General features: G+C 44.2%; 100 protein-coding genes and 2 riboswitches (1 of these 102 running past the window's edge). Of the genes, 81 read left to right on the forward strand and 19 right to left on the reverse strand.

The genetic code is table 11. The features are described from left to right. Positions 1–259 precede the first annotated feature (259 nt). The gene (locus tag C7R56_RS00005; RefSeq protein ID WP_107994601.1) at positions 260–1,039 is read right to left on the reverse strand and encodes an SMI1/KNR4 family protein; all 780 of its coding nucleotides are present in this window, start codon (positions 1,037–1,039) and stop codon (positions 260–262) included. Between the two features lie 198 nt (positions 1,040–1,237). On the opposite strand from C7R56_RS00005, the gene C7R56_RS00010 reads away from it, so the two are divergent. The 10 genes from C7R56_RS00010 (at position 1,238) to C7R56_RS00055 (ending at position 11,539) form a co-directional block, all read left to right on the forward strand. Further along, complete coding sequence (locus tag C7R56_RS00010) at positions 1,238–1,795, forward strand: LemA family protein (RefSeq protein WP_107994602.1); 558 nt, start codon at positions 1,238–1,240, stop codon at positions 1,793–1,795. Positions 1,796–1,831: 36 nt separating this feature from the next. Further along, on the forward strand, positions 1,832–2,740 hold the full coding sequence (gene htpX / locus C7R56_RS00015; RefSeq protein WP_107994603.1) for a zinc metalloprotease HtpX: 909 nt from the start codon (positions 1,832–1,834) through the stop codon (positions 2,738–2,740). Positions 2,741–2,968: 228 nt separating this feature from the next. Continuing rightward, positions 2,969–3,718: a hypothetical protein gene (locus tag C7R56_RS00020; RefSeq protein ID WP_107994604.1), complete on the forward strand. Its 750-nt coding sequence runs from the start codon at positions 2,969–2,971 to the stop codon at positions 3,716–3,718. Positions 3,719–3,893: 175 nt separating this feature from the next. Then, positions 3,894–4,979, forward strand: coding sequence for a D-alanine--D-alanine ligase (locus C7R56_RS00025; RefSeq protein ID WP_107994605.1), 1,086 nt, complete (start codon positions 3,894–3,896; stop codon positions 4,977–4,979). Positions 4,980–5,118: 139 nt separating this feature from the next. Then, on the forward strand, positions 5,119–6,495 hold the full coding sequence (locus C7R56_RS00030; RefSeq protein ID WP_107994606.1) for a UDP-N-acetylmuramoyl-tripeptide--D-alanyl-D-alanine ligase: 1,377 nt from the start codon (positions 5,119–5,121) through the stop codon (positions 6,493–6,495). A gap of 405 nt (positions 6,496–6,900) precedes the next feature. Beyond that, positions 6,901–8,469 carry a DEAD/DEAH box helicase gene (locus C7R56_RS00035; protein ID WP_107994607.1) on the forward strand — a complete coding sequence of 523 codons (1,569 nt, stop codon included), beginning with the start codon at positions 6,901–6,903 and terminating at the stop codon, positions 8,467–8,469. 123 nt (positions 8,470–8,592) lie between these two features. Continuing rightward, complete coding sequence (gene acpS, locus C7R56_RS00040) at positions 8,593–8,943, forward strand: holo-ACP synthase (RefSeq protein ID WP_107995057.1); 351 nt, start codon at positions 8,593–8,595, stop codon at positions 8,941–8,943. 13 nt (positions 8,944–8,956) lie between these two features. After that, positions 8,957–10,078 (forward strand): alanine racemase, encoded by a 1,122-nt coding sequence (alr, locus tag C7R56_RS00045; RefSeq protein WP_107994608.1) that lies wholly within the window; start codon positions 8,957–8,959, stop codon positions 10,076–10,078. Positions 10,079–10,208: 130 nt separating this feature from the next. Further along, a riboswitch (PreQ1 riboswitch) is annotated at positions 10,209–10,254 on the forward strand. 6 nt (positions 10,255–10,260) lie between these two features. Beyond that, positions 10,261–10,749 carry a QueT transporter family protein gene (locus C7R56_RS00050; RefSeq protein ID WP_234402536.1) on the forward strand — a complete coding sequence of 163 codons (489 nt, stop codon included), beginning with the start codon at positions 10,261–10,263 and terminating at the stop codon, positions 10,747–10,749. Between the two features lie 142 nt (positions 10,750–10,891). Continuing rightward, positions 10,892–11,539, forward strand: a complete 648-nt coding sequence (locus tag C7R56_RS00055) for an MBL fold metallo-hydrolase (RefSeq protein WP_107994609.1) — start codon at positions 10,892–10,894, stop codon at positions 11,537–11,539. A 74-nt stretch (positions 11,540–11,613) separates the two neighbouring features. Here C7R56_RS00055 and cbpA read toward each other — a convergent pair whose 3' ends face one another. After that, the gene (gene cbpA / locus C7R56_RS00060) at positions 11,614–12,255 is read right to left on the reverse strand and encodes a cyclic di-AMP binding protein CbpA (RefSeq protein ID WP_107994610.1); all 642 of its coding nucleotides are present in this window, start codon (positions 12,253–12,255) and stop codon (positions 11,614–11,616) included. Positions 12,256–12,640: 385 nt separating this feature from the next. Here cbpA and C7R56_RS00065 point away from each other — a divergent pair, with 385 nt between their 5' ends. From C7R56_RS00065 to C7R56_RS00115, 11 genes are all read left to right on the forward strand, one after another. Beyond that, the gene (locus C7R56_RS00065) at positions 12,641–13,975 is read left to right on the forward strand and encodes a hemolysin family protein (protein WP_107994611.1); all 1,335 of its coding nucleotides are present in this window, start codon (positions 12,641–12,643) and stop codon (positions 13,973–13,975) included. Positions 13,976–14,045: 70 nt separating this feature from the next. Further along, a complete protein-coding gene (locus C7R56_RS00070) occupies positions 14,046–14,774 on the forward strand; it encodes an O-methyltransferase (protein ID WP_107994612.1) in 729 nt (242 codons plus the stop codon). A 252-nt stretch (positions 14,775–15,026) separates the two neighbouring features. Then, positions 15,027–16,403: a L,D-transpeptidase family protein gene (locus C7R56_RS00075; RefSeq protein WP_107994613.1), complete on the forward strand. Its 1,377-nt coding sequence runs from the start codon at positions 15,027–15,029 to the stop codon at positions 16,401–16,403. Positions 16,404–16,613: 210 nt separating this feature from the next. Continuing rightward, entirely contained in the window at positions 16,614–17,321 is a 708-nt protein-coding gene (yycF, locus tag C7R56_RS00080; protein ID WP_086987019.1) for a response regulator YycF, read from the forward strand. A 6-nt stretch (positions 17,322–17,327) separates the two neighbouring features. Next, complete coding sequence (gene walK, locus C7R56_RS00085; protein ID WP_107994614.1) at positions 17,328–19,175, forward strand: cell wall metabolism sensor histidine kinase WalK; 1,848 nt, start codon at positions 17,328–17,330, stop codon at positions 19,173–19,175. After that, entirely contained in the window at positions 19,172–20,488 is a 1,317-nt protein-coding gene (locus tag C7R56_RS00090) for a YycH family regulatory protein (RefSeq protein ID WP_107994615.1), read from the forward strand. Before walK ends, C7R56_RS00090 begins: the two co-directional genes overlap by 4 nt. Next, complete coding sequence (locus C7R56_RS00095; RefSeq protein WP_159072099.1) at positions 20,478–21,389, forward strand: two-component system regulatory protein YycI; 912 nt, start codon at positions 20,478–20,480, stop codon at positions 21,387–21,389. The genes C7R56_RS00090 and C7R56_RS00095 overlap by 11 nt, the downstream gene beginning before the upstream one ends. A 142-nt stretch (positions 21,390–21,531) precedes the next feature. Then, entirely contained in the window at positions 21,532–23,400 is a 1,869-nt protein-coding gene (locus C7R56_RS00100) for a DUF2207 domain-containing protein (RefSeq protein ID WP_107994617.1), read from the forward strand. Positions 23,401–23,532: 132 nt separating this feature from the next. Further along, the gene (locus tag C7R56_RS00105; protein WP_159072100.1) at positions 23,533–25,053 is read left to right on the forward strand and encodes a pyruvate kinase; all 1,521 of its coding nucleotides are present in this window, start codon (positions 23,533–23,535) and stop codon (positions 25,051–25,053) included. A gap of 149 nt (positions 25,054–25,202) precedes the next feature. Then, positions 25,203–25,991 (forward strand): MBL fold metallo-hydrolase, encoded by a 789-nt coding sequence (locus C7R56_RS00110; RefSeq protein WP_192875250.1) that lies wholly within the window; start codon positions 25,203–25,205, stop codon positions 25,989–25,991. 400 nt (positions 25,992–26,391) lie between these two features. After that, the gene (locus C7R56_RS00115) at positions 26,392–27,669 is read left to right on the forward strand and encodes a S1C family serine protease (protein WP_407701474.1); all 1,278 of its coding nucleotides are present in this window, start codon (positions 26,392–26,394) and stop codon (positions 27,667–27,669) included. A gap of 635 nt (positions 27,670–28,304) precedes the next feature. Here the strand turns inward: C7R56_RS00115 and C7R56_RS00120 are convergent. Further along, on the reverse strand, positions 28,305–28,973 hold the full coding sequence (locus tag C7R56_RS00120; RefSeq protein ID WP_086987027.1) for a potassium channel family protein: 669 nt from the start codon (positions 28,971–28,973) through the stop codon (positions 28,305–28,307). Between the two features lie 24 nt (positions 28,974–28,997). Further along, positions 28,998–30,380 (reverse strand): TrkH family potassium uptake protein, encoded by a 1,383-nt coding sequence (locus C7R56_RS00125; protein WP_407701475.1) that lies wholly within the window; start codon positions 30,378–30,380, stop codon positions 28,998–29,000. A gap of 321 nt (positions 30,381–30,701) precedes the next feature. Here C7R56_RS00125 and rlmH point away from each other — a divergent pair, with 321 nt between their 5' ends. The 24 genes from rlmH to C7R56_RS00245 all read left to right on the forward strand — a co-directional run bounded on the left by rlmH (position 30,702) and on the right by C7R56_RS00245 (position 58,609). Beyond that, positions 30,702–31,181: a 23S rRNA (pseudouridine(1915)-N(3))-methyltransferase RlmH gene (rlmH, locus tag C7R56_RS00130; protein ID WP_086628949.1), complete on the forward strand. Its 480-nt coding sequence runs from the start codon at positions 30,702–30,704 to the stop codon at positions 31,179–31,181. Between the two features lie 191 nt (positions 31,182–31,372). Beyond that, positions 31,373–34,627, forward strand: coding sequence for a helicase-related protein (locus tag C7R56_RS00140; protein WP_107994623.1), 3,255 nt, complete (start codon positions 31,373–31,375; stop codon positions 34,625–34,627). 4 nt (positions 34,628–34,631) lie between these two features. After that, positions 34,632–35,378, forward strand: coding sequence for a DUF4391 domain-containing protein (locus C7R56_RS00145; protein ID WP_107994624.1), 747 nt, complete (start codon positions 34,632–34,634; stop codon positions 35,376–35,378). Beyond that, positions 35,371–37,335, forward strand: coding sequence for a site-specific DNA-methyltransferase (locus tag C7R56_RS00150; protein ID WP_107994625.1), 1,965 nt, complete (start codon positions 35,371–35,373; stop codon positions 37,333–37,335). The genes C7R56_RS00145 and C7R56_RS00150 overlap by 8 nt, the downstream gene beginning before the upstream one ends. 14 nt (positions 37,336–37,349) lie before the next feature. Next, positions 37,350–40,352 carry a type III restriction-modification system endonuclease gene (locus tag C7R56_RS00155; protein ID WP_107994626.1) on the forward strand — a complete coding sequence of 1,001 codons (3,003 nt, stop codon included), beginning with the start codon at positions 37,350–37,352 and terminating at the stop codon, positions 40,350–40,352. Positions 40,353–40,733: 381 nt separating this feature from the next. Beyond that, entirely contained in the window at positions 40,734–42,173 is a 1,440-nt protein-coding gene (locus C7R56_RS00160) for a hypothetical protein (RefSeq protein ID WP_107994627.1), read from the forward strand. Positions 42,174–42,535: 362 nt separating this feature from the next. Then, positions 42,536–42,841, forward strand: coding sequence for a DUF960 family protein (locus C7R56_RS00165; protein WP_107994628.1), 306 nt, complete (start codon positions 42,536–42,538; stop codon positions 42,839–42,841). Positions 42,842–42,868: 27 nt separating this feature from the next. Continuing rightward, positions 42,869–43,375 (forward strand): JAB domain-containing protein, encoded by a 507-nt coding sequence (locus tag C7R56_RS00170; RefSeq protein WP_199902950.1) that lies wholly within the window; start codon positions 42,869–42,871, stop codon positions 43,373–43,375. A 14-nt stretch (positions 43,376–43,389) separates the two neighbouring features. Then, positions 43,390–43,680, forward strand: a complete 291-nt coding sequence (locus tag C7R56_RS00175) for a hypothetical protein (protein ID WP_107994629.1) — start codon at positions 43,390–43,392, stop codon at positions 43,678–43,680. Positions 43,681–43,866: 186 nt separating this feature from the next. Next, on the forward strand, positions 43,867–44,391 hold the full coding sequence (locus C7R56_RS00180; RefSeq protein WP_159072101.1) for a DUF1643 domain-containing protein: 525 nt from the start codon (positions 43,867–43,869) through the stop codon (positions 44,389–44,391). 218 nt (positions 44,392–44,609) lie between these two features. Beyond that, positions 44,610–44,960 carry a hypothetical protein gene (locus tag C7R56_RS00185; RefSeq protein WP_107994631.1) on the forward strand — a complete coding sequence of 117 codons (351 nt, stop codon included), beginning with the start codon at positions 44,610–44,612 and terminating at the stop codon, positions 44,958–44,960. Between the two features lies 1 nt (position 44,961). Then, positions 44,962–45,654, forward strand: a complete 693-nt coding sequence (locus C7R56_RS00190) for a hypothetical protein (RefSeq protein WP_107994632.1) — start codon at positions 44,962–44,964, stop codon at positions 45,652–45,654. 944 nt (positions 45,655–46,598) lie between these two features. Next, positions 46,599–47,891, forward strand: coding sequence for a DNA polymerase (locus C7R56_RS00195; RefSeq protein ID WP_107994633.1), 1,293 nt, complete (start codon positions 46,599–46,601; stop codon positions 47,889–47,891). Then, the gene (locus tag C7R56_RS08990; RefSeq protein ID WP_159072102.1) at positions 47,878–48,048 is read left to right on the forward strand and encodes a hypothetical protein; all 171 of its coding nucleotides are present in this window, start codon (positions 47,878–47,880) and stop codon (positions 48,046–48,048) included. The genes C7R56_RS00195 and C7R56_RS08990 overlap by 14 nt, the downstream gene beginning before the upstream one ends. Positions 48,049–48,367: 319 nt before the next feature. Then, positions 48,368–49,999 (forward strand): DNA primase family protein, encoded by a 1,632-nt coding sequence (locus C7R56_RS00205; protein ID WP_107994635.1) that lies wholly within the window; start codon positions 48,368–48,370, stop codon positions 49,997–49,999. Positions 50,000–50,253: 254 nt separating this feature from the next. Then, positions 50,254–50,424 carry a hypothetical protein gene (locus C7R56_RS08995; protein ID WP_159072103.1) on the forward strand — a complete coding sequence of 57 codons (171 nt, stop codon included), beginning with the start codon at positions 50,254–50,256 and terminating at the stop codon, positions 50,422–50,424. A gap of 65 nt (positions 50,425–50,489) precedes the next feature. Next, positions 50,490–51,896, forward strand: a complete 1,407-nt coding sequence (locus C7R56_RS00210) for a recombinase family protein (RefSeq protein ID WP_107994636.1) — start codon at positions 50,490–50,492, stop codon at positions 51,894–51,896. Beyond that, a complete protein-coding gene (locus C7R56_RS00215) occupies positions 51,893–53,545 on the forward strand; it encodes a recombinase family protein (protein WP_107994637.1) in 1,653 nt (550 codons plus the stop codon). Before C7R56_RS00210 ends, C7R56_RS00215 begins: the two co-directional genes overlap by 4 nt. A gap of 105 nt (positions 53,546–53,650) precedes the next feature. Then, positions 53,651–53,827: a Sec23/Sec24 zinc finger-containing protein gene (locus C7R56_RS00220; protein ID WP_107994638.1), complete on the forward strand. Its 177-nt coding sequence runs from the start codon at positions 53,651–53,653 to the stop codon at positions 53,825–53,827. Positions 53,828–53,986: 159 nt separating this feature from the next. Beyond that, positions 53,987–55,693 (forward strand): anaerobic ribonucleoside-triphosphate reductase, encoded by a 1,707-nt coding sequence (gene nrdD, locus C7R56_RS00225; RefSeq protein WP_107994639.1) that lies wholly within the window; start codon positions 53,987–53,989, stop codon positions 55,691–55,693. A gap of 61 nt (positions 55,694–55,754) precedes the next feature. Next, complete coding sequence (locus tag C7R56_RS00230) at positions 55,755–56,747, forward strand: GTPase (protein ID WP_107994640.1); 993 nt, start codon at positions 55,755–55,757, stop codon at positions 56,745–56,747. Positions 56,748–56,839: 92 nt separating this feature from the next. Further along, the gene (locus tag C7R56_RS00235) at positions 56,840–57,346 is read left to right on the forward strand and encodes a hypothetical protein (protein WP_107994641.1); all 507 of its coding nucleotides are present in this window, start codon (positions 56,840–56,842) and stop codon (positions 57,344–57,346) included. Between the two features lie 50 nt (positions 57,347–57,396). Next, entirely contained in the window at positions 57,397–57,831 is a 435-nt protein-coding gene (locus C7R56_RS00240) for a hypothetical protein (protein ID WP_107994642.1), read from the forward strand. Positions 57,832–58,033: 202 nt separating this feature from the next. Beyond that, the gene (locus tag C7R56_RS00245; RefSeq protein WP_107994643.1) at positions 58,034–58,609 is read left to right on the forward strand and encodes a hypothetical protein; all 576 of its coding nucleotides are present in this window, start codon (positions 58,034–58,036) and stop codon (positions 58,607–58,609) included. 616 nt (positions 58,610–59,225) lie between these two features. Here C7R56_RS00245 and C7R56_RS00250 read toward each other — a convergent pair. Then, positions 59,226–60,293 carry a PQQ-dependent sugar dehydrogenase gene (locus C7R56_RS00250; RefSeq protein WP_107994644.1) on the reverse strand — a complete coding sequence of 356 codons (1,068 nt, stop codon included), beginning with the start codon at positions 60,291–60,293 and terminating at the stop codon, positions 59,226–59,228. Between the two features lie 348 nt (positions 60,294–60,641). On the opposite strand from C7R56_RS00250, the gene C7R56_RS00255 reads away from it, so the two are divergent. The 4 genes from C7R56_RS00255 to C7R56_RS00270 all read left to right on the forward strand — a co-directional run bounded on the left by C7R56_RS00255 (position 60,642) and on the right by C7R56_RS00270 (position 64,493). After that, positions 60,642–61,361 carry a DNA alkylation repair protein gene (locus tag C7R56_RS00255; RefSeq protein ID WP_107995059.1) on the forward strand — a complete coding sequence of 240 codons (720 nt, stop codon included), beginning with the start codon at positions 60,642–60,644 and terminating at the stop codon, positions 61,359–61,361. Positions 61,362–61,766: 405 nt separating this feature from the next. Next, positions 61,767–62,243 (forward strand): NAD(+)--rifampin ADP-ribosyltransferase, encoded by a 477-nt coding sequence (gene arr / locus C7R56_RS09050; RefSeq protein WP_268811281.1) that lies wholly within the window; start codon positions 61,767–61,769, stop codon positions 62,241–62,243. Positions 62,244–62,418: 175 nt separating this feature from the next. Then, the gene (ilvD, locus tag C7R56_RS00265; protein WP_107994646.1) at positions 62,419–64,131 is read left to right on the forward strand and encodes a dihydroxy-acid dehydratase; all 1,713 of its coding nucleotides are present in this window, start codon (positions 62,419–62,421) and stop codon (positions 64,129–64,131) included. 17 nt (positions 64,132–64,148) lie between these two features. Beyond that, complete coding sequence (locus C7R56_RS00270; protein WP_234402537.1) at positions 64,149–64,493, forward strand: metal-sulfur cluster assembly factor; 345 nt, start codon at positions 64,149–64,151, stop codon at positions 64,491–64,493. Between the two features lie 94 nt (positions 64,494–64,587). Here the strand turns inward: C7R56_RS00270 and C7R56_RS00275 are convergent, their stop codons facing one another. Beyond that, positions 64,588–65,349, reverse strand: a complete 762-nt coding sequence (locus C7R56_RS00275; RefSeq protein WP_107994647.1) for an AIM24 family protein — start codon at positions 65,347–65,349, stop codon at positions 64,588–64,590. A gap of 254 nt (positions 65,350–65,603) precedes the next feature. Further along, positions 65,604–66,800: an enoyl-ACP reductase FabV gene (gene fabV / locus C7R56_RS00280; protein ID WP_107994648.1), complete on the reverse strand. Its 1,197-nt coding sequence runs from the start codon at positions 66,798–66,800 to the stop codon at positions 65,604–65,606. A 403-nt stretch (positions 66,801–67,203) separates the two neighbouring features. On the opposite strand from fabV, the gene C7R56_RS00285 reads away from it, so the two are divergent. Together C7R56_RS00285 and C7R56_RS00290 are read left to right on the forward strand one after the other, a co-directional pair. Then, positions 67,204–68,556 carry a citrate transporter gene (locus C7R56_RS00285; RefSeq protein ID WP_107994649.1) on the forward strand — a complete coding sequence of 451 codons (1,353 nt, stop codon included), beginning with the start codon at positions 67,204–67,206 and terminating at the stop codon, positions 68,554–68,556. Positions 68,557–68,581: 25 nt separating this feature from the next. After that, a complete protein-coding gene (locus C7R56_RS00290; protein WP_107994650.1) occupies positions 68,582–69,811 on the forward strand; it encodes an amidohydrolase family protein in 1,230 nt (409 codons plus the stop codon). A gap of 85 nt (positions 69,812–69,896) precedes the next feature. Here the strand turns inward: C7R56_RS00290 and C7R56_RS00295 are convergent, their stop codons facing one another. Further along, positions 69,897–70,769, reverse strand: coding sequence for an alpha/beta hydrolase (locus tag C7R56_RS00295; protein WP_107994651.1), 873 nt, complete (start codon positions 70,767–70,769; stop codon positions 69,897–69,899). 17 nt (positions 70,770–70,786) lie between these two features. After that, positions 70,787–72,406 (reverse strand): PucR family transcriptional regulator, encoded by a 1,620-nt coding sequence (locus tag C7R56_RS00300; RefSeq protein WP_107994652.1) that lies wholly within the window; start codon positions 72,404–72,406, stop codon positions 70,787–70,789. A 160-nt stretch (positions 72,407–72,566) separates the two neighbouring features. Here C7R56_RS00300 and fdrA point away from each other — a divergent pair, with 160 nt between their 5' ends. Genes fdrA through arcC form a run of 3 tightly spaced genes read left to right on the forward strand, consistent with a single transcriptional unit; the run spans position 72,567 to position 77,408 of the window. Continuing rightward, a complete protein-coding gene (gene fdrA / locus C7R56_RS00305; protein ID WP_107994653.1) occupies positions 72,567–75,566 on the forward strand; it encodes a bifunctional FdrA/YlbE family protein in 3,000 nt (999 codons plus the stop codon). Beyond that, complete coding sequence (locus C7R56_RS00310; protein WP_107994654.1) at positions 75,566–76,444, forward strand: DUF2877 domain-containing protein; 879 nt, start codon at positions 75,566–75,568, stop codon at positions 76,442–76,444. The genes fdrA and C7R56_RS00310 overlap by 1 nt, the downstream gene beginning before the upstream one ends. Before the next feature lie 22 nt (positions 76,445–76,466). Beyond that, positions 76,467–77,408, forward strand: a complete 942-nt coding sequence (gene arcC / locus C7R56_RS00315; RefSeq protein ID WP_107994655.1) for a carbamate kinase — start codon at positions 76,467–76,469, stop codon at positions 77,406–77,408. Positions 77,409–77,582: 174 nt separating this feature from the next. On the opposite strand, the gene rluF is transcribed toward arcC, so the two are convergent. After that, the gene (gene rluF / locus C7R56_RS00320; RefSeq protein ID WP_107994656.1) at positions 77,583–78,290 is read right to left on the reverse strand and encodes a 23S rRNA pseudouridine(2604) synthase RluF; all 708 of its coding nucleotides are present in this window, start codon (positions 78,288–78,290) and stop codon (positions 77,583–77,585) included. A gap of 146 nt (positions 78,291–78,436) precedes the next feature. Beyond that, a complete protein-coding gene (truA, locus tag C7R56_RS00325) occupies positions 78,437–79,177 on the reverse strand; it encodes a tRNA pseudouridine(38-40) synthase TruA (protein WP_107994657.1) in 741 nt (246 codons plus the stop codon). Between the two features lie 455 nt (positions 79,178–79,632). On the opposite strand from truA, the gene C7R56_RS00330 reads away from it, so the two are divergent. The 5 genes from C7R56_RS00330 to C7R56_RS00355 all read left to right on the forward strand — a co-directional run bounded on the left by C7R56_RS00330 (position 79,633) and on the right by C7R56_RS00355 (position 85,043). Then, positions 79,633–80,034: a hypothetical protein gene (locus C7R56_RS00330; protein WP_107994658.1), complete on the forward strand. Its 402-nt coding sequence runs from the start codon at positions 79,633–79,635 to the stop codon at positions 80,032–80,034. A gap of 79 nt (positions 80,035–80,113) precedes the next feature. Beyond that, positions 80,114–80,266: a lmo0937 family membrane protein gene (locus C7R56_RS09125; RefSeq protein ID WP_349681721.1), complete on the forward strand. Its 153-nt coding sequence runs from the start codon at positions 80,114–80,116 to the stop codon at positions 80,264–80,266. A 733-nt stretch (positions 80,267–80,999) separates the two neighbouring features. Beyond that, positions 81,000–82,766, forward strand: coding sequence for an ammonium transporter (locus C7R56_RS09055; RefSeq protein WP_159072104.1), 1,767 nt, complete (start codon positions 81,000–81,002; stop codon positions 82,764–82,766). Positions 82,767–83,007: 241 nt separating this feature from the next. Then, complete coding sequence (locus C7R56_RS00350; RefSeq protein ID WP_159072105.1) at positions 83,008–83,694, forward strand: hypothetical protein; 687 nt, start codon at positions 83,008–83,010, stop codon at positions 83,692–83,694. Positions 83,695–83,795: 101 nt separating this feature from the next. Beyond that, positions 83,796–85,043: an RtcB family protein gene (locus C7R56_RS00355; protein WP_107994661.1), complete on the forward strand. Its 1,248-nt coding sequence runs from the start codon at positions 83,796–83,798 to the stop codon at positions 85,041–85,043. A 140-nt stretch (positions 85,044–85,183) separates the two neighbouring features. On the opposite strand, the gene C7R56_RS00360 is transcribed toward C7R56_RS00355, so the two are convergent. Beyond that, positions 85,184–85,486 (reverse strand): iron-sulfur cluster repair di-iron protein, ric, encoded by a 303-nt coding sequence (locus C7R56_RS00360; protein ID WP_107994662.1) that lies wholly within the window; start codon positions 85,484–85,486, stop codon positions 85,184–85,186. 268 nt (positions 85,487–85,754) lie between these two features. Here C7R56_RS00360 and ftsH point away from each other — a divergent pair, with 268 nt between their 5' ends. The 5 genes from ftsH to C7R56_RS00385 all read left to right on the forward strand — a co-directional run bounded on the left by ftsH (position 85,755) and on the right by C7R56_RS00385 (position 91,111). Continuing rightward, positions 85,755–87,590: an ATP-dependent zinc metalloprotease FtsH gene (ftsH, locus tag C7R56_RS00365; protein ID WP_107994663.1), complete on the forward strand. Its 1,836-nt coding sequence runs from the start codon at positions 85,755–85,757 to the stop codon at positions 87,588–87,590. A gap of 440 nt (positions 87,591–88,030) precedes the next feature. After that, entirely contained in the window at positions 88,031–88,381 is a 351-nt protein-coding gene (locus C7R56_RS00370; RefSeq protein ID WP_107994664.1) for a DUF2200 domain-containing protein, read from the forward strand. Between the two features lie 51 nt (positions 88,382–88,432). Further along, positions 88,433–88,747: a pyrimidine/purine nucleoside phosphorylase gene (ppnP, locus tag C7R56_RS00375; protein ID WP_107994665.1), complete on the forward strand. Its 315-nt coding sequence runs from the start codon at positions 88,433–88,435 to the stop codon at positions 88,745–88,747. A 497-nt stretch (positions 88,748–89,244) separates the two neighbouring features. Next, positions 89,245–89,739 carry a DUF6803 family protein gene (locus C7R56_RS00380; protein WP_107994666.1) on the forward strand — a complete coding sequence of 165 codons (495 nt, stop codon included), beginning with the start codon at positions 89,245–89,247 and terminating at the stop codon, positions 89,737–89,739. A 502-nt stretch (positions 89,740–90,241) separates the two neighbouring features. Further along, complete coding sequence (locus C7R56_RS00385; protein ID WP_159072106.1) at positions 90,242–91,111, forward strand: GDSL-type esterase/lipase family protein; 870 nt, start codon at positions 90,242–90,244, stop codon at positions 91,109–91,111. Between the two features lie 113 nt (positions 91,112–91,224). On the opposite strand, the gene C7R56_RS00390 is transcribed toward C7R56_RS00385, so the two are convergent. After that, positions 91,225–91,452, reverse strand: coding sequence for a cytochrome b5 domain-containing protein (locus C7R56_RS00390; RefSeq protein WP_234402554.1), 228 nt, complete (start codon positions 91,450–91,452; stop codon positions 91,225–91,227). Positions 91,453–91,676: 224 nt separating this feature from the next. Beyond that, positions 91,677–93,008, reverse strand: a complete 1,332-nt coding sequence (locus tag C7R56_RS00395) for a ferredoxin reductase family protein (protein ID WP_159072107.1) — start codon at positions 93,006–93,008, stop codon at positions 91,677–91,679. A 149-nt stretch (positions 93,009–93,157) separates the two neighbouring features. Between C7R56_RS00395 and C7R56_RS00400 the strand changes: the two genes are divergently transcribed. From C7R56_RS00400 to C7R56_RS00425, 5 genes are all read left to right on the forward strand, one after another. Further along, a complete protein-coding gene (locus C7R56_RS00400) occupies positions 93,158–93,841 on the forward strand; it encodes a response regulator transcription factor (protein WP_107994669.1) in 684 nt (227 codons plus the stop codon). After that, complete coding sequence (locus tag C7R56_RS00405; protein WP_107994670.1) at positions 93,838–95,184, forward strand: sensor histidine kinase; 1,347 nt, start codon at positions 93,838–93,840, stop codon at positions 95,182–95,184. The genes C7R56_RS00400 and C7R56_RS00405 overlap by 4 nt, the downstream gene beginning before the upstream one ends. Before the next feature lie 149 nt (positions 95,185–95,333). Beyond that, entirely contained in the window at positions 95,334–96,257 is a 924-nt protein-coding gene (locus C7R56_RS00410; RefSeq protein WP_107994671.1) for a cation diffusion facilitator family transporter, read from the forward strand. 28 nt (positions 96,258–96,285) lie between these two features. Further along, entirely contained in the window at positions 96,286–96,555 is a 270-nt protein-coding gene (locus C7R56_RS00415) for a nucleotide modification associated domain-containing protein (RefSeq protein WP_107994672.1), read from the forward strand. Positions 96,556–97,112: 557 nt separating this feature from the next. Then, positions 97,113–97,850, forward strand: a complete 738-nt coding sequence (locus C7R56_RS00425) for a ferritin family protein (protein ID WP_159072108.1) — start codon at positions 97,113–97,115, stop codon at positions 97,848–97,850. Between the two features lie 202 nt (positions 97,851–98,052). Here C7R56_RS00425 and C7R56_RS00430 read toward each other — a convergent pair whose 3' ends face one another. From C7R56_RS00430 to C7R56_RS00440, 3 genes are all read right to left on the reverse strand, one after another. After that, the gene (locus tag C7R56_RS00430; protein ID WP_107994674.1) at positions 98,053–98,790 is read right to left on the reverse strand and encodes an amino acid ABC transporter ATP-binding protein; all 738 of its coding nucleotides are present in this window, start codon (positions 98,788–98,790) and stop codon (positions 98,053–98,055) included. Between the two features lie 4 nt (positions 98,791–98,794). Beyond that, positions 98,795–99,463 carry an amino acid ABC transporter permease gene (locus C7R56_RS00435; RefSeq protein ID WP_107994675.1) on the reverse strand — a complete coding sequence of 223 codons (669 nt, stop codon included), beginning with the start codon at positions 99,461–99,463 and terminating at the stop codon, positions 98,795–98,797. Positions 99,464–99,694: 231 nt separating this feature from the next. Continuing rightward, positions 99,695–100,537: a transporter substrate-binding domain-containing protein gene (locus tag C7R56_RS00440; protein ID WP_107994676.1), complete on the reverse strand. Its 843-nt coding sequence runs from the start codon at positions 100,535–100,537 to the stop codon at positions 99,695–99,697. A gap of 345 nt (positions 100,538–100,882) precedes the next feature. Here C7R56_RS00440 and ade point away from each other — a divergent pair, with 345 nt between their 5' ends. The 3 genes from ade to C7R56_RS00455 are packed head-to-tail and all read left to right on the forward strand — an operon-like array spanning position 100,883 to position 104,344. After that, on the forward strand, positions 100,883–102,607 hold the full coding sequence (gene ade, locus C7R56_RS00445; protein ID WP_107994677.1) for an adenine deaminase: 1,725 nt from the start codon (positions 100,883–100,885) through the stop codon (positions 102,605–102,607). A 42-nt stretch (positions 102,608–102,649) separates the two neighbouring features. After that, the gene (locus tag C7R56_RS00450; RefSeq protein WP_107994678.1) at positions 102,650–103,699 is read left to right on the forward strand and encodes an inorganic phosphate transporter; all 1,050 of its coding nucleotides are present in this window, start codon (positions 102,650–102,652) and stop codon (positions 103,697–103,699) included. 12 nt (positions 103,700–103,711) lie between these two features. After that, positions 103,712–104,344, forward strand: a complete 633-nt coding sequence (locus tag C7R56_RS00455) for a DUF47 domain-containing protein (RefSeq protein WP_107994679.1) — start codon at positions 103,712–103,714, stop codon at positions 104,342–104,344. A 149-nt stretch (positions 104,345–104,493) separates the two neighbouring features. Here the strand turns inward: C7R56_RS00455 and C7R56_RS00460 are convergent, their stop codons facing one another. Beyond that, positions 104,494–104,730, reverse strand: a complete 237-nt coding sequence (locus C7R56_RS00460; protein ID WP_107994680.1) for a hypothetical protein — start codon at positions 104,728–104,730, stop codon at positions 104,494–104,496. Between the two features lie 227 nt (positions 104,731–104,957). Then, positions 104,958–105,069, forward strand: a riboswitch (SAM riboswitch). A gap of 80 nt (positions 105,070–105,149) precedes the next feature. On the opposite strand from C7R56_RS00460, the gene C7R56_RS00465 reads away from it, so the two are divergent. The 9 genes from C7R56_RS00465 to galE all read left to right on the forward strand — a co-directional run bounded on the left by C7R56_RS00465 (position 105,150) and on the right by galE (position 114,758). Beyond that, positions 105,150–105,440, forward strand: coding sequence for a hypothetical protein (locus C7R56_RS00465; RefSeq protein WP_107994681.1), 291 nt, complete (start codon positions 105,150–105,152; stop codon positions 105,438–105,440). 24 nt (positions 105,441–105,464) lie between these two features. Next, the gene (locus C7R56_RS00470; protein WP_107994682.1) at positions 105,465–105,827 is read left to right on the forward strand and encodes a DUF488 domain-containing protein; all 363 of its coding nucleotides are present in this window, start codon (positions 105,465–105,467) and stop codon (positions 105,825–105,827) included. 382 nt (positions 105,828–106,209) lie between these two features. Continuing rightward, complete coding sequence (locus C7R56_RS00475) at positions 106,210–107,250, forward strand: NAD(P)-dependent alcohol dehydrogenase (RefSeq protein ID WP_107994683.1); 1,041 nt, start codon at positions 106,210–106,212, stop codon at positions 107,248–107,250. 251 nt (positions 107,251–107,501) lie between these two features. Then, the gene (locus C7R56_RS00480; protein WP_107994684.1) at positions 107,502–108,704 is read left to right on the forward strand and encodes an amidohydrolase; all 1,203 of its coding nucleotides are present in this window, start codon (positions 107,502–107,504) and stop codon (positions 108,702–108,704) included. A gap of 146 nt (positions 108,705–108,850) precedes the next feature. Further along, the gene (locus tag C7R56_RS00485) at positions 108,851–109,468 is read left to right on the forward strand and encodes a trimeric intracellular cation channel family protein (RefSeq protein ID WP_107994685.1); all 618 of its coding nucleotides are present in this window, start codon (positions 108,851–108,853) and stop codon (positions 109,466–109,468) included. A gap of 24 nt (positions 109,469–109,492) precedes the next feature. Then, positions 109,493–110,590 carry a DgaE family pyridoxal phosphate-dependent ammonia lyase gene (locus tag C7R56_RS00490; RefSeq protein WP_107994686.1) on the forward strand — a complete coding sequence of 366 codons (1,098 nt, stop codon included), beginning with the start codon at positions 109,493–109,495 and terminating at the stop codon, positions 110,588–110,590. 448 nt (positions 110,591–111,038) lie between these two features. Next, positions 111,039–112,202, forward strand: a complete 1,164-nt coding sequence (locus C7R56_RS00495) for a galactokinase (RefSeq protein ID WP_107994687.1) — start codon at positions 111,039–111,041, stop codon at positions 112,200–112,202. A gap of 12 nt (positions 112,203–112,214) precedes the next feature. Further along, positions 112,215–113,720: a UDP-glucose--hexose-1-phosphate uridylyltransferase gene (gene galT, locus C7R56_RS00500; RefSeq protein ID WP_107994688.1), complete on the forward strand. Its 1,506-nt coding sequence runs from the start codon at positions 112,215–112,217 to the stop codon at positions 113,718–113,720. Positions 113,721–113,747: 27 nt separating this feature from the next. Beyond that, positions 113,748–114,758 (forward strand): UDP-glucose 4-epimerase GalE, encoded by a 1,011-nt coding sequence (gene galE / locus C7R56_RS00505; RefSeq protein WP_107994689.1) that lies wholly within the window; start codon positions 113,748–113,750, stop codon positions 114,756–114,758. Positions 114,759–114,999: 241 nt separating this feature from the next. On the opposite strand, the gene C7R56_RS00510 is transcribed toward galE, so the two are convergent. After that, positions 115,000–115,343, reverse strand: the end of a protein-coding gene (locus C7R56_RS00510; protein ID WP_107994690.1) for a helix-turn-helix domain-containing protein. 628 nt of this gene lie beyond the right edge of the window; the window shows 344 of its 972 coding nt (coding positions 629–972); its start codon lies beyond the right edge, outside the window — the gene reads right to left on this strand; its stop codon occupies positions 115,000–115,002.

A 115,343-nucleotide genomic window follows, 5' to 3' on the forward strand; every position in this document is an offset into this window, starting at 1 on the left:
GCATTCTCGCCTTTTTACAGTTGTCAAGTCGCTTAAGTTAATGACATTGCGCGTGGTGGCACCCCTGTTTTTGTTGTTATGAGGCACTTATGATGAGGCCCGTATCTCCGGTGAACGCAACCTTCGCCGAAGTTCCGACTGTTATTGTGGTCTCACCTCCGACGAGACCTTTCTCATCGGAGCTGGTGTTGATTCTAATTGATTCTGCGATCCTGTCTCTGGTGGACGGCACTACTGCATGCTGTTCTAGCATTCGCATTCATTCAGCCGCAAGTTCTTTTTCCAACGTTTTGGCCAATTCTTGGATTGCCAGGTCAGGATCAGCAAGAAAGTTCGCCAGCATATCTTTGACAGTTACCGGCAATTTATTCCTGAAGTAGAGGATCTGCGTTTCCAGCGCTTCGCAGGCTATTTTTCGGCAGTCCGCATCAGGATGGCAGGAAAAATGTTGTATCCAATGGAGATACCATTGCTTGTCCGGGTCATCCTCGAAGTGCAAAAACAGCTCAGCCAATCCCGCGGCATCGGCCAGCAAAAAGGCGTGCACACCTTCCGTGTGCGTGAGCCGGATTTGCTCTGGAACGGTCAGTGGTCCCGGTGTCAGGTTGCGCAGGAATTGAGCGAAGTCGGGAGCGACAGTCTGCCAATTGTCCGTTTCGATATCGATGTGCCGGATACTCGGCTCGCCGGATGGGGACACTTGTGAATAATCGAAGGCAAAAAGCTGATTACCATTGCTGCTGAAAAGCACGAAATAATCCGGCAGCTCCGCCGAACGGGCAATTTCTTGTTGGGCATACAGGCTGTTCTGGGGATCGTCGTGAAGTCCCAGGATCGCATGGATGGCTGCATAATCGATGCCGTCGGATGTGGGCTCTTTGGTCGCGATGCGGGAGCACAACAGATAGCCGCCGTTCTGTTCCGCCAGCAATTCGAGGTAGGCCCGAGGCAGATCCGCTGCAGTGACGCCTTGGTATAACGGGGTGGGTTTGAATAGGATGGGCCAATTTTTTTTAGTTTGTTGCGGGATGAAATACATACGGACACCTCATCTGATTTTCTTTCCTTTATCGTATCATGAAATGTATTGTTCGGATAGGGCAGCAATTTTCGGTAAATAGGTGGTTGGTCTATTTTTTTACAAAACTGCGGGAGTCTTCTATAATGGAAGGTGTAGACGAGGAATTGTCTAGGTCAGCCGTTAAGTCGGCAAGATAGAAAAGGAGCTGTGAGCAAAATGGAATGGATAATAGGAATCATTGTAGTGGCAGCGATCATCGGGGCAATATGGATTTCGTTGTATAACAGTCTTGTGAAAAATAAATTGTGGGTAACGGAAGCTTGGAGCCAGATCGATGTCCAGTTGAAACGCAGGAACGATCTGATCCCGAACATCGTTGAGACAGTCAAAGGCTATGCCAAGCATGAGCAGGAAACTTTGACCAAAGTCATCAATTTGCGCAACATGATCTCGGATATGGGAACCGAAGATCCGGCCAAAAAGATGGAATTGTCCAATCAACTCTCGAGCCAATTGCGGACCGTTTTCGCTCTGGCTGAAGCATATCCCGATCTGAAGGCGAACCAGAATTTCTTGGCATTACAGGAAGAATTGTCCGCAACGGAAAATAAGATCGCCTATGCGCGCCAATTGTACAATTCGAGCGTGACACAATACAACATCAAATTAGGGACATTCCCGAGCAATGTTGTGGCAAATGTCCATGGTTTCCGTCCGGAAGTCGTTTTGGCAACCCCGGAAGAAGAAAAGAATGTACCGAAAGTATCGTTCTGAGTAAATATGATTTTGATGGAAAGTTGGTGAGTACCTTTGCTCCATCAACAAATTGAGCAGAATAAACGGCGCACCGTGCTGATTGTATTCTTATTCTTTCTCCTGTTTGCGGCATTAGGGGCGGCCATCGGTTACATGAATTGGGATAACGCCTTGTCCGGTGTGGCACTTGCGATGATCATCGGAGTGGTCTACGTCGGCATCATGGTGGCGCAATCCACACAAGTGGTCATGAGCCTGAACAAAGCCCGGGAAATAACGGATAAGGCGCAATACCCGATGCTCTGGAATATCGTCGAGGAAATGACAATCGTGACGCGGTTGCCTTTTCCGAGAATTTTCATCATCGAGGATGAAAGCCCAAATGCGTTTGCTGCCGGGAACTCGCCGGAAAAGGCATCCGTCGCCGTGACGACAGGCTTGTTGAATAAATTGAACCGTGAAGAATTGACGGGGGTGTTGGCGCATGAGTTCGCGCATATCCGCAACTATGACATCCGCTTATCCACTGTCGCTTTGGCGATAGCGGGACTGATCGCATTTTTAGCCCAATTCAGCACCCGGATGATGTTCTGGGGTGGCGGCGGCCGGCGACGCAGAAGCGACAACAGCGGAGGGGCGGGCATCATATTGCTGATCCTTTCCTTGCTGATCTTGGTACTTTCACCCTTTGTGGCCACAATCATCCGTCTGGCGCTCTCACGGAACAGGGAGTATCTGGCTGATGCGAGTGCGATTGAGTTCACACGCAATCCGGAAGGGCTGAAATCCGCTTTGAACAAAATAGCGACAAGCGAACCGATGGAGGCAGCAAATGCTGCCAGCGCCTCCCTTTATATTGTGAATCCTTTCAAACGGATGAAGGAGGGAGAACCAGAAAGCGATGGCTTGTTTTCGACCCACCCTTCAACGGCAAACCGAATCAAACGATTAGAAGCTATGTAAATAGCTTCTTTTTTTCGGACATTTTATCCAAATTATGCAAATAAAGTTCGGTTTTCGATGTGAAAACCCTTTCAATTTATTGCTGTGAAAAAAAATAGGGGAAAAAGGCAAATTATCTTTGTAAAAGATACGGATTTGTAATAATATTAACATGGTACTGATACCTTAATCGGTTTTGCGCGTAGTAGAATGATAATAAGGGATATTTCGGAAAGGGGGGGATCATTCATGAGCGAAGATATGTTATATGTTCATTATGAAACAGTCAGCAATTTTGTTTTGAGCAAAGGGATAGCGGTGAAAGATTACACAAAGTTAGCCCGGAAGCTTCCAGAAAACTTATTGTTGGTGGACGGAAGAAAAAGCATCGGAACATATGATAATCATACCGGTTTTCAGGTTATCAAAGGCCAAGAAAACGTAAAAGCGTTCTTCCAAAAAGGGACGGACAATCAAACCGCTATGGGAAAATGGATTGATTTTGTGAATGTGGATATGTTGCATCTCCTCACCCCAATCGAAATATCCGAGATCCTGTATATCGCTCATGCGCATACGCACTTGCACTCACCGTTCTATTACAAATTACAAAACAGCTACATCTACCTCACGTTGCCGAATGGCTTCATAAAAATGTACTATCGCTACTTGGAGCAATTCCATGAGCTGTTCGCTGAAGCCATCACCGTCAAGTTGAAGGAAAAAGTGAATGAGAAGAAGCGTTTTTATCAGAAAGACAAAGAAATTGCTCCATTCCCGATCGAACGCGTGAAGGAATTCATTCCGATCTTCAAAGAAGGAGCCGTCATCTCTTTCAGACAGATGAGCATCGAAGAAAATACATACTGCATCCCATTGTTCATCGCGGAAGACCGTTACGCCAGCATCGGCGGCCGTTTCAACGAAAAAGATTCAGTGGGCACCATCTGTTATGACATGGAACGCAACGAGTGGGAAATAGACATAGACTTTGAATGAAAGCCTGAGCCGGAACTTAGGCTTTTTCTGTATCCATTGAGCCTGAATCAGCTGTTTTGACCCAAGCAATCGGGATACCAAGTCACTTTTCACAAAAATCGTTTTAGCTAAAAAATAAATATGGTACAATGTTTGGTGATTAAGGTAGTTATCAAAAAATTCGGAGGATTTCTCGATGAAAATTTATTTGATTTACGGCGGAAAGAGCGCTGAGCACGATATCTCGATTCTGACAGCACATTCGATCATAAAGGCGATCTATTTCAACTATTACGAAGTTGTGCCCGTCTATATCACTAAGGCAGGCGCTTGGATTCAAGGGCAATCCCTTTCTGAACCGGTAGCATTCGCTGAGAACCTTTACTTGGAGCCGGGTTCCGAGAAGCGCTTTGCCGATTCGCAGGATGGGAAATCCTACGGCGAACGTATTTCACCTGCAGACATCCAGTCTGAGGATGCTGTCATTTTCCCTGTACTGCATGGACCCAACGGAGAAGACGGAACGGTACAAGGGCTATTTGAAGTCCTGAATATGCCGTATGTCGGCTGTGGTGTCCTTGCCAGCGCCAGCGGAATGGACAAAATCGTCAGCAAGCATCTTTTCCAACAAGCAGGGTTGCCACAAGTGCCTTATGTGGCCGTAACCCGAAATGATTGGAAAAATGACCGTGAGAAGATTTTCATCCAATGCGAAGGCAGCCTGATTTATCCGATGTACATAAAGCCAGCCAATATGGGCTCAAGCCTCGGCATTTCCAAAGCTACGAATCTTGAGGAGTTGACCGCAGCAATCGAAACGGCTTTCCGCTATGACCGTCGCGTGGTCGTTGAACAAGGCATCGAAGCCCGTGAAATCGAAATCGCGGTATTGGGAAATGACGATGTTCATACCTCCGTACCCGGTGAAATCGTTAAAACCAAAGATTTCTATGACTACGAAGAGAAGTACGGCAATGAAGAAGTATTGCTGCAGATTCCGTCTGAATTACCGGAAGAAATCACTGCCAAATTACAGAATTATGCAACAATCGCTTTTCGAGCGCTTGACGGAAGCGGTTTGAGCCGATGTGATTTCTTTGTTACCAAAAACAATGAAATCTACATCAATGAAGTCAATACTTTGCCTGGCTTCACTTCCCGCAGCATGTATCCGTTGCTATGGGAACACACAGGATTGAAATACAGTGATCTGGTGGAAGAATTGATCCAGTTGGCATTGAAGCGCCATGAAGAAAAACTGTCCTATCAATTTGTAGAATAATGAATGGAAGGCCGTGATTTCCCTGATTGTCAGCAGCACTGAAAGCATGGAGTGCTTGCTGCTAGCCAAGGGAAAGGACGGCTTTTTTTAGATCAGGGGGAAGGTCTTCTGAGAACTAATCGGAAATGAGGAACCAACTATGAAACCACTACGCATCATCGATGTTGTGAAAGCAGTAGGGGCGATCGACTACACGTCGGCCAACCGCTTCGCTGAAATAAATGCTGTCATCTTTGACTCCCGTAAAGCAACGCCAGACAGCTTGTTTGTGCCTTTGCAAGGGGAAACGGATGGTCATGATTATGTCCAATCGGCAATCAAGAACGGAGCGGCAGCAACTTTATGGAGCCGCGCGGCCGGAGAAGCACCTGAAGATATTGCTGTCATTCTGGTGGATGACACGCTGGAAGCTTTGCAAAAATTGGCGGAAGCCTACCTGAATATGATCCAACCAAAAGTGGTCGCAATCACGGGCAGCAACGGGAAAACGACCACCAAGGACATGACGGCCGCCATCCTGTCCGCCCGGTTCCGTGTCCACAAGACGGAAGGCAATTACAATAATGAAATCGGCATGCCGATGACCATTCTTGAGATGCCGGAAGACACGGAAGTGCTGGTGCTTGAAATGGGCATGAGCAACTTCGGCGAAATCAGCCTGTTAAGCCGATTGGCCAAACCGGATGTCGCCATTATCACCTTGATCGGGGACAGCCATCTGGAGTTCCTCGGAAGCCGCCGCGGCATCGCCAAGGCCAAATTGGAAATTTTGGAGGGGCTGAAGTCGGAAGGGACGTTCATTTATCCCGGTGATGAGCCGTTGATTGCCGAAGAGCTGCCTCAGGAAAGCAACTTCCATCAGCTGACTTTCGGCACGGACGAAACGGATACGATCTATGCCTATACCATCGTTCCCGGCAAAACCCGAACGACTTTCCATGTGAACCTGGATCCGAACGTCGATTTGGAGATCCCTGTATTGGGTGTGTACAATGTTCGGAATGCTTTGGCCGCATTAGCTGCTGCCCAAGTGTTGGGCATGACGATCGCTGAAGTGAAAGAAGCATTGGCGACGTTTCAGCTGACTGCCAACCGCACGCAGTGGTTGAATGGGGTAAATGGCTCGCAACTGTTGAATGATGCGTACAATGCCAGTCCAACGTCCATGACGGCCGTGCTGCGTTCATTCGCGCATCTGCCGCGGGAGGGCAAGAAAATTGCGGTGCTAGGGGATATCCGTGAGTTGGGCGAACGTTCTGCTGAAATGCACGCGGCCTTGGCGGCTGAAATTTCCCCTGCGGATTTCGATCAGGTCTATCTTTACGGCACGGAAATGGCCGCTCTTTATGAAAACTTAAAGACTGCCTTTCCGGAAGGGAAACTTTATCATTATATTGGGGAGAAGGCGCCATTGATCGATAAGCTCAAGGCAGAGCTTCACCAAGCCGATCAAGTACTGATCAAATCCAGTTTCGGCACTGATTTATTGGCGGTTGTGGCAGCTTTGCGTGTATAATAGGAAATGTAAGGGAATTTGGATGGGTCGTGTCGTCGCATAAGCAAGGAGATCCCTTTTTCAGCCAATTTGGAGCGCTTGTGTCAATTGTCGGTAAATTGTAGAGTCACTTGTCATTTTCATTAGAAATATCCTTACAACAAGGTTTTTTTGTAAGAAATTTCATTATTTTAAGAGAAAATGATTTGTAAAACTCTTCGGAACGTGTTATTATTGCTGATGGTAAGAATAGAGAAATAAGAGGGTTTTTTCTGCGAAGTGCAGAATGTTTGATTTATCAAGCTTTCTATTCAAGGGATTAAGTAAAAAAGGTTTATCTTTTATTTATAAGATTATGAACCGTATTTAGATACGGGTAAAAGAAAAGACTCTCTAAATTTTAGTTTCTCAAAATTAGGAGGAAACATGAAATTTTCAGAATTAGGTTTAGATGCAGTATTATTACAGTCAATTGAGACAATGGGCTTCGAGGAAGCAACACCCATCCAAACGGAAACTATTCCTTTGGCGCTCAAAGGATTAGACGTTATCGGCCAAGCACAAACAGGTACTGGTAAAACAGCTGCTTTTGGATTGCCGATGTTGCAAAAAATCAACACAGAAAACAAAGCTATCCAAGGGATTGTTATCGCGCCAACACGTGAATTAGCGATTCAAACACAAGAAGAACTTTATCGCTTAGGCAAAGACAAACATGTATCAGTACAAGTTGTTTATGGTGGAGCAGATATCAGCCGTCAAATTCGCGCTTTAAAAAACAAACCGCAAATTATTGTTGGGACACCAGGCCGTTTATTGGATCATATCAAACGCAAAACAATTCGTTTGGATCATATTGAAACGCTAGTTTTGGATGAAGCAGATGAAATGTTGAACATGGGCTTCTTGGAAGACATCGAAAGCATCCTTAGTGAAACACCAGCTGAGCGTCAAACATTGTTGTTCTCAGCAACAATGCCTGACCAAATCAAAAAAATCGGTGTTAAATTCATGCATGCTCCAGAACACGTAAAAATTAAAGCATCTCATGCTTCAGCTAACTTGATTGATCAATATTTCGTCAAATGTAAAGATTTCGAAAAATTCGATACAATGACTCGTTTGTTCGATGTTCAAAATCCGGAATTGGCTATTGTTTTCGGCCGTACAAAACGTCGTGTTGATGAATTGTCTAAAGGATTGGAACTACGCGGTTACCGTGCAGAAGGAATCCATGGCGATTTGACACAACAAAAACGTATGAGTGTTTTGAATGCATTCAAGACTGGCGATTTGGATTTCTTGGTAGCGACTGACGTTGCTGCGCGTGGATTGGATGTTACAGGTGTTACACATGTATACAACTATGATATCCCGCAAGATCCAGAAAGCTATGTTCACCGTATCGGCCGTACTGGTCGTGCTGGTAAAGAAGGTATGTCAGTGACTTTCGTTACACCAAACGAAATGGATTACTTGCGTACAATCGAAAACTTAACCAAAAAACCGATCACTCCATTACAACCACCAAGTGATGAAGAAGCTTTCCGTGGCCAAGTAAAATCAGCTATGGATGAAGTGGAATCATTGGTGAAAGAAACAGAAACAGACAAATATCAACGTGCAGCTGTTCGTTTGCTTGAAGAGCACACTGCTGAAGATTTGGTGGCAGCATTCCTGAAGAGTCTTTCTAAAGATGCTACTGATGTTCCTGTTAAGATCACACCAGAACGCCCATTGCCTTCAAGAAAAGGTAAAGGCGGCGGTGGTTACAAAGGCAAGAGCACAGGCGGCGGCTACAAAGGTAACCGTAGTTCATCAGAAAGACGCGGCAGTGGCGAACGCAGCGGCGAGCGCAGTGGCAACAAAAATCGCTCAAGCGACAGCAAACCACGCTCAGGCGGCAAACGCTATGATGACAAACGTGGCGGCGGCAGTGCCGGCGCACCTAAAAAAAGCAGCCATAGCTTCACTATCCGCAGCAACAACGATTAATTCGTGATCAAAAACCTCTTCCCCTGGCGTAGGCCAATTGGGGAAGAGGTTTTTCTTATGCTGGAAATTTTTTTTGTTTTTGGTAAAATTAGAGCAATGCATGCAGAAGAGGCGGTGATTGGAATGATTTATGGAATAGGATTGGACGTAACCGAGCTGGACCGCATCACGAAAGCCTACAATCGGCGTTCTGGTTTTGCGGAACGGATTCTGACCGAAGCGGAAATGAAACTGTTTTTGGCTCTGAGCGGGTCGCGCCAAATGGAATTTCTGGCCGGGCGCTATGCCGCAAAGGAAGCTTTCTCGAAGGCTTATGGCACAGGCATTGGCAAGCTATCTTTCCAAGATATCGAAATTTTGCCCGGAGAGAACCGGAAGCCTGAAATAACCAAATCTCCGTTTGATGGGGGAGGATTCGTTTCCATCACCCATTCGGGGAACATCATTGCCGCGCAAGTGGTATTAGAAAAGTAAAGGGGTTTTAACCATGGTAGTAGGAAAGCACCGTCCCACGATAGAAACCATCGATTTGGAAGCTATTTCGTGGAACATCCAACAAATCAGGAAGGGTCTGTCTCCTGGAAAGAAATTTTTTGCGGTTGTCAAAGCCGATGCCTATGGATTGGGAGCTGTTCCAGTCGCGAAAAAGGCGAAGGAGGCGGGTGTGGATGGATTCTGTGTCGCGCTGTTGGATGAGGCGATGGAGCTGCGGGAAAACGGGCTGTCCGATGATTTCATCATGGTTGTGGGCCCGACGGAGGCAGAAGACGCTGCGCTCATAGCGGACAACGGAATCAGCGTAGCCGTCACGGCAGTGGAATGGCTGGAAGCGGCTGTGCCGTATCTGCAAGGACGGAAAACGGAGCTGCCTGTTCGGGTGCATTTGGCCATCGATACCGGGATGGGCCGGATTGGCTTGCGTACGGTCGAGGAGGTCAAAGCCTTCGAAACGCGCATTGCCGAACTGGATGGCTTTGTTTTTGAAGGTATCTTTACGCACTTCGCGACGGCCGACGGTGAAGATCCGACATTGGTGGATCGCCAGCTGGCTTTGTTTGAAGAGATTTTGCAGGCAATGGAGCAACGACCGCCGATCGTGCATCTGGCGAATTCCGCCATTTCCCTTTGGCATGAGGCGTTCCAGACGGATGCGGTCCGCGTCGGTATCGCAATGTACGGATACAATCCTTCTGACACCGTCTTGGAGCTTCCGTATGAATTGAAGCCATCGGTACAGTTGGATACCCATATCAGCTATGTCAAGCAGATGCATGAAGGCGACACGATCGCATATGGCGCCCGTTACCGTGCTTTTGAGGGAGAATGGATCGCTACGCTTCCGATTGGTTATGCCGACGGTTGGAGACGGGATCTTCGCCATCAGACAGTCATCGTCGATGGCCAGCGCTGTCCGATCCGGGGAGTCATCTGCATGGATCAATGCATGATCAGTCTGCCGAAAGAATATCCGGTCGGGACGAAAGTGACGCTCTTGGGGGAAAACGGCGGACTCGTCAACAATCCGTCCGAAATGGCGGTAACGATCGATACGATCGGCTATGAAATATTGACGGGAATCAACGCGCGCGTCCCGCGCGTCTACAAATAGAAAAATCCGGAAAGCTGTCTGGTGCCTGGCAGGGGTAGATAGCTTTTTTGGTAATGAAAATCAGATGAAAATGCGCCGTTAGTCGTTTTCAAAAGCGAACATGTATGGTAAACTGTTTGAGCTCTCGAAGGAGTGCGTGGTTCGTCTACCATCCCACGAAAAAAAACTAGGAGGTTTTTAGGTTGAGTACAAGAAAAATGGTTATCAATACAATTATCGCAGCGCTTTATGTTGCGTTGACAGGGATTTTTGCTTTTATGTCGTTCGGGGCCGTCCAATTCCGTGTTTCAGAAATGCTGAATCATTTGGTGGGTTACCACAAAGATTATAAATACGGTGTTTTGGCGGGTGTTTTTATCGCCAACCTGATTTTTTCAACATTGGGGGCTTGGGACTTGGTGTTCGGATTTGGCCAGACATTGATTTCTTTCCTTATTCTGGAAAAATTGTTCAAGCCCAACGATTCTGAAATGAAACGCATGATGATGACTGCGGTCGTCTTCACGGTGACGATGGTTCTTGTCGCGATCGAACTTTATATCGTTCTTGATTTGCCTTTCTGGTTCAGCTTTGTGACAGCAGCATTCGGTGAAGCTGTCGTGCTGGTGGTCTCAGCACCGCTCATGAAATACATGAATAAGATCATCGGTTTTGCCGAGAAAATGGCCTGATCCATTAAAAAATCATATGAGAAAACTGGAGAACGGGGGCTTTTGCTGGATGAACAGCAGAAATCCCTGTTTTTTCGCTAGGATATTTCTCATCGTTCTCTTATAATAGAGGGGTAATCGAAAAAGAGGGAGGCAACAATATATGGAAATGTACGCAATCACAGTCGGTCCTATCCAGGAAAATTGTTATTTTTTGATCGGCGACCACGAGAATGATACGATCATCTTTGATCCAGGTGAGCAAGCGGAGGACATCATCGCAGCTATCGAAGAGAATGAGTTGCATCCGATAGCGATCGTGTTGACACATGCGCACTATGATCACATCGGAGCTCTCGAAACAATCCGGGAGAAATATGATGTTCCCGTCTATCAAAATCCTATCGAACGGGAATGGTTGTTGGATCCGGAACTGAACGGATCAGCACGCAATCCGAACGTTCCGGATATCCGATTGACGAAGGAAGCAGATGTCTTCTTCGAGGAGATGGGGCCTTACGAAATCGGAGAGTTCCGTTTTGAGATGCAACATATTCCCGGGCATTCGCCAGGAAGCACCGTCTTCATTTTCCGCGAGAACGGGTTCGCGATTGTTGGGGATGTCATCTTCAAAGGGAGCGTCGGCCGCAGTGATTTGCCGGGCGGCAGCCATACAACTTTGATCGAAGGAATCCAGAAATATATCGTACCATTGCCAGGAGAAACCGTCCTGTTCCCGGGACATGGCGATCCTACGACAGTAAGGGAAGAAATCTATTCAAACCCCTATCTGAATGGCGCTACTCGCTGATCCGGGGACACGCTGAAAAAGTCGGACAAGCGCAAGGCTTTGTCCGACTTTTTTAATGCGTAAATGGAGCTTTTTCAGAAATCTACTTGCAGGTTTTCGATTTCCGTCACGCGGAAATCTTTGCGTTCCAGTGCCTTTACGATGGAGTCCAGCAGCTGTTTGGGTGTGCCAGCGGGTAAAGTGACCAATACTCTGCGCAAAGCATCCTCCCGGTTGATGTCCAAGGAAATGCAGCTGGCGATGGACGAGTAGCGGTTGATGATTTTGGTGATGTGGTACAGATCGCCTTTCTGACCGGGCGCGATGACCGTCAGCACATAACTACCGACATCGATGCTCCATGATTGGGCCAACATGTTCAACAAGGCGTTGTGGGTCAGGATGCCGTAAAAGGTCATGTCCTTATTCAGAACGGAAATGTAGGGCAATTCTTTGATGGTAAAAAATACCTTAAAGAAGGAGCTGTCTATCGAAATGAATTTTGTGGCATTCTTCAGCAGATGCGTGACAGGCAGGTTCATGTCGCCGCCGTTCGCTTTGTGCCGATAGATATGCATTTTGTAGATATTTCCACGAAAAATGGTTTCTGTTTCGTCCAAGATAGGAACGCAACGGTAGCCGGAATCTTCAAGGATATCCAGTGCATCCCGAAGCGTGGCGGACTCCTTGACGATGGTCAGCTCCCTTTTGGGGATGGCAAGTGAGCGGATAAGCATATATTTAAAATCCTCCTAAAAACGCGGGTGTCTAATGTGATAATAACATTAAAATAAAAAAAAGCAACGGTTATAAACGTATAGTTGGAAATTCTTAAACATTTGATAAATCAAGCAGTAAAGCCCTTCCAAGACGACGGAAGCCTTTGCTGAACATTAGATTGGAATGAGAACACTTGTCGGTGCCGGAAAGCTCAAGGAAGAAGCACAGGACAGTTCCAGCATGTGCCGCATGAAAAATCTCTTGATTTTTCGAGCGGAGTTGACTATATTAAGTAGTATATAATTGAACAGAATCTATATTTTTTTATGCAACTGCACAGAGTCTTGATTCAGGGCATGTGCCAGTTGCGTGAGTCATCATAAAAAAGGAGAAAAAAATCATATGAACCCAGACCCCGAAGGTCAGTCGTTATCATCAAAAATAGTATTGATCCTAACCCTGACTTTACTGAATGCTTATTTTGCCTCAGCCGAATTAGCATTTGTTTCCATCAATCGTACCAAAATCGAGAAGCTGGCCAAAGACGGCGATAAGAAATCACAGAAGGTTTTGCGTCTCTTAGAGAATCCGGATGATTTCTTGGCTACGATCCAAGTTGCCATCACCTTTGCCGGATTCTTCAGCAGTGCGTCGGCTTCATCCAATTTCGTCGGCTATATCGAACCTTTGTTGGGGAGCATCGCCGGTGGCAAAACAATAGCGATGATCATCATCACCGTTGTCCTTTCCTACATCACCCTCGTGTTTGGTGAACTGTACCCTAAACAGATCGCTTTGCAGATGCCTGAAACCATTGCGCGCCACACTGCAGGCCCGATAGTGGTCGTCAAGACCCTATTCAAACCGTTCGTTTGGCTTTTGTCTTTTTCGACCGGTATCCTCAAGAAATTGACACCGATCGAATTCACGAATGAGGAAGAGAAGCTCACCCGTGACGAAATGAAGGCTATCCTTGCACAGAGCCGAGGCGAAGGGGTCATTGACCCATCTGAGTTCACGATGATGCAGGGAGTGCTCTCGTTGGACACGAAGCTTGCCCGTGAATTGATGGTGCCGCGCACGGACACTTTGATGATGGATTTGGATGATGATCTGGAATACAATATTGCGCTGGTTTTGAACAGTCAATATTCTCGGATTCCGGTTTATGAGGAAGATAGGGACAATATCATCGGTGTTCTGCATATGAAAAATGTTTTGAAGGCATCAAAGGAAGTCGGTTTTGAGCGGATCTCTTTCCGTGAATTGGTCAATACGCCTTTGTTTGTCCCTTCCACTATTTATATCGATGATCTCTTAGTAGAGTTCCGCAAGACCCACACGCATATGGCCATCATCAAGGATGAATACGGTGGTGTAGAGGGGATCATCACCCTCGAGGACCTTTTGGAGGAAATCGTTGGGGACATTGAAGATGAGTATGATGAAATTTATCGCCTTTCGAAAAAAATCGATGATAATCATTATGTCGTGAATGGGCGTATGCCACTGGACAAGTTCAATCAATTGTTCAAGACGGCTATCGCATCCGAAGAAGTGGATACGATAGCCGGATACATGATCGAGGAACTCGGCTATTTTCCGAAAGATGATGAGCATGCGACGATTCAGACTGGTGAGTACCTGCTGACGACTACGCAGGTCGAAAGCGGCAGGATCCGGGGTATCCGTGTCACGAGAGAGCCCGTCCAAGCAGTAGTTGTTGAAGATGAATAAGCGCAAGGCTGGGATCCATTCCCAGCCTTGTTGCCATTGATAAAAGAGTATGCGATAAGGAGAAAAAAGTATGGCATTGAACGAAATGATGGACAGACCCGTCGTAAAGAAAGAACTGGTCGCTTTTATGCGCGACAGACTGAAGCGTTTCCCCGGAGAATTGGGGGAACTGGAAAAGACTGCGAATGAAAGAGGCGTGCCGATCATTCCGCATGAAACAGCTGTTTTCCTGAATATGCTGCTGGGACAGATTAAACCCAAACAGATATTGGAAATCGGAGCGGCAATCGGCTTCTCCGGCAGCCTGATGGCGCAACACGTCGGAGCGGAAGGCCATGTCACGACCATCGATCGTTTTGAGGTCATGATCAACCACGCAAAAGCAAACTTTGAAAAATTGGGCATCGCAGACAAGGTGACGCTTTTGGAAGGCGATGCGGCGGAAGTCCTGCCTACACTGGAAGGTCCGTATGATTTCATCTTTATGGACAGTGCAAAGTCCAAATATTATGAATTTTTGCCCCATTGCATCCGGCTTCTGAAGAAAGACGGCATGCTGGTCATCGATGATGTTTTCCAAGGAGGAACCATCCTGGATGATGAAGCTGACGTTCCGAAGAGGGTCCGCAAGATTCACCGCCGCCTGAACAAGCTGATGGATACCGTGTTGGACCACCCGGCATTGGAAACTTCCCTCGTACCTCTTGGTGACGGCCTATTGCTGATCGTCAAAAAAGAAGAGTTCGATTTCGGCTATATCCTCGATGAAATCAAAACAGAGAACCAGAATCGCGCATAGCAATCAAGGCCTGCCTCATATGAGACAGGCTTTTTTGTCGGTCCACACAGATGAAAATGCAGGTGTGTCTGTTTGCATTTCTTCCGCATAGGTATTATGATTAATACCTAAGATGCCGGCCTATTATAAAAAAATTAAGCTAAAATAGCTTGCTTTTTAAAGAAAACATGGTAAAGTATTGAAAAGTAAGTTACAATTATTTGTAACACAAACGTAACTTAATTGTAATAAAACGAGAAGGTGGTCTGGACAGTGAAAAAGAAACCCATCATCATTGGCGCTACAGCGGTCTTATTGGTCGCAGCCGGATACTTTGGTACAGGTAGCTATTATGAGGATAAATTCTTACCGAATACGATGCTGGATGGCATTGACATATCGAATGATACCGTAGCCCAAGCAAAAGAAGAGACAACCGCTGCAATCGCACAAGCGCAGATCCAAATAATCGAAAATGGAGAGACTATCCATGCCTTCACACCCGCCGACCTAGGCGTTTCCATCGACAACACCGAGAAATTGGAAACGATGAAGGCCGAACAAAGTGGCTGGGATTGGCCATTCCTGCTGTTCCAAGAAAAGCAGGAAAAAACCGACCTTAGCGGTGTGTCCGTTGATGAAACGGCTTTAGGGAACATTTTGGCGGCGCTGCCGTTGGAGAATGAGAGTCGCACGGCCCCCGTGAACGCTACTGTTGTCAAAGGGACTGACGGCTACGAGATTTCGCCTGAAACGGCAGGAAACATGGTAGATCTGGAATTGTTGAAGGCAACGATGCTGGAAGCAGTCATTGCCGGAGAAACCGAAATCGATCTGGCACAGGCCTATCAACAGCCAACATTAACGGCGGATGATCCAATTCTGGCGGAAACGTTGCAAAAACTGGATGATTTGACGGATACGGTTATCCAATATACCATTTCCGGACAGACAGAAACTGTGCCGCAAACAGCCATCGTCGAATGGTTAGGCATAGACGAGAACGGCGAAGTGTCCGTCAATCGCGAAGGCGTTGCAGCCTATCTGCAAGGACTGAGCGACAAATACAGCACCTATTCCCGTACACGGGATTTCCTGGCAACTGACGGTGAAACGGTCCAAGTCCCATCCGGCACGTATGGATGGACACTGGCTGTCGCAGCCGAAACGGACAACCTGATCAGCTATGTTTTGGCAGGGAAGGATGTGACGGTAACGCCGAACTACAACGGCACTGGCTATCATGCGGATGGCGCGGACATCGGCACCACCTATGTCGAAGTGGACCTATCAAGCCAACACATGTGGTATTACCTAGATGGCGTCGTTGTGCTTGAAACGGATATTGTTTCCGGCCATCCGATGTCGCCGACTCCGACTGGGGTCTTCTACATCTGGAACAAAGAAGAAGATGCCGTTTTGAAAGGGTATAATCCGAGAACTGAAAAGGATTACGAATCGCCAGTCGAATACTGGATGCCTGTCGAGTGGACAGGCATCGGTATCCACGATTCATCTTGGCAGCCTGCTTACGGCGGTGAATATTGGCTTACTGCCGGCTCGAATGGTTGTGTCAATACGCCACCCGGTGTAATGGCTGAACTGTTTGGGATGATCGGTATCGGGGTTCCGGTCGTCATCCACAGCTGATGAATCAATAAATGAATGCCATAACGTCAAATAGGGGGATGAGCCATCAGTCAGGAAAACGATTGATGTCTCGTCCTTTTTTGTACAGTAGTACGGGTTCTGCCGATGGATAATTCAGGAACGCTTTGCACTTAATCGGCTGCAATTGTATAATAAAGAGTAGACGTTCCGAAAGGGACAGTGAGTTGCAAGAAATAAGGAGGTTTGAAGATGAAAAAGGTATTAGTGGTAGACGATGAAAAACCAATCTCAGATATAATCAAGTTTAATCTGACCAAAGAAGGTTATGAGGTCTTCACTGCATTTGATGGTGAAGAAGCCTTGGCGCAATTTGCGGAAGTGGGCCCGGATATCATCCTGCTAGATCTGATGCTGCCCAAGATGGACGGATTGGAAGTCTGCCGGGAAATCCGCAAGACGAGCGATGTACCGATCATCATGCTGACAGCTAAAGACTCTGAAATCGACAAAGTGCTTGGGCTGGAATTGGGTGCGGATGACTATGTCACGAAACCATTTTCTAACCGGGAATTGGTCGCACGCGTAAAAGCGAACTTGAGGAGACAAGCCTCACCAGTTGCGGCACCGCCTGAAGAGAACGATACAAATGAAATCAAAATCGGAGCATTGATCATTCACGAAGATGCTTACATCGTGTCGAAGCGCGGGGTAGAGATCGAGTTGACCCACCGCGAATTCGAATTATTGCATTATTTGGCGAAACATATCGGCCAAGTGATGACGCGGGAGCATCTGCTGCAGACTGTCTGGGGATATGATTATTTCGGCGATGTCCGCACTGTCGATGTGACGGTCCGCAGACTGCGCGAAAAAATCGAAGATACACCAAGCCATCCGACTTGGTTGATCACGCGAAGAGGAGTAGGCTACTTCTTGAAGAATCCGGATCAGGAGTAACAGTATATGAACAAAAAGATACGTTTGGTTCACTCCATCCATTTCAAGATACCGATGCTGTTCATTCTCCTCCTTTTGGTATCCCTGCAACTGATCGGTGCTTACTTTATCCGTGAACTGGAAACGAAAATGATCAGCAACTTCGACAGCCAAATGAGCCTGAATGCGGGCTTTCTTGAGAAAACGTTGCAGCCGATCCTGATGGCCGATGAGACGGAAAAGCTGGAGGAGTCGGTCCAGACCATCCTTAGCGATTTTACGGGCTCCAACATTCTGGAAACGCAGGTCATGGATGAACAGGGGTATATTCTCGGAATCAATGACCAAACGCTGCAATCTTTGATCGGAACGAAGTCGACCGATCGGGATGTCCAACAGGTCATTCTTCTGGATGCACCCTCTTCCTATCAATATGTGAAGGAAGACACGAACAGCCGCGTGCTCAAGAACATCAGTCCGATCTATTCGACTGACAATACCGGTACCCTTATCGGGGTGTTGGTGATGGAATCGAATATCGAGTCGGTCTATTCGCAGATGAGCCAGACAGTGGGCATCTTTCTGAACGCTTCGGTTGTGGCAATCATCATTACGATCGTGTTGGCTGTGATCATCTCCCGCGGTATCACGCGGCCCATTTCCGAAATGCGCAGGCAGACGGCCAACATTGCCGACGGGGATTATTCCGGCAAGGTAACGGTCTATGGTGCGGATGAATTGGGCGAATTGGCTGATACCATCAACGATCTGTCCTACAAAGTCAAGGATGCGCAGGAAACGACGGAATCGGAGCGCCAAAGGTTGGATAGCGTCCTGCGGCACATGACGGATGGCGTATTGGCCACCGATCGCCGCGGCAAAATCATCATCATCAATAGCCGGGCGATGGATCTGCTCTCGATTTCCCAAGACAAAGCGATCGGACAATCAATCATGAAAGTGCTGAAGCTGGGCGAGAAATTCACTTTCCGCCAGTTGTTGGAGACGCAGGATGAATTGATTCTGAATATTCCGACTGAAGATCAGGATACGATCCTGCGCGGAGAATTTTCCGTCATCCAGCGGGAATCCGGCTTCATCAGCGGATTGGTCTGCGTGCTTTCCGACATCACAGAGCAGGAAAAAGTCGAACAGGAACGTCGCAGCTTCGTTTCCAATGTGTCCCATGAACTGCGCACACCGTTGACGAGCGTGAAAAGTTATACGGAATCGCTGATCGACGGTGCTTGGGAAGACAAAGACATCGCTCCTGAATTCCTGAAGGTCATTTCCACCGAGACCGATCGGATGATCCGGATGATCACCGATTTGCTGAATCTCTCCCGGATGGATCAAGGCAAACAGGAACTGAACCTGGAGTTCGTCAGCATCAATGAGCTGGTCGCGCATATCATCGATCGCTTCGAAGTGGTGTTGAAATCGGAACAGTACCGCAACAAAAAATATAAGATCGAACGGGACTTCACGCAACGTACGCTGTGGGTCGAAATCGATCAGGATAAATTTATCCAAGTAATCGACAATATCATGAACAATGCCATCAAATATTCTCCGGACGGCGGGAAAATAACCTGCAGACTGATGGAGACGCATAACAGTGTCGTCATCAGCATCACCGATGAGGGCTTGGGCATTCCGCGTAAGGACATCGGCCATGTCTTTGACCGATTCTATCGGGTGGACAAGGCGCGTGCTCGTTCGATGGGCGGCACCGGGCTAGGATTGGCCATTTCCAAAGAGGTCGTCCAATTGCACGGCGGGAAAATCTGGGTAACCAGTGTGGAAAATAAAGGGTCCACTTTCTTTATTTCCTTGCCGTACATTCCGATGGATGAGGAGGATGAGTGGGAATGAGACAAAAAGAATCACCGATACTGAGCGCTCTATTATACACGTTGGTCGCAATCAGCTTGTTTCTGACGGTCAGAATCCTTTCCACTCCGAGCACGATCGGGTTAAGCCAGAATTCGACGACATCCGTCTCTGCCAATCTGACAAACACGAAGAAGATAGAGGATGTCTTTGCGCCGATAAGGATGATCGTCCATACGGATAAGCGCATCTACTTGACGCAAACGCCGAAAATCATGAAGAGCGTGAATGAGCTGTTGGGTGAGAGTTTGCTTGACGGGATCGAAGATGTCTCAACCTACACGCAGGAGGAGTTTGATGCGCTTATTCTGGCACCTACCCAACTGGAGATCCGCTTTGCCGAGGAAGTTCCCCTGGAGTTGCTTTCGCGTTATTTCACGAATCTCCAGGAGGATTATTATGCTGACACGATCGATCGGATCATTTTCAACTCAAATGAAGAGGATCCCATCTATCTGTTGAATGATGAGACGAAGCAAGTATTCACCTCAAAGCGGCCGGATAATGTGCTGCAGCCGTTGGTGGACCTTTACGAAGGACAAAAGGATGCGTACATGGAAGTGGAATCGTATGAATCCGAATCATCCATCTCTTACCTTCCGAAAGAGGCAATCACGATCCAAAAGTTGGTCTATCTGGTTGAGAAACCTTCGAACAGCTATTTCATCGATCTGCTTTTCAGTGATACAACCGACCTGAAGGACAACGGAAACGACGAATTCGTGAGTTATAGTGATAACATTTCCGAATTGAGCATCCATAAGGAAACCGGGCAGTTGAACTATTACCGCAACATCCTCGATGCCGAGGATGTGCCTGATTATCGGTTGATCCGCGACAGTTTCCATGAAATCAAAATGTTGGACAACTGGACAAATCCTTTTTATTTCTATGGGTTCGATGAGGACACGGATAATGTTTATTACCGAAGATACGTAAACGGCTATCCGATTTTCGGGGAAATTGATTACGGGTTGACGCGGATCCATATGTCCGGATCATTTATGACGGAACTGCAATTCCTGACGCAAGTCATCCAGACACCGCTGACGGATCGCGGAGAGGATGTCACCCTGTTGAGCGGGACAGACCTTTTGGCTGCGCTGGATGCCGGTGGCTACAGCAGCCAAGAGATTCAGATGATCGCATTGGGGTATGATTGGACGTTCAGCGAAGAATCCAACCGTCTCGTCAATCTGATGCCAAAATGGTTCGTTCAGATCGACGGAGCATGGAAGTCGCTGGACCAATGGCTCGGCGGAACGGAAACGGAGGCGGATGATAGTGGACTTTAGACGCATCAAAATCATTTTTATCCTCACCTTCGCAGCCCTGAACATCTATCTGCTAAGCGTGCTGTTGGAAAAAAACGCCACGACATTGAGCTTCGGCAGCGAGAGCACTACCCTGAACATCGAAGAGGCAATGAAGGCGGATGACATCGCGTTTCCGACTCTGTCGACCGACCAGGAGAAGATCCCATTGCTGAAGACGGACAAAGGCGGCATGCTGGAAGCCGAGCAGTCAAAGCTGGTGAATCAGACGACGGTCTTTGAAGATGGTGTGTTGTCAAGTGTCCTGTCGAATCCGATCCCGCTTGAGATCGATGCGGAAGATTTGACGATCGTCGACAGAACGCCGATCGCAGATTTCATCTTGCAAGGCAACGTACTCTACGGGGCTGAATATACCTTCCTTACCTATTTGCCGCTCCGGCGACAACTGGTGTACGCGCAAGTCGCAAACAATATTCCCATCGGCGACAGTACGGGCAGCATCACGTTCAACTTGGATCCCGATTATGAAGTCATTTCCTATGAACAGACTTTTGCGGGTGTGGCTGAAGTGCAAGGCAGCAGCAGGACCGTGATTTCGCAGAAGCGAGCGGTCGAAGCACTGTATCTCAATAACCAGATTCCCTCGAATTCCACTGTGCGGATGGTGCAATTGACCTATTACCGCACGTTGAGCCTGTCGGATATGGATATCTACAGCCCAATGTGGTATATCGAAATCAAAATCGAAAACGCACCTGTGGAAATAAGACGGGTTGATGCTTTGACCGGAAGCATCATCACGACGTCCACCGTTTCGCTTCCGTCAGCTGAAGCGCAAATCCAAGCGAAAACTGCCAACAAAAGTGCTTTACTGATGGAGGAAGTGGACTCTTCGGAAACGGAAAACACCCTGGATTGAAACGGAAATTGGGGTTTCAACCAACATAAACAAAAGGAAGGATCTCGAAATGAGGTTCTTCCTTTTTTAACGGAGATAAGTTTGTTAAAATGGGGGTATCAGAAGCGACAAGCTTGATGGAGGGTATCGGAAGGGGAAGGTAATGATGAAACGGATAGGCTCGATTATGCTGTTCATGTTCTTTTTTTTGATTGGATTTGGACAGAAGGAAGTACAAGCCCGTTCCTATGAGATTACGAATTATGATGTGTTGGTCGAAATACAGCGGGATGGTAGCGCTTTTTTCACTGAGAGCATCACTTACGATTTTGAAGGGGAATTCAATGGGGTGCTGTATGATTTGGATATTTCAGAGGTAGCGGATCCGACAGACGTAAAAGTGTCGATGCAAGGGTATCTGTCGGAAACTCCTTTCCCATTTGCTTTAAGCGATACGGAGGAACCAGGGACGTTCAAAATCGACAACACCGGTGATTTCCTGAATTTCACCGTGTACAATAAAATGACGGATGAAATTCAGACGGTCATCTATCAGTACCGCATTCCTGAAATCGTCACGAATTATAACGACATAGCGGAGTTAAACCGCAAAGTCATCGGTTCCGCCTGGGAGGATCCGTTGAATGACGTGGATATTACTGTTCTTTTGCCGGAAGCTACCGGTGAAGAAGAATTGCGCGCTTGGGGCCACGGCGGCGACGAGAACAGCACCGTGACACTGGAAGACAATCAAAAAGTCTTGCTGTACGTCCCGCAGAATCCTGCCAATCAATTCGTGGAGGCCCATGTGATTTTCCCGACCAGAATCACTGCAGACAATCCGAATGTGGTGAATGAAGATAAATTCGATGAAATATTGGCGCAGGAAGCCGCATTGGCCGAGGAAGAGCAACGCAATGCGTGGCTCTTCGGAATAATCAGTGCGGTCTTGGCGGTAGTTGCACCGATTCTGCCGATTCTGGTGTTCTTGTGGGTAAGAAAAGCCAGAAAAAAAGAAATTCCGCAAGAAATCCATCTACCGGACCATATCTACGAATTGCCTGAAGACATGACGCCGGCTGTCATGAATGGTGCCGTCTTCACCGGAAATGTACAGGCTACTGACATTTCGGCCACTATTCTTGATTTGGTGCGGAAAGGCTATCTGACGATTTCGCCGGTGCAAATCCCTCAAAAAGGGATTTTCGGACGAGAAAAAGCGCCGGAAGATTCCTTCCGTCTGACGCAGATCAAGGACACAAAAAATGCCCCGCTCCTGAGCCACGAAAAACAGCTAGTGGATTGGTTCATCGGCGATGTCGGGGATGGGGAAAGCGTCACGCTCGATGATATCGAGAACATCGCCGACAATTCGGCGGAAGCGAAACGTTTCAATGAGAATCGGGTCAAATGGCAAGAGCGCGTGATGGATGTGGCTTCGCCGAAACGCCAGAACTATCGTTCGAAGGATAACAAAAAAGCTGTCGCCTTCGCGGTGCTGGCTTTGGTTGCAAACATCTTCCTGTTGTTCGCGATCGTGTTCTTCGGCATCATGGGCGGCACTTTCACAGTGTGGGCAATCATTCTTGCTGTTCTGGGTGCGGTGCTCAGTTTCATCCAGCTCATGGCAGTGGCTGTCAAGCCGATCATGACGGCCGATGGGGAACGCGCGAAACAGGAATGGGCCGGCTTCCGCAATATGCTGAAGGACGTGGGGGATTTTCCGATGCGCGATGTCGGATCCATCGCTCTATGGGATCATTTCTTGGTCTATGCCGTCTCTTTGGGGGTGGCCGACAAAGTCATGAAGCAGATGCAGGTCGAGTTTCCTGTCAATGAGATCCAGGCTTCCGCTTTCGGCAGCTATTACTACATGAACAACGCCATCTTCCTGTCCTCGCTGAACAACAGCATCAACACCGGCGTAACCAAATCGATGCCGACTTCCTCGAACAGCAGCGGCTTCGGCGGCGGTTTCAGCGGAGGTTCATCCGGCGGTTCCGGTGGCGGTTCCGGCGGCGGGGCTTTCTGACGAACCTCGTCCATACTTTCAAAAACATCCTATTCTGAACCAGAGCAGGGTGTTTTTGTTTCAGATACCGGGCTATATTCCAGCAGACAATCCTTTATTTGATAAAAGATGAAAGGTCGAGGTGCGAACAGAATGAAAGAGAAAGAACAGAATGAATTGCAGTCGTTATATCAAGAGATGCAGGCGCTCCGTCAGGCGGTTTATGAGGAAGGCAATGCCCTCTTTGCGGAATGGAAGCCTGGCATTTCCCGGACATCGTTTGAGCTCAGCGCCAAAAACCTTGCCTACTATCTGGCGTTGCGACGCAGGGATATCCGACCTTTGCAGAGTCGTCTGTCCAAATGGGGGTTATCCTCACTGGGAAGAACGGAATCGAAAGTGCTCCAACAGCTGGATGCGATCGTCCGCAACTTGGCCTTGATGTCAGGAGAAATCAAGCAGTTGGCTGATTATCCTAAAACAAGCGGGAAATTTCCAGGCCGGAAAAAACTGGCAACCGAGGCGAATGCCTTATTAGGTGACCCGCCGAAGCACCGGACGACCCGGATCATGGTTACCCTTCCGGAACAGGCTGCAGAGGATAAAGCCTTTCTTGTCCGCCTGTTGGAGCGCGGCATGGATATCGCCCGTGTCAACTGCGCCCATGATGACAGTGCAGTCTGGCTTAAGATGGTCGAAAACCTGAAGGAAGCCCAAAAAACTACCGGTAAAAGTTGCCGTATCTATTTTGACATCGCGGGCCCGAAAATCCGGGTTGATGCCGTCATCAGCGAAAAAGATAAGCCGCGCCTAAAAGTTGGCGACCTTTTCTTCCTGACGGCGGATGCTGCCTTCAAAGATCTGAAACACTATCCGATCATTGTCTTCAGCGAAAGCCTGAATCTTTTTGATGCGCTGAAGGTCGACAGTCCGGTCATTTTGGATGACGGCGTCCTGGAAGGGCGTGTTGTGGAACAGAAACCGCAAGGCATCGTTGTGCAGGTCGGAAAAGTTGCCAAGCCAAAGGGAATCAGAGTGAAGGCGCAGAAAGGGCTCAATTTCCCGGAATCAACTTTTAGGATGCCAATCTTGACGGATAAGGATCGCGAAGACTTACTGGTGGCCGAAAAGGATGCCGACATCCTAGGCTTCTCTTTTGTCCGCGGCAGCAAGGACATTGCCGCTATCCAGAAGACTTTAGTGGAGCAGGTCGGAAGCGAAGCAGCTGCAGCTATCCCGCTGGTGATCAAAATTGAAACGGTGGAAGCCGTGAACCATCTGCCGGAGCTGATCGTTGCCGCAGCCAGCCAAAATCCTTTGGCGATCATGATCGCCCGCGGGGACTTGGCTGCTGAGGCCGGGTTCCTGCGTTTGTCGGAACTGCAGGAGGAAATACTCTGGATCTGCGAGGCTGCCCATATTCCCGTCATCTGGAGCACACAGGTGCTCGAGAATATGGTGAAGAACGGGGTGCCGACGCGGGCGGAGATGTCGGATGCGACGATGGCCGGACAAGCGGAGTGCGTCATGCTGAACAAAGGCGAATTCGTGGAAGAGGGGATCACCTTGCTGGATGCGATACTGGTGCAGAGCCAACAGAACCGATCGAAGAAGACAGCCCAGCTGCGTGCGCTCAAAATCGCCAAGAAAGCATGGCGCAAGCCCAAAAAATAATCGGCTTTCGGAGTGGTCTCCCCATGCAGTGCCGGAAGATTAACTTTTCCTAACAGGGAGAAAAATTACTGGTATTTTCCAAAAAATAAGTTACACTTATGGATGTATTGGAGGGGCTATGTTTGATTGAGACAATAGAAAAAGAGGGCATGCGCGTCAGCTATCTGGCGAGCGGCAGTTCCGGCAACTGCACCTATATCGAGACACCCAAACGGAAAATATTGGTGGACTGCGGACTAAGCGGCAAGAAAATCGCTGGTCTGATGGCGAAGATCGACCGCAACCTTGCGGATGTGGACACGATCCTCGTCACGCACGAACACCGCGATCACGTGCACGGCTTAGGCGTTTTGGCGCGCAAGTACCACATGGATCTTTATGCGAACGAAGCGACTTGGAAGGCGATGGACCACATCATCGGCAACGTCAAGACCGAGCAGAAGCACATCTTCGAGATGGGTCAGGTGCTGACCTTGGGCGATGTCGACATCCAAAGTTACGGCGTTTCCCATGATGCTGCCGAACCGCAGTTCTACTCCTTCCATCATGAAGGTAAGCAGATGGTCATGTTAACCGATACCGGCTACGTCAGCGATCGCTTGCGCGGCCTTTTGCGTGATGCGGATGCGTACCTCATCGAAAGCAACCACGATCTGGAATTGCTGCGCATGGGCGGGTATCCTTGGTCGCTGAAACAGCGCATTTTAGGGGATGAAGGCCATCTGTCCAATGAGGATGGAGCTGCCGCCGTCGCCGAAATGCTGGGTGACCGGACAAAGCGCATCTATCTGGGGCATTTGAGCCGGGACAACAACATCAAGACCTTGGCGCACCATACGGCTGAAAGCATTCTGATGCAAAAAGGCATGGGCGTCAATGAAGATTTTTTTGTATATGATACCGATCCGGACGAGCCAACCGAACTTTTCAGAGTTTAGGCGACAGGCGGGATGGCAAGTGCAGGAGGGGCGAATCGAGTGATTCCGCTCTTTTTTGCATACGCGGGTATGATACAATAAGCTCACTGAGGATCAACTTTCCGAAATATTCTCTTACTATCTTCATAATTTATTCAAAATAAGGAACTATACTGAACTTGTAGAACGATAAGGAGGAATCATCATGGACAGGGACGAAGAAAACAAAAATAATCCGCTTAATCAAGAAGAATACAATGAAACGGAGACTGAATCGACTGCCACCGACGCTCCATCTGCTGATCACAATCAAGAAGACTTATCCGAAGAAACAGAAATAGAAGCCGAATACACTGAGGTCGAAGAAACGGCCAGCGAAGAAGAGTCGGTTGTGGAACCAACCGCAAGCACAAGGCCGACGATGAACAAAGAGGAACGCGCGCGCGTATACAACACTGTTAACGAAACCGAAGACGCATCCAGACGTCCAAAAGACCGCAAAAATTCACCGATCAGGAACGGAATCGTCGGCGGACTGATAGGAGGAGGGATGGTCGCCCTGATCGGCGCTGGCTTGCTGTTCGGTTCGGGCATCCTCGGCAACGAATCCGGTACAGATGGCAATGGAAACACATCCGTCAACGAAACCGTGACGGATGTCGCCGTCAACATAACGACCGATACGACGGCAGCTGTGGAAAAAGTGCAGGACGCGGTCGTGTCCATCATCAATATGCAGGCAGGCAATACGAACATGTTCGGCTTCGATCTGCCGCAGAACTCTTCTGACACCACAAATGGAACCTTGGAGACATCAAGTGAGGGCAGTGGCGTCATCTATAAAATCGAGGACGACCTTGCCTATATCGTTACGAACAACCACGTCATCGATGGAGCGGTTGAACTGGAAATCCTGATGAAGGACGGCACGAAAGAGGTAGCTACCGTCGTCGGAAGCGATGTCTGGACCGATTTGGCCGTCTTGACGATTCCGGCAGCCAATGTCACCGCAGTGGCTTCCTTCGGTGATTCCGATGCTGTGAATGTGGGTGAACCAGCCATCGCAATCGGCTCTCCGCTCGGAACCGAGTTTGCAACTTCGGTCACGCAAGGGATCATTTCAGCCAAGAACCGTTCCGTATCCACAGATGTGGATGGGGACAGCATCGTCGACTGGGATGTGACGGCGTTGCAGACGGATGCGGCGATCAATCCGGGTAATTCCGGTGGCGCGCTGATCAACATCGCCGGACAGGTCATCGGCATCAACTCGATGAAAATATCCGATTCTAATGTTGAGGGGATGGGCTTCGCGATTCCGAGCAATGACGTTCTGACCATCATCAACGAACTGGAACAGAACGGCGAAATCGTGCGTCCAATCCTGGGCGTATCCATGCTGGATCTCTCCCAGATTTCGGCGGCCCAACAAAGCTCCGTCCTGACGCTGCCTGAGGGTGTGACGGAAGGCGTCGTCATCGCCGAAGTCCAGGCTTTATCTGCAGCTGAATTGGGCGGATTGGAACAATACGACGTCATCACGGAAATGAACGGCGAAGCCGTAACGAGCATCGTAGACCTGCGCAAAATCCTGTATGCACTGGAAGTAGGAACCGACGTGGAAATCTCCTACTACCGCGCAGGAACGCTGCAGTCAACGACCGTGACCCTGACTGAAGGGCAGACTTCAGCCGAATAAGCTGAAAAAATAATTGAATGTTGAACACCCCGCATGGCGTCTCTTGAGAGCAGCTATGCGGGGTGTTTTGTGTTTTGGGGTTATAGCGACGGGTCGCTGGGAAGGGATTGGATCTTGGAGGATGGATAAGTCCGAGTTATCATCCTCCACCCAGAAAACAAAGCTGAAAAGAGTAGAAATCCACATAAGTGTGGATAATTTCTGTGGAAAAAAAGTTTATGTGTGCAAAACGCGTAAATGATGATGGGAGCGGTGCTTTCTGAAAATGGGAGTTATCCACAGAAATCCGAGAAGTCTGTGTATAAGAATGTGACCCCATGTGAAAAATGCTAATTAATCGTTGGTAAATAAGGGATAAATAGCATTTCGATTGCTCAACAGGCCATGTGCATAACTGTGCGGGTAGGGGGATAATTCATTTTAAGGATAATCAATATGATGTGGCCAAAAATAATGCTACCACTAGATAACGGGGGAACGTGTGTACATGTGCATAACTTTTGTGGATAAGGTGTGAGTTGGGTGTGTGAAGTGGGTATAACCGAAGGCATAATCCAAAACCTGGGCAGCAAAAATCTGATTTCGATTATCAAACAAAAAAACAGCATCCCGAAAATGGGATGCTGCAGAAAAAATCAAGTCAGTTGGTTCAAGTAGTCGTAACGTTCGAAGACATCGGATTCGGTGATGCCCACAAGCACGATATCTTTATCCACAATATAATCGCCCGAGAAGGATACGTTCAGGTGCTCACCGCGGTGTTGACGGAGGCCGATGATATTGATGTCGTATTTGTTGCGCAGATCCAAATCACCCAGGGTTCTGCCCACCCATTTAGCTGGAGGATAGAATTCGATGATGGAAGTCTGGTCATCCAAGTTCACCACATCTTCAATGTTTGTGCGCAGGATGTTTTTGGCGACGCGCATCCCGGTTTCCTTTTCAGGCAGGATGACCGTGTCGGCGCCGATCGCCTCCAAAACTTCACGGTAATTTTTGTTTTTGGCTTTTGCGATGATATGCTTGATGCCAAGTTTTTTGCAGTTCATGACGGCCAGCACGCTTGCTTCCAATACGGTACCGGTAGCGATCACGACCACATCGCAGTCGGAGAGTCCGATCGATTCCAACAAGGCCAAATCCGTTACGTCTCCGATGATTCCTTTTGTGATGAATGGTTCCAAACGGTTTACGTTCTCAGGATCCTTATCGACAGCGATAACATCCGCATCGAATTCGCTCAATGTTTTTGCGATTGTCGATCCGAAAATACCAAGACCCAAAATTCCAACCAATTTACTCATATTAATATACGCTCCTCTTTGCTATTATCCGATCAGGATATTTCCTTTAGAATATTCAACATCTTGAACCTTTTGCGTACGTTTTGCCAAACTGTCCAACAGCGTGATCGGGCCGATACGACCGGCGAACATTAAGAACATGATGACTGCTTGGCTCAAACGATCCAATGTAGGCGTCAGATTTGCGCTGACTCCGACTGTCGCAAGCGCTGAAATGGATTCAAAAAGAATGTAAATGAAATCCACCTCAGGATTCAGGATGCTCAACAGGCTAGTGCCAACAATCAAGGTGCCCAAAAGCGCCATAAAGATGACGAAAGCCTGACGGACTTGCTGGCGGCTGATTGTGTGGTTCGCGATATTCACATTGCTCTGTCCGCGCAACTCATTGTAGAGCGTCAGGAAGATGATCGCGAATGTCGTAGTCTTCAGACCGCCCGCTGTACCCCCTGGAGAACCACCGACAAACATGGTCAGCACAAACCAGAAGAGTGTAAATGGATAAACGGTTGTGTAGTCGATCGTCGCGAAACCAGCAGTACGCATGGTGACGGTCTGGAAATAACCGGCCAAGAGTTTCTGCGGGAAAGTGAACGTCCCGATCGAGTTCGGGTTATTGTATTCAACAGCGACGAAAAATACAATCCCGACAAAAATGACAATCAGAGTGACACCAATAGCCAAGCGGCTGTGCAAGGACAGACCACGGAAAAATACTTTCAGACTAGGTCTGCATTTTTTGCCCATATAGCATTTCACGCTCTTTGATACATCGAACCAGACCGAGAAACCGATACCGCCCAAAATGATGAGCGAGGTGATGACAAAATTCACCAGCGGATCATGGACGTAAGCAACCAAGCTGACGTTTCCCAATGTATCGAATCCGGCATTACAGAATGCGGAAATCGTCAAGAACAGGGAAGTGAACAATCCGGATGGCCAGCCCATTTCCGGCACAAAGCGGAGAGAAAGCAGAAGGAAACCGGTCCCTTCGATGACAGCGGTATATTTCAGGATATCCGAGAGATAATCCTTGAATCCGCGCGCATCCCCACGGTTGATCCCCTCCTGGACGGCCAAGCGGTTCCGCAGGCCCATCCTTCCTTTCAGACGCGTGATGACGGAAGCAATCAGGGTCATCAACCCCAGACCTCCGATCTGCATCAGGACCATCCCAACGATCTGGCCGAAGATGGTATAAGAATCATGGACTGATTCGGTGAATAGCCCGGTCACGCATACCATAGAAACTGCCGTGAATAGGTTATCCAGATAAGTCGCATTTGATGTGGGTAATTGGCTGATAGGCAATGTCAATAAAAGAGAGCCCGTAAAGATGACAAAGGCGAAGCTCGTTGCGATCTTTTGCGAAACAGACCAACCCGAAAATTTCTTTAACACAATGGTTCAAATTCTCCTCTCAGATAGCATGCGATAGGATTTGTTACTTCATTATAATGCTACCGTATGATTAAGCAACTCAAAAGCATAAGGATATCTTAAATCATTTGCGGAAAAAAGCAAATGGTTTTCATGCCTTTTTCTGACGAAAATTGCACTTTCCTTCATATTATAATAAGACTGTACAACCATGTTGGTTAATAATAAGATAAACGCGAAATCGTATACATATTTCTATCAATAAACCGCCAGACAAAAAGACGGTTGCGAAATCGCACTTGTTCCCATAGGATAGTAGATGAGAACAAAAAGGAGCGAAAAGGAATGAACATAAAAATCATCACGGTCGGAAAACTGAAGGAGAAATATCTGAAGGAGGGCATCGCCGAATACACGAAGCGGCTGGGCAGCTACTGCAAGCTGCAGATCATCGAGGTCGGGGACGAAAAAGCGCCCGAAAACCTGAGCGATAAGGAGATGGAAATCATCAAGGACAAAGAGGGCGAAAAGATCCTCGCCAAAATCCCGGAACAGAGCTATGTCTTCGCGATGGCGATCCAAGGGAAACAGTACGATTCGGTGGAATTCGCCAACGAAATCGACAAACTCGGCACATCCGGCAAAAGCGACATCGTCTTCATCATCGGCGGCTCGCTCGGCCTCAGCCAAGCCGTCCTGTCCCGCGCCAACCAGCACATCTCCTTCGGCAAACTGACCTACCCCCACCAACTGATGCGCCTTGTGCTTGTCGAACAGATTTACCGCGCTTTCCGGATTATCCATGGGCATGCGTATCACAAATAAATGAGGTTTTTTCTGTAGTACCATGATAAGTGCCATCATCTATAAAAGGATGATGGTTATTTTTTTTCCGAGAAAGGCTCACTTAGATGTATACAGAAGGGCTTACAGAATGATGTTGAATAATTTGCTAGATATTGAGATAATAAAAATAATAAAAATAATAATTTCAATGGGAGAGGAGGAACTTTATCGTGCAATTTAAACAGATTTCCAATAAAGGTGATGATACCATTGCCAATGAGCTGAAATTAAATTTAGATAGAAACTCGAAGTTATCAATAATTTCAGCTTACTTTACGATTTACGCATTCAACGCATTGAAGGATCAGTTAAAGAATATTGAAGAAATGCGATTTGTCTATACAGAGCCAACCTTTATTCAAAGCGAGAATGATAAAAAGAGGCAATATCAAATCGAAAAAAATAGTGAAACCAATCTTACAGGAAATGAATTTGAATTGAAGTTACGGAATCAGATGACAGGACCAGCCATAGCCCGAGAGGCTGCTGACTGGATAAAAGAAAAAGTTACTTTTAAATCCATTAAAGGAGAGACAACCGTAAGTAAAAAATTCATTGTCGAGAATAGCAAAAAAGAAGAAAAGAATCTGACCATTTTAGGAGAGATGGATTTTACTTCAGATAAGCTAGGAGTTACCCATTCAAACCATATGGGTGGTTTTTCTGTTCTCTCAAGTGAGGCTGCCGTAAAAGATTTACTTAAAGAATTTGATGAAATTTGGAATGATAACAATCGTGTGAAAGACGTTACCAAGGATGTGCTTAGTCATATCCAAAAATTTTATCAAGAAAATTCGCCCGAATGGATTTATTTTGTCAGCCTTTATCATATTTTCGAAAACCAAATCGGTGAACTAGTAGAAGATAACATCATCAAAAAAGGGATCAACTTCAAAGATACTGCCATTTGGAATAAACTATATAAATTTCAGCAAGATGGTGTAATCGGGGCTATTGATAAAATCGAAAGATATAACGGTTGTATCCTGGCAGATAGTGTGGGGCTAGGTAAAACATTCTCGGCATTAGCCGTCATTAAATATTATGAATTGAGAAATGATCGAGTTCTGGTCCTATGTCCCAAAAAATTGCGTGATAACTGGACAATCTACACTCAAAATGACAAACGTAATATATTGGAGAAAGACCGATTTAATTATGATGTCCTTCATCATACTGATTTATCAAGATATTATGGATATACCGGAGACGTTAACTTGGGGACAATAAATTGGTCAAACTATGATTTGGTGGTTATCGATGAATCCCACAATTTCCGAAATAATTCCATATCAAAAAAAGATAGCATCACAAGATACCAAAGATTGATGCAAGATATCATCAAAGCGGGTGTGAAAACCAAAGTGATGATGCTTTCGGCAACTCCTGTAAATAACCGGATGACGGATATCAAAAATCAAATTGCGTTTATCACGGAGGGGAAGGATTCAGCGCTAGAAAATGAAGGTATTTCAAGCATTGAATATACGTTGAAATCAGCTCAAGAATCCTTTAACAGATGGAACAGCGAAGATCCTGAGCGAAGAACGACAAATGGTTTCATTGAATCCGTGAATCCTGATTATTTCAAATTACTTGATTTGTTGACGATTGCCCGAAGCCGGAAGCATATCGAGAAGTATTATAAGCTGTCGAACACGATTAAGTTTCCGACACGGCTAGATCCGAAATCGATCAAATCCGATATTGACATAAAGAGAGAATTTCCTTCAATTGCGGACGTGAATGATTTAATAAAAGAATTGAATCTGGGCGTGTACAGACCGTTGACCTACGTTTTGCCCAACATGCGCAAAAAATATACGGACAAGTATGACACAGTGGTTAAAGGCGGACAAAGTACGTTTACACAACTGGATCGTGAAACAGCAATCATCGGCTTGGTGCGTGTTAACCTTTTGAAGAGAATGGAGAGCTCTATTCACTCTTTTACTTTAACGTTGGAGCGGCTGCTGGGGAAAATAAATTATATTCTGGATAAAATTGATCATTTCTCATCCAACGGGACAACCATTGAAGAACTGAACGACTTGGAAGATGTCGATGATGATCAGCTCGAGGACTTAATGGTCGGTGATAAAGAAATCAAAATTCTGTTGAAGGATATGGATTTAATCAAATGGAAAGATGCTTTAGTGGATGATAAAGATAAAATCGAAACAATTCTTACCTCTGCTAGGGATATTACCTCTGATCGAGATCAAAAATTGGATGATCTTAAAATTCTGATTGAAGAAAAGCTTGCCCACCCCATAAATGAAGGTAATAAGAAAATTATTATCTTTACTGCCTTTACGGACACCGCACAATACTTATACGAAAATATGGCTGATAAAATGTTGGGTAAATACAACATTCATGCAGCTTTAGTATCCGGGAGTGGCAAGAATAAAACAAATCTAAAAGGGGTTAGATCAACAGACTTAAATGACATTTTAACAAATTTTTCTCCGATTGCTAAGGAGAGAAATTCAATCTATCCCGACATGGTTCAAGAAATTGACTTGTTGATCGCAACTGATTGTATTTCTGAAGGACAAAACCTGCAAGACTGTGATTATTTGATTAACTACGATATTCACTGGAATCCGGTGCGCGTCATCCAACGATTTGGTAGAATCGATCGAATAGGCTCAAAAAATGATGTTATCCAGCTGGTGAATTTTTGGCCAAACATGGAACTAGACGAATATATCAATCTGGAACAACGAGTTCGTGGACGGATGGTCCTGTTAGATACATCCGCAACCGGGGAAGAAAATCTGCTGGATACAGGTAGTAAAGAAATGAATGACCTGTACTATCGAAAGAATCAACTGGAGCAATTGCAAACACAAGTAGTTGATTTGGAAGATGTAAACGGCTCTATCTCAATAACTGATTTAACCTTCAATGATTACAAGATGGATTTAATGGAAGCTTTAAAAACACAGCGGAAGAACTTGGAGAAGGCGCCCAAAGGTATGTATGCGATTGCGGATAGTTCCACCTTTGAGGATGCGGAGCCCGGAGTTATCTTCTTATTGAAACAAAAAGCTGAAGATTTAGGGCAGGAAAACAGTATCTTGCCATATATCATGATTTACTTAAGAGAAGATGGGGAAGCAAAACTGCATTATACGCAATCCAAAAAAATATTGGATTACTTCAAGAAGCTCTGCCAAGGGAATGATAAGTTTTACCAGGAATTGATAGATATTTTCAATGAAGGGACGAACTACGGAAGTGACATGCAAGATTACTCGGATTTGTTGCGGGAAGCCATTGATATTATCCGCGGCAAGAAGGAAGAGGTAGGCTTAGCCTCCTTATTCTCCGTGGGTGGAACGACTTTACAAACGGAGTTGCTGAACAACCTAGAGGACGTTGAATTGATTTCGTTTTTGATCATTAAGGAGGGATGATGGCATGAATTCTAAAGAGTGGATAAAGTCATTGGGAATACCCCAAAATGCAGTCATCGACCGAAATCTACCCAAACAAGCTTTTTACCAAAATGCAGATCTATCGTCATCCGAAAAGGAAATGATTCAAAAAGGCATTGAACGTGCTAGATGGTTAGGTTCAATCAAGGAATCAAATACCAATATCCTTAAATATGAAGATGAGGATGTTTGCTATGAAGAGATTGAATATTTCTATATTCAAGTAAGTAGTCGGGAGGCAGCTAGTAAGGTAGGCAAAATCATTTTTAATAGTATACCTTATCCATCATTTCTCATTGTCAACTTTGAAAATGCCTATCAATTTCAAATGGCCTTAACCAGAAAAAATGCCAATAATGCAAGTGTGTTAATTGTTGAGAGGACTTATGAATCAAAATGGAAAAGTAATGAAGAAAATAACCAATTGACGCCATTTCATTACTCGAATCAAAAGACGATTAATTTAAAAGAGTACTACCACTCCCTTTTATCGACACTTTTAAGCCAGACTATTGGGATTCCTGAAGTCAGAAAAGCTGAGATGGGGAATGATGTTATCAAACTCTACGAAGCATTGCAGTCATTGGACGTTGAAATTGAAGGCTTGGCTAAACAAGTAAAAAGTGAGAAGCAATTGAATAAACGCATTGAAATGCAACTGAAATTAACAAAGTTGAAAAAAGATAAAGAGCATCTACTAATTAGAACGAAGGAGACTGACAATGTTTGAAAAGATGAACGGGGAAACACCAGATTTAACGAAAGACAATATAGATAAGCTGAAACAACTTTTCCCGGAGATAGTGACTGATGGGAAAATTGACTTTGAGAAATTACAAGTAATATTAGGTGAAGAAATTGATGAAGGTCCAGACCGTTATAACTTCACTTGGAATGGAAAAAAAGAAACGATTCAATTCGCCCAACAATCTTCCAAAGGTACCTTGAGGCCTATTAAAGAAAAAAGCAAAAATTGGGATACAACGGGAAATCTCTACATAGAAGGTGATAACCTGGAAGTTCTAAAGCTGATGCAAAAATCTTATAACAACAAAGTGAAAATGATCTATATCGATCCCCCGTATAATACAGGAAATGATTTTATCTATAAGGATAATTTCAAGGATAACGTCAATTCCTATCTGGAATTAACTGGTCAGAAAGATGAACAAGGCAGAACGTATACCACGAATACTGAAAGCAATGGAAGATATCATACAGATTGGTTGAATATGGTATACCCTCGTCTTAAACTAGCAAGAAATTTACTGGCTTACGATGGTGTTATTTTTATTTCCATTGATGATAATGAAGTCTTTAACTTAAAAAAGGTATGTGATGAGATTTTCGGTTCCAATAATTTTGTCGCCCAATTGGCTGTCCAACTTAATCCAAGAGGTAGAAACCTCGATGTTTTTGTGGCGAAGACACATGAATCGGTACTGATATACGCTAAGGACTATTCACAACCATCCACCATAATTGGTGTTGAAAAAGAAGGCAGAATGGTTGATGAATATAATAAAGAAGATGAAACTGGTAAATATCGTGCAATTGGTTTGAGAAATAGAAATCAGGCATTTAATCCACAAACTCGTTCTAATTTATACTATCCTTTATATGTGAATCCTAGAACCAAAAAAGTTTCTACAGCTCAAAATAGTGATTTTTGTGACGAAGTATGGCCTGACGCTCCCGATGGAACAAAAACTTGTTGGACATGGATGAAGAAGAAAGTTGATGCAGAAAACGACTTGATTATTGCAGAGCGTTCTGGTAACGAATGGAGAATTTATAGAAAAGATTATCTTCATAAAGAAGATGGTATTGCAAAGACGTTAGTAAAATCTTTGTGGACAGATAATACCATCAATAATGACTATGGGAAAAAAGCAATAAAAGAGTTGTTTGATAACAATGTTATGAGTTTTCCGAAAGCTCCCGAATTAATTAAAAAGATGCTTCAAATTGGGACACGGCATAATTCCATTGTAATGGATTTCTTTTCTGGCTCATCTACAACCGCCCAAGCTACAATGCAATTAAATGCTGAAGATGGTGGGAATCGTAAGTTTATTATGGTTCAATTGCCAGAAATACTAGATGAAAAATCTGAAGCTTATCAAGACGGGTATCGCACAATTTGTGATATTGGCGAGGAACGCATTCGTCGTGCAGGTGAAAAAGTGAAAAATGATTTAATTGAGAAAAATAACAAAGAAGGTTTGCTTTCAGAGAATCAAGTGAGTCCAGATGATTTAGATATAGGGCTTAAAGTATTCAGTTTGGATAATTCTAATTTAATGGAGTGGCAAGCTGATTTTGATAAATTGGAATCGAATATTGATCTATTTGAAAGTAATTTCCTTAATGATCGTTCCGAGTTGGATGTTTTATTTGAAATTATGCTAAAGAATGGCTTGGACTTAACTTATCCTGTAAATGAGATAAGCGAAGGCAACCATAAAATTTATGATGTCGCAGCCGGAAATTTATTTGTGTGTTTGAATGACAATATTAATCGTGACGTTGCCCGAAAAATAGCAACACTACGAAAAGAATATGGAATCGAAACCAGTCAGGTAGTTTTCAAAGATAGTGGATTTGAGAATGATACGGAAAAATTGAATTGTTATGAAATTTTGAAAGAAGCTGGCTTTCAAGATTCGGACTTGTTGAGCATATAGGAGGTGGTTGAAACATGAAGATAAAGTTCGATGAACTGGAGTATCAAGAAAAGGCAATCAGCTCCGTAGTCAATTTATTTGAAGGTCAAGGAGTTAAGCAGTCAAATTTTACGGTTGTCAGTAACGACCTTCAGGGAAAGCTTTGGAATGAACATGGAATAGGGAATAAAATTGACTTACCACACGAAAAATTAATCGAGAATATGACCCGAATTCAGTTGCAAAATGATATTGCACCTTCTGAGGAATTGGTGAATAATGAGCGTCAATTTAATATCGAAATGGAGACTGGGACGGGTAAGACTTATGTATATTTAAGATCCATCCTGAAATTGAATGAGCAATACGGATTCTCAAAATTTGTGATTGTAGTGCCTTCTTTGGCTATAAAAGAAGGCGTCAATAAAACGCTGGAGATGACGAAGATTCATTTTAAAAACCAGTTCAATGGAATTGTGTATGACAGTTTCACTTACGACAGTAAAAAATTGGATCAGGTTAGGAATTTCGCTGTGGATAGTACTATTCAAATTATGGTCATCAACATTCAAGCATTCATTAAAGATACGAAAAATCAGGATCAATCCAATATTATCTATCGTGAGAGCGATTTTTTGAGTGGTATGAGACCGATTGAATTGATTCAAGAGACTAATCCGATTGTGATTATTGATGAACCTCAATCCGTTGATAATACACCAAAATCTAAAGAAGCTATTAAATCCTTGAATCCATCAGTCGTATTCCGTTATTCTGCGACTCACAAATCAAAATATCCGTTATTGTATAAATTAGGTCCAGTTGAGGCTTATGAGGAAAAATTGGTGAAACAGATTGAAGTGGCTGGCATCCGGACTGAAAACGACGGTAATGACGCCTATATGAGATTGGTCAGTGTCAGCAATACAAATAATCGATTCTCGGCGAAAATCGAAATCAATTACCGTAGCAAGAATAGTATCGATAAAAAAACGGTCACGGTTAAACAGGGTGACGATTTGTATATCAAATCAAATAAATTAGATGCCTATGATAAAGGCCTGATTGTAGGCGATATTTATACAGCTGAAGAGAATGAATACGTGGAGTTCATGAGCCACGATGCTATTTTGACTAAAGGAATAGAAATTGGTGGACTTGGAGAAGATGTGATCAAACGCCAACAAATCCGTAAGACAATTGAAGAACACTTGGAAAAAGAACTTCGCCTCAATCCTAGGGGAATCAAAGTGCTCAGTCTGTTCTTTATCGATCGAGTAGAAAACTATCGTCAATACGATAAAGACGGGAACCAACTAAACGGAAAATATGCAACAATGTTCGAGGAAGAGTATCTGAAACTAATCAACAAGCCTAAATTTATAGCCTTACGTGATAAAGATATTCCAGTTTCTGAAGTCCATGATGGTTATTTTTCAGTGGATAATAAAGGTAGAGTCAAAGACTCCACAGGGAAAACTGCTGCTGATGATTCAACCTATAATGCCATCATGAAAGATAAAGAAGAGTTATTGTCTTTTTATGACCCCGCAAAAGAATATATCGCAACCAACAACAAAGCCCGAAAAATGCGCTTTATATTCTCTCATTCAACTTTGAAAGAGGGATGGGACAATCCAAACGTGTTCCAGATCTGTACGCTGGTAGACAGCAAAGATACAATTACGAAACGTCAAAAAATTGGACGTGGATTGCGATTGGCAGTCAATCAACATGGTGAAAGACAATATGGGTTCGAAATAAATACGTTGACAGTCATGGCTAACGAGAGTTATGAGGAATTTGCTGAAGGACTACAAAGTGAAATGGAAGAGGAAGCTGGAGTTAAATTTGGCGTTTTCGAGAAGGATACCTTTGCTATCGTAATGCGCGTTACAGATGAGACACTTGGCGAAAAAGAGCTGCTTGGAAAAGAAAAAGCTGTTGAACTTTTTGAATACTTCAAAGAGAAAGAATATATTAGTAAGAATGGGAAAGCTACTGACGAATTAAAATTGGCCATAAAACAAAAGACTCTAGAAATTCCTGAGAGCATGATTGAATTTAAAGAAGCCATCATTGAAAAAGTGAAAAGCAAAATCAAAACACTTGATGTTAAAAACCATGAAAAAAGTCAGCGTGTTTCTTTCAAAAAAGAAGTGTTTTTGAATCCTGATTTTCAAGAACTATGGAATTCCATCAAATATAAAACAACCTATTCTGTAGAGTTTGATTCGGAAGCTTTGATTACAATTGCAGCTAGGGATTTGCGAGAAAAAGTTATTGTCAGTGAAGTGAAGATGAGCTATGTCAAAGCATTAGCAGCCATTACAGAGTCAGGAATTATTTCGGACAAGAATGTGGATACTTATTTGACTAACGTGGAACATAGTTATGTTGCCCCTGACATCATCACATACCTGCAAAACGAAACGGAACTGACACGGAAGACAATCGTACGCATCTTAAAGGAAAGTAAGACCTTAAAAGAATTCAAGAAGAATCCACAAATGTACATGATGAATGTTGCAAAGATTATTAATGCCTGTAAACGCGAATCAATTGTTGATGGTATCAAGTACCAAAGAATTGGTGATAATGAATACTATTCACAGGAACTGTTCAGTAATGAGGAGCTAACCGGCTATTTAGACCACAACATGATTCAGTCTTTTGAGGAACGGACACCGTATGACTACATCGTTTATGATTCTGATGTAGAACGTAAATTTGCAATCGACTGCGAGCGAGATCCGAGTGTGAAATTTTACATTAAGTTGCCAGGATGGTTTAAAATACGTACCCCATTAGGTAATTACAATCCTGACTGGGCGGTGCTTTTAGAAGAAGATGATGAACAAAAACTTTACTTTGTTGCGGAGACTAAAGGAAGTATTCTATCCGAAGATTTAAGACCTACAGAACGCAAGAAAATTCAATGTGGGGTTAAGCATTTTGAAGCTTTGGATACACGGGCAGAACTGGTCCCTGTTGAATCATTGGAACAATTACAAGCCATTGCCAGAGGTAGAGATTAATTAGTGCATTGTAGGATAAGAACACAAAATGCCAACTATGGACAAATGCTGATTTTCATGAAATATCGGTAACAAAGAAGGCCAAGATTCTAAATCGGATCTTGGCCTTACTTTTTTTAGTGATAAATAATTCAGGTAGATTTCAAATGGAAAGATAACCCGATATTATTCCTATTAAGTTAGACAGCCTTCTATTTTGGGGAATTGGGAATAAAAAAATGAAAAATATATTGGAGTCGTAAAAATAAGAAACCACCACGCTTTTTGTTGTGAAAAACACATAATGTTGTATATTCTATTGAATAAATTTCGTTTTTCTTCTATATATAGTATCATTGTATTAGGTGTGATGTGCCTTTATTTATGGTTGGAGGGATTAATGTGATCACAATTATTGATAAAAAAGAGAGAAATTTACTTATTAATAGCGAAGTCTTAAAGAAAGCCACTGAAACAAAAAAAATTTTTCATTTACTTAATAAAAGGGAAAAAATTACAGATGATCTTCTTTCAACAAATCCAAGCGAATATAATTATATAAAGAAGCAACATTCTATATGGATAAATGCAGCCCGAAATGAGTGGAAGTATGATAAGAAAAAAGGCAACGTGAAGATAATTGAAAGTGGAAATACAAAAAAATATTTTTGCGAATTATGTGGAACAAAATTAACCGATCAGATACACTACCTAATTAATAAGGAAAATGGCAGTCAATTAGCAACAGGTTATCAGTGTGCAGGAATCATTTTAAATGCTGGATACTCAAATTTGATCAAGTGGTTGAGAAAAAATCCAGAGGGTCTATCAAGATTGGAATTTTTACAAAAAAAATATCCTGAAATAGATGATATTATTGAGCAAAAAGCAATAGTAAGCGGCGAACTAAAAATTGTTATTCCCCAAAGATTATATGACAAGATACTTGAATCAAAAAAAGCACTATTTTCAGAATCACAAAGATATATAAGTGACAATACTCATCCATATTTTGAAGAAATTTGGACAAATCTTTACAAAAATTATATTAACTCAATAAGTGAATATGAAGAGTTTTATAGAAATAATGCAGATAAATATAATTTTTTGAGTAACGATGTACTAACTCAGCTATTGAGGCAACAAGATTGTCAGGAAATAATAAAATTGGTTAGAAAAAACAATGGGCAAGTTAATGCCCTTACTGCAAGTAGAATTAAGTCAACAAACTTTATCCGCAATTTCGTGAAAGCGTTCTCCGTTAATAATAAAGACAGTAATATAGAAATAGTTGAATACAGTCTGTCAAAAATAAATCTGAGAATAGTATTGGAAAACAGGGGTTATATTTGCTCGATTTCAACCTCGCATTTTATTGATAATTTTTGGACGCTATTACAATTTGGCAAACCAAAAGAGAATTTAATCGACTTCTACAAAAAATACATCAATGAAATACAATTCTATCTAAGGGATCACCACACAAAGGAAAATTTAGTTTCTCTTTGGACAGCAGCAATCGATAAGGCAGGTTTTGAAGCTGTTGATGGGATATATGATTTTCTCTTTAAAAATGAAATGCAAGACAAAATTAATGGGAGGTACGAAAGGAATAGAGACCAGCTAGACGGATTCATTAAGGAATATGCTATTCTATATAGTAGTAGTCTTAAGCAGTATAAAGTCATTAAGCAAGTGGAAATTTACAATATATCAAAAAGACTGATTTATAACTTAAATGGTGATCAGTATCTAAATAGCGAGCTTAAGAAACTTAATTCTTATAATAAACCCGGCCTAAGAGGATACGTATTCGATGCATTTGAATTGAAAAAGAAATAGACTATACAAAAGATTTTCTAGTTTTTGTATAATCATTTCTAACACAACATGATATGGATAAGGGAAATAAGCGAAAACCAAACTTTTTTACTGGAACATTACCCAGATGCAGTTAGAAAATTCGAAAGTTTGCCGTATATATAAATTTATCTATAATAAATAAATGGGTAATACTTAACGATTGATTCTGAAAGCCGGATCGACGATGGTGTAAAATTCAAAAAGAGTAATTCAGTTTGGGATTAACCGTATTTTGAAATATATATTATATTCATGAAATAACAGCAAAGAAGAAGGCTAAGATTCCCAAGCGGATCTTAGCCTTTTTGTTTTGCCTAAAATGAATGGAAGAGGGATGAGATATGTTTCAATCAAAAAATAATCGGTACGTCACAAGGGGTGTGGATGATTCAGTTCCCGTAGAAATTCAGTTCTTTCTATGGTCCCTGATCGACGAGCAAGTGCAGAAGGGCGACGAGGTCGACTACTTCCAGAAATTCGAATTGAAAATCAGTGAGAACGGCCAAGAAATTCTGCATAGCCAAGAGGAGCCCAAATGGAGTCGTAGGACATTGCTGGAGATTCCGAAAGAATGTTGCGTAAAGAAAGTCATCTGGGTGATAGACAGTGAGGAATACCAGACGATGTTATTTCCGGATGAATACTAATCATGGAGACAGGAGGATATTAAAGAAATGAAAAACATATATGAAAGTAATGGGATTTTTTCAATGACAGAAAAAGAAGGTGACAAGCCAAAAGCAGCGAAGCGCGTGAACATCGTTTCGGTACGATTGGTCAAGGAATCCAGTATGCTCTACAAGCGGAGGAGTATTGGCTCACCTGCGGATGGGTACGAAATCTTCAAAGACTTTTTGGAAGATTTGGACCGGGAGGCTTTCATTGTCATTTCATTGGACACCAAGAATCAGCCGCTATCCATTAACGTTGCTCATATTGGCAACATCAATTCCAGCATTGTTTCGCCGGCCTGCGTCATGCGGGTTGCTCTTCTTAGTAATGCAGCATCGATCATGGTGGCTCATAACCATCCATCCGGAAATCCGGAACCGAGTGAAGCGGATCTTATTACCACCAAAAAATTAGAAGAAGTCGGTGATTTGATGGGCATCCGATTATTGGATCATTTGATCATTGGTGATGGTCATTTCATTTCTTTGAAGGAACAGGGCTTTTTGTAAAGGGGAGATGCTCAATGAGGAATATTAAGTTTGTAATGGAGCTACTCGACAAACAGTTGGGTGTTTCAACGGGTGCGTCCGATTTCGGCTATGAAAGTGTTACATTGGACCGGAGTGAATTGGATGCGAATTTATTGCCTAGCTATTTCGATGAGATACGAACCGATGAAACGCTACTGATCCATTTTTATAATGTTGACGATTACATCGTTTATATTGTAGCCGATGAGAAAGACAGCCGTTGGTGGCTCGTAGGCATCCTGAAATCCGGGAAGCTTGCGTATAGCAGGAGATTTGATTTGTAGGGGGTAGCATGATGGACAAACAGATTTTAAAAATAGCCCTCGCATGTTTGAGGTTAATTGAGGAAATGATCGCGAATACAAGAGATGGAAGGGATTAAATAATGGATAGTATATTTTTCAAACTCTTACTGAGCGTTTCGATCGTTGTGATAAAAACAATACTGGATGAAGATTAGGAGGGATACTATGATCACTGAAAAAAGCACAATCGCTGTAGAGATGTTACTTAATGAAGAAAAAACGGAACGCTACCTTTATAAGCGGATTTGGAGTAAAGCAAAGGCGCCCAAGCTCGCTTGCGTAATGACGATACATCCAGGAAGTACTGATCCGAACAGTATGGATCTGACCACCATGTTGATTGCCAATGCAATCAACGAAATGGGCTACGATGGTTTTCTGGGCGTTAACCTAACAAGTAAGCTACAGCAAAAACGGAAAATCAGCGCCAGCGATTTTTCGGAGGAGAACGACTCGGCTATCCTCGAAGCATGTAATGACGAAAACGTAGAAAAAATAATTGTTGCTGTAGGCTCAAGCATCAAGACGAACAAAGAAGTGAACGCCCAACTGAAAAGTATAATAGCCCAGCTATCTGAAGAGCGGCAAAAGATGGTGGAGGTGTTGGTTGGACTCGATGGACCGGTTCATCCGTTGACTCCGATTGCTCGTGGTGTAGGTGGATGGAAGCTTGCTAAGCTAAAAATGTAGTGGTCAAAAAAGGGAGCCCTGCTAGCCCTGTAAGCACTCCCGACATGACTGTGTCCATTCACAACAGTGTCGGGAGTGCTAAAAGTGATTGTATTTTAACTGACTGTTGCATCAAACGAGATTTCGACTTTTTGGAAAGTGTATTGTGGCGTACTTTCATATATAATGGAAGTGAAATAATTGTTCGCGTATAACTATGTCCAAATGGAGGAAAATAAATGATTCATGAAAGCGTTCATCGAAGTATTACCGAATATAGAGCTAATGCCTACTTGTCAGGGTTACCCGTGGATGCTGGTGAGGTGACCAACCAAGAGATTAATTCCTACATAGTATTCATTTTAATTGCTCTTGAGAAAAGAAATAAGGAAATAAGTTCACGGATTCCGATTTCCCGAAAAGTAAAAGAATCGGATGAATACAAAGAGATTAAATCTCAAATGGAAAATGATGGTATCGATGAAAATGCGATTGAGGCGCAGCTAAATACTTTGATCCGCACATCAACTAATCAGCTTCAAAATTTAAATACAAAAATGAAGGCCGAAACTAAAAAAAAGAAGAGATGAAATGAAAGGAGCCACAAATAAAAAGCGTTTTGAAGCAACTGTTGACGTGTATGACTTTCAAGAAGAATATGAAGTGCTGATGAAAATAAAAAAAATGGAAAAATCCCCATTAAAAACCACTTATAATCAAATCCTTCAAAATCACTTGAGCAACATTAGTTTTAAATCATACCGTGAATTTGTTGAGTATCTGAAGGATGACGCCGAAATGTACGAGGATGAAGACTTACGCTATCTATCATCGTATTTAATCGAAAAAAGCTTCAATTTTGAAACGCTAAAGTTAATGTGCGCAATATATCACCGTAATATGGAGAGCTTTAATGAAAACCAGGTAACATCATTGGTTCTTGATATTTTTCTTTTGATCATATTACTGCCAATGATACCTGCAAGGAAAAGAATATTAGAACAGATAGAGCATAAAAATAAAGAAGAATTACTGATTTTGCACGATGCGATAAAAAATTCTTTATATTTTTTTAATGTAATCATTACGGATGTGAGGAATAAGATGAAGAATCTACCGAATGCGAAAGCAGATGAAAAAGATATTGAAATATATAAAAAATATTTGCAGTTTAATAAATTGTCCAATGAATATTCGATAAGGAAAGATTTTACCGCAAGTGATTTTGCAGAAATTTTGGGCCGCGTGGAAAGACATAACCGGTCTTATAACGCTAATGACTAGCCAACCTATTTTATAATCTTCAGGAGAAGTTCTGAAAAAAGTTTCAGGTCAATAATATGTCATCCAGAAGGTCAGATCGAGTATCTGGCTTTTTTTTTATTTTCTCTAAAATGAAATACAATATTGAGCTTTATGGTGATGGTCAGACAATGCACATGAGTAACTGTTAGTCGATTATAGCCCGGGAAAGTCCCTACCTGCTTCTGTTAAGCCGCAGAGAAATGCTCCGTGATAGTATTATCGAAACGATCCTGGTCTCCATGAATGCCATATCAGTTGATTACAAAGACAAAATAAAATGCAAAATAAACTCTATTATGTCCATCATAATAGGGTTTATTTTGCGTTATTACGAACTGTTTGTAAGTACATTTTGATTGGTTACGATATTTTTTGGACATACGCGTAACCTAAAATGATTGCGCTATCGATCAAAAGTAAGCAAGGCGATGGTATTGTATCCGGCTTCATTGATTGTCCGATAAACAATTTTGAATATTTTCTCTTAAATACCCGAAAAACCGACTTTTTTTCCAGAGAGATATTTTGTGGATCAGCATAAAATAATAATCATGAAGGACAAGGGAATTGAAAACACACAATTTTCGATAATTTAGGTTGGATCCTCAAAGCGATAAAACTGAAGCAGTGATACATTCACAACGGCCCATTGTGCTTAATAATTTTTTGAACACAATACAACGTCGTGATTATCTGTGAAATTTTTCTTTGGGACTCCAGATCAAGCCCTTTGAAGTCATAATGTTCCTTGAAAACTGAATAAATAGGATCAATGATTCCGTAAAGGAGATACGTATTATGCTGAAAAACTTTACAAAAAGAAAAAGTAGGTACCGGTTAATAAGTGTCGGCAGAGGTGAACCAGCATCCGGCCCACGAAGATACTACTGTGAGAAGCTAGTGACCGTTAGGGTGTGTCGGCTATGAATGATAGTACCAATATGACGATCTTCTCCGATAATATGCTTCAGAATTTGTTTCTGCTTCCTTATAGTCACAGAATTTCGTGTGATAGTACAGAAGCTCATGCTTTGCTGAGAGCCTCAAGGATTTTTCGAAGGCTCCATGATTTGGAAGTGAGTATACATCCAATTCTGATTCAAATGGAAGAAAGAGGATTGCTTTTATCTTATAGTTGGTTCGAAGATGGGATGCAGTCGACAAGAGAAGCATTGAATCAGATAACAAATGAAATTGGTGGATATGTACCTATCAAGGCAAACTTTTTCAACGAGGAAGACATAGTTTACTTTCTTAAGGAAAATAATTTACCTGTAGCTACTGGCATGAAAGACTTACAAAAATACAGAGAATTTCATCGCCTATACAAATTATTGTTGATTTATAAAGCAAAAACACAATTTTATCAGCAATGGGGAAATACATTATTGATAAACGGTACTCAATGTACAAATGGTGTACTGCTGAAAGGGCATTGGCAAAGCTATGTCAGTTATTCTGGACGAATTTTTGCAAAACAATTGCCCTTAACATCTCTTCCAAAAGAAATGAGTTCTTATTTTGTTGCTCCTGAGGGGTACAAAATCCTATCGCTTGATCTCAGCAACGCTGAACTACGGTTTTTGGCTTATTACTCACGATGTGACGCTATGCTAGACCTGCTCAATAACAGACAAGACATCCATCAATTGACTGGGGATCTGATTTCAACAAACTTGGAATCCCTTGAGCTCTGTGATGCGAATATGGCTAGATCTTTGGGCAAGGTATACGCTTTCAGTATGCTTTATGGTGCAGGGGTGGGGACGATTGTCAAAAATTTCCGAAAATTATTGCCATCAGTGACAAGCGCGGATGTTTCGCGGATTACCGCTGCTTTTCAGAGTGCCTACCCTGAGTTACAATCGTTCACTGATCAACAAGAAAGAAGCGACAAATTACTCACGCCGTTCGGTGAGATACGTCCTTTGGCTAAGTTCACCCCGACTCAGAAACGAAATTTTGGCCTTCAATCAAGTGTTGCGGTGGCTATCAAGATTTTAATGGTGGTTGCCAGCAAGTATTTTAGGGTCATTCATGTTGTGCACGATGAAATTTGGATTCATGCACCTACGAGGGGGCAGCCTGAATCTGGGCAGCTGGACGAAATGATGATAGCTTACGAGAAACAGATACTGAAACTTTTCCCGGGATTTCCCGTCAAAGGCTTACTTAATGTAGAAGAAATTGGAGGAAACAATCATGTTAAAAAATGAAAATATCAAATTGAACGATAGCGTAATCCGTTTGAGCAATTTTGCAAAAGGCGCGAAGGAAGGAATCAATCACTTCCTTATATTGGATGCGAAGTTCGACACCATTCTAACCAAGTCTGGGGAAACAAAGATGTCATCGTCCTGCAAGTTCAGCTGACTCACACGCAAGAACAAGATCGTCAGGAAACTCTCCAAGGATATCGCGTCTTTGTTGATTTTTCTTACAAAAGTCAATTCCATCAGATGATCTTATCAGCAACAACTGCTCTCGGTAAAGAGGATCTACCTAGTATCCGTGAAGTAATTGGCCTAGAGGGAACCGTAGCACTATCATATTACAAGCCGGATGAAGAAAGATCATTCGCTCGCCTAAACAATTGGAACTTTTTCGTACCAACCGAAACGATGGCGACGGAACTATCGCAGTACGCGGATGAGTTGTCAGATGAAGAGTCTGCCGATTGGGGGGATGACGCATGATTTTGTTTGAGAACAAGGAAAACGCCCGTCTGATCCGTCAATATCTTAATCAAGAGGCACTGTTTGAAAACTGCGACATCACTCCAGAAGCCCTGCGTACCTACTCGCACTTTGAAGAAGAGCTTGGTAAGGTACCGAATGATAGGCAAGGAAACATCTTGGTCGAACTAAGTGTGGGATATGAACTTCGACCGGTCATGAAAAGAATTTTAAATAATTATGATCTGTTAGAAGGGTTGGATGGTGAAATATCCGGTTCTGATGAACTTACGCTAGCGTTCCAAGCATTAATGTTGGAGGCTGCTCGCAAAGTAATGTCTGCTGAACTTTCAGAGGAACGAAAACTATGGGTCAATCGGAAATTGATGGCAGAGCGGATTATGCAGTTGTATTCATTGAGGATAAATCAAAAGGATCCAGAGATAATTTTGATTTACAACCACACAAATGGTCGTTGGGAGGATGGCAAGATTGCCATCTCCCGGTTGATTATTGAACTGACCCACTATTTAGGGACAAATGTTGTAGACTCTTGGACAGCCAACTTGGAAAAAGCAATCGTGGATATTCTATTACGAAAAGTTGAAATGATTGATCCATCAGAGTTTAACCGGACTTATTATCCGTTCGATAATGTAACACTTGATACTGCGACAGCAGACATCGTTGAGCATTCTCCAGGTTATTTAACGACGATGGGGAGTAACGTTTCTTATGAATCGACAGCTGAATGTCCAGTGTTTGAGACGTTCTTAACACAAGTTTTCGAAGATGAAGATACAGTTAAATTTGTTCAAGAATGGTTCGGCTATACTTTGTATTCCGGACACAAGGCCAATGCCTTACTGATTGGGGTGGGTTCGGGAGCAAATGGCAAGTCCACTTTATTCGATATTTTGGCTCAGCTGGTAGGGATATCCAACGTGTCATCGGTGCCGTTGTCCAATTTCAACAGCGAATTCGGACTCGAACCGTTGATTGGAATGAAATTGAATTTGGCTACAGAATCTGACGCAGATGCATTCAAAACAGGGAAGTTGAAGGCCTTGACTGCAGGTGAAGCAATTTCAGTAAACCGAAAGAACAAAACTGAAATTACAATAATCCTCCCGACGAAATTCGTCTTTCTCGTAAATGAACTGCCCATCCTCAGCGATAGCAGTCTTGGATTTGAAAGGCGTTTGATTATCCTCCCTTTCAACCAAACATTTTCACCAGACGAGCAAGATAAGGACCTTTCTAAGAAGTTAACGGCGGAATTGCAAGGAATTCTGAACTGGACGATTGCCGGATTGAAGCGCTTGATGGGAAATAACTTTCAGTTTACGAAATCTGGAGCCATGGATAAGGCGAAGGAATCATACTTTGGAGTTGGGAATCCAGTAGAGCGTTTCGTAAAAGAAAAAGTTATAAAAGAACCCAATAATAAAATCGAAAGTACCGAATTTATGAATGCTTACCGCATGTGGATGGTCGGGAAGGGCTACCCATATAAAGGGACGGATTCTCCCCAAGTTTTTTGGCGAATGTTCGATGAAGCAGCACGGAAAGAGCTCATAGAGTGTGAAAGAAAGAAATCCAACGGAAAAACTATCGTGCGTGACATCGCTCTCAAAACGGAAAACTAAAATGATTCACTGGCATCACTTGTTGTACTACTGTGTGGAGTGAGCGCAGAGATGCCAGTGCTTTATTAATCACTGCAAATACAACCAATTGGCGGGAGAAACCTGCTACTAAAATGGATGGAAATTTACACTATAAGGAGGGGAATTAAAAATGGGGAACAACAATAAAAACTATACCTTTATAAAAACGGTCGCGGAACAACTATTACCGTATTTGATCAATCATGAAGAAAAATCTTCTGGTTATTACATGAATGAAAACTAAAATTGGAGGCGAGATAAATATGTTCGGTATGTCTAAAGAAGAAGTAAAGTATATGTGTGAAAGTCAGGGAGCTATCTTTGTTGATGTGGATGAAATATTTGGAGCGGGGATGTGGGATCTCGATGATTTAATATCCCTAATGAAAGAAAAAACTCTATGAAATAACCATGAACCAACTGACGCCTTGTCGGTTGGTTTATTTTTATCAAAGGAGATGCATGTACTATGATATTTGCATACTTACGGACATCAGTGCAGAAGAAGAATAAGATATCCATCGAGATGCAGTTGGCTGCTATCAAAGAAAAAGCAGCAGATCTTCAACTGCCAGAATTGCAAGAAAGTAAGATTTTTGAAGATTGCGGTATCAGTGGTGCTAAACTCGAAGAACGAAAAGGGCTGCAGGAACTCTTGACAATCCTTCAGGAACCGTCTTCGCGCTACAGCACATTGATGGTTTATCGCTTCGATCGACTGAGCCGAGACGTGGGAATCATGCTCAAGATTATGGAAGTTTTGGAAAATAATGAAATAAGGCTGATTTCGGTAATGGAATCTTCTCTTAATTCAGACAACATCCCCATGCAGAAAATGTTGGTTCATGTTCACGCCTTAGTGGCGCAGTTTGAGCGAGATATGATCATTGAGAATGTGAATTTGGGATTAGCTCAAAAAAGAAGGGAAGGCAAGCCGCTTTCGCCCAATGTGCCGTTTGGATATCGCTACTCACAGGACGAGCTGCTTCCAGTAGAGACAGAGTTGAAAGTAGTTCGGTACATTTATGATCTTTACCTGACAGGTGAATTTGGGTACGAAAAAATAGTAAACAAACTAACCAAAAGGAACTTCATCTTTAATGATCGTCCCTTTGTTGAAACAGATATCCATCGCATCCTTAGCAACAAAACCTACTATGGCATCTTTAAGGGCGGCGGTGTAGGTGGTGAGTACAAAGGCTCTCATGTAACCGTAGTCTCAGAAGAGGAATACGTTACTGTTCAAAAAATAAGAAAAAGGAAGCAGTCAGCAAAGGTCAGTACAAGAAAAAATTGGCTGAGGCAAAAGCTGACTTGTCCATGCTGTAATCAGAAGCTAACACCCAAGATGAAACGCAACAATAAGATCGAATACCATTATTATTACTGTGCCAATCCTCAATGCAAAGAACGCGTAATCCCTGCGGATACGGTTGAAAAAGAAGTGAAGAAGGCAGTGATTCAATTCCTTGTTCAAAGCCAGGTACTTGAACAGATGGTGGGCGAGATCGAGGGCCGACAGTGCGAAGAGTTCACGCAATCCAGGCGAGAGCAGCTACAACAAGCGAGAAGGAAGGAGCGACTCCTTCTCCAATTCGAAGAAGGGAGTATCGGTCCGGAAGAGTTCTCCAAAGCTTTTTCAGCACTGAGACAGGTGAGCACCACTACTAATCGCAAACCAAAAGTAACGGTCAGAAGAAAAGACTTGGAAGCTCTGCTCGAACAAAAAAATCAAATCAAGAAGCAGATGCTCCCGGAGAAGTTCTACTTCGATCTGGTGGAACGCGTAAACATGGATGAAAAATACCGAATTAAAGGAATTTACTTAAAAAATCTCAAAATCAACATCATTGAACAGGAGGAAATCAAATTATGATAGTAGAAACAGGGCCAAAGACTAAACGAGCAGTAGGATATATCCGCGTCAGTACTGCGGAACAGAAAGAAGAAGGCTACAGCCTTCTTGGGCAACGAAAAAATATTGAAATGTTTGCAGAAAAGCAAGGCTGCGAGTTGATTGACGTGTACGCTGATGAGGGGATCAGCGGCAAGAACATCATCAAACGTCCGGGAGTTCAAAGGTTATTGGAGGATGCTAAGTCAGGTAAATTCGACGTGCTGATCATCTGGAAGCTAACCCGGTTAGGTCGATCCATGAAGGATGTGATGAACATTGCCGAAATATTGTATTCGAACAATGTGGAGCTTCACAGTATTTCCGAATCATTCGACATCACGACCAGTACCGGGAAGATGATGTTGGGGCTGCTGGCCAACTTTGCCGAATTTGAACGATCTCAAATCAGTGAAAACGTCAAGATGGCCATGAAATCACTGGTGAAAAACAACAAACGGTTTCCTGGCGGACGGATGTTGGGATACCGGAGCGACAGGGATGAAAATGGAATGAAGATCCTCACCATCGAACCAAAAGAAGCACAAGTCGTTCAAATGATTTTTTCAAAATATCTAGAGGGAAACGGATACCGAGCCATAGCCAACACCTTGAATAAAATGGGCTATAAGACCGTGAAGGGAAATACTTTCAGTACCATTGCCATCAAGGATATTTTGATGAACCCAACTTATACCGGTATGCTACGTTACAACCGTTATGAAGACTGGGAAAATAAGCGCCGCAAAGGATACAATCCAAACTACATTCTAGTTGAAGGCACCCATGAACCCATCATTGACAAGGAAATATTTGGTAAGGTGGAGGAACGCATCAAAATGGAAAGTAAGCAACCGCAATGGACTCACGCAGGCGAAAACATTCTTACTGGACTGCTCCGGTGTCCTGAATGCGGTGGTGCTATGGCTGCAAGCAATACAACGAACAAGCGGAAAGATGGCACAAAAAAGAGAATCAGATACTACTCTTGCGCAAATTCCCGGAATAAGGGTGCGACTGTATGTCATGCAAACAGTATTCGTGCCGACGTTGCAGAATCTTTTGTTCTGGATAGGCTTCGCGAAGTGATAGCTTTTCCTGAAAACCTGAACAAAATCATCGATGAGCTCAACCAACAGATTAAATCACAACGGAAGCCATGGGAATTGGAACTACAGACCCTCGAGAAAGAGTTGGTGGAAACGCAGGCTAAAATCGACAGGTGGCATACCTTACTAAAAGATACGCCCGAACTTTCAAGTGAACTGGGCACACGAATCGAGCATCTAGAAATTGAGTACTACAATCACAAGCAGCGTATTAAAGAGCTGAATTGCATGCTGGAAGTTGAAGGCTACAATATTAAAAGGGCAGACTCTAAAAGAGTTTTAGAGTTGGTGAATGCCTTAATTGAAGATTCCGACTCGAAGAAGACGACCAAAGCGATCTTAAAGACATTCGTAGATCGGATTACCTTTGATAAAGAAAGCAAAAGCGATTTTAAAATATACATGACGTTCGATCAACTTATAATCGACCGACTGAACGAATTCATGTCATCAGAGCCAACAGCAGAAACACATGCTGTTGGCTCTTTTATTTTGCCCAAAACACTAAAAATAACCGTATAAATATTTGATTAAAAAATGATTAAATAAAGATAGGTAAATTGCGAATTGGTTGTTATAATTGAGAGGTAGAAATCAAAATATTACTATTAAATTGGAGGATGGAAAATGATTGAAAGATTTCCTGATGTCGATTGGTATTGTGATAAGTGTGGTTCATCTCTTAACAATCAAGATGGGTTTAATGATCACAAATATCTTTGGAAATGTACCGAATGTGGATTTAAAAGCAGTATATCCAAAGATAATATTCGTTGTGAAGACGAAGAAGACGAAGAAGACTAAGGCGGATTATGCCTATAAGAGTCAATAATGTACTCTTTTAGGCTTTTTTACCATCACTAGATAAATTAAAACGATAAATCACTTGTGACTAGCTGTCTTCGGAAATGGAAAGCTTCTCATTAGAGACCGCAAATATTTCGAGATTGAGAGGATTTTTTGATGAAGAGGCCTATATCTTATACTGCGAATAATGCAGCAAAAAAGGATACATTTGTTGGTATGCTGTACGAGAAGGGGGTACAACAAACAAAAAATGAAATATTAACTCAGATAGAATTGGATGCAAGAAGGCTATATGAAGAGGGATATATACATATACATGATCTGGAAGCCTATGGTCTAACTTATAACTGCCTCTCATTAGATGTACTGAATTCTGCAAAAATCAACATGTGCAACGCGGGAAATGATTTCGAAAAGATACTTAATATAGTTGAGTATTATAAGGAAATTATATCTAACATTGGTAACGAGCAATCTGGAGGCATAAGTTTCGCTAATTTTGATCATGAAATCAGCGCTCTATTTTCTCGGTTTGATATAGCTGATTCGGAAGAAAATTTAAACCTATTAGCACTGAGTTTGAAAAAATTCCTGAATTGGATAAATAAAACTCGAACGAGATATGGAGAAGAACATTATTACGTCACTTTGAATATGGGATTAGATACAACAACTGTGGGCAGACATGTGATTAAAGTCATTATAAATGAACTATCTGAAAGTGACTTTATGTTACGTCCTAATATTGTAATAAAGGTAAAAAAAGGAATTAATGCATCCTTATCTGACGCTAATTATGATGTTCTCCGACAAGCGATTCAATGTTCATGCAAGAGAATGAATCCGACTTATCTAAATTGTGATTCGGAATCTTTTTCTGAATTTGATGGCATGAAGTTGTCTATAATGGGATGCAGAACAAATGTTAGTGCGAATTTATTTGGGGATGCAACATCTATAGAACGAGGGAACATTGCGAACATTTCTATTAACTTGCCTCGTATTGCATTTGAGATCGTGGGAAATAAATCAATTCCAATTGGTGCAAGGCTAACTTTTCTTTACAAAAAATGGGAAGAAGTTGCGGATAAAGCCAGCCAAATTTTGTTGGACAGATTTAAAAAGACTTGTCGCCAAGACGTTAGTTTATTTCCAGCGAATAATGAATACCAACTTTGGAATACGCCGTTTGAAAATGATTTAGTTGATACTCTAAAAAATGGAACATTATCAGTTGGGTTTATAGGGTTGTCAGAGACTATAGAGATTTTATTTGATAAAAAGATATGTGAAGATGAAGGTGTTTGGCGGCAAACAATCGATTTTGTGAAGTTTATGAGAAAGAAAATGGATCAGAATACCAGTCGATATAATTTGAATTTCAGTCTGTTGGCCACTTCTGGAGAGGGAATCAGTAGTCGTTTTTTAGATATTGATAAGGGGCTATATTCTCATGCCTGTCTAGACAAAGGCTATTACACAAACTCATTTCACACAGAGGTTGATTCAAATGTTAGCGCTTTTAGGAAATTAGAATTAGAAGGGCCGTACCACAAATATTGTAATGGCGGAAGCATAAGCTACGTTGAGTTGGGGGAAGCACCGATACATAATCCTGATGCTTTACTTTCAATATTAAACTATGCTATGGAAAATGATATTAATTACTTAGGTTTTAACTTCCCTTTGGACATATGTAAAAAATGTGGACATGAGGGGTTTTATAACAGTTGTCCTAATTGTGGTAGTTCTGATATTTATAGAATTAGACGTGTATCTGGCTATTTGGAGATGCTGGATAATTTTGGGAAAGGCAAACTGAACGAGGAAAATAATAGAAGGAAGAACCACTTTGGAGCGTAAAGGGTTGTCAGATTAATGGTAAGACATATAAAAATTTCAAATTACAAGGAGTGTTAAGTACATGATTGAATTTAACGAGAGTGATTTTGAGAGAGCATATGAAGAAGAGGTTGATCGTATCAATGAACAACTGGAGAAGGAAATTTTATTTGCAATGATTGGTGACGTCAATACTGGAAAATCCTCAACAATCAACCGTCTTGTCGGAGAGGAAGTTGCAGCTGTTGGGGCCCAACCAGGAGAAACAGTAATAGTAAAGAAGTATAAATATAAAAACAAAATCATTTTTGCAGATACCCCTGGATTGGATGATATCAACAGTAAAAACTCTGAAGAAACCGTAAAATTCTTTAAAGAAGCTGATATTATTTTATTTTTCCTTAATGCCGCAGGGACGGTGTTTTCTGATGGTGAAAAGAAATACTTTGATAAAATTAGTAAAATTAATAAGAAGATAATATTTGTCATGAACAAAATTGATGCCGCTGACGACATACCGGGTCTGGTAAAATATGTTCAAGATATGACTGGTTATAACTATAGGGTCGTACCAATATCTTCAAAAACTGGTGAACACATTGATCGACTTAGAAATGCAATATTGGACATCCTCAAAAAAGAAAACAAAGATATTCTTTTCGCAAAAAGCATCAAAGCAAAGTCATCAACCGCCGATAAGTGGATTTTAGCCGCGGCAGCTACTGCTGCAGGAGTAGGCGCGGCACCAATTCCTGGATCGGATATTGTTCCACTAACGACCATACAGGTTGGGCTTATGTTAAAGTTGGCAACTTTGTATGAAAAGTCGATATCGAAAGACAGAGCAAAAGAATTAATACTCTCTTCGTTGATGGGAAGTTTAGGGAAAAATATATTCAGGCAGGCAATAAAACTTATACCGGGTGCTGGCTCAATAGTTTCTGGGAGTGTAGCAGGGTCTTTAACTCTGGGGTTAGGATACGCAGTAAAATATGCCTATGAGAACAACATTGAGCTTGATGCAGAAATATTAAAATCCCTAAGCTCAATCTTCATTAAGGAGAAATTATTTTAGAATGTGGACCGAATTCATTAAATTGCTAATGTCGCAGTTTTTTAATTTTTCATCAATATTATACTAAATATAAATAAAAGGCGGTAAGTAGAATGAATGCAAATATATCTTTTATTACTTTTAGAGAAGTTAGTGCAGGTAACTACAGCGTGGACACCCAATTAATGAGTAAAGAATCAATTGTTGATATTTTTAATAAACATTATTACCCTGGAGTAGTTGATGTAAAACGTAAGATAGTAAATGATTTTCATGGCATGGTCGGATATACCGAAGGATACATTCATCATATGTATGCAACTTCGAAACTTCTAAACAACGGTAATATTAAAATTTCTACCCTAGACGATGATAATGATAATAGTTTATATGAATATGACATTAATCTAAATAATTACTGTATTTTACGTAACCAAGTACAAAGAACTGATGGAGTTTTCTTAGATTTTACTTATCTACATCCATTATCAAATACAGGCAGCGATTTGAAAGGGATTTCAATAGTTCCTCCTGCTCAAACAAATAGTAAAACTACTAGCACGGCTAGTGAATTTTATCTGGATGCAATTTCTTTGTATAATCAATTAATGCATAAATAACAGGTAAAGTTTTATACTAGCCATTCATTAATTTTAGAGGAGAACGACAAATGAATACTTTGAATGCTTATTTAGATTTTGTAAACCAATACAATCTTCCTCCATATACCTTAAAAAGCAAAGGGAATAACTATGCAAGCATAAGTGGCTGTATGGGGTCTCGTCATACAGCTACTTATAAACATGAAATACAATTTCGACAAGAAGTTGAGGGTATTGATATTGTAACTGTAAAATTTAAATTACACACATTTCCTGAAAAAAAACAGATTTCAGCAGCTGTATTAGCTAATGATCTAAATTCTTATCCAACAGTATATACATGTTTTGCAAATAAAATGGATAGAACCATTAGTATGTCTTACCAATTTTTAATTTACTCGAATAAATTTGATCCAAGAGATATTTTTGAGATAGTAGCCTCAGGAATAGATGCGTTACATACATTTAGATTTGTGGAGTTAATTCAAAATAGTTTAGAATAGAAAAATTGATGTCTTCAAAATAGAATGACGTCAGAGTTGAGGTGGAGGAGTTCCTCCCTTTAACCCGTAATGAAAGAGTGCAAGTCAATGTAAAATCGCTTGAAAACACCAAAAATAGGGAAATAAAAAAGAAAATCAAAATATGGTATTTGAACAGCTGCGCTTGGAGAATGACATCGATAAATAAATGGGGGAATTTAAAATGTTTTCTAATTTTAAAACAATTGATTTTTATGATCTATTTTGTTATCCAAATGAGAATAGAGTAGATAGCAAAGCAACTAAAATTTCTGTTAAAGAACTATCAAACTTAATACTTACTTCCTTTGAACCCCAAGTACAAATTTTCAATCATCCAGAATTTGGTACTATGAAATTCCCTTCATACCCAGGAGAGATTTGGCCAATTGCTGCTCCTGAAGAAGTTGGGGCTTTAACAAGCATTGAAATAGACCAAAATTCCGATATTATTTTTACTGCTATGCTTGATAATATTGGCAGCAAAAAAAAGATCAGAATCAATGACATTAAGAGTAACTTTAATGTAATAAGAACGATAATGCCTAATAACGGTTCCTACATTGAATGTTATTACATATTTGAATTATTTGAAAACACAAAGCTTATGGCAGTAAATTCTCCAAATAGTTATCTTATTTGTGGAATCGATATTAATGGTGGCCATATCGAATACGGGTATTCATTATTAGATGAGATTGTTGTACCTGCAATGTTGAAAGAATTTGCACAATCCTTTGTAGAAATAACATATGAATAATTAAATTCACTGTATTATATGAGTTATTTTTTTGGGGAGGTTTTTAGAGCAAAGTATTCTATTTATTCCGTAGATAACCTTTCTAATAGCATTAGTGGGCTATGGGGTCCACAACACAACTAATGCGGTAAAAAAACCGCAGTTGAATATGATACGCACATGCTTATCATAAATGAGAGAGTGTGATGATTCGCGTTCAGAAGGTGAGTATTAAGAGGACAATCACTAAACGGCCTGTTCTTGGCCGTGTGGGATTGTCAGCTTATGCGGAACATTCTGCGAATCAGAACACGTTTGAGAGGTCATTTTTTTGAGGGGAATGTCGGTATGAAAGCATTCCTGAGTAAGCTACAGAAATGGGTTGAAAAAGAGAATAGAATCGAATAAGCGGAAAGCCCATTATGACGGGCGTTCCGCTTTGTTTTTTGCCTTCCAAATCATCTTGCAAAGAAATTACTTAAGAACCATCCTAATATTCCTCAAACTGTTCTGTTTTACGAGCCATGGCAATAGGGTAATTTCACTTGATTCATTTATAATTCTAATTGGGTGTTGTCCCACTCATCGATGAGCACCTATAATAAATATTCTCATATAGAATTCTTCCTATTCATATTCACTTTAATTCTATTCGATATAATTTATCATCATCGGAAGATCCATTACCTCTACCATCAAGGTTATTTGTTATAAAAAATAGGTCATCACCAACAATTAAAACGTCTCTTATCCTTCCATAGTCTTCAATAAAAGAATGAATAGTTTGATTTTCTAAATCAAACTCAAGAATAGCACTCCCTCTCAATGCAGCTACGTATAAGTGATTATTCCACTCATCCATGCCAGAAGGGGCCCAAGTTTCATCAGAACCAGAGGTAAATAACGGACCTTCCATGCCCTCCTGTTCTTCTGTACCTTCAATCAGTGGCCAGCCATAATTTTTTCCTGCTTCAATTATATTAATTTCATCGTTGGCACTATTTCCATGTTCACTTGCGTACATTGTCCCATCAGGAGTCCAAACAAGCCCTTGTGGATTTCGGTGTCCATAGCTAAAAATATAGCTATTTTTATATGGATTGTCTTCAGGTATTGTCCCATCGAGATTTAATCTTAAAATTTTCCCATTCAATGAATCTAATTCTTGAACTTCATTGAGGTTATGGGCATCTCCTACGGTTGCATACAATTTATTATCTGGTCCGATGGCTAATCGTCCGCCGTCATGAAAATTTCCTCCTGGAAGTTGATCCAGCAATATCTCATCTTCTTCCCATTCGTTATTTTCCAAGCGCAATTTGACGATTCTATTAAAGGTTCCTTTTGCGTTTATATAAGTATAATAGGCAAAAGCTTCATTATTTTCTTCAAAGTTTGGGTCTAGGATAAAACCAAGTAATCCCGCCTCTGATCCACCAGATAAGTCTTCGCTTAAATGAACTGTTTGCCGTTCTAACTCACTTCCTGCAATTCTTACAATGTTTCCCGGTCTTTCACTAATATAAAAAACATCTTCATGCTTCTGAATTGACCAGGGCACGTCTAAATTTCCAGCTAACTCCACAGCTCCATCACTATGCTGATTGCTTGCTTCAGTGCTATCCGATGATGGCGATTGTTTTAGCGACGAGCAACCTGCTAATAGAAGTGACACAGATAACCCCAGAAAAAAGATTTTCTTCATTTTTTTCCGCTCCTTCGCGAATAAGCCTCTTTAAGGTCATTATACTGCGAGGGTAGGACGAGATGAAATAATTCGTTGCAACTTATATAGATATGGATGTATCACACAAGAAGAGTATGATAAAAAAGAAGCAATAAAAGATATCCTTCTAAAATAATCCGCACATGCATGTCATAAATAATTGAGTTTTTTATTTATGATACGGTTCTTTGACAGGGTACTTTTACAACAAAGGATGATTACAATAAATTGATTAAATTCACCGGTGTTGAGATAATAAAGCGAAATGATCATACTTCAACGTACCGAGAAATAAGAATGGGTAAAAGTTTGAGAGGGTGGTGGGCTATGTCTAACATAATCGAACAGGTAAGGCAGGAACTAAGCAACAATTCAGACGAAACGACAAAGGAAAGTGGCAAAATATTTTTTAAAGAAGAAGTAAGGTTCTATGGCGTAAAAACGATGACAGTCTCGAAGATTTCCAAAGAGGCTTTTAAAAGCGTCGAAAAGCTTTCAAAAAAAGAAATATTTGATTTATGTGAACAATTGTGGATTTCCGGAACAATGGAGGAATCTTTTATTGCTTGCAATTGGGCATATGCGATCAAGAAACAGTACACTGAAGATGATTTTCTTCTGTTTGAAAGATGGATAGATGAATATGTAACCAACTGGGCATCTTGTGATACTTTATGTAACCACACTGTTGGAACATTCTTGGAAATGTATCCATTGTACATAGATAAATTAAAAGATTGGACGAAATCTCCAAATAGATGGGTTAGGCGGGCGTCAGCTGTATCGCTTATAATCCCAGCCAAAAAGGGTCAATTTAAAGACGATATATTCGAAATTGCAGACAGTTTATTATTGGATACTGATGATTTAGTGCAAAAAGGGTATGGCTGGATGCTGAAGTCTTTATGCACCAAGTATGAAGATGAAGTATACCAGTATGTGTTAAGCAAGAGGGACATAATGCCCAGAACTGCATTAAGGTATGCTATAGAAAAAATGCCAAAGCCAATGAAGCAAGAGGCCATGAAAACAGAGAAGAAAAAGTGAGTAAGAGTCAGCATTCTCACTTTCGTAGCTTTTGTAAGCTGCATTTAGACGTTGCAAAATGCAGTGGCTTTTTGAGGAGCAGGGCATCAGTATAGTTCAGTTGGCGGTTCAATAATTAAGAAGTGAAAGAAGATGGATAATCAATTCGATCCCAACAACAAAATCATTCAACTGCTTCTTCGGGGCATGGGCATGGAAGACAGCGGCAAACCTGAAGAGGCAAGCTTACTATTTCTTGAAGCCTGGAGTGAAGCAACAGAAGATTTTGAAAAATTTATTTCGGCTTATTATGTAGCCCGACATCAAAAAAATAGTTCAGACAAATTAAAATGGTTCGAAACATCTTTGCAGGTTGCGTTAAAACTGAATGACGAGGCGGTTAAGAGTGCTTTTCCATCGTTATATTTGAACATCGCTAAATGCTATGAGGCGTTATCCGATTCTGAAAAGGCGAAAGAGAATTATGAATTATCAAATTCGTATAGGAGAACGCCTTCTGACCCAGGCCCCTTTTTTCATGGGACAAAAGCAGACTTGCAGGTTGGAGATCTACTGACAGCAAAAGGGGAATCGAATTACAAATCCGAACTTAAAATGAACCACATTTATTTCACTGCCTTGGTCAGTGGAGCAGGACTTGCAGCCTCATTAGCAAAAGGCGATGGTTCGGAACGGGTATATGTTGTAGAACCAACAGAGGAATTCGAAAATGATCCAAATGTAACGGATAAGAAATTTCCGGGAAATCTGACGCGTTCCTATCGCTCACAAGAACCTTTAAAAATTGTTGGCGAAGTAACCGATTGGCTGCAACAGACACCTGAGGAACTTCGCCAGTGGCGTGAAAAGTTGGCCAATAATAAAGGAGAAATCATTAATTAAGGAGACAACTTTCGTACCTGGAAATATAGGGCAATTCATCTTTTCGAAAGACAATCTCTGTCATATCCTGAATCATCAAGGGAACCCGTTAGTTTTTTATGTATAAAAATGTTAAAATTCGATTAGATTAATAGTAAGTATCGTTTGCGCATGAAATTACGGGAGGGGTTTGGGAATGGATAACGCAAAAAACAAAAAAGATTTACGCATCAACAGCTTCGTTTATGATGGGGTGGTGAAGTCGCCGAACCGTGCGATGCTGCGCGCGACAGGCATGCATGACGAAGACTTTAAAAAGCCTATGGTCGGAGTGATCAGTACTTGGGCTGAGAATACACCTTGCAATATTCACTTGAACGACCTGGCTGCAATCGCAAAAGACGGCATCAAGAAGCAGCGCGGGTGGCCGATCCAGTTTACGACAGTCACCGTTTCGGATGGCATCGCGATGGGGACGCCGGGGATGAGCTATTCATTGCCTTCGCGTGATCTGATTGCGGACTCAATCGAAATTGCGGTTGGCGGCCAGAATCTGGACGCATTCATCAGCATCGGCGGCTGCGACAAGAACATGCCGGGCTCTGTCATTGCGATGGCGAATGCGAATATTCCATCTATTTTTGTTTATGGGGGCACGATTGCTCCGGGGCAAGATGAGGATGGTAATGACATCGATCTCGTATCCGTTTTTGAAGCCATCGGAAAGTGGAACAACGGCGAAATGACGGAAGAAGAAGTACGGGCGATCGAATGCAACGCCTGTCCTGGACCAGGGGCTTGCGGCGGGATGTATACGGCCAACACAATGGCATCGGCGATTGAAACGATGGGGCTGGGCTTGCCGGGGTCATCGTCAAATCCTGCTGCAACGGGTGATAAATTGAAGGATGTCTTCGAAGCAGGCGAAGCGATCATCGGCTTGATCGAAAAAAATATCCGTCCGCGTGACATCATCACGCGTAAATCACTGGAAAATGCCGTGGTGATCACGATGGCATTGGGCGGATCGACTAATGCCATCTTGCATATATTGGCGATTGCCCATGCCGCTGAGGTGGACTTTGCGATTGAGGACTTCAATGATATCCAAAAACGGGTACCGCATTTGGCCAATTTGAAACCTTCGGGAAAATATGTCTTCCAAGATCTATACAATGTCGGAGGGGTCCCCGCCGTTCAAAAATACTTGCTTGATAACGGCTTGCTGCACGGCGACTGTTTGACCGTAACCGGAAAGACGCTGGCGGAAAACTTGGAAAACGTGGCGCCTTTAGCAGAAAGCCAGGACGTGGTTATGACGCTTGAGAATCCGAAACGCAAAGATGGTCCGTTGATTGTCTTGAAAGGCAATCTTGCTCCTGATGGCGCCGTCGTAAAAGTTTCCGGACTGAAGGAACGACGCCATGAAGGGCCTGCGAAGGTTTTCAACACCGAAGAAGCGGCAATCGACGCGACCCTGAACGGGGAGATTGTGGACGGTGATGTGGTGGTTGTCCGCTTTGTCGGGCCAAAAGGTGGGCCAGGTATGCCAGAAATGTTGTCCTTATCGAGCATTATTTCCGGAAAAGGCATCAAAGTCTGCCTGATTACAGATGGCCGTTTTTCAGGCGGCTCACACGGGTTCGTGGTTGGGCATGTCGCACCGGAGGCACAAGATGGTGGCCCAATTGCTTTGCTGGAAACGAATGATACGATCATCATTGACCAGGATACGCGGGAGTTGACGGTGCAAGTATCGGATGAAGAGTTGGCCAAACGACGCGAAAAATTGGTGTTGCCGCCTTTGCAAACGCGGGGTGTCCTGGGCAAATACGCACACATCGTTTCATCTGCATCAAAAGGCGCCGTTACCGACTTTTTCAACCGTAATCCATTTGAGGGGAAATAAAGGAGGTGTGCTGCAAGTTGGAACAAAGCATCGAGTATACTGGTCAAGCGGGCCAGCACAAAGAAGAGCTGGAAGAAAAACTGATGAACGTCATGGATACGGAAATCGGTCTTGATATCGTCAACCTCGGATTGATCTATGGCATCGGCCTGGATGATGACGGGGTTTGCACTGTCCGGTTAACCTTCACAGGCGCCGGCTGCTCTTGTTCGGAGCATATTTTAAAGGGAGTCCACGAACAGCTTGAACCGCTGGGTTTCATCAATGAGGTCATAATCAAGATCGTGTGGAGTCCCGCCTGGGTGTTGGATCGCATCACCCGCTACGGCCGCATTTCTCTTGGAATCAATCCGGGCAGATAAGAAAAAGGATCGGAACAAAGTGTTTTTGATACACTTTGTTCCGATCCTTTTTTGAATGAACGCAAGTATTACTGGATTTTTAAGCGACTTTCTTTTATCTGAGAACGGGCGCCATCAAAACTTTGCCTGTCCCACGATAAACGTTTACCAAACCTTCGCCGGATGCGGCTGAACCCATGAGTGTCTTGCCCGATCGTGCTACTGTAAATTCTAGGCTGCCGGACCAAGCGATCGCCATATTCCCATCAATCTTCAATTCATCATTTTCCAACTCTATTTCTATCAGTTCTTCTCTGGGTACATACGATTCAAGTGCGACAATTCCTCCACCAGAAAGCCCCAGGTTGAAAAGACCTTCTCCGCCCATTGCAACAGAAGAAAGGTTAGACCTCATAACGGCTTTGTGATTCAATTCTGAATCACAAGCCAAAAACAATCCATCTTCGATCACGATTGAGCCATTCCAGTCATCAACATCAATAAGCAAAATATGCTTGTAGGTTGGCTCTAATACCAGTTTGCCGGTTCCTGTGTACTCAGGCTTAATTGCAGATTCATTAGTAACCTTTCCTCGAAGAGCTTTTCCAAAAAAATCGCCTACTCCTTTAATACCTGTTGTAGCACTCACATTCCCCACCATCCACTGCATAGCTCCTGACTGAACGGTAATGTCGGAAAGATTGACATCGCATACTAGCTGTCTTCTTCTGACATTCATTTCAGAAGCGTAGTACGCAGCTTGAGCTGTCATATGATCGACACTCAAATCTTTTAAATATTCCACTACTTTAAAAGCTCCTAGCTCTTCCACAATCTTCACGTCATTATTATCTTCAAAATTTCTTATTCTAAACATATTCCTTTTCCTTCTTTCTTTTACAGAAGCAATAGTTGTTTCTGATCAATGAAATCTTATTCAATTTTGCTTTATCAATGTCTATTATTATAACACTATTTTGATTTACGCCCAATATATAGACGGGTACTGATAAATTAATTGAAGAGGAACGCTTATGTTGCTATCCGTAGAAGCAGAAAAGTCTTGACTCACAGAGCCAAGACTTTTCATTCATTATTGCAGATAAAGGTTGTTTGTGTCACTAAAACAGCTTAATATTCCAATGCCTTCAAATCTTCAATCGTAACGTCTTGTTCAACATAGCCATCAACCATGAAGCCACTTAAAATTGAAAACTCTTTATAAAGGATGTCATACGCTGCTATATCAGTATTGAAATTCTCTTTGTTCAATTGTTGGATCAGGGCTTTCGTTGCGGCTTGAGTGTCGCTGTCGAGTTCCCAGCTATCCGGTCTCAGGCGGCCAATTTCATCATACTCAGCCTTGGCGCCATAAACCATATCGCGATAAATGCGGTCGATGTGCATGATTGGCGTTTCATGCGTGCCTTTTTCCGTCATCACTTTGTAAAGACCGATGCAATAAACAGGGAAGAACGGAATCACGGAGCTTGCTTTAGTTGTCACGGCAGTAGCCACTACAATCTGGGCTTTTCCGTTGATGTCAGCCAACAACGCATTGATAGTCTTCGCCTTTTCATCACAGTCTGCTTTAGCAAGACCAAGGGTGCCGCCACCGTAGTAAGGACGGTTCAGCTCTGTTCCCAAATAAGAGTAATTTGTCGTGAGAATCCCATCGGCCAATACATCGGCTTCTTTCAACGCTTCCATCCATAATTGCCAGTCTTCTCCACCCATAACTTTAAGCGTACCAGCGATTTCTTGATCAGTTGCTGGTTCCAACGTCTCCGTATAGAAATCCTGATTTTGCATATTGATATTAGGACCAACCACTGGCTCCCCAAGCGCTTTGATTGCGGAAGTGTACGTCTCACCGGTATCGGGATCTGTCCTTCTGCCGCTTGCCAAGCTATAAACGACTAGGTCCACTTTGCCGCCGAACTCGTTCTTGATATACTCGATGACTTCTTGCTTGCTTTCGTGGCTGAAGGCGTCCTGCACAAAGTTTTTGGCGATCAGACCTTCTTTTTCAGCTGCTTCACGAAAAGCGATATTGTTGTACCAACCGGCTGTGCCGAGGTTCCTTTCGTTTTTCGGTCCCTTTTCAAAAGAAACACCGATTGTATCCGCTCCTGCACCGAAAGCCAAGCTGATTCGGGTGGCTAAGCCGTAGCTTGATGACGCCCCAATGATCAGTACTTTTTTCGGACCAGCAAAAGTTCCTTTGTTTTTTACATAGTCGATTTCATTCAATACTTCCTGCTTGCATCCAAGCGGGTTTACACCAAGGGCCACATTTCCCCGTATATTTTGTTTAAATTCCAACATGTTTGATTTTCCTCCATTAAAATGTCATAAGAATATAATACCAGAAAAAGGGTCTCAAGAATAAATTATCTGCCAAAATTTCGAGTATAAATTAACCGCCGTTTACCAAGTGATAGGCTTAGCTGAATGACTGGTGGACTAAACCGAGATGAACCTTAAAATAAGCAGCGATAGAGTATTGGGATGATTTATACAAGAAATATCGAATCAGGATAATCGATCCTGCTTAATTTATCCTCCAAGGATAAATTAAGCAGGTCTTTTTATCTTTATCATCAGTTGTATGCGGATACAAGGACAAATATAATGTTTTAGACAGGGGGAACGATAAAATGAATGGGTGTCAAATTTATGAGTCGGGCTTCCTTTGCAAAAAATATTTATTAAAAAGGAGTACGCTAACATGAAGAAGATTTTATCTTTTTTAGCCGTTTTTACAAGTTTGTCATTTTTAATACCGACGTTTGCGTTTGCGCAGTCGGATATCCAAAGTATCCCTGCACCTGAAGGCCTTATGGCTTTTGCAAGTGTGATCCCGATAATCGTCATTTTAGTTCTTTTATTCATGAAGGTTGATATGCTGATTGCAGGCTTTGTTGGTGGGGTTCTTGCAATGGTGATCGGCGGAATCACTCTCGTGCGAGCGAATGAACTACTGCTGTCTTCCATTCCGACAATGTTGACGATTACAGTTCCGATCATCAATTCCGCAATCGCTACAGCGGTGTTTAAATCCGGGGGCTACAGCTCCGCTCTAGCATTGGTTCGTCGCGCAATCGGTGAAAAGGTTGAATATTTTGCTGCGTTTATTGTTATCCTAATGGCGGCTGCAACCTATATGTCCGGTATTGGCGGTGGAACAGCCATGGTATTGGCTCCGTTGGCTTTCGCTGCGGTAGGTGCTATTCCTGAGTTGATCGCTGCAATGTGCTTGGCTGCTGCTGTATCTTTCACAACGTCACCGGCTTCGTTGGAATCTAGCATTGTAACAAATTTAACCGGCGCAAGCATAACAGATTACATCTCAACTATGCGTCCGTTTTGGTTGCTGTTTGTTCTGATCGCGGTTCTGATCGGATTTTTTGGGGCTAAAAAGAGAAAAATTTTATTCCAAGGAGAAGAAGACGAAGCAATCAAGAACAAAACAAATAAAGAACTTTTCATCAACACGATTCCGGCAATTTTTCTTTTGTTTGCGGTAATCGCGGGCCCAGTAATCAACAAAGCAATCGGTATGCCTATTCTGGGGCCGTTGGCATATTTGGTCATAACAATTGGCTTGATTGCTGTGTGCACAGATTTCAATTTGAAACAGTCGTCGACTGCGCTTGTTGAGGGTTCGAACTATATTTTGACGCGTTTATTCCAAGTTGGTATATTCATTACGTTCATCAATATTATCGGAGAAACCGGTGCATTCAGTGCGATTGTTGAGACTGCTAAGCTTGCTCCGGAAAACTTCTTGGTGCCTGCACTTGTCATTGCGGGTTATGCTGTCGGAGTTCCAGCCGGGGCATACGTTGGGACAATTCTGACATTGATTCTGCCTATTGCAGTTTCTTTAAACATTCCGCTATTGGCTGTTGGCTTCATCACGATGGGTGTGGGTTTGGGAAGCCAGATGAGCTTTGTGAATATTACGATGCAAGCTCAGTCATCCGGTTTTGATATTCCGATCCTTCAAGTTGTTAAAGGAAACAGTAAATGGATTTTGGCATCTTTGGCATTGCTTGTCGTTCTATCATTTGTTTTATAAAAAATAATCGGTACGGAGGGAAATTATGGATATTTTGTTGAAAAATGTAATTCTTGATGAGTCGAATGAAACGGTCGATATTGGGATCGAGAATGGGAAGTTCATAAAGATAGGCTCCCAGCTCGATTTTCCTGCTGCGCGCGTTATCGAAGGAAATGGACGCGTAGTCATTCCTGGTTTAGTCGAATCGCATATTCATTTGGACAAAGCGTTGATTGCGGACCGCCTTCCAAATAAATCGGGCACATTGCAAGAGGCGCTCTCAGTCACTGCGCAATTAAAATCGACATTCACTAAAGAAGATGTCGCTGAACGCGCTGAAAAAGCCCTTCAAATGATCATCAAACGTGGGACCACCCACATCCGTACACATGCAGAATTCGACCCTTTAGGCGGCTTCCATGGATTTGAAACGATCATGGAGTTGAAAGAAAAATACAAAGATTTTGTGGAAATGCAGGTTGTGGCTTTTCCGCAAGAGGGGATCATCAAAGCGCCTGGGACAGAGGAAATGATGTACCGCGCAATGGAAATGGGAGCGGATGTGGTCGGTGGCATTCCGTATAACGATACTGATGCCAAAGATCATTTAGATATCGTATTCAAAATTGCCAAAGCATTTGACAAAGATATTGACCTGCACCAAGACTTCAAGGACGATGCAGAAGGGCAGACTATTGAAATGGTTTGCCGTAAAGTAATCGAAGAAGGATACATTGGACGCTTATCGGTAGGACACCTGACGAGTCTCGGTGCCTTACCGGACGACAAATTAAAACCGATTATCGCGTTGATGGCGGAGGCGCAAATCAATGTCATGAGTTTGCCGATGACGGACTTGCATCTAGGCGGCAGACACGATGAATTCAACGTTCGCCGTGCTGTAACGCCAATCCGCAAACTTCGTGATGGCGGGGTAAATGTTGTATTGGCAACAAATAATATCCGCAATCCGTTTACTCCGTATGGAAATGGGGACCTGATGCAGGTTGCGATGTTGGCTGTGCCTGTCGCGCATTTAGGCGGTGCGGATGATTTGCCGACGGTATTACCGATGATCACCACTGGTCCGGCAAAAGCGCTTAAACTGGTCGACTACGGGATTGCAGAAGGCAATGATGCCACGCTGGTTCTCCTTGACAGCGTACGCTACCAAGAGGCTGTCATTGATATTCCGGACCGTTTGTTGGTTATCAAAAGCGGTAAGATAACGGTGGAATTGAATAAACAAGCTACGTACCACTTCCCCGAATAATGAAAATATAATAGCAAAAAGAAACGTTACAGAGCCTTCTTCAGGGCTTTGTAACGTTTCTTTCTGTTAAGCAGGAAACGCGCAATCAGTCGGGGAGGATTTCATCCAACCAAACGATGACGTCATGATAAGCTTCAATCCCTAGTGGATTCGAGAGATCCCGATCAAAGTCGTGCTCTTCTGAACCGATAGTGTTCAGCTTAGCAGAGGGAATCTTTTGGCTAAGCCTTTCCGACAGATGGTAGGGAACGTCGGGATCATCATTAGCCGAAGCTAGGTACGTTGGCGGTAATGTCGCGAGTTGCGCATCGTTAAGACTATAGTTGTTTGCTTCTTTGATGTCGTCCAATAGGTAGGAAAGCCACGTGCCTGATTGTCTGGCATAGACGTATAAAGCGAAACGCAGTTCTTTTTCTCCGTTGACAATCGGAACGGGAGAAAGCAAGCGCTCCGCTTCTGCTTTCGCAAGGCGCTGATAAGCAAGATAATGCCTGCTGGGGGTCCGGAAGCTTGCTTCGTGTAAGGTATGGTAGCCATAAAAGCTGATGATTGCAGCAGGTTTAAAGGTGATTCTACTTGCTGTGAGAAAAGCCAAGTAAGCCCCCGCTGAGCGTCCGAATAGCAGATAGTCTGCGGAGTCTAATGACAGGTCAGAAACAGCGTGCGATTGAAACCACTGAAGCCCATACTGAATGTTGGCTAAAATATCCGGCAATTTTGTTTCCGGGGCTAACGGATAATCCATCGTTAAGAAATCATATCCGGCACTCAGAAAAAGATTGAGGTAAGGCTCGGGGAGATCATTTTTGTCCCCGTAAAGCAAGCCTCCACCATGAAGATAAACGATTGTTTTGCCCTTCCTGTTCACCCCGGAACGGAACAGCTTTCCTTCTAACGGAACGGATTGTATGCTCGAAATCGTGAAGGACACAGCTTCAGCGCGTGGTTGGGTAGTCATTGCGGGAATATGCCTCCTTATTGTTTGATGATTTTCAATAGTCTTAACCCAACGCTTAATTGGAGGATTTCTTCGGGATCATTGAAGTCAATCTGATATGAATTTTTGATTTTTTCGATTCGATAGCGGACTGTTTTTGGATGCACAAATAGTAGGGCGGCCGCTTCGATATAATTTTGATTGACGTTCAGAAACGCCTCCAATGTATGCAACAAGTCCAGGTTATCTGTATGCAGCTGGTTAATCTTAGCCGGTATGAAGCGCGCCAACTGATCCAGATTGTTTGTTTCTGAAAAAATTTGATAAATGCCTATGTCTTGATAGTCTTTTATTTGCAAATTTTTATTGATTAAATGAATGATTTTTTGCGTATCCATCGCCTGTTTATATGCTGTAGCCAGTGATTTCAAATTCGTTGGGTTACTGATGCTTACGTTCGCTTTGAATGCAGAAAAAGGATTGGTTTCGGTCGCTTTTTTTAAGATATAGGCCAGCCTTTTTTTTAAGGACTCCGAATCAATCGTATCGGTTGGCAGAATCAGGATGACTTTTTGTTTTCGCGTGACATAAACGAGCTTGTAGAATTCTTTCTTGGAATAATTGACGATAGTATCCGAGAAGCGGGATGAAAGAGGTGAAAAGAGATTTTTTGAACTGTCGTCTTCAGAAAATTCAAAAACGACTACCCGATGTTGTTCGGTTTTATTCAACTTCAGGTGATTTAGTGTGTCTTCAAATTGCTCTTCATCCTCAATACGACCGTGAAGCAAATCCGAACCAAGTTCATTCGTTTTGTTTAATGTCGTTTGTTTGATGGAATAGTGCTTCACCAATTCCGTCTGAAGGATCCCAACTGCATTTTCAATGGCCATAAAATCGATATCTGATACGGGTTCATTTATTTCGTGGATGATCAGCTCATACTGCTCATAGCCCAAACTAGGGATGGCGACGGCTAATTGGGTATGGGCGTCCCCTGATCCATAGTAAGGATAGTTTGCAACGCGTTGTGTGTAATCAAAATTCATGAACTGCCCTTTTGGAAGATACTGCTCGGAAATGATTTTGAAATCAGTAGACTGATTGTCAGTTGCTGTCAGGGTGCCTTTAATTTTTTCAAAAAGTGAGACGGGGTTGTGAATCATCTGCTGCAAGACGTTAAGAACATCGATTATTTTTGGTTCAGACAAGGTCATTTTCACAAAATGATTATGGATATCATAGTAGCTGTTCAACAGGTAAGCTTTGCGGTTGATGATGGTTTCCAACACTTCCAGGATGATTCTCTCATAAGAAGTTTCTTTAGGGATCTGAATCAATGGCAAATGATACTTCATGCAGGATTCGATGAAGATTTCGGGAATTTCATCCAAGAGACGGTTTTTTTTGAAAATGAAGGCACTGATTCCGATTGTATTCGCCATTTTAAAAAACAAATCGATACGCTCTTTCGTTAACTTTTCCAGTGCAAAGTAGCTCGTCAAAATGATTTGCCCTGAGCGTCCCCAAGTATCTATATCCGGCGCCTCCATGACCATAACGCCACTTACTTCATTTGTGAGTCCTACAGTGCCTGAAAGCACTTTAGCTTCAGCGAATGATTGGTACTGCAATATATTCGAAACTGTCAGAATCATTGTGTAATGCTCCTTTCCCTTCTTCTGTTATTTTATCATGCCTGAAAAGGAAAGAGTTGTCCATAGAGGATAAAAAAAACGCATATATTTAGGCTTTGTATGCAATGAATGCGAAAACATTTTTCCGTATACTAAGAATAACAAAAGAAGGAGGGACATCATGTTACATACAGTAATCAAGCCGAACAGTTATCAGGATTCAATTAATTTGATGCTGTTGACCAATGCGGTAAGCACCTTGCCTGGGGTCATTCAAGGGTCCATTATGATGGGAACGGAAGCAAACAAAGATATCTTCAATAATGCAGGATTATATACAAATGAGGTCGGGGGTGCCACTCCTAATGACATGGTCATTGTCGTGGAAACTGCCGATGCTACGGTTGTTGATAAAGTAATGGAAGAAGTAGATAGATTCCTCAACGATCTCTCTGTCAAGAAAAAATCAGATGGCATCAAATCAGTTAAGAATTGGAAAGATGCGAAAGAGCAATTGCCGGATGCGAATGTAGCTTTGTTTTCCATCCCGGGAATCTACGCAGCAGATGAGATTGAAAAAGCCTTAGATGAGGGGATGCATGCCTTCTCATTCAGTGACAATGTATCTTTGGATGATGAAGTCCGTTTGAAAAAGAAGGCGCATGAAAAGGGTTTGTTGTTGATGGGGCCTGACTGTGGAACTGGAATTATTTCCGGTGTGCCGATAGCCTTTACAAATGTTGTCAAACCAGGAAACATCAGTATTGTTGCAGCTTCTGGAACAGGTATCCAAGAAGTGACGACTATTATCGAACGATTGGGCGGCGGCGTTATCCATGCCATCGGTACAGGGGGCAGGGATCTGAGTTCGGCTGTAAAAGCCATCACGACAAAAGACGCCATCATCGGATTGGAACAGCATGATCCGACAGATGTCATCGTGGTCATATCCAAGCCACCTGCAAAAGAGGTCAGAGATGATGTAATGCAATTGCTGCAATCTTTATCGAAACCCGTTGTAGCAATCTTCCTGGGCGAAAGACCAGAAAACCATGAAGGAAATGTGTATCTAGCCCATACGCTTGAGGAAACTGCACAAATTGCGGTAGATTTGGCCCAAGGAAATCAAGTCAAAGCGAACTATTTAGAAGAAATTCAGCCTATTGTTGAGAAACCGTTGGAAAAAGGTAAAACCGTAAAAGGCTTGTACTCCGGCGGAACACTAGCGAATGAGGCCGGTATGTTGATCTCCGAAGCCCTTGAGCTCGGTGGGTTGATTAAGACGGAAGGGTATATTCTGAAAGCAAACGGTTTTGAAATCATGGATCTGGGGGATGACATCTATACCCAAGGAAAACCGCACCCTATGATCGATCCGGATGTCCGCATCCGAAAAATCAAGGAGTACAGTAAAGATGCGAACACAGGTGTTATCCTGCTGGATGTTGTGTTGGGATATGGCTCGCATCCGGATATGGTAAATGCATTAATACCAACAATCAAGGAAGCATTTACACAGGCAAAGAATGACAATCGCAGACTTTATTTTGTTGCTAGCGTATGCGGAACGAAGGACGATCCCCAAGACTACAACAAATCTGTATCTGATTTGAAAGAAGCAGGGGTTTTGGTAGAAACAAGCAATGCGCGGGCTGTAAGATTGGCTCTTCGAATCATGGGCAAAGAATTTGTTGAAGTATCTAAACAGACCGTTCCTTATGAAAAAGAAAAAATTTCATTGCCAGTAGTCAGTGCCGGAGTGGATGCTTTGTTGAATAGTACGCCTAGCATCATCAACTTGGGTATTGAAAGTTTTACAGAGTCTATTCTGGCGTTTGGCGGAGCAACCGTTCAATTCGACTGGCGCCCAGTAGCAGGCGGGAATCGTACCCTCATCAAGATATTGAACGATTTAAACCGCAGGGCAGAAATTGATCAGAGCAATGAAAAAGTTATTGGAAGAATGCGGGACTCACAGCCATTCTTGATGGATGTTGTATCAGCTAAATCGGTTATACCGGAATTGAACGAGAAAGTGTTACTGCATGCTGGTCCGCCCATCCTCTATTCAGAAATGACGGGGCCGATGAAAGGTTCGTGTATCGGAGCTGTATTGTTTGAAGGCTGGGCGGCTACGGAGGACGAGGCTCTAGATCAATTGGAAAGCGGAGCGATCCGGTTTATACCATGTCATCATGTGAATGCTGTCGGACCGATGGGAGGCATCACCTCCGGCAACATGCCTGTCGTGGTTGTCGAAAACAAACAAGATGGTACATCCGCTTATTGCATCATGAATGAAGGAATCGGAAAAGTTCTACGTTTTGGAGCCTATTCGCAAGAAGTCATCGATCGTTTGAGCTGGATGCAAAATGTACTTGGACCAGTCCTCAGCAAAGCGCTGAAGACTATCGATGGCGGGCTGAATATTAATGTCATTATCGCCAAGGCAATCACAATGGGGGATGAGTTTCACCAACGTAATATTGCTGCATCGTTGATTTTCTTAAAAGAAATTACACCGGCAATCATCCAATTGGATATAGAGGATACTCAGAAAAAAGAAGTCATTGAATTTTTGGCGAAAACTGATCAATTTTTCTTGAATATTATGATGGCAACAAGCAAGTCCATGGTCGATTATGCAAGAAAAATTCAAGAAGGAACCGTTGTGACAACGATGACCAGAAATGGTCGCAACTTTGGTGTACGCATCAGCGGAATGGGAGATGAATGGTTCACAGCTCCTGTGAATACACCAGATGGATTGTATTTCACTGGCTACAGTGCTGCAGATGCCAATCCGGATATTGGCGATAGCGCCATTACCGAAACAGTAGGTGTAGGCGGAATGGCGATGGTTGCGGCACCTGGTGTGACAAGGTTTGTCGGAGCGGGTGGTTTTGAGGATGCCCTGCGTGTTTCTAATGAAATGGAAGAAATCTGCATTGCACATAATCCTAACTTCAGCATCCCAACTTGGGATTTCAACGGGTCACTCCTAGGAATAGATATCCGAAAAGTGGTGGAAACCGGGATCACACCGGTCATCAACACCGGGATCGCCCATAAGGAGGCCGGTGTGGGGCAAATTGGAGCAGGGACGGTTCGTGCGCCGTTAGCTTGCTTTGAGAAAGCACTGATCGCCTATGCGCTGTCGCTTGGAATCGCAGTCGAATAATGAATAGCACAATTGAAATAGGGACCGGGATAAAAAGTAATTATTTATCCCGGTTCTTAACAAAGAATCAGCTTGGGAAGGTACATGCGCTATTCCGATCCAGTTTTACGATTAAATGGAATGATCAGCTTGTCCATGTTGGATCGATGCAACAACCCTTGTCTGCCTATGGTTTAGCCATTGCGGAAGACGAATTGAAAGCTATTCTGGCCGTTATTTCGCTAGGAGCCATTGTCCGTCTGAAAGAAGAAGTGATTTTGGTTTATGCAAAGGAGAGGCTGTTCAGGCTTCCGACGTGTGATTATAAATCCATCAATCTGAATGTAAGTGATTGTATGAGAAAAGCACATTCACCAAAATGGCACCTTTTGAAAACGGAGCTGGAGAAGCACGATTTATTGCATGCATCTGCGGTCATCCAGAACGGGTTTGATCGTAGATTGGTTGATGAACTTATGCAGAAAGAAATAGTTTCAACCCAAGAGGCGAATCATTATATCTCTCATTTTTGGGGCAGGGGAATCGGTCTGACACCCAGTGGCGATGATTTTTTGATTGGCTATGGCATGATGCAAGCTGTTTTTTTTAAGCAGAGTTATTGGATGGATGCTTTGAGAGGTTCCTTAGACAAAAAGAATACGACTGATGTCAGTGAGCATTATTACATCAGCTTGCTGGATGGATACATCAGCGCGCCTTTTTTGGAATTGATTCGTGCGGCCTCAAGTGGAGGCGAGCAAGAGCAAATAGCCATAACCATCAACAAAATTATGCAATTTGGGCATACATCAGGACTGGATACCTTATTGGGCATTTATACGGCGATTTGCGGGAAAGAAGCAGATGCAAGGCACAAGGGGCTTGAAGAAGTTATATGAAGGGAAGGTAAGGAATTAAAATATGAATAAAAAAATTGTAGTTGCCTTAGGCGGAAACGCTATATTGGCGGATAACCCTTCTGCAGAAGCGCAAAGAGAGTCTTTACGATACACAAGTAAAAGACTGGTTAAACTCATCCAGCAAGGCTACCAATTAATCATTACGCATGGTAATGGCCCGCAAGTAGGGAATTTATTACTGCAACAAAAAGCGGGAGATTCTTTGGCAAATCCGGAATTGCCTCTGGATACATGTGTGGCCATGACACAAGGCAGTATCGGATACTGGTTGCAGAACGCCTTGCGGGAAGCTTTGAGAGCTGAAAAAATTGAGAAAGACGTTGTTTCCATCATTACACAAGTTTTAGTGGATGCAGATGATGATGCTTTCGCTAACCCTACAAAACCAATCGGCCCATTTTTGACAGAAGAGGAAGCAGCTTTCTCTGGAATGGCCGACAATAGTATATATATGGAAGATGCGGGAAGGGGTTGGCGAAAAGTAGTTGCTTCTCCTAAGCCCATCCATATCATTGAATCTCCGATAGTGGATGGACTGGTGGAAAAGGGAATCATCACCATATCTGCTGGCGGCGGCGGAATTCCTGTAATTGAAACGTCAGAAGGTTATCAGGGAGTCGAAGCTGTGATCGACAAAGATTTTACGGCTGCAAAGCTAGCGGAGCTGGTGAATGCCGATTATCTAATCATTCTGACCGGCGTGGATAATGTATATGTGAACTACAATAAGCCGAATCAAAAAAAATTGGAGAGAGTGAAAACCAGTGAAATGCAACAGCATATCTTGGATCATCAATTCGCCAACGGCAGTATGTTACCCAAAATAGAAGCCGTTCTCCAATTTTTGGAGAATACGAAAAATGGTAAGGCTGTCATCACTTCATTGGATAACATAGATAAGATTTTTTCTGAAGAAGGCTCGTTCACGTTAGTGGAAAATTAATGGATTTGTGGATGCGACAACAAAAATAGTTTTCTCTCGAAAACAAAAACAGCCGGATGCCAGTGGGGAAATCTCATGGCATCCGGCTATTAATGTTTTGGCTCCTGTAAATCGTAACGATCACAATCTACTCGCTTTATTGGTCGTGGTAAAGGCCACTCTGATCCTCCAGTTTTACCATTCTTTAGGTTCGTAATTCAATTCTTGGAATAACTGTGCCTTCTCCTTTTTGGACAGGTAGCGCCATTGTCCCACAGGAAGATTATCCAACTGGATATTCATGATGCGGATTCTTTGCAATCGGAAGACGTTGTATCCCAATTCCTCGCACATGCGGCGGATTTGACGGTTGAGTCCTTGGGTTAAGATGATTTTAAAATCATATTTTGATAGCTGTTCGACTCTGCAAGGCAGGGTGACCGTATCCAATATTTTGACCCCTTCTGACATCTGCTTCAAGAATTCAGGCGTGATCGGGCGGTCTACGGAGACAACGTATTCCTTCTCATGCTGGTTCTCAGAACGCAAAATTTCATTGACGATATCGCCGTCATTTGTGAGTAGGATCAAGCCCTCGGAATCTTTATCGAGGCGCCCAATATGGAAAACCCGGAAAGGATGGTTAACCAAATCGACAATATTTCCCTTGACGCCTTTTTCGGTCGTGCTCGTGATGCCGACTGGTTTGTTCAAGGCAATGTAGACATTGTTACGGGCTACGAAAAGCTGGTTGCCGTTTACGCGAACATCATCCCCCGGCTCCACTTGGCTGCCAATCGTTGCCCGCTTTCCATTGATCGTTACACGCCCCTCAGTAATCAGCTTGTCAGCGCCTCGTCTGGAGGCTTGGCCTGCTTCACTTATAAATTTATTAATACGCATGTGGACACTTCCTTAATCCAAATATAGTTTGTTCCTTACCTGGTCGAAAAAAATCTAGGCGGACAGGTGACAATCAATAAAAAATAGCCGGATACTTGCGAAAAACCGCAGCGTATTCGTCTACTTTTTTTGTTACGGGCTTTTTGTCAATCGTAGTAAACTGCATCCAGGAACAGTCCGTGGGAAGGCACCGTCATCCCGGCCTCGCTTCGGATTCCGCTCTTGATGATGGCGTCAATATAGTCCGGCTCCATCGTCCCGGCCCCGATTTCCAGAATGGTCCCCATCATGATCCGGACCATATTGTAGAGGAAGCCTTCCCCTGTGAAGGAGAAGTGCAGCAGATTGCCTTCCTGCTGGATCGTAATGTCGTTGATGGTCCTGACCGTCGATTTTTTCGACTTCTTGAGTGAAGAGAAACCGAGGAAGTCGTGGGCTCCGACAAGCTTGCTGCAAGCCTCGTTCATTCTGTCGATGTCAAGGTGTCCAGGGTAATGGTAGCTGTAGTGGCGTTCAAATGCGGAAGGCACGACATTATTCCAAACATGATAGCTGTATGTCTTTCCGACTGCATGATAGCGTGCATGGAACCTTTCCGGAACCTCCTCCAGCTCTTTGACGACAATGTCGCGCGGAAGATAACGGATCAGATGATCCTGCATCGCCTTCAAATCCATATTGGATGTCGTCTTGAAATTGGCGACTTGCCCTCTGGCGTGGGTGCCGGCATCCGTCCGGCCCGAGCCGATGATTTCAATCTCTGTTCCTGTCATCGCCGACAGGATATTCTCTATTTTGCCTTGAATGGTTTTGTCCGAATCCCCGAGCCTTTGCCAGCCCAGGTATCTGCCGCCATCATACTCGATCGTCATTTTTATATTTCTCATTTTATCTCCCTTAATCATCTGATTCTGTGCATCGTTACATGCTGTGTACTCCTGTATTATACCGAATATGGTTCCGGTTTGGGGTGTTTTCGTGGAATCTTCATAACAAAAGTAAACAGAGCTGATGTTATATTCGATGGGGTATTGTGGCAAGGTGTTATTTATACGCGGGAGTGAAGCTTTTGTGGTAAAATGAAGCTAGCGATGATAGCGCTTACTTTCTTGTGTGGGCATGACGCAAAAAGACACTGTTGGACGATGGGAAAGTGTACAAGGACGAAGTGGTGCTATCGGAGGAGCCAATTGAAATTCGGAAGTATCAGCATTTCTATATCGTGGAATACAGCAATGCCGTGTTCCTCGTCAGTAGTTAAATATTTAGAAGCTGGTTGCAGTCAAATCGTTTCATTGTCACTTTTATTTCTTTGGATGACACAGAAAAGGGAGCGTTTAAAATGAGAAGAAACAAGGTCTTCATTTACATGCTTGTGCTATTCGGCTTCATTTTGTTGGGAGGCTGTACCGTAACCGTTGAGAAAGAACCAGAAACAGTTGAGGAAGCCTTGGTAGGACACTGGGTAAATACGATGGGATCCCCGGATTATTACTTCACTGCAACGGAACTGATTGAAATGGATGATGAGGGTACGAAAACCGAAATGAGCTATGTGGTCGTGGAGTCCAATGAAGAAGATAACACGATAACCATCCGGACGACGGATTCTAAGGGCGGAGAAGAGGATAAAAAAATAGAATTCTCTGATGATAGAGAAACAATGAAAGAAACTAGCTATATCGTGGGTGTCGAATCCGGCACAGAGGATTTTACCTATGTCGACAGCAAAACAAAACCGTAGATTGTTTTATAGTAGGCTTTGACAAGGTTGAGGCATAACATATCTTACAAGTAGTAATCTTAAAAACAAAAGGAATAGGGTGATTCATTTGTTATGGACAATTGCAGCGATCATCTTTGTTTTATGGGCACTTGGATTTTTTACTGCTACCGGAGGAGCTTTGATACACGTTCTTTTGGTCATTGCGCTCATTCTGGTCATAGTTCAGTTAATCAGCGGGAAGAGAGTGTAAGTTCTATCAAATTTCTTTGAGGGAAATATTGGTATGACAGCATAAGAACTACAAAGACAGAAATAATTAAGAAAAAAAAGAGAACAGAATCGGTAAAGCGGAAAGCCCATAACGGGCCTTCCGTTTTTGTGTGTTCAGATATTCTTTGCGATTTCAAAGTGAACAACGCCGAAAGCTGACGTCAATAGGCAATAATACTGCCATGCGAAAGTCATTTTTTTGGGGGAAAACAGAAAAAATAGACAAATCGATAAAACAGGAATTCCTCTATAATGTCATCCAATCACCAAATCCTCACTTTTTCTGAAATTCACCATTTTATTGATAGAAGCCACTGGAAAAGCTTATATTATAGGCTTTTTCACCTGTTGGTTTTTGCTGGGCAGTGACAGCTTATGTGAGCTTATTCACACAGTGATCGTAGCTTGGCGGAGGGTATGCAACGAAAAGAAAGCACACATTATGTGCATGATTTGTAGTCAGAATCCCTATTTTCGGGGCATATAAGCAACGAACCAGCCTATATTTCAGGATGTATTCCTATAGGTGGAAGTCGTATGTTTTTGTTTTGGTTGCGTTATCATGCGTTTGCGTATAATACCAACCCTGTGTTACAAATAGTCCCATCGGCTGTGAGAATCGAAATGACTATCTGCTTTTTTGGCTATATAATTTGCTCCAGAGTTAAGAACAAATTAGAAATTAGAAATTTCAATCAAAGGAGAGCAATTAAATGAATATCAATATGGCGGACACGACTTTCATGTTCCTCGCAACGGTAATGGTCCTGCTGATGACCCCAGCGTTATCTTTATTTTACGGAGGGATGGTCAGAGCAAAAAATGTTCTGAGCACCACCATGCATAGTTATGCAGCTATTGTAGTTGTGGTTATACAATGGATAATTTTAGGTTATTCCTTGTCATTTGGAGGAGACCACTCAATCATCGGCGACTTTTCATTTGCTTTTCTTAAAAATGTTGGTTTTGCCCCTGTCGATTATGCTCCAACAATCCCGCATCAGTTATTCATGATGTTCCAATTGGCATTTGCGATCATCACCCCTGCAATCATTTCCGGAAGCGTTGCAGAAAGAATGAAATTCCCGGCGTACTTGGCATTCGTATTGCTGTGGACAACCTTGGTCTACGATCCGATCGCGCATTGGGTATGGGGCAATGGCGGGTGGATCCGTGAAATGGGTGCCCTCGATTTCGCAGGCGGAACGGTCATTCATGTCAGCGCCGGCATTTCAGCGCTTGTGGCTGCGATCTTTGTCGGAAAGAGAACCAATAAAGACTCTGTCCGACCGCATAACATCCCGATGACGATGATTGGCGCCGGTCTATTGCTGTTCGGCTGGTTCGGCTTCAATGCCGGCAGCGCGCTCAGCATCAACGGCATTGCAATGAATGCCTTCATCACAACGACCGTATCAGGAGCAGCTGCTGGATTCAGCTGGCTCATGTGCGAATGGGTTCTGCACAAGAGACCAACTGCTTTAGGCTTGGTCAGCGGAATCATCGCCGGGCTTGGCTCGATTACGCAAAGTGCCGGTTACGTCAGCCCATTCTCGGCTCTGCTCATCGGTTTCGTCGGCGGGATACTTTGTTTCTTCGCTGTCACTGAATTGAAAAAGAGAATCGGTTATGATGATGCACTCGATGCGTTTGGCTGTCATGGCGTCGGCGGGATTTGGGGCGGAATCTCAGCCGGGATTTTCGCGACATCCACAATCAATCCTGATATAACAGGTGGATTGGTGGACGGAAACACGACACTGCTGCTCGTTGAAATCATCAGCATCGTTGCAGTCACTGCGTACTCAGCCATCATTTCTTTTGCCATCCTGAAACTGATCAGCCTCGTCATGCCGGTAAGGGCATCCGAAGAGGAAGAAGAAGATGGTTTGGATTATTCCTTGCATGGTGAAACGGCTTATGGTTCGGTCAGCGCTGGAGGCCTTGCTGTAGGTGCGCATGAACCTAGTGCCATTCCAGCTACTCCAGCCATTTCCCCGAAAAAGCAGTTCGGGTCAGAAGTAGTCGCTATGGATGAAGCCGTTGTTGTGGAAAACCACGCGACAGCACTGCCGAGCAACAAGGCACATAAAACGGGTAAAATGACCAAAGTTGAAATCTTGATCAATGAGAGCAAATTTGATCATTTGAAAAAAGCTTTGAACGGCATCGGCATCACCGGCATGACGGTCGTAAATGTATTTGGTTACGGCGTGCAAAAAGGACATACGACTTATTATCGTGGGGTGGAAACCGATGCGGATTTGCTGCCTAAAGTCCGGGTGGAAGTCGTGATCAGCAATGTGCCGCTTCAACAAGTGATCGAAACTGCCAGAAAAGCGTTGTATACTGGGAATATCGGCGACGGAAAAATATTTGTCTATGATGTTGAGAATGTCATCCGCGTAAGCACTGGTGAAGAAGGCGCGCAAGCATTGGCGTACAATGGCGATGCAGAGTTACTGCGTGCGACTTCCTGATTTAAGCAAAGATCTAAGGACTGAGAGATTGAAAGATTTGTCTCAGGTCCATCCAAATAAAAGATGAAGCACTTGTTAGAGGTTGATTCTCTAACAAGTGCTTCTTTTTTTGATTTCGGCAAATGGGTGGGCAAATTCAGGATAGCGAATAAATATCGCTTGCGTGTCCATTAGCGGTATAATATGGATATATTTTAAGAAGAGATCCCGACTTTCTGTCCAGGAATAAGAGGCGGGAATAGTGCTGGAACGAGCAGATGAAAAGGGGAAAAGAATTTGGGAGGTGGATTTCTTGGCTAAGAAGACAGGTAATAATGCAAACGGAATACTATTATTGAAAAAATGGTGGTTTTGGTTAATTTTTGTTGTGGCGGTAGGTGTGATGGCTGTATTCGGTGGAGGAACGGACACGGCGGAAACAAACGCATCGAATACAGCAGCGAAAATAGCAATAGCTAACTTTGAAGAGATGGCGGCTGCAGAAAGTACTGAACAAGCTGAAGCGACTGAACGTGCTGAGGCTGCCGTCCAGGCGGCGGAAGCCAAGGCTGATGCTGAAGCTCAAGCCAAAGCGCAGGCTGAAGCAGAGGCAAAACTCAAAGATCCCGCGAATTACCGGACGGATATTACGTATGATCAATTGGCACAGGCACCCGATACCTATTATTCTGAACTGATTGCCATGTCCGGGCGGGTCATTCAAGTGATGCAAGGCGAAGGATCTTCGCAAATGTTAGTGGCGGTTGATGATAAGGAGGGGGCTGTCATTTTTTTAGGATATGAATCGAATATCAACGAATTCGGGATTTCGGAAAATGCCCTTATCAAATTTTATGGAACAGCAGCTGGAACGATTAGCTATGATTCCACCATTGGAGAAACCATAACGGTACCCGCTGCCTTCGTGAATATGATGGAGCTGCAATAATTTGTGTTCGAAAAAATCATTTTTTCTAAGATTTGGAAGAAACAGCTGATTCAGCGAGTAAGTTGTTGGATAAATAAATTTCGACTTATGGGGGATGAAGTATGTTTACCTTATATGAATCAACTGAACAGAAAGTGCCGATAAAGATTTGGCTTGAGAATACAGACCAACTGGATAGAATTTGTCTGGAACAAGCAAAAAATCTGGCCAATCTGCCATTTGCTTACCAACATATTGCTATCATGCCGGATGCCCACGCCGGTTACGGCATGCCCATCGGGGGCATTCTAGCTGCTGAAGGGATGATTGTCCCGAATGCAGTCGGGGCCGATATTGGTTGTGGCATGACTTTTGTACAAACCAATATTCCCGCGGAAATTCTTATTACGGAAGAGACGCCCGATGGGAAGTTAGCGCAAACCATCGTCAACACTATTCTGCGGAGCATTCCGAACGGTTATGAGAAGCATAAACGCAAACAAGCAAGCGAAGCTGTCCGGAAGTTTTCTTGGTATCTGGAAGAACAGGAAAAGGTGGGTGCTACTAAGGAGCTTGCCTATGTGTTGGATGAGGCCTATTTTCAAGCAGGGACGCTCGGCGGTGGGAATCACTTTATCGAGCTGCAAACAGATGAACAGGGATTGGTGGGAGTGATGGTCCATACCGGTTCGCGGAATGTCGGGGATGCAGTCTGTCATTATTTTGATGATAAAGCGAAGCAACTGAACATACAGCAGAAATCATCCGTTCCTCCAGAGTGGAATTTGGCTAATCTGCCGACGGAAAGTGACATCGGAAAGGAGTATATCCGATGGATGGAATTTGCCATGGCATTCGCCAAAGAGAACCGGGCGAAAATTATGGGGATTGTCATCGAAATCATTCGTCATCTGGTTGTCGAGTATGCGGGTTTTACCGAGATTGAACTATCTGAACCGATCGACTGTCACCATAATTATGCCGCTTACGAAGAACATACCGGGAAGATGGTCTGGGTGCATCGGAAAGGGGCCATACGGGTCAGGGAAGGTGAATGGGGAATCATCCCGGGCGCAATGGGGATGAGTTCCTATCTGGTTAAAGGGAAAGGGAATCCAGAGAGCTTTCATTCTTGCTCGCACGGGGCCGGCCGCCAGATGAGCAGGACAGAGGCGTTGGAAACGTTCGGTATGGATGATACAATCTTCGATCTCGACTCGAGGGGGATTTTTCTGGGGAAGACAAGGAAACGCGACATAGGGGAGGAAGCCCGGCTTGCCTATAAAGACATCGATTTTATCATCGCCAATGAACTGGATTTGATTGAGCCTATCCGTAAGTTGGAAACGCTTGGGGTTGTTAAAGGCTAGGCGTTGATCGCAAAAAGGAAAAAATCAGCTTATCATAGCAAAGGCCGTCTCATTTCGAGGCGGCCTTTGCTGATTTCCGAAAAGGTAACCTATTCGGAAATCCGGTGTGGATCCGGATGGAATCTCCGACTACACTATTGTTAAGCTCGATAGGCTTCATCCACTTCAGCTAACATCTTATAGACAGCTTCATAACTTTCGCATACATCGTCCGGAATCGCATAATTATTTGAAATTTCGCGTAATTTGATGAATTCTTCATTTAAGTCAGATTTTTCTGTATCTGGAGCATTTGTCTTCTCGATAATTGTGTAAAATATCTGATGGATTTCATGGAATTCCGGATGATTTTTCCCATGAACTCTTGCTACGATCGGTACATATTGCTCCAATGTCGGGAATAGGGTTTCCTTTACTTCGTTGAATGTGGAGTGTTTTGACATATGAAGTCCTTCTTTCTGATTTTTGATATTCTAAGTGTATGACTAATTCACAAAAATAGACTTGACCCCAATCAATAAACTGAATTTTGTTTATGGAGAACACAAGCAATGAGTGTAAAACATCAGAATAGCAGATTGACCAAGATCCTAAATGGAATCTTGGTCTTTTCGTGTATTCAAAAGCTGCCTAATTTTTTGTAATATCCTGTTTTTCTGGGATAATATAGGTGACGGAAAGTTCTTTTTTACGAATGGGAGGGATAATCTGATGGAGTCTAAAATGCCCCCGAAGGGCAATAAACAATGGCTGAATTTTGCTGTGACAACTGCAATTTTTCTGATTGTGCTGAATTTTTTCATTTTTCCTGGTGTGGATGAAAATGCGGTGACGGAAGTGGATTACAAGACATTCGTCACAATGGTGGAAGAAGGCAGTGTCGAGTCGGTTCTGGTGGATGAAAACCGGATAGAATTCACGACGCTGGACGATGAAGGGGTAGAGAGCATCTTCATCACCGGCAGAATGGAGGATGCTCAACTCACTGACCGGTTGCTGTTGGCTGATGTAAAGTTTGAGAAAGAGATTATCGAAGAAAGTTCGCCACTGGTTAATTTTTTCCTGATCTGGATTCTGCCCATGGCGTTACTGTATGCGTTCTGGGGATTTATGATGCGCAGGCTACAGGGAAGAGTCGGAGGGCTCGGCGGCAGCGAAATGAAATTCGGCAAAAGCAATGTCATGATTTATGCTGCATCTGAAACAGGAAAAACATTTGCGGACGTAGCGGGCCAGGACGAAGCGAAAGAAGCACTTTGGGAAGTAATCGATTTTCTGCACAATCCCCAAAAGTACCGGGAAATCGGGGCGAAGATGCCAAAAGGAATTCTGCTTGTTGGACCTCCGGGGACCGGTAAAACGCTTCTTGCAAAAGCAGTTGCGGGAGAAGCCGGGGTTCCCTTCTTCTCTATTTCGGGATCAGAATTCATGGAAATGTTCGTCGGTGTTGGCGCAGCTAGGGTGCGGGATTTGTTCAATCAAGCGCAGGCAAAAGCCCCCTGCATCGTCTTCATTGATGAAATCGATACAATCGGCAAGAGCCGTAACCTGTCAGGGATAACCGGAAATGATGAGCGAGACCAGACGCTCAACCAGCTATTGAATGAAATGGATGGTTTCTCCTCGGAAAAAGGGGTGGTGATCCTGGCGGCAACGAACAAACCTGAAGTTCTCGACAAAGCGCTGCTGAGGCCCGGACGGTTTGATCGGCGCATTCCGCTTGAGTTGCCGGATATTGCCGGGAGGCAAGCGATTCTGGAGGTTCATGCAAAATCCGTCAAAATGGATGGCGATGTCGATCTGAAGGAGATCGCCCGGGACACACCTGGCAGCTCTGGAGCCGATCTTGCCAATCTGATAAATGAAGGCGCTCTCCATGCCATAAAGGAAGGGCGCAGCAAAATCAATCAATCCGATTTGGAGTATGCGTTGGAAATCATTCTGGCCGGATACCAACGGAAAAATGCGATCCTCTCGAAAGAGGATAAATTGGCGATCGCGTACCATGAAATAGGCCATGCGATTGTTGCTGCAAAACAGACCGATTCCGCACCAGTCAATAAAATCAGCATCATCCCAAGGACATCCGGAGTCCTCGGCTATACGATGCAATCGGAAGAGACGGACCAGCTGCTGATGAGCCGAGAAAAATTCCTGAATAAAATCGTCACCTACATGGGTGGACGTTCTGCCGAGGAAGTCATTTTGAATACGATAACGTCTGGGGCGGAGAATGATATAGAGGCCGCAACGGCTATCGCGCGGGCCATGGTCACACGATACGGCATGAGTGAAAAATTCGACATGATGGCTTTGGAAACGATCAATAACCCATATCTGGGAACGGATGTAACCTCGCTCGTATCGAATGAAACCTCTGCAAAAATAGATGATGAAGTTTTGCGCATCATCAAATTCGCCCACGAAAAAGCCAAGGAAATCATCAAGGCCAATGAACCGAAAATGCATGAACTTGCAAAGTATCTCCTCGAAAAAGAAACTATGAGCGGCGAGGAATTCATGGAAATGCTGATTCAGGAAGGGTAATGAGTCTGATGAAATAAGTTATACCTTTTTGCCAAAAAAATATTGGGGAAAGTTTCTGTAGGAGCTTTTGCAGCCTTCGTAGAAACTTGGACTTTGAATATTGTTCGTATGCAATAAAACTAGGAAGCAATGTGGCGAAGGGAGCAGAGAGCTGACTTTATCCGATATGCTACTGTGACTTTTATCCGAAGCAGGGATTATTGCTATTCCTTAGCGAGGGATTTATTACGTAAAATGAGTCCAAAGTGCGATAACAGAAGCCGCTTAAACACATCAAATTGACGATGTGTTTAAGCGGCTTTTCTTGCTCCTAAGCTGTACCTGGTATGACGACATTTTTGGGCAGTCGTGCTAATAAATGATGAGCTTTTCTGAAGTTTATGGCATAATAAAAATCATAAACATCGAATAAAGTGTCAGAAAATCAGAAGGGAGCAGCCATGAAGAACACAAAAATTTTCGGGATATCGTTTGCCAGCGTCTATCCGTTGTATATCCAGAAAGCCGAGAAAAAAGGGCGCACGAAAGAAGAAGTGGACGAAATCATTTTCTGGCTGACGGGATATGATGAAGCGACTCTGCAACAACTATTGGACAATAAAGTCGATTTTGAAACCTTCTTTGCACAGGCGCCTCACCTGAATCCCAACGTCTCGCTTATCACAGGGGTCATTTGCGGTTACCGTGTCGAAGAGATCGAGGACAAACTTATGCAGAAAATCCGTTATCTGGATAAACTCATCGATGAGTTGGCTAAAGGGAAGGCCATGGAGAAGATACTGAGAAAATAGGGTATACATGCAAGAAAAACATAAAATAATCAGGCTAATGGAGGAAATAGGATGGAATTCAAAAATGTGACAGTAATCAAGGAAGCAAATGTGTATTTTGATGGGAAAGTGACCAGCAGAACGGTCCTGTTCGAAAGTGGAGAGAAAAAGACGTTGGGCTTTATGTTGGCAGGCGAGTACGAATTCAACACCGATGCAGAGGAAATCATGGAAGTCCTGGGCGGCGACATGTCGGTCATGCTGCCAGGCGAAACGGAATACACACTCTACAGCAAAGGCCAAAGCTATGTCATTCAGGCAAATTCTTCCTTTAAAATGATTGTCGAGAAGTATGTGGACTATTGCTGTTCATACAAAAACGACTAGATCTGAAGCACCACATTTGCAGTAACTGTGCAGCAGTGCAGGAAAAAAACTGATTTCAACAAAATAAACCAGCCCGAAAACGGAGTTCGAATTCCGTTTTCGGGTTGGTTTTTTATAGTGTATAGACAGCGGTTGTTTCCACTATCGATTTTCAGCTGTTAAACATATTCAACGATTCCGCGTTTGAGAAGCTCTTTCCGCAAAGCTTCATTTTCTGAACGCAATCGTTTCACATCGGCTCTCAAAACAGAATCCTGGTTTCGGATTGTATTCATGATCAACCTCACTAAGACGAGAACAAGCAGTAATGAAATAATAAATTGGATTGTCAGCATAATTTGGACCCCTCTTTCCGGATTGTTTTTTGCTACAAACACAGAATATCAGATCATTATGTAGCTCAGATGAAGACGCCCAATCTCCATCCAATCTACACATTTGTTCGGTATATTAAGACTATCAATTTTTAGTTATTTTACTTTGAGGAGGAAACAAAAATGAGCATGACTCATTACATGTCGTTATTAGCTTCAAATCAGCCCTGGAATCTGATCATCTTTATGGCCATCCCTGTGATTTGCGCGGAGACGCTGACGATTTCAGAATTTTTCATTATTTTTGACAGGGCAAAATCAGGGGGACTGAGGACGCTGAACAAAATCGTCGGCATCTTTGCCGGCTTCTATTTTACGGGTATTTTCTTCTACCTATTGTTTAACGCGGTGATCCCATTGACTACCACCAACGGTTGGCATACATGGGTCGACGTTGTGGCAGTGGGTTTCTACTTGAGCGGTGTCCTGTTCCTTTTACCAATCGCATTAATGGAACTGGGTGTAATTTTCAAGAATAAAACTGATGAAGAGAAAATGAAAATTCACTTTAAGCTGGTCGGAGGCTTCCTGGTCGTTGCCCATATTGCCATGATTTTCGGTATGGTGAATCCTGAAATCATCGACAGCATGGCCGTAATGCCTGGTATGACGAATTAGCTATTATTATGTAAATCTGTATCCAAAAGACGCATACAAATAATTAGCACCTCCCAAAATGGGTACGATAAACGTATCCATTTTAGGAGGTGCTTTTATGCGATGAAAAATGAAACAGATGTCTTTACAAATATAAATATACGGAATACAATGAAAATGTGAAATAAATAACAAGAATAGTTAGGATGATTGTTTAAATTAACCTAACCGTTTAATTTAATGACATAATGATCCAATTTGGAAATGAATGCGGATACAAAAGTGTGTGATTGTAATAAATTATTTTTTAACGGAGAAACCTGTGGAGATTCAAAGAAATCCAGAGAATGTAGGTGCATACCGGATTGTAGAATAGCTGGATCTTGATTTCATAAGCTGTCTGAATTAGGTTTTGTGTTTAATGCTATTTTAGTTTCCGCTGATTAGAACGATATGCTAGGGATGTAAGATGCAGATCAGTATTGAATTTTGTGCCGAAAAATTAGAAAAAGGGGACCTTCATATGTTTATCCGAAAAATAGCCACTATGCTCCTGAGTCTATCACTGCTTTCCTCCATGGCCATCGGAACGGTATCTGCAGCACAAAACAACAAGACCATTGATTATGTCGCTTTGGGCGACTCCCTCGCAGCGGGGCAAAAGCCGACCGAAATCGGAAGTAACTCTACTAAGTTGTATGGAACGAGCTATCCTAAATTCATCCGTGATGATTTATCCGGGAAAGGTATATTGAACAGTTACGCTAATTTTGGCGTGTCGGGCTATCAGACTTGGCAAGTTTCTAATGACTTGATGACCACTGGCAGTGCAACCCAGAATGCGATCATTGAGGCTGAAATCATCACGTTGGATATCGGCGCCAATGATTTGCTATCTTATTTGGAAGCTGAAGAGGGCGATGTATCAAATTTGTTGGACAGTCTTCCTTATATGACTCCTGAACAAATAAGCGGTTTGATTTATCAGATGGATTCACTGAAGTCTATCGCAGTTCCTTACGTAGTGTATCAAGTCAGCACTCTCGTTGCGCAAATCAAAGCTTTAAATCCGGATGCCGAAATCTATGTCATGGGTTACTACAATGCCTTTTCCTGCCTTAATGATTATTCGGATGATCCCGCTCTTCAAGCTAAAATTGACCAACTTATTCCTGAGCTGGCTGAACTGATACAAGCGTATAATGTTGGCCTTGAGCAAGCAGTAACAGGTTTGTCTTATCAATATCAGAACATCACCTATGTCTCTACTTGGGAAGCGATGGGCGGGAACGTGGATTCGAATGCGAGGACCTATTTGCCGCTCGACATTCATCCGACCGTCCAAGGATATCGCGCGATAGCGCAAGCTTTCTGGGATGAAATGTCGGAATAATAAGCAAAATTCTCCAAAAGCAACACAAAAGGAAAGACTGAGCGGGGCATATTGAGGCCTTGGTTAGTCTTTTTTTTCCGATCGGTATGCTATTGAAAATCAAATTTTGGGGATTATCCCACCAATATCCCGACAATTGGTAGCCCATCCAAAACAGAGGTACCATGCGGAGAACGGCTGATGGCGGTGGTGCAATCGGTGCCCGCCTGTACCCCATAATGGCTCCCGTTTTGCCATTTAGCTGCATTGGTGACATCGTAGACGATGCCGTCAATGGCGACATAGGCATCATTCCCGTTCTTTCCGTCATACTGCGCTAATTCATCGAGGGTAAAGGTTATGGCATTCGCTTGGCTACTCGAAGAAGCAGCAACGCTGGATGACGATGCTGCTTCTGTCGATGAAACAACCGAGCTATTGGCATTGTTGGTAGTTGCGATAGTCTCCGCCTGTGTCATTCCGCAAGCTCCAAAAACGAAGCTCGCGCCGAGTAAGAGGGTAATCATTTTTTCTTTGTTGTTTTTTTTCATTTTTTTTCTCCTTTTTTTTGTACTTTCGTCATTCTTTACAATCCAAATGACTCGAAGTGGATTTTTTGTTTTGGAACATTTTTGGAAACCAGCGTCGATTCAATGGTATGCATGAATCCTTTGGGACCGCAGAGTACAAATTCGCTGATGGCATAGGGAACTGCAGCGGATTCGCAAATGGCTTCCGTCTTTTCTGCATCCAAGTAACCGTTCTGGGTTGAATAAAAAGGAATGAAGGTGAAGTTGGGCAACTCTTTCTGGAAAGAAGCTAGTTCCGTTGCATAGACAAGTTCATTCTCGTTGCGTAAACTCCAGACGAGCAACGTTTTATTTTTGGCATTTTTTTTGCGCAGGCTTTCGAGGATGCCCAGCATAGGTGTAATACCGACACCGCCGGCGAACAGCACTAAGCTCTTATCCGTGTTTTGGATGTCTTCCAGCGGTTGTCCTAAGCCGCCATAAGGACCTTCGACGGTCACTTTCGTCCCTGCCTTGATACGTTGGATGATGTGCGTATAGTCTCCAGAGTTCTTGATCGATACGGAAAGGGCATGCGGATTCTCCGGTGCGGAAGTTAAAGAAAATGGATGTTCCTCAAAACTATAGTTTTCATCCAGCACTCTTAAATAAATGAATTGTCCAGCCTTGTAATCAAAGAGCCGCCCGTTTTCGGCTGCCAACGTCAAGCTGACAATCTGGTCGTTCTCGTTCACAACATCGGTTATGGTATACATATTTTTCTTCAGGAGAACAGGTCTGATCAGCTTGTGGTACACATAGAAGCTCAAAGAAACGGTGAAATATAGGGCGTACATCATGGTCAAAGTCATATCGCCCCGGACCAAGTAGGCGATGGTGATGACATGCACAGAAAGCGCGATGATGGCAACGATATTGAAATTATGCAGGAACTTCATGACGCTGTATTTGGAGAAGAAAAAATTGCCTACTGTATCCTTCACTATCTTGATTATTTTGATTTTTCCTAGCCAGTTGGTCATGAAGAAAACGGACAATACAGTCAGCAGCAGGAACAGCATGATGGCAAAATCCCCGAAGACAGTCGAAAATTCAAACTCACCCCAAGCGAAACTGGCCCATTCTTTGTGCATCAAGCCCAGAGCCAAAGCGACAATTGCCATGATGCCGTGGAAGCGATGGAACTTATCCAGGCTGAAGTATTTTTCGATGAATTTGGGTCTTGCCGCCGTTATCAGTTCAGATAGTAGCCAAGTGTAGCTGACGATACCGATAAAAGCAGGCGCTGCGAGACTGAAATTTAGCCCTTTTAGCGAGATAAAGGCAATGGGTAAAGGGCTCAAAAAATAGATGGCGAGAATCATATATTGGATCACTTTTCTTTTCATACGTGTTTCCTCCGATTTCTTATTTATATTCATTATAGATAAGAAGATTTAGGATGGTATGAAGGTAAGCTGAAGATTAGCTGAAGATGCTATTTTTCGTTCTGTGAGCAAACGGAAGCGTGCTACAATGAAGCAAAGAGGTGAACGCAATGGACAGGAAGAAAACGCGCGTTTTGGTGGTGGATGACGAACAGAGCATCCGCGATTTTTTAACGATGGGACTGGAAGACGAAGGATACAGCGTGGAAACGGCAAAAGACGGCTTGACGGCGCTGACGAAAATGCATGATAATCCTTTTAACATCGTCATTTTGGATGTGATGATGCCGGGCATGGATGGCTATGAATGCTGCCGCATGCTAAAGCAGAAATATGATGTTGTCGTCATCATGCTGACCGCGAAGGACCAAGCGGAAGATACGGTAAAAGGATTGAAAACCGGAGCAGATGATTATCTGGCCAAGCCATTCAGTTTTCTGGAACTGCTGACGCGGATGGAAGTCCGCCTGACTAGCCGTTTCCCTCAAAAGAATATAGTCATCCGCAAGGGGCCCTTTTCGGTCGATGATGCCCGCCATGAGATTACGTTCGAGAATGAAAAGCTTGATCTGACCCCAACGGAGTACAAGCTGATGTGTTTGTTGTTCGATAATGTGAACATCGTCATTTCGAAGGAAACCATCATGAATAAGGTGTGGGGCTATGATTATTTCAGCAGTTCGAATGTTGTGGAAGTTTATATCCGCAACTTAAGGGAAAAGCTACAGGATACGTCGCACCGCTACATCAAAACCGAACGCGGATTCGGCTATAAATTGGATGTGGAAGGATGAAAACGAAAAGCTTAAACAAGCAACTGTTCCAGCGAAGCATGCAGTTGCTGCTGCTGTTTCTGGTTATCATCGGTTTTTTGCAGACAAGCTTGATTTATCTCTACACCGAAAATCAAAGGAAAATGGAAGTAGCGAGCTATCTGGAGGCCATCCAGCAAACACCTGATCTGATCGGTGAAGAAGAGCCGTTGACTAAAGAAGCGTCAGAGCTTGCCGAGGATTTCGCTTCAGATGCGAACATCGTTTTTTATGCGAGCTCCGGAGAAAAGCAAATAATCCACACCAATCGACTATTTTTAAAAAATAAAGAGACAGCAGCATACAATGAGCCTGTATATTATGAGGGGAAAGAGATCGGTACAATAGAGATCATCTATTCCATCCATGAGTCAGTGGAGTTGATGCTTACCCAGCTGATTATTTATGTGATTGCCAGCATCGTCATTCTCGTTTTGGCTTGGCGGTTCTATGGGCGTATGTTGAGGAAAACGCTGGCTCCTTTGGATAGCGTCATTGCCTCGGTTTCTGAGGTTTCGGTCGACAATCTTGATCAGCCGATAGTTATCGCAGATGCTCAAGCGGATATAGCCAAACTGGTGGATTCGACTAACGAGTTGAAAGTAAGACTGCATGATTCCTTTCAGATCATTGAAGAAAATCAGCATAAATTACAACAATTCGTTTCCGATGCATCGCATGAGTTAAAGACACCGCTGACGACAATCCAGGGCTATTCGGAAATTCTGTTACGGGGAAAACTGGATAATCCTGAAAAGATACGCTATTCTCTGGAAAGCATGCTTGATCAGACGAAACGATTGACGTATATTGTGAACGAATTGCTGGAACTTTCAAAATTGGATCGGAAGGTGCAGATGGGGAAAGCCGAAGGAAACCTGAATGATGTTCTGCAGGACCTTTTTCCTCTGTTGAAGATGATCCAGGAGGGGCGGAAACTGAAGCTGACGATAGGCGAGCTACCGACTGTTATGATGAACCGCAAAAAAATCGAGCAAGTAATTTTAAATATCGTGCAGAATGCCATTTTCCATTCGGATCCGAAGACGCCGATCATGATCCGTACCTACCAAGAAAATGAAAAAGTCGTCATGGCAGTCACCGATTATGGTGAGGGCATTGCTGAGAAACATCTGCCGCTTATCTTTGATCGCTTTTACCGTGTCGACACCGATCGTTCGCGCGAAAGCGGAGGGACGGGATTGGGTTTAGCTATCTGCCAAGATATTATGCATGCGCATAATGGGGAAATCGATGTGCAAAGTATTGCGGGAAAGGAAACGACATTCTTTATCCGGTTTCCAAAGATGATGGAAAGCGTGTAGAGTAAAAATGAAGAGGGATTCCTAAATTAAAATGGGAATCCTTTTTTCGATGAGGAAAAAAAGGATCTCGATTTTTCTATTTTATGCAATTTGGAGTATCATTAAGGCAGAGATGATTGCTTATTGTTTCGCATTAGGAGGGGTGAGTGATGACTGAACAGACCCATGCGCACAGCAATCCGGACGGTCTGGATGGCGTAAAAGGAAAAAATTTGCTCATAACCATGGTCCTGAAGATTGTGCTGACAATTGCTGAAGGTTTGGGCGGCTGGTTTTCAGGAAGCTTGTCGCTGCTTTCCGATGCACTCCACAATCTTAATGACGTATTGTCAATCGTCATCAGTTGGTTTGCCGTCAAGATGGCAGAAAAAGAACACGATAAGAAAAACACATTCGGCTACAGAAGAGCCACCATCATAGCCGCGGTCATCAATGCTACCCTACTGATCATCATGTCGCTTTTCCTTTTCAGGGAAGCTTATTTTAAATTCATTCAGCCTGAAAAAATAAACGCACTGTTGGTCATCGTGATCGCCGCAATTGGGATCGTCCTCAATGTAGTGGCGGTATACCTGCTGCACAAGAGCTCCGGAGCTGACTTGAATATGCGGGCGGTATACCTGCATTTTCTGAGCGATGCCCTTTCCTCGGTTGGGGTGATGGTCGGCGGCATAGTCATCTATTATTTCGATGCTTACTGGATTGATCCTTTGTTGACTGTGCTGATTGGTATATACATTCTCAAGGAAAGCTATGAAATATTGAAAGAGTCGGTGAACATCCTGATGCAGGGAACACCAGAAACCGTGGACATCGATGAAATAGCGGAGGAACTCGAAAAGATGGATGCGATAAAAAACATCCATCACGTCCACATTTGGGCATTGGATGAGCATACGCTCTTTTTCGAAGCCCACGTAAATCTGCAAAACGATATTTTGGTCAGTGAATTATCCGACGTCTATGAGAAGTTGGAACAGGTATTGAAAGAGCGCTTCGGTGTGACCCATTTGACGATTCAGTTCGAATATAATTGTTGCGAGGATGCAGGCAGGGTACTCGATAAAGAATAAGGAAGAACAGAGGGAAGCGGTGGTGTATATGACGAAAGTTGAGCGACACAGGGAAATATGCGAAAGGCTGAATCAGCTGTATGCGGCAAAAAATAAAGACTACGGGGACAGTTTTGGCGACAGCTTCCAAGAGTATGGGCTGACGATGCCGGCTATCCGATTGGATGATAAGCTGCACCGGTTCAAACAACTGATCAAGCAGGAGGCCGAAGTTAAAGACGAGAGTATTACGGACACGCTGATGGATTTAGCGAACTATGCAATCATGACCATCATCGAAATCGAAAACAAGGCATAATAATAGTAAGTGAATTTTTTAGCGCTTACCGATGTGGGAGCTTAGTGATGAAATAAAATTGTGACATGAGTCAGGGGAACGCTCTGGTGCCGCCAGTATCGTACTTACCGATCCTGGGTTGGCAAACATTGTGTCATTGGTTGAAAAAGGGCGAACAATTTATCAGCGCATATTAACTTGGGTCATCAGCAAAATCAGCCGGACAATTCTAAAATCGGCTTATGTAGCCCTTGCATATGTGGTGACTGGGAAATTTGTTATATCTGCCTTCACCATGCTTTTGCTGCTTTCTCCATTTTGGTCTATGCAATGGCATCTTGTCTTCTTTTGAATGATCTGTTGAAGGTTACGATAATGAAAAAACTAGGTCATGGACTGTGAACACATCTTGATAAATAACGAAAAAGGATGACAGGCTAAAAATTCTAAAATATAAGCTGACGCAGTATAATGGTAGATGTAAAGAGCATCCGTAAATCAATTCCATATAGGCACTCTCATTTTTTCTTTTTAACTGGTTTCCAACTAATTGGATAAATGGCACCTGATCTTATTAAATGGAACAGGCTAATCGAATGAACGGTCAAGTTACTGCAAAACAAAGGGAGATGTACAAAATGAAAAAATTTATGGGGACCATGGTAAAAACAACTTTGACATTAGGCCTGCTAGTGATGACTGGCTGTTCGAATGTGTCAGACACCGAATCCAAAATTTCCGAAATCACTTCGAAAACGGTTGAATCCGCCTCCAAATTATCTGAAGAAGTATCCGAGGTAACCTCCGAATTATCTGAAGCAGCATCTGAGGTAACATCCGCATTATCAAAAGATACATATGGAACGGCAGGGGCTTTGGCTGACGACAACTACACGTTAGAGGAAATGCTGACCTATGCCCTTCAGGATGAATACTTGGCGCAGGCTAAGTATACTGCGATTGCAGAAGCAAACAACAACGCTAATCCTTTCGCGAATATTGCGGAAGCTGAAGCCACGCACATAAACGAATTGCTTCCATTATTCGAAAAGAACGGAATCACGGTACCTGCCAACGATGCATCTGATAGGGTAACACTTCCGGATTCATTGGCAGCAAGTTATGCAATGGGTATAGAAGGCGAAACGCAAAATATCAGCATGTATAAACGTTTCCTTGAAGAAGAAGTACTCCCCCCCGATGTGAAAGCCGTTTTTGAACGATTGATGGCAGCCTCAGAAGAACATTTGCAGGCGTTTGAACAAGAAAATGCAAATTTTGGGGGAAATGAAGACAAAGGTAATAACCCCAACTAAATACTGACGATTGGGTTAGCTGAGGTTGATCTGTCATATATGGGATAGGCATTTTACTTCATTACGGATCGTACAAGGCTACCGTGCGATAGCGCAATCTTTCTGGGATGAAATGTCGGAATAGGAAGATAAATTCTCGAAAACCCAAACAAAAAGAAAGACTGACCCGAGCATCCAAGATGCTGGGGTCAGTCTTTTTTCTTTATATCGTGATGCTGTTGATGAAGCGAGCGATCCTTGGCTCGGTTGTGCTTTCGAAGAAGTCCTTTGTCGGACCGTCGAAGCCGACTTTGCCGTCCTCCAGGAAGAGCATGCGGTCCGCTGCTTCCCGTGCGAAGTCAAGGTTGTGCGTCACAATGATCATGGACAGCTTCTCGGAAGCAAGTTCCTTCAGCACGCGCAGCACTTCTGCTTCCAATTCGGGATCTAGGGCAGAAGTCGGTTCATCGAACAGGACGAAATCCGGCTCCATGGCCAAGGCGCGCGCGATTGCTACGCGTTGCTGCTGGCCACCAGAAAGTTGATCCGGGTAGTGATCCAGTTTGTCAGCCAACCCCACTTTGGTCAGCAGATTCTTCGCTTTGGCCGTCGCTTCCGTTTTAGAAAGTTTCAGGACTGTGAGCGGGCCTTCGATGACATTTTCCAATACCGACAGATGTGGGAAGAGGTTGAAGCTCTGGAATACCATCGCCGTTTCTTTCCTGATGGCCATCATCGTTTCCTTTGAAATTTTGGAGCTGAAATCAACCTCGAGATTGCCGTTCTTCAAAACGCCGCTTTCGGGCACTTCCAACAAATTCAAGGTGCGGAGAAGGGTGGACTTGCCCGAACCAGATGGGCCGACGATGACAGTCGTTTCGCCGGTTCTGAAAGCCAACGAGATGTCCTTGAGGGCATGAAAGTCACCGTAGGATTTTTGGATATGTTTGATTTCGATCATGTCGTCACGCCTTTTTCAGATATTTTGAAGTTCTGATTTCCAACTTGCCTTGGATCCAAGTCAACACTGTACTGATAAGGAGGTAAATCACTGCCACTTCCATATACAGAATCAACGGTTCATAGGTAACGGAAGCGAATTGCTGCCCGACCATCGTCATTTCAATAATCGTGATGCTGGAAGCCAGGGAAGTTGATTTCACCAAGGAAATGAAATCATTCATGACCGATGGCAAGGCGATCCGGATGGTCTGCGGGAAGATGATCCTTTTCAGGACCTGTCCGTGCGTCATGCCCAAGGAATCGGCCGCTTCCCATTGCCCTCTCGGGATGGACAGGATTGCGCCGCGGATGGATTCAGCTGAATAGGCACCGCTGTTCAGGGCGAAAGTCAGGATTGCGGCGGTCCACGCATCTAACGTGATGTTCAGCTTCGGCAAACCGAAGAAGACGATGAACAATTGGATCAACAGCGGCGTGCCGCGGAATACCCACACGTAGAACCAAGCCAAGCCTTTTAGGATCTTGCTTTTCGAAATCCGCATGATTGCGGTAAGGACCGCCAAGATAAGTGACAAGGCAAAGGAAATCAGCGCCAAGGGGATGGTGACGGTAAATCCTGCTTCCAGAATAGGCCATAGGGCGTTTTCGATTATGGATAATGTATGCTGCAAAATTTACTCACCAATCCTTTTTATATTAAAAAATTAACAATTATTCAACGTTCAAAAGTGCATCACCGCAAATACCGTAAGAGATACCAAATTGTACCATGCATCCGACTATTATGGCTAGCTTCAACAATTAGTCCGTCATAAATCAGATAAATCGTACCGATTGTGCCTCCGAGGCGCTATCGGTACGATTTCGTAAACGCGGAACTGAACGAGCCCGTTCAGTTTTTCTTATTCGTTGGCTCCGACGCTGATGTCTTCGCCCAGGTATTTTTCGAAGATTGCTTTGAAAGTGCCGTCTTCTGTGCGTGCTGCGATTATTTCGTTCAGTTTAGTCTGGAATTCTGTGTTTTCTTTTTGCAGGATGATGCCGACTTCGTCATTGGTAGGCAGTTTTTCGTCGATCAGTTTCAACGTAGAATCTGGATATTCTTCAAAGTAAGTCAGGAACGTGATGTAATCATTGATCGTTCCGTCAGCACGGCCGGAAGTGATCAATTCAACTGCTTGATTGAAGCCGTCGACAGGTACGATTTCAGCGCCAAGGTCGCGGGCGTTCTGAGCGTAATTACTTGTAGTGGATTGGGCGGATTTTTTGCCGCTGTAGTCTTCCAGAGTTTGGATGTCAGAGTCTGCACTGACCGCCAATTGGCCATAGGACTCGAAATAAGCATCGGTGAAGTCATAAGCTTCTTGGCGTTCTTCCGTAACGCCGACGTTGTTGATGACGATATCGTATTTATTGACATCCAGTCCGGCGATCAAAGAATCCCATTTCGTTTCGACGAAGACAGGCTCCACGCCCAAATCTGCTGCGATGACTTCCGCGATTTCAACTTCAAAGCCCACCAGGTCGCCTGTTTCTGTATCATGGTAGCTGAACGGAGGGTAAGTGCCTTCCACCCCGATACGCAATTGTTTATTTTCTTCGATTGTTTTTAAGACGTTTCCTGCTGTGGCGGTGCTTGTTGCTGTTGAGGCACTGTCCGAACTTGAGTCAGTTGTTGCGCCGCAAGCCGCCAAAGCCAAGCCTGCTGTACCCACGAATAAGATCTTTGATAATAGTTTCTTCATTATATTCACTCCTGTTTTTGTTTTTTTTGTTTGAAAAGCTGCAGGTCTTTCGACCGAAAAAACTCCCCCAGACAGTTTTCGCTTGTGATGCTGGTCCGCAAATCGACATTTTCTTACTTTTTGTCGCTCTGAGGCATGAGGAAATCTTATCACCGGTGCATGTAAGAAGCAAACAGTTATAATCGAACAAGGTTGATAGGTAAAAGCGATCACCCGGGATTTATGAATGACGCAAATTGCGCGATGATTAAGAAGCTTATCGGTCCCCACGCGAATCGTGTATAATATAGGAAACAACAAGAGATTCGCTGACAAAGAGGGCGAATGGAACCAGGGGGAATTTGTATGGCAGATGTATTGAAAAGATTGATCCAGGCAGCACAGCAACCGGAGGAAGCGGATCTTATCATCCAAAACGGAACAGTAGTGGATGTATTTTCTTTGGAGACTTTTGAAGCGGACGTTGCGATTAAAGATGGATACATCGTCGGCATCGGTACTTATCCGAACGGGAATCAAGTGGTGGACGCTTCAGGCAAGTATGTCATGCCGGGTTTTATCGACGGGCATATCCACATCGAATCGACGATGGTGACGCCGTCGGAATTTTCGCGTGCGCTCATCAAACACGGCGTGACGACCGTTGTGACCGATCCGCATGAAATCGCGAACGTTGCAGGAAAAGGCGGGATCGACTTTATGCTGGAGGATGCAGCCAATGCCGACATGGATATCCTGATGAAGCTACCTTCGTGTGTGCCGGCGACACCCTTCGAGCAGAACGGGGCAACGCTGACTGCGGATGATCTCCGGCCTTATTTGACCCATCCGAACGTCATCGGCTTGGCTGAAGTGATGGATTATCCATCCGTTTTGAATGCAAATCCGGATATGCTTGAGAAGATCCGCATGACGACTGAAGCTGGGCTTGAGGTCGATGGACACGCGGCCGGTTTGCCGGATACCGCATTGAATGTCTACAGCACAGCAGGAATCCGTAACGATCACGAGGCGGTGACTGCGGAAGAAGCAATCGCACGGGTACGCCGGGGCATTCATGTGTTGGTGCGCGAAGGATCGGCTGCGAAAGATCTGTTGGCGCTGTTGCCGGCCATCAATGAAAGGAACAGCCGCCGTTTTTCATTCTGCACAGACGACAAGCATTTGGACGAATTGGCCGAAGAAGGAACCGTCAATTATGCCGCTCAGCTGGCCATCCAACATGGTTTGGATCCGCTGATCGCCATCCAGATGGCTACACTCAACAATGCGGTGTGCCACGGCATCCATGATAAAGGCGCCATTGCACCTGGGTACCTAGCGGATATCCTGATCACGGACAGCCTGGAGACGTTGCGCCCGGAAACGATCATCAAAGATGGACGCTTGCTGGATCTGGATGCTTTGAGAAGCGTCCGCGCCACGGTTCCACAGGCCGTCCGTTCCTCCATCCATTTAAAGAAAGTGACAAAAGACGATCTGCAGATCCCGCTTCAAAAAGACCAGAAAGCTTGGGTCATCGGCGTTGTGCCTGGCCGGATCATTACGGAGAAAATCGTAGCGGATGTGCAGACGGAAGACGGATTCTTTGTTGCGGATCCGCAAAATGATCAAGTGAAGATGGTTGTGTGTGAGCGCCATCACCAAACCGGCAGCATCGGAGCTGGCATCGTCAGCGGGCTCGGTCTGAAACGGGGCGCCATCGCTTCGACTGTAGCCCATGACTCGCATAATTTGGTCGTTGCTGGAACGAACGATGAGGATATGCTGCTGGCAATCGAAGAAGCGGAACGTATGCAGGGCGGGCTCGTTATCGTTGATGGCGGCAAAGTGCTGGCGTCGGTCCCATTGCGTGTCGGCGGCATTATGTCGGAAAAACCTTACGAAGAAGTCATCGAGGAACTGCATGTGTTGCATGAGCAGTTGGCTACGCTGGCGGAAGAATCGCAGAACATTTTCATGATCCTTTCATTCCTGTGCCTGCCGGTCATTCCGCGTCTGAAACTGACGGATAAAGGTTTGTTTGATGTAGATTCCTTCCAGCATATCGCAGTCGGAATTCCGATGTAAGGTCACTTACTCCTCTGCAGTCTGGAAAGGCGGTGGTTCTTTATGGCGATTTCATTCAGTGAATTCATTCAGTTGTTGCTGTCAAGCCCGGCTATTGCGGTCACGGTGGCCTTGACGTTGGGAGTGGTTTTGGTGAACGGGTGGACGGATGCGCCGAACGCTATAGCCACCTGCGTTTCGACCAGAAGCATGACGCCGCGGAACGCTATCCTGATGGCGGCGGTGTTCAATTTTTTAGGCGTTTTTGCGATGACGGCGATCAATGAGAAAGTTGCCCAGACGATGGCGAAGATGGTTGATTTTGGCGGGAATACGGAAGATGCAGTCGTGGCGCTGTGTGCAGCGCTCTTTGCGATTGTGGTGTGGGCCACTGCGGCTTGGTATTTTGGCATCCCGACCAGCGAAAGCCATGCCTTGATCGCCGGTGTGTCTGGGGCTGCAATCGCGTTGCAGGGCGGCATCGGCGGAATCAATGGGGCGGAATGGATCAAAGTGCTGTACGGCTTGGTGCTTTCCACCGTTCTGGGTTTATTTTTGGGTTTCCTTGTCGTGAAACTGGTCGGCGCGCTGTTCAAGGACGTTGAACGGCAAAGCACGACAACTTTCTTCCGCAATAGCCAGATAGCTGGTGCAGCGGCGATGGCTTTTATGCACGGGGCCCAGGATGGCCAGAAGTTCATCGGGATTTTTTTGCTGGGCATTGCCTTATCGCAAGGAAATGCCACAACCGACTTTGTGATTCCTATCTGGTTGATGCTGTTGTGTTCCACGGTCATGGCTTTGGGGACCGCAATCGGCGGCGGGAAAATCATCAAGACGGTAGGGGTCAACCTGGTTAAGCTGGAGACCTATCAAGGCTTCAGCGCTGATTTTGCTGGTGCTGTGAGCCTCCTGACAGCCTCTCTCTTGGGTCTGCCGGTGAGCACGACCCACACGAAGACAACGGCCATCATGGGCGTGGGCGCCGGCAGGCATCTGTCGAGCGTAAACTGGCTCACGGTCAAGGAAATGGTTTTTACGTGGGTGTTGACATTTCCAGGCTGCGGCCTTGTCGGTTATTTGATGGCAAAGCTGTTCATTCGGATATTCTAGGGGGCGCCGATTATGTTCAAAAAGAAGACGGAAAAGTTGGATTATTTCGATGAATTCATCAAGCTTGCCGAATGGGGTGTCCAATCGGCGAAGTTCTTGAAGCAGGTGTTGGCGGAGTATCCGGTCGCTGATCTCAGCCAAAAATTAGATGAGATGCATGAGATCGAACACAATGCCGATCTGGAGAAATACAAGCTGATGCGCTATATGTACAATGATCTGTTGCCGCCTTTCGATCGGCAGGATGTGATTGCACTGGTCACCAGTCTGGACCATGCCATCGACATGATTGAGGATGTCATGATCCACATGGAGATCTATCAACCGCAACACATTACCCCGGAAATCAACCAATTCCTGGATCTGGTGGAAAAATCAGCCGAGGAATTGCATACAGCGGTGCGGCTTTTGAAAACCTACAAGAAATCGCAAAAAGAGATCCACACAGTCATCGATCGGATCAATGCCTGTGAGAAGGAAGGCGATCTGCTTTACATCCAAACGATGCGTGATCTCTATCGGAGCGACGTGGACGCCGTCAGCATCGTCATCCTGAGCAAAATCTATAAATCGCTGGAGGATTGCTGTGACGCCTTCAAGGACGTGACCAAATTCGTGGAAGAGATCGCATTGAAATATGCGTAGGCTGGGAGCTGTAAAACAAAAAAATCCCCACAAGTCAGAATTTTTCTGACTTGTGGGGATTTTTTGGCAATAATAAGTTGTTAAAAACTGTCCATCAACTAAGATTCGTTGCCGGATGAACGAAATCATTTAGTATAGGCTAGAGTCAATTATTCAGCGAGACAACTAAGATTTTCATCTCTGTCTCTGGCATGCATACTGACGCCGTTCATATGGTGGTCGTCTTCTGCGTGATGACGGAGATGAGTGGCATGGCTACGTACATACTGGCCATGATTTTCATAGGTCACTGTATCCATCATCGCTGCTTCTACCGGAGTTGCGACAGCAAAGGTGGTCAATGCAGTAAAAGAAATCAGGCCAATCATCAAATATTTTTTCTTCATGGGTAAGTTCTTCCTTCCTATATATAAACTGGCTACGTTTTACGAGACTGTTTCCGTGTTGTTGATCGGACAAAAGAAATAATCAGCAACGCGGGATCGCTTGATCCTTCTTAAGTATACTAAGCAATTGTGTAGAACAGATGTAGTTGGAAAAACAAATAAATGAATGGATAATTAGTTGAATTTTGCGCAAGTGTATGACATAATATATTTGAAAATTAAATAACTTCTATATCAAGAGAGATCGAGGGACTGGCCCGATGACATCTCAGCAACCGACCCACGCATGAATGCGGTGGCACGGTGCTAAATCCTGCAGAGCAATCTGAGAGATAAGAAGAGCAAAGCGACATTCCCGACTCTTCTTGTTATAAGAAGGGTTTTTTGTTTTCGAAAAAAACAATTTGGAGGGAAAAATCATGACAATGACAAAAGAACAATTCGAACACTACGGAAGAAGCTACGAAAGAATGGAAGTGGCAGGCGGCCCGAAAAGCCAAGCAGAGGCCATGCTTTATCATCAGTACAAGCAGCAAAAAGCTGCCGTTGCGAGAGCGCTTGAGATGGGTAAGGAGAACTATCAAACGGAACTGCTGGCCAAAGTAGCGGAAGTGCATCGGCTTGAGGAAGAAATCGCCAAGTTGCAGCAACACCTTAATCTGGAGCGGGCACAAGTGGATAAGATGATGGAACTGGTGGCCCAGTTTTAAAGAAGCAATAGGAGGAGAATGGACATGGAACTAAAGATGAAGCGCATCTATGAATCTCCCGCAGAAGCAGACGGTTTCCGGATCCTAGTCGACCGGCTGTGGCCGCGAGGAATCAAGAAGGAGGCCGCACAGCTGGATGCATGGCTGAAGGACAGCGCGCCTTCGCCGGATTTGCGCAAATGGTTCGATCACGATCCCGATAAATTCACCGCCTTCAAGGAAAGGTATGAGGAGGAGTTAGTGATGAATCCGCAGACATCGGCAACCGTAATGAAAATCCTGAAACAGTTGGAAACGACCGACGTCACATTGGTCTATGCCGCGCGGGATCCGGAGATCAACCACGTCGTTGTGCTGCGGGATTTTTTGGAGAAGCAGCGGAAATAGGCGCTTGTTTGCATTTAGGGAATTGGATGATCCCTATCTCAGCCGAATATCAAAAAAGACGCTCTTAAATGGGCGTCTTTTCATTTCTGTGATTATTTTTGTTGCAAGATCACGCGGTAATAATCATCGTCACCTTTGAAAATCAATTTGATTTGCAGTTCCTTTTCGGAAAGTTCCGGATCAACAAAAGTATGGGGATAAAAATGGGAAATTGATCCGCACAAGGCAGCAATCTTCCAGATGATTGCCTAATGCGCTCGCGAAGTAGTTCGAGCTTACAATCGGTTATCGCTTGACTTAACCTTAACTTCAAGGTGTATGCTTTTTCTACAAGAGCGAGAACGCCGCTTTTGAATACAGAAGCATAATGGAGGAAAAATAGATGGTACTAGCGAGAGCAAGAGCGGTCGACGGTCCGGACAAACCGTTCCGATTTGCTGAAATAAAGAGACGGGAATTGGATGAACAAGACGTTCTGATCGAAATCAAGTTTGCGGGTATCTGCCATTCGGATATCCATACAGCCCATGGCGAATGGGGACATGTGCACTATCCGCTCGTGCCTGGGCATGAAATTGCGGGATTGGTCACAGCGGTCGGATCTGGTGTGACGAAGCATCAAATCGGGGATCGCGTCGGTGTCGGCTGCATGGTCGATTCCTGCGGAGAATGCGAAAATTGTTTGCGTGGCGAGGAGCAGTACTGCCTCAAAGGCAATGTTCCGACCTACGCTGGAGTCGATAAATACGGCGAACCGACACAGGGCGGCTACTCGACGCATATCGTCGTGACCGAAGATTTCGTTGTGCGGATTCCGGACAATATTGGACTGGATGCCGCAGCACCGCTGTTGTGTGCCGGCATCACCACCTACTCGCCTTTGAACCGCTGGCAGGCAGGCCCCGGTAAGAAAGTCGCTGTGATCGGACTGGGTGGATTGGGGCATATGGGCGTCAAAATCGCGCATGCGATGGGGGCCGAAGTGACTGTCCTGTCGCAAACACTGAGCAAAAAAGAAGACGGTCTGGAATTTGGGGCGCAGCATTATTACGCCACCAAGGATCCGGAAACATTCAAGGATTTGGCCGGCACATTTGACCTGATCATCAATACGGTGAGTGCCGTGATCAATCTGGATGCCTATCTGGGGTTGTTGAAGCTCGATGGCACGTTGGTGAATGTCGGAGCTCCTGGTGAACCGTTGTCAGTGAATGTGATGTCCTTGATCGGGCACCGTCGTTCCTTCGCTGGTTCCATGATCGGCGGCATCCGCGAAACGCAGGAAATGCTGGGTTTCTGTGCAAAACACGGCATCGTTCCGAATATCGAAGTCATTTCTGCTGACCAGATCGATGAGGCCTATGAACGCGTACTGGCTTCTGATGTCAGATACCGTTTCGTGATCGACACCAGCACAATCTGAGAATTATCAATTTAATAAACAGATAAGCTACCCCGGGCGATATTTTGTTTCGGGGGCTTTTTTTGTTGCGTAACCGGAACCGCTCCGTTCAAAGATTTGTCGGAAAATGATTGTTGTGCAGAACGGACATGTGGCGGATAATGGAAGAAAGGACTGTCGTTCCGGCAGAAACCTGCACAAGCTAGGGCAGGAAGACGAGATGCAGACGGATTTGGAACAGGAAAAACAATAAGGATAAGGGAGCAATCAAAATGAATGAAGCGACCAAAAAGCAATTATTCAGCAAGTTAGCCGAGAAGCAAGGGCGCATGATCGAAATTTATCGCTACTTGCATGCCCATCCGGAATTGTCTTTCCAGGAGGAAAACACGGCCGATTATATCGAAGCCTTCTATGCAGGAAAAGAGTGCGACATCCGCACCCATGTCGGCGGACTGGGAATCGTCGTGTCCATCGACAGCGGCAAACCGGGAAAAACAGTCGCCATCCGAGCGGACTTCGATGCGTTGCCGATCCAAGAGGAAACAGGCTTGCCGTATGCCTCAAAAACACCGGGCGTCATGCACGCCTGCGGACATGACGCGCATACAGCTTACATGCTGATCCTTGCCGAAACATTAATAGAAATGAAGGAACAACTCGAAGGAAAGATAGTTGTGCTGCATCAGCCCGCCGAGGAAGTTCCGCCGGGCGGAGCGATCGGCATGATCAAGGACGGCGCTTTGGAAGGCGTCGACACGGTATTCGGCATCCATGTGATGTCGCAGATGGACAGTGGAAAAGTGTTCTACCGTGAAGGCAACGTTCAGACCGGCCGCGCCAATTTCCGCGTGAAGATCCAAGGCGTCGGAGGGCACGGGTCATCGCCGCATAATGCCAACGATGCCATCGTGGCGGCCAGCTATTTTGTTGTGGCTGTGCAATCCATCGTCAGCCGCCGTTTGAATCCATTCGATGTCGGATCGATCACGATCGGCAGTTTTGACGGCAAAGGCTCGTTCAACGTCATCAAAGATTCGGTCGTTCTGGAGGGCGATGTGCGCTCGATGTCCGAAGTGACACGCACGCTGATCGAAAAGGAAATCCGCGCGAAGCTGGACGGCATCTCAGCCATGTTCGATGTGACCTATGAACTGGACTACGAAAACGACTATCCGGTGCTGTACAATGATCCGGAAATGACGTCATTCGCAGCTGAAGCTCTGCAGGCTACAAAATTGCCTGGAGTAGAGGCCGTGGAACGCTGCGAGGCGCAGCCGCCTTCAGAAGATTTCGCTTATTATGCGAAGGAACGTCCGAGCGTCTTCCTTTATGTAGGGGCGGCTCCGGAAGAGGGCGAGGCTTATCCGCATCATCATCCGAAATTCCGGATCAAAGAGGACAGCATGCTGATTGCGGCCGAAACGATGGGGACAGTGGTGATTGAGTATCTGAAAGGGAACAGTGAGGAATAGAGGGCGTTACGGAATAGGTTTGTGCAAACTGACCAAAAAATAGTATGAAAAGAATGCAAAGATTATGGCGATTTTGCATTCTTTTGCGTTATACTCTTTTCGAAACGCAATCTTTCAGAAAACTATCATCAGGGGGGAACAATACAGTGGAATTTATTTCAATTGTGGAAATTATCGGCACGATTGCCTTTGCGATGTCAGGGGCCTTGACTGCAATCGAGAAGGATCTTGATTATTACGGCATCGGGATATTTGCGATCACGACTTCGGTGGGCGGAGGGATCGTCAGGGATCTGCTGATTGATCGTCCGTTGCCGGCATCGTTGGAAAACCCGCTCTATGCACTTATCAGCCTGCTTTCCGCTGGCTTCGTCATCCTTTTCTATACGCACATCAACAAGTTGGCGAAGAAGCTCCAGTTCTTTGATGCAATCGGGCTCGGGGCATTCACCGCCATCGGAGCGGAAGTGGCGGTGCGAATGGGATTCCATCAGTGGTACGTTGTTGTTACGTTGGCTGTTCTGACCGGAACCGGTGGAGGACTCATCCGTGATGTGTTCGCCCGGGAGATTCCTTATATATTCCGCAAAGAGGTGTACGCTTTGGCTTCCATTCTGGGAGCCATCCTGTACATTATCGTGTTCCGCTTGGCCGGAAGCCAAATGGCGTTGTACAGCTGCTTTTTAGCAACGACTTTGATCAGGCTCTATTGCATGGAGAAGGACGTTCACCTGCTGAAGGTGGGGAAAGTCACCCTTGAATAGTTCGATACATCGGAGGAAATGGTTATGACAATCAGTTACGAAAAATTTGGATTAAAGGAAGTAATCAACGCTTCCGGTAGAATGACAATCCTGGGAGTGTCCAAAGTATCCCCGTCTGTTTTGGCTGCCCAACAATATGGGGGAGAACATTTTTTTGAGATGGAAGATTTGTCGTTGAAAGTGGGCGCTTATTTAGCCAATCTACTCAAAGCCGAAGATGCTCAAGTTGTGTCTTCAGCTTCAGCAGGCATCGCCCAATCCGTGGCGGGCGTAATCGGCAAAGGCAACTTATTTCATGTTTACCATCCTTATACGGAGAAAATTACCCAACGAGAAATTATTTTACCGAAAGGCCATAATGTGGACTATGGTACGCCCGTTGAAGTCATGGTTGAGCAAGGAGGAGGCAAAGTCGTTGAAGCTGGATATGCAAATATGTGTACCCCAGAGCACGTGGAAATGATGATCACCAAGGAAACGGCTGCCCTGCTTTACATCAAAAGTCACCACACCGTACAAAAGAGTATGCTGACAGTGGAAGAAATGGCTACCGTCGCTGGAAAATACGATTTGCCGGTGATTGTCGATGCCGCGGCGGAAGAAGATTTATTCGGTTATTACGCAGCAGGGGCAGATTTAGTGATTTATTCAGGAGCCAAAGCGATTGAAGGGCCAAGTGCTGGCTTTATCGTCGGGAAAAAAAGAGCGATCGAATGGGTGCGACTCCAAGGCAAGGGAATTGGTCGCTCCATGAAGATCGGCAAAGACAATATTTTAGGGCTGGCTCAAGCCGTGGAAGATTATTTGGCTAACGGCAGCGAAAGCGGCGGGTCGATGAAGGCGCGTCTAGGCCCATTTGTTGAAGGCCTCAATCAAATACCAGATCTGCAAGCCATTATTGTGCAAGACAGTGCCGGCAGAGAAATTTATCGGGCTACCGTCAAAGTGGCTGGCATAATCAGCGCAAAAGAAGTCATAAGACAACTAAAAACGCAAAGTCCAGCGATTTATACACGTGAATACCAAGCCAATAACGGCATCATTGAATTCGATATTCGTGCCGTCAATCAAGCAGAAATGGCGAAAATTGTTCAGCGATTACAAGAAATTTTAGGCGCTTAGGATGGACTGCTGCCCGGAGGTGATCGTCAACTCCGATGAGACAAGCATTCATCGGAGAAGCGCTCTGCGCCGGAGATCTCACCTCCGATGAGCGAATGCTCGCCGGAGCTGGTTTCAGAATCGGAGGCTGTTCTCCGACGAGGCCGCGTTCGTCGGAGGTCTTGTCTTTTCAGCTGTTTTTCTCCGGCGGAAGGACTGCTGCCCGGTGCTGATTGTCAACTCCGATGAGGAGGGCACACATAGGAGAAGCGTACAGTTTAAATTCATTTTCAATCGAAAAGGGTTGTATCAAACCAGATTGGCATTTTCTGGTTTGATACAACCCTTTTTCGTAATGAAAGCGCTACAAAACCGCTTGACACATCTGTGGTGTGGGGTTATAATTCATTTAGTTAATATTTAGTAAAAATAACAAGTAAACATTTATCAAAAAAAGGAGCGGATGAAGATGGAATTGACAGGGTTGAAGCAAAAATTTGAGGAACTATTCGGCAAAGGGGATTACAAAGCATTTTTCGCACCGGGACGGATCAATCTGATCGGAGAGCACACGGATTACAACGGCGGGAACGTCTTCCCTTGCGCCATCACACTGGGAACTTACGCTATTACGGCAAAAAACGATCTGAAGCAAGTTCGACTCTATTCGGAAAACTTCCCGGAAGCCGGCGTCATCAGCTTCGAACTGGCCGATCTTGATCACAAAAAAGCGGACAGCTGGGCCAACTACCCGAAAGGCATGCTGCGCTATCTGAAGGAAGCCGGTCATGCCATCCCGGAAGGCTTGGATATGGTCATCTTCGGAAATATCCCGAACGGTTCGGGTCTGTCATCATCGGCATCCCTCGAACTGTTGATGGGTGTCGTTTTGGATAATCTCTTCGACCTGAATGTGGATCGATTGGATCTCATCAAAACCGGCAAGCGCGTGGAGAACGAATTCATCGGCGTGAACAGCGGCATCATGGATCAATTCGCTGTCGGCATGGGCGAGGAAAACAAAGCGATTTTGTTGGACTGCAACACACTTGAATATGAATTGGTACCTGTCGAATTGGGCAATCACGCAATCGTAATCATGAATACGAAAAAACGCCGTGAATTGGTCGACTCCAAGTACAACGAACGCCGCAGCGAATGCGAAGAAGCGTTGGCGAAATTGCAAACGGTCGTATCGATCGGCAGCTTGGGCGAACTCGATGAAGAAACGTTCGAAAAATCAAAAGAGGTTCTGGAGAGTGACGTCTTGTACCGCCGTGCGCGTCATGCCGTCACTGAAAACCAACGCACCTTGAAAGCAAAAGCGGCCTTGCAGGCTGGTGAATTGGAGGCATTCGGCCAGTTGATGAACCAGTCGCATATTTCTTTGCGGGACGACTATGAAGTGACCGGGATTGAATTGGACACATTGGTTCAAGCCGCATGGGATCAACCGGGTGTGTTGGGAGCGCGTATGACCGGAGCAGGCTTCGGCGGCTGCGCGATTGCCATCGTTGAAAAAGAGGCGATTCCGGCCTTCATCGAAAACGTCGGAAAAACCTATGAAGCAGCGATCGGTTACCCGGCAGAATTCTACATCGCCGAAATCAGCGATGGCGCAAAACGGTTATAAGGAGCGGTTGGCATGACGATAAATGAGACAGTGTATGCGATCGACCAAGTTATTGTCGATTTTGTGGAAACGGGCATCGTAAACGGGGAAACGGACGCGATGGACAGCATCGCGCTGCGGAATCTGCTGTTGGCCATGATCGGAAAGGAAGACTTGGATACGCAATTGGTGCCGTCGCAAGCTTTGCCGGATCGACTGAATCTGCTGGATTACTTGGTGGATTGGGCGGTCGCAAACGGGAAAATCGCGGACTACCAATATGCAAGGGAAACGCTGGAGGCGCAGATCATGTCCTTGATCACGCCGATGCCTTCCGTCATCAACAAGCATTTCTGGGAAATCTATGCAGAAAATCCGGAAGCGGCAACTGATTATTTCTACGAGCTCAGCCAGAACAACGATTACATCAAGACCCGCAGCATCGCCAAAAATATCGCGTTTCAGCACCGTACCGATTACGGCGAACTGGAGATCACAATCAACCTATCCAAACCGGAGAAGGATCCGAAGCAGATCGCTTTGGCGAAAAACGTGCCTGCTTCCGCTTATCCAGCTTGCCAACTCTGCATGGAAAATGAAGGCTATGCCGGGCGCATCGACCATCCGGCGCGCGCCAACCACCGCATCGTCCGGATGCCATTGAACGGCGAGAAGTGGGGACTGCAGTATTCGCCTTATGCCTATTATGAGGAGCACTGCATCTTTTTGGCCGAGGAGCACAAGCCGATGAAATTGGACAAGCAGACTTTCGAGAAGTTGCTTGGGATCATCACGCAATTCCCGCACTATTTCGTCGGGTCGAACGCGGACCTGCCGATCGTCGGCGGATCAATCCTGTCGCATGATCATTACCAGGGCGGTCGGCACAACTTCGCGATGGCGGAAGCGCCGATCGAACTGCCATTTGAAATGGCCCAATTCGCCTCGATTCAAGCAGGCATCGTCAAGTGGCCGATGTCCGTCGTTCGACTGGCCGGTAAGGATGCGCTTGAATTGGCTGAGGCGGCAACATTTATACTGGACGCATGGCGAGGCTATTCGGATGAAGCGGCCGACATCCTGGCTGCCACCGACGGCATTCCGCATAACACGATCACGCCGATTGCACGTATGAAGGACGGATTGTTCGAACTGGATTTGGTTCTGCGGAACAACCGGACTTCTCCGGAATTCCCGGACGGCATATTCCATCCGCATCCGGACGTGCAGAACATCAAGAAAGAGAACATCGGCTTGATCGAAGTGATGGGGCTGGCGATTCTGCCGCCACGTTTGAAGGATGAGTTGATCGAAATCGAAAATTACCTCAACGGAGAAACAGTGGAAATCGCTCCTTACCATAAGGAATGGGTCACAGCCTTGGTGGACAAAAAGGACCGTACCGGCGCGGAGGCGAAGGAAGTGGTGCAGGAAGCGGTAGGTGAAGCCTTTTTGCGGGTGCTGGAGGACGCCGGTGTGTTCAAACGCACCGATGAAGGCCAGGCGGCATTCCGTCGTTTCGTCGAACAATTGCATTGATTTTTGGAATGAAAGTGGAGGGATCATATGTCAGTATTAGTGACTGGAGGCGCCGGCTACATCGGCAGCCATACCGTAGTGGAATTATTAAAAGCCGGCCAAGAAGTGGTCATCGTCGACAACTATTCGAACAGCAAACCGGAAGTGTTGAACCGAATCAAAACGATCACGGGCAAGAAGCCGACTTTCTATGAAGTGGACGTATTGAACCGTGAAGCCTTGGACGCAGTATTCGCAAAAGAAAACATCGACTCGGTCATCCATTTTGCAGGCTACAAAGCGGTAGGCGAATCTGTAGCGAAACCGATCGAATACTACCACAACAACATCACAAGTTCGTTGGTATTGTGCGACGTAATGCGCAGCCACGGCGTGAAGAAGATTGTCTTCAGCTCTTCGGCTACGGTATACGGCATGAACAACGTGTCGCCGCTGACGGAGGACCTGCCTACGAGTGCAACGAATCCTTACGGCTACACGAAAGTCATGATTGAACAGATCCTCCAGGATGTGGCGTTCGCCGATTCCGAGTGGAGCATCGCTTTGCTGCGTTACTTCAATCCGATCGGTGCGCATGAGTCCGGCTTGATCGGCGAAGACCCAACCGGCATCCCGAACAACCTGATGCCGTACATCACGCAAGTGGCGGTCGGCAAATTGCCGCGCTTGAGCATCTTCGGGGACGATTACGACACTCCTGATGGCACAGGCGTACGCGACTACATCCACGTCGTCGACTTGGCGTTGGGTCACATCAAGGCTTTGGATAAAATCAAGGAAACTACCGGCGTCGGCATCTACAATCTCGGTACCGGCATCGGCTACAGCGTATTGGACTTGGTGCATAACTTCGAGGAAGCCAATGGCGTCGAAATTCCTTATGTGATTGTCGACAGACGTCCCGGCGACGTCGGGACCTGTTACTCGGATGCGACAAAAGCGAAGGAAGAACTGGGCTGGACAGCCCAGAAGACATTAGCTGACATGTGCCGCGATTCCTGGAATTGGCAAAACAACAATCCCAACGGCTACGAATGAAAAATTGTTAGTATGAAAAAGTGAAGGACAGCCCCAGAATAATGGGGCTGTCCTTCACTTTTTCAGTTAGTTGGGTAATAGAGGGTATGAGTGCCTGCAGGTTGTCCGATAACCGGGAGGAATCGGACAACCTGTGAGCGTAAGCACTTGAGCTTGTCCGATATTCGCGAAGAATCGGACAACCGGCAAGAGTTAGCTCTGGAGCTTGTCCGATAACCGCGAAGTATCTGACAACCGGCAATCATTTCGAGACAGCTCCGTTTTTTCGCACTTCCGATGGCAAACAGTGGAATCTGTTTTTATAGCACGTATAGAAATAAGTCTTGTTAGAAAATCCGACTTCGGTCAGGATCGTCTGGATCGGGATTTCGGTTGATTCGATGAGCAGGTTGGCCTTCAGCAGCCGCTTCTCGTTCAGCAGTTCCGTGAACGTCTGGCCGCTGCGCTTTTTGATCATGTTACTCAAGTAATTCTTATTGAAGTTCAGCCGTTTGGAGGCAGCATCCAAGGTCAGCGTCGTGAACTCGGAATCAATCAGCTGGAGGACCTCGTAAAAGGGGTCCTTTTTGCTGAACGTTTCGCTGT

The organism is Trichococcus paludicola (assembly GCF_003052295.1).
GTDB classification, from domain to species: domain Bacteria; phylum Bacillota; class Bacilli; order Lactobacillales; family Aerococcaceae; genus Trichococcus; species Trichococcus paludicola.

Excerpts from the sequence above, each read along its gene's own strand:
- C7R56_RS00425 (WP_159072108.1), top strand. The coding sequence starts at position 97,113 with ATGGAACAGGCTAATCGAATGAACGGTCAAGTTACTGCAAAACAAAGG.
- C7R56_RS00380 (WP_107994666.1), top strand. The coding sequence starts at position 89,245 with ATGAGCATGACTCATTACATGTCGTTATTAGCTTCAAATCAGCCCTGG.
- C7R56_RS00055 (WP_107994609.1), top strand. The coding sequence starts at position 10,892 with ATGGAAATGTACGCAATCACAGTCGGTCCTATCCAGGAAAATTGTTAT.
- C7R56_RS00400 (WP_107994669.1), top strand. The coding sequence starts at position 93,158 with ATGGACAGGAAGAAAACGCGCGTTTTGGTGGTGGATGACGAACAGAGC.
- C7R56_RS00470 (WP_107994682.1), top strand. The coding sequence starts at position 105,465 with ATGGAACTAAAGATGAAGCGCATCTATGAATCTCCCGCAGAAGCAGAC.
- C7R56_RS00255 (WP_107995059.1), top strand. The coding sequence starts at position 60,642 with ATGTCTAACATAATCGAACAGGTAAGGCAGGAACTAAGCAACAATTCA.
- rluF (WP_107994656.1), bottom strand. The coding sequence starts at position 78,290 with ATGCGTATTAATAAATTTATAAGTGAAGCAGGCCAAGCCTCCAGACGA.
- ade (WP_107994677.1), top strand. The coding sequence starts at position 100,883 with ATGGCAGATGTATTGAAAAGATTGATCCAGGCAGCACAGCAACCGGAG.
- truA (WP_107994657.1), bottom strand. The coding sequence starts at position 79,177 with ATGAGAAATATAAAAATGACGATCGAGTATGATGGCGGCAGATACCTG.
- C7R56_RS00285 (WP_107994649.1), top strand. The coding sequence starts at position 67,204 with ATGAAGAAGATTTTATCTTTTTTAGCCGTTTTTACAAGTTTGTCATTT.
- C7R56_RS00035 (WP_107994607.1), top strand. The coding sequence starts at position 6,901 with ATGAAATTTTCAGAATTAGGTTTAGATGCAGTATTATTACAGTCAATT.
- ilvD (WP_107994646.1), top strand. The coding sequence starts at position 62,419 with ATGGATAACGCAAAAAACAAAAAAGATTTACGCATCAACAGCTTCGTT.
- nrdD (WP_107994639.1), top strand. The coding sequence starts at position 53,987 with ATGAAGAGGCCTATATCTTATACTGCGAATAATGCAGCAAAAAAGGAT.
- C7R56_RS00355 (WP_107994661.1), top strand. The coding sequence starts at position 83,796 with ATGTTTACCTTATATGAATCAACTGAACAGAAAGTGCCGATAAAGATT.
- C7R56_RS00005 (WP_107994601.1), bottom strand. The coding sequence starts at position 1,039 with ATGTATTTCATCCCGCAACAAACTAAAAAAAATTGGCCCATCCTATTC.
- C7R56_RS00010 (WP_107994602.1), top strand. The coding sequence starts at position 1,238 with ATGGAATGGATAATAGGAATCATTGTAGTGGCAGCGATCATCGGGGCA.
- C7R56_RS00405 (WP_107994670.1), top strand. The coding sequence starts at position 93,838 with ATGAAAACGAAAAGCTTAAACAAGCAACTGTTCCAGCGAAGCATGCAG.
- C7R56_RS00275 (WP_107994647.1), bottom strand. The coding sequence starts at position 65,349 with ATGTTTAGAATAAGAAATTTTGAAGATAATAATGACGTGAAGATTGTG.
- C7R56_RS00450 (WP_107994678.1), top strand. The coding sequence starts at position 102,650 with ATGGCGATTTCATTCAGTGAATTCATTCAGTTGTTGCTGTCAAGCCCG.
- C7R56_RS00230 (WP_107994640.1), top strand. The coding sequence starts at position 55,755 with ATGATTGAATTTAACGAGAGTGATTTTGAGAGAGCATATGAAGAAGAG.
- C7R56_RS00170 (WP_199902950.1), top strand. The coding sequence starts at position 42,869 with ATGAAAAACATATATGAAAGTAATGGGATTTTTTCAATGACAGAAAAA.
- C7R56_RS00410 (WP_107994671.1), top strand. The coding sequence starts at position 95,334 with ATGACTGAACAGACCCATGCGCACAGCAATCCGGACGGTCTGGATGGC.
- C7R56_RS00465 (WP_107994681.1), top strand. The coding sequence starts at position 105,150 with ATGACAATGACAAAAGAACAATTCGAACACTACGGAAGAAGCTACGAA.
- C7R56_RS00115 (WP_407701474.1), top strand. The coding sequence starts at position 26,392 with ATGAACAAAGAGGAACGCGCGCGCGTATACAACACTGTTAACGAAACC.
- galE (WP_107994689.1), top strand. The coding sequence starts at position 113,748 with ATGTCAGTATTAGTGACTGGAGGCGCCGGCTACATCGGCAGCCATACC.
- C7R56_RS08995 (WP_159072103.1), top strand. The coding sequence starts at position 50,254 with ATGAAAACTAAAATTGGAGGCGAGATAAATATGTTCGGTATGTCTAAA.
- ftsH (WP_107994663.1), top strand. The coding sequence starts at position 85,755 with ATGGAGTCTAAAATGCCCCCGAAGGGCAATAAACAATGGCTGAATTTT.
- C7R56_RS00300 (WP_107994652.1), bottom strand. The coding sequence starts at position 72,406 with ATGATTCTGACAGTTTCGAATATATTGCAGTACCAATCATTCGCTGAA.
- alr (WP_107994608.1), top strand. The coding sequence starts at position 8,957 with ATGGTAGTAGGAAAGCACCGTCCCACGATAGAAACCATCGATTTGGAA.
- C7R56_RS00190 (WP_107994632.1), top strand. The coding sequence starts at position 44,962 with ATGAAAGGAGCCACAAATAAAAAGCGTTTTGAAGCAACTGTTGACGTG.
- C7R56_RS00195 (WP_107994633.1), top strand. The coding sequence starts at position 46,599 with ATGAATGATAGTACCAATATGACGATCTTCTCCGATAATATGCTTCAG.
- C7R56_RS00310 (WP_107994654.1), top strand. The coding sequence starts at position 75,566 with ATGAATAGCACAATTGAAATAGGGACCGGGATAAAAAGTAATTATTTA.
- C7R56_RS00105 (WP_159072100.1), top strand. The coding sequence starts at position 23,533 with ATGAAAGAGAAAGAACAGAATGAATTGCAGTCGTTATATCAAGAGATG.
- C7R56_RS00240 (WP_107994642.1), top strand. The coding sequence starts at position 57,397 with ATGAATACTTTGAATGCTTATTTAGATTTTGTAAACCAATACAATCTT.
- C7R56_RS00065 (WP_107994611.1), top strand. The coding sequence starts at position 12,641 with ATGAACCCAGACCCCGAAGGTCAGTCGTTATCATCAAAAATAGTATTG.
- C7R56_RS00210 (WP_107994636.1), top strand. The coding sequence starts at position 50,490 with ATGATATTTGCATACTTACGGACATCAGTGCAGAAGAAGAATAAGATA.
- C7R56_RS00025 (WP_107994605.1), top strand. The coding sequence starts at position 3,894 with ATGAAAATTTATTTGATTTACGGCGGAAAGAGCGCTGAGCACGATATC.
- C7R56_RS00415 (WP_107994672.1), top strand. The coding sequence starts at position 96,286 with ATGACGAAAGTTGAGCGACACAGGGAAATATGCGAAAGGCTGAATCAG.
- C7R56_RS08990 (WP_159072102.1), top strand. The coding sequence starts at position 47,878 with ATGTTAAAAAATGAAAATATCAAATTGAACGATAGCGTAATCCGTTTG.
- C7R56_RS00215 (WP_107994637.1), top strand. The coding sequence starts at position 51,893 with ATGATAGTAGAAACAGGGCCAAAGACTAAACGAGCAGTAGGATATATC.
- C7R56_RS00020 (WP_107994604.1), top strand. The coding sequence starts at position 2,969 with ATGAGCGAAGATATGTTATATGTTCATTATGAAACAGTCAGCAATTTT.
- C7R56_RS00150 (WP_107994625.1), top strand. The coding sequence starts at position 35,371 with ATGTTTGAAAAGATGAACGGGGAAACACCAGATTTAACGAAAGACAAT.
- C7R56_RS00070 (WP_107994612.1), top strand. The coding sequence starts at position 14,046 with ATGGCATTGAACGAAATGATGGACAGACCCGTCGTAAAGAAAGAACTG.
- C7R56_RS09055 (WP_159072104.1), top strand. The coding sequence starts at position 81,000 with ATGAATATCAATATGGCGGACACGACTTTCATGTTCCTCGCAACGGTA.
- C7R56_RS00120 (WP_086987027.1), bottom strand. The coding sequence starts at position 28,973 with ATGAGTAAATTGGTTGGAATTTTGGGTCTTGGTATTTTCGGATCGACA.
- C7R56_RS00395 (WP_159072107.1), bottom strand. The coding sequence starts at position 93,008 with ATGAAAAGAAAAGTGATCCAATATATGATTCTCGCCATCTATTTTTTG.
- C7R56_RS00205 (WP_107994635.1), top strand. The coding sequence starts at position 48,368 with ATGATTTTGTTTGAGAACAAGGAAAACGCCCGTCTGATCCGTCAATAT.
- C7R56_RS00370 (WP_107994664.1), top strand. The coding sequence starts at position 88,031 with ATGAAGAACACAAAAATTTTCGGGATATCGTTTGCCAGCGTCTATCCG.
- C7R56_RS00460 (WP_107994680.1), bottom strand. The coding sequence starts at position 104,730 with ATGAAGAAAAAATATTTGATGATTGGCCTGATTTCTTTTACTGCATTG.
- C7R56_RS00430 (WP_107994674.1), bottom strand. The coding sequence starts at position 98,790 with ATGATCGAAATCAAACATATCCAAAAATCCTACGGTGACTTTCATGCC.
- C7R56_RS00030 (WP_107994606.1), top strand. The coding sequence starts at position 5,119 with ATGAAACCACTACGCATCATCGATGTTGTGAAAGCAGTAGGGGCGATC.
- C7R56_RS00090 (WP_107994615.1), top strand. The coding sequence starts at position 19,172 with ATGAGACAAAAAGAATCACCGATACTGAGCGCTCTATTATACACGTTG.
- C7R56_RS00165 (WP_107994628.1), top strand. The coding sequence starts at position 42,536 with ATGTTTCAATCAAAAAATAATCGGTACGTCACAAGGGGTGTGGATGAT.
- C7R56_RS00495 (WP_107994687.1), top strand. The coding sequence starts at position 111,039 with ATGGAATTGACAGGGTTGAAGCAAAAATTTGAGGAACTATTCGGCAAA.
- C7R56_RS00295 (WP_107994651.1), bottom strand. The coding sequence starts at position 70,769 with ATGACTACCCAACCACGCGCTGAAGCTGTGTCCTTCACGATTTCGAGC.
- C7R56_RS00110 (WP_192875250.1), top strand. The coding sequence starts at position 25,203 with ATGCGCGTCAGCTATCTGGCGAGCGGCAGTTCCGGCAACTGCACCTAT.
- C7R56_RS00175 (WP_107994629.1), top strand. The coding sequence starts at position 43,390 with ATGAGGAATATTAAGTTTGTAATGGAGCTACTCGACAAACAGTTGGGT.
- C7R56_RS00490 (WP_107994686.1), top strand. The coding sequence starts at position 109,493 with ATGACAATCAGTTACGAAAAATTTGGATTAAAGGAAGTAATCAACGCT.
- fabV (WP_107994648.1), bottom strand. The coding sequence starts at position 66,800 with ATGTTGGAATTTAAACAAAATATACGGGGAAATGTGGCCCTTGGTGTA.
- C7R56_RS00250 (WP_107994644.1), bottom strand. The coding sequence starts at position 60,293 with ATGAAGAAAATCTTTTTTCTGGGGTTATCTGTGTCACTTCTATTAGCA.
- arcC (WP_107994655.1), top strand. The coding sequence starts at position 76,467 with ATGAATAAAAAAATTGTAGTTGCCTTAGGCGGAAACGCTATATTGGCG.
- C7R56_RS00360 (WP_107994662.1), bottom strand. The coding sequence starts at position 85,486 with ATGTCAAAACACTCCACATTCAACGAAGTAAAGGAAACCCTATTCCCG.
- galT (WP_107994688.1), top strand. The coding sequence starts at position 112,215 with ATGACGATAAATGAGACAGTGTATGCGATCGACCAAGTTATTGTCGAT.
- C7R56_RS00145 (WP_107994624.1), top strand. The coding sequence starts at position 34,632 with ATGAATTCTAAAGAGTGGATAAAGTCATTGGGAATACCCCAAAATGCA.
- walK (WP_107994614.1), top strand. The coding sequence starts at position 17,328 with ATGAACAAAAAGATACGTTTGGTTCACTCCATCCATTTCAAGATACCG.
- C7R56_RS00385 (WP_159072106.1), top strand. The coding sequence starts at position 90,242 with ATGTTTATCCGAAAAATAGCCACTATGCTCCTGAGTCTATCACTGCTT.
- C7R56_RS00290 (WP_107994650.1), top strand. The coding sequence starts at position 68,582 with ATGGATATTTTGTTGAAAAATGTAATTCTTGATGAGTCGAATGAAACG.
- C7R56_RS00235 (WP_107994641.1), top strand. The coding sequence starts at position 56,840 with ATGAATGCAAATATATCTTTTATTACTTTTAGAGAAGTTAGTGCAGGT.
- C7R56_RS00180 (WP_159072101.1), top strand. The coding sequence starts at position 43,867 with ATGATCACTGAAAAAAGCACAATCGCTGTAGAGATGTTACTTAATGAA.
- C7R56_RS00480 (WP_107994684.1), top strand. The coding sequence starts at position 107,502 with ATGAATGAAGCGACCAAAAAGCAATTATTCAGCAAGTTAGCCGAGAAG.
- rlmH (WP_086628949.1), top strand. The coding sequence starts at position 30,702 with ATGAACATAAAAATCATCACGGTCGGAAAACTGAAGGAGAAATATCTG.
- yycF (WP_086987019.1), top strand. The coding sequence starts at position 16,614 with ATGAAAAAGGTATTAGTGGTAGACGATGAAAAACCAATCTCAGATATA.
- C7R56_RS00475 (WP_107994683.1), top strand. The coding sequence starts at position 106,210 with ATGGTACTAGCGAGAGCAAGAGCGGTCGACGGTCCGGACAAACCGTTC.
- cbpA (WP_107994610.1), bottom strand. The coding sequence starts at position 12,255 with ATGCTTATCCGCTCACTTGCCATCCCCAAAAGGGAGCTGACCATCGTC.
- C7R56_RS00440 (WP_107994676.1), bottom strand. The coding sequence starts at position 100,537 with ATGAAGAAACTATTATCAAAGATCTTATTCGTGGGTACAGCAGGCTTG.
- fdrA (WP_107994653.1), top strand. The coding sequence starts at position 72,567 with ATGTTACATACAGTAATCAAGCCGAACAGTTATCAGGATTCAATTAAT.
- C7R56_RS00245 (WP_107994643.1), top strand. The coding sequence starts at position 58,034 with ATGTTTTCTAATTTTAAAACAATTGATTTTTATGATCTATTTTGTTAT.
- C7R56_RS00330 (WP_107994658.1), top strand. The coding sequence starts at position 79,633 with ATGAGAAGAAACAAGGTCTTCATTTACATGCTTGTGCTATTCGGCTTC.
- C7R56_RS00100 (WP_107994617.1), top strand. The coding sequence starts at position 21,532 with ATGATGAAACGGATAGGCTCGATTATGCTGTTCATGTTCTTTTTTTTG.
- C7R56_RS00155 (WP_107994626.1), top strand. The coding sequence starts at position 37,350 with ATGAAGATAAAGTTCGATGAACTGGAGTATCAAGAAAAGGCAATCAGC.
- C7R56_RS00220 (WP_107994638.1), top strand. The coding sequence starts at position 53,651 with ATGATTGAAAGATTTCCTGATGTCGATTGGTATTGTGATAAGTGTGGT.
- C7R56_RS00455 (WP_107994679.1), top strand. The coding sequence starts at position 103,712 with ATGTTCAAAAAGAAGACGGAAAAGTTGGATTATTTCGATGAATTCATC.
- ppnP (WP_107994665.1), top strand. The coding sequence starts at position 88,433 with ATGGAATTCAAAAATGTGACAGTAATCAAGGAAGCAAATGTGTATTTT.
- acpS (WP_107995057.1), top strand. The coding sequence starts at position 8,593 with ATGATTTATGGAATAGGATTGGACGTAACCGAGCTGGACCGCATCACG.
- C7R56_RS00185 (WP_107994631.1), top strand. The coding sequence starts at position 44,610 with ATGATTCATGAAAGCGTTCATCGAAGTATTACCGAATATAGAGCTAAT.